The sequence below is a fragment of the Pseudomonas lurida genome (assembly GCF_013522705.1).
In the GTDB taxonomy this organism is placed as follows: domain Bacteria; phylum Pseudomonadota; class Gammaproteobacteria; order Pseudomonadales; family Pseudomonadaceae; genus Aquipseudomonas; species Aquipseudomonas quebecensis.
In genome coordinates this window covers 1-94,450 of sequence record NZ_JAAMRE010000028.1, presented here as the reverse complement: position 1 = coordinate 94,450, position 94,450 = coordinate 1, and the positions used below count along the sequence as shown (strand labels likewise).

At 61.8% G+C, this 94,450-nt stretch carries 78 protein-coding genes and 2 pseudogenes; 39 read left to right on the top strand and 41 right to left on the bottom strand.

Annotation, left to right across the window (positions count from 1 at the left end):
* The first annotated feature begins 252 nt into the window (after positions 1-252).
* The 5 genes from lon (at position 253) to G7025_RS20820 (ending at position 6,442) form a co-directional block, all read left to right on the top strand.
* A complete protein-coding gene (gene lon, locus G7025_RS20840; RefSeq protein WP_181080981.1) occupies positions 253-2,649 on the top strand; it encodes an endopeptidase La in 2,397 nt (798 codons plus the stop codon).
* A gap of 142 nt (positions 2,650-2,791) precedes the next feature.
* A complete protein-coding gene (locus G7025_RS20835) occupies positions 2,792-3,064 on the top strand; it encodes an HU family DNA-binding protein (protein ID WP_003174819.1) in 273 nt (90 codons plus the stop codon).
* Between the two features lie 229 nt (positions 3,065-3,293).
* Positions 3,294-5,168 (top strand): SurA N-terminal domain-containing protein, encoded by a 1,875-nt coding sequence (locus G7025_RS20830; RefSeq protein ID WP_181080980.1) that lies wholly within the window; start codon positions 3,294-3,296, stop codon positions 5,166-5,168.
* A gap of 166 nt (positions 5,169-5,334) precedes the next feature.
* Entirely contained in the window at positions 5,335-6,135 is an 801-nt protein-coding gene (locus tag G7025_RS20825; protein ID WP_181080979.1) for a DUF2242 domain-containing protein, read from the top strand.
* A 112-nt stretch (positions 6,136-6,247) separates the two neighbouring features.
* Positions 6,248-6,442 carry a hypothetical protein gene (locus G7025_RS20820; RefSeq protein WP_181080984.1) on the top strand — a complete coding sequence of 65 codons (195 nt, stop codon included), beginning with the start codon at positions 6,248-6,250 and terminating at the stop codon, positions 6,440-6,442.
* Between the two features lie 8 nt (positions 6,443-6,450).
* On the opposite strand, the gene G7025_RS20815 is transcribed toward G7025_RS20820, so the two are convergent.
* From G7025_RS20815 to G7025_RS27260, 5 genes and pseudogenes are all read right to left on the bottom strand, one after another.
* Positions 6,451-7,485 carry an AraC family transcriptional regulator gene (locus G7025_RS20815; RefSeq protein WP_181080978.1) on the bottom strand — a complete coding sequence of 345 codons (1,035 nt, stop codon included), beginning with the start codon at positions 7,483-7,485 and terminating at the stop codon, positions 6,451-6,453.
* 4 nt (positions 7,486-7,489) lie between these two features.
* Positions 7,490-8,620: a carbon-nitrogen hydrolase family protein gene (locus G7025_RS20810; protein WP_181080977.1), complete on the bottom strand. Its 1,131-nt coding sequence runs from the start codon at positions 8,618-8,620 to the stop codon at positions 7,490-7,492.
* A 229-nt stretch (positions 8,621-8,849) separates the two neighbouring features.
* Positions 8,850-10,628: a sensor domain-containing phosphodiesterase gene (locus tag G7025_RS20805; RefSeq protein ID WP_258197716.1), complete on the bottom strand. Its 1,779-nt coding sequence runs from the start codon at positions 10,626-10,628 to the stop codon at positions 8,850-8,852.
* Between the two features lie 144 nt (positions 10,629-10,772).
* Positions 10,773-11,369, bottom strand: a pseudogene (locus G7025_RS27265) (methyl-accepting chemotaxis protein); the annotation flags it as partial.
* Between the two features lie 309 nt (positions 11,370-11,678).
* Positions 11,679-12,347, bottom strand: a pseudogene (locus G7025_RS27260) (MCP four helix bundle domain-containing protein); the annotation flags it as partial.
* 392 nt (positions 12,348-12,739) lie between these two features.
* Here G7025_RS27260 and G7025_RS20795 point away from each other — a divergent pair.
* Both G7025_RS20795 and G7025_RS20790 read left to right on the top strand, forming a co-directional pair.
* Entirely contained in the window at positions 12,740-14,779 is a 2,040-nt protein-coding gene (locus G7025_RS20795) for an NADPH-dependent 2,4-dienoyl-CoA reductase (protein ID WP_181080975.1), read from the top strand.
* 57 nt (positions 14,780-14,836) lie between these two features.
* Positions 14,837-15,727 (top strand): 1-aminocyclopropane-1-carboxylate deaminase/D-cysteine desulfhydrase, encoded by an 891-nt coding sequence (locus tag G7025_RS20790; protein WP_181080974.1) that lies wholly within the window; start codon positions 14,837-14,839, stop codon positions 15,725-15,727.
* Here the strand turns inward: G7025_RS20790 and G7025_RS20785 are convergent.
* From G7025_RS20785 to G7025_RS20775, 3 genes are all read right to left on the bottom strand, one after another.
* Positions 15,717-16,274 carry a cytochrome b gene (locus G7025_RS20785; protein WP_181080973.1) on the bottom strand — a complete coding sequence of 186 codons (558 nt, stop codon included), beginning with the start codon at positions 16,272-16,274 and terminating at the stop codon, positions 15,717-15,719. The genes G7025_RS20790 and G7025_RS20785 overlap by 11 nt on opposite strands.
* Before the next feature lie 114 nt (positions 16,275-16,388).
* Positions 16,389-17,216, bottom strand: a complete 828-nt coding sequence (gene phnX, locus G7025_RS20780; protein WP_181080972.1) for a phosphonoacetaldehyde hydrolase — start codon at positions 17,214-17,216, stop codon at positions 16,389-16,391.
* Positions 17,213-18,343 (bottom strand): 2-aminoethylphosphonate--pyruvate transaminase, encoded by a 1,131-nt coding sequence (locus G7025_RS20775; protein ID WP_181080971.1) that lies wholly within the window; start codon positions 18,341-18,343, stop codon positions 17,213-17,215. Before G7025_RS20775 ends, phnX begins: the two co-directional genes overlap by 4 nt.
* Positions 18,344-18,453: 110 nt before the next feature.
* On the opposite strand from G7025_RS20775, the gene G7025_RS20770 reads away from it, so the two are divergent.
* Complete coding sequence (locus tag G7025_RS20770) at positions 18,454-19,311, top strand: LysR substrate-binding domain-containing protein (RefSeq protein ID WP_181080970.1); 858 nt, start codon at positions 18,454-18,456, stop codon at positions 19,309-19,311.
* Positions 19,312-19,411: 100 nt separating this feature from the next.
* Positions 19,412-20,119, top strand: coding sequence for a YebC/PmpR family DNA-binding transcriptional regulator (locus G7025_RS20765; RefSeq protein WP_034098834.1), 708 nt, complete (start codon positions 19,412-19,414; stop codon positions 20,117-20,119).
* Positions 20,120-20,170: 51 nt separating this feature from the next.
* Here G7025_RS20765 and G7025_RS20760 read toward each other — a convergent pair whose 3' ends face one another.
* The 4 genes from G7025_RS20760 to G7025_RS20745 all read right to left on the bottom strand — a co-directional run bounded on the left by G7025_RS20760 (position 20,171) and on the right by G7025_RS20745 (position 23,975).
* Positions 20,171-21,490: a leucine-rich repeat-containing protein kinase family protein gene (locus G7025_RS20760; RefSeq protein WP_181080969.1), complete on the bottom strand. Its 1,320-nt coding sequence runs from the start codon at positions 21,488-21,490 to the stop codon at positions 20,171-20,173.
* A gap of 39 nt (positions 21,491-21,529) precedes the next feature.
* A complete protein-coding gene (zapE, locus tag G7025_RS20755; protein ID WP_181080968.1) occupies positions 21,530-22,624 on the bottom strand; it encodes a cell division protein ZapE in 1,095 nt (364 codons plus the stop codon).
* A gap of 110 nt (positions 22,625-22,734) precedes the next feature.
* The gene (locus G7025_RS20750; protein WP_181080967.1) at positions 22,735-23,472 is read right to left on the bottom strand and encodes an anti-sigma factor family protein; all 738 of its coding nucleotides are present in this window, start codon (positions 23,470-23,472) and stop codon (positions 22,735-22,737) included.
* Positions 23,469-23,975 (bottom strand): sigma-70 family RNA polymerase sigma factor, encoded by a 507-nt coding sequence (locus G7025_RS20745; RefSeq protein ID WP_181080966.1) that lies wholly within the window; start codon positions 23,973-23,975, stop codon positions 23,469-23,471. The genes G7025_RS20750 and G7025_RS20745 overlap by 4 nt, the downstream gene beginning before the upstream one ends.
* Positions 23,976-24,130: 155 nt before the next feature.
* Between G7025_RS20745 and G7025_RS20740 the strand changes: the two genes are divergently transcribed.
* Complete coding sequence (locus G7025_RS20740; protein ID WP_181080965.1) at positions 24,131-25,213, top strand: catalase family peroxidase; 1,083 nt, start codon at positions 24,131-24,133, stop codon at positions 25,211-25,213.
* Positions 25,210-25,749 (top strand): cytochrome b, encoded by a 540-nt coding sequence (locus tag G7025_RS20735; protein ID WP_181080964.1) that lies wholly within the window; start codon positions 25,210-25,212, stop codon positions 25,747-25,749. Before G7025_RS20740 ends, G7025_RS20735 begins: the two co-directional genes overlap by 4 nt.
* A 17-nt stretch (positions 25,750-25,766) precedes the next feature.
* Here the strand turns inward: G7025_RS20735 and G7025_RS20730 are convergent, their stop codons facing one another.
* Positions 25,767-26,918, bottom strand: coding sequence for a M14 family metallopeptidase (locus G7025_RS20730; protein WP_181080963.1), 1,152 nt, complete (start codon positions 26,916-26,918; stop codon positions 25,767-25,769).
* Positions 26,919-27,378: 460 nt separating this feature from the next.
* A complete protein-coding gene (locus tag G7025_RS20725; RefSeq protein WP_181080962.1) occupies positions 27,379-27,729 on the bottom strand; it encodes a DUF6124 family protein in 351 nt (116 codons plus the stop codon).
* 131 nt (positions 27,730-27,860) lie between these two features.
* On the opposite strand from G7025_RS20725, the gene G7025_RS20720 reads away from it, so the two are divergent.
* Entirely contained in the window at positions 27,861-28,493 is a 633-nt protein-coding gene (locus tag G7025_RS20720) for a LexA family protein (RefSeq protein ID WP_181080961.1), read from the top strand.
* Here G7025_RS20720 and G7025_RS20715 read toward each other — a convergent pair.
* From G7025_RS20715 to G7025_RS20700, 4 genes are read right to left on the bottom strand one after another with little or no spacing between them, the layout of a single operon-like run.
* Positions 28,490-30,415: an acetyl/propionyl/methylcrotonyl-CoA carboxylase subunit alpha gene (locus G7025_RS20715; RefSeq protein ID WP_181080960.1), complete on the bottom strand. Its 1,926-nt coding sequence runs from the start codon at positions 30,413-30,415 to the stop codon at positions 28,490-28,492. The genes G7025_RS20720 and G7025_RS20715 overlap by 4 nt on opposite strands.
* Positions 30,412-31,218 carry a gamma-carboxygeranoyl-CoA hydratase gene (locus tag G7025_RS20710; RefSeq protein WP_181080959.1) on the bottom strand — a complete coding sequence of 269 codons (807 nt, stop codon included), beginning with the start codon at positions 31,216-31,218 and terminating at the stop codon, positions 30,412-30,414. Before G7025_RS20710 ends, G7025_RS20715 begins: the two co-directional genes overlap by 4 nt.
* Before the next feature lie 14 nt (positions 31,219-31,232).
* A complete protein-coding gene (locus G7025_RS20705) occupies positions 31,233-32,840 on the bottom strand; it encodes a carboxyl transferase domain-containing protein (RefSeq protein WP_181080958.1) in 1,608 nt (535 codons plus the stop codon).
* 11 nt (positions 32,841-32,851) lie between these two features.
* Positions 32,852-34,015 carry an isovaleryl-CoA dehydrogenase gene (locus G7025_RS20700; RefSeq protein WP_181080957.1) on the bottom strand — a complete coding sequence of 388 codons (1,164 nt, stop codon included), beginning with the start codon at positions 34,013-34,015 and terminating at the stop codon, positions 32,852-32,854.
* A gap of 150 nt (positions 34,016-34,165) precedes the next feature.
* Between G7025_RS20700 and G7025_RS20695 the strand changes: the two genes are divergently transcribed.
* Positions 34,166-35,797: an AMP-binding protein gene (locus tag G7025_RS20695; RefSeq protein ID WP_181080956.1), complete on the top strand. Its 1,632-nt coding sequence runs from the start codon at positions 34,166-34,168 to the stop codon at positions 35,795-35,797.
* A 21-nt stretch (positions 35,798-35,818) separates the two neighbouring features.
* Here the strand turns inward: G7025_RS20695 and G7025_RS20690 are convergent, their stop codons facing one another.
* Positions 35,819-36,874 (bottom strand): isopenicillin N synthase family oxygenase, encoded by a 1,056-nt coding sequence (locus tag G7025_RS20690; protein ID WP_181080955.1) that lies wholly within the window; start codon positions 36,872-36,874, stop codon positions 35,819-35,821.
* Between the two features lie 365 nt (positions 36,875-37,239).
* Here G7025_RS20690 and G7025_RS26945 point away from each other — a divergent pair, with 365 nt between their 5' ends.
* Positions 37,240-42,339 (top strand): NEL-type E3 ubiquitin ligase domain-containing protein, encoded by a 5,100-nt coding sequence (locus G7025_RS26945; protein WP_181080954.1) that lies wholly within the window; start codon positions 37,240-37,242, stop codon positions 42,337-42,339.
* 550 nt (positions 42,340-42,889) lie between these two features.
* On the opposite strand, the gene G7025_RS20680 is transcribed toward G7025_RS26945, so the two are convergent.
* From G7025_RS20680 to G7025_RS20670, 3 genes are all read right to left on the bottom strand, one after another.
* Complete coding sequence (locus tag G7025_RS20680) at positions 42,890-43,789, bottom strand: hydroxymethylglutaryl-CoA lyase (protein ID WP_181080953.1); 900 nt, start codon at positions 43,787-43,789, stop codon at positions 42,890-42,892.
* Positions 43,790-43,805: 16 nt separating this feature from the next.
* A complete protein-coding gene (locus tag G7025_RS20675; protein WP_034098804.1) occupies positions 43,806-44,198 on the bottom strand; it encodes a MerR family transcriptional regulator in 393 nt (130 codons plus the stop codon).
* Between the two features lie 134 nt (positions 44,199-44,332).
* Positions 44,333-45,268: a LysR family transcriptional regulator gene (locus tag G7025_RS20670; protein WP_181080952.1), complete on the bottom strand. Its 936-nt coding sequence runs from the start codon at positions 45,266-45,268 to the stop codon at positions 44,333-44,335.
* A gap of 151 nt (positions 45,269-45,419) precedes the next feature.
* On the opposite strand from G7025_RS20670, the gene G7025_RS20665 reads away from it, so the two are divergent.
* Positions 45,420-46,649, top strand: a complete 1,230-nt coding sequence (locus G7025_RS20665) for an acyl-CoA dehydrogenase (protein ID WP_181080951.1) — start codon at positions 45,420-45,422, stop codon at positions 46,647-46,649.
* Positions 46,650-46,972: 323 nt separating this feature from the next.
* Here G7025_RS20665 and G7025_RS20660 read toward each other — a convergent pair whose 3' ends face one another.
* Both G7025_RS20660 and xthA read right to left on the bottom strand, forming a co-directional pair.
* Positions 46,973-48,307, bottom strand: coding sequence for a substrate-binding domain-containing protein (locus G7025_RS20660; protein ID WP_181080950.1), 1,335 nt, complete (start codon positions 48,305-48,307; stop codon positions 46,973-46,975).
* Positions 48,308-48,410: 103 nt separating this feature from the next.
* Complete coding sequence (gene xthA / locus G7025_RS20655) at positions 48,411-49,223, bottom strand: exodeoxyribonuclease III (RefSeq protein WP_181080949.1); 813 nt, start codon at positions 49,221-49,223, stop codon at positions 48,411-48,413.
* A gap of 169 nt (positions 49,224-49,392) precedes the next feature.
* Between xthA and G7025_RS20650 the strand changes: the two genes are divergently transcribed.
* The 7 genes from G7025_RS20650 (at position 49,393) to G7025_RS20620 (ending at position 60,395) form a co-directional block, all read left to right on the top strand.
* On the top strand, positions 49,393-50,043 hold the full coding sequence (locus tag G7025_RS20650) for a GNAT family N-acetyltransferase (protein ID WP_181080948.1): 651 nt from the start codon (positions 49,393-49,395) through the stop codon (positions 50,041-50,043).
* 64 nt (positions 50,044-50,107) lie between these two features.
* On the top strand, positions 50,108-51,835 hold the full coding sequence (locus G7025_RS20645; RefSeq protein ID WP_181080947.1) for an autotransporter assembly complex protein TamA: 1,728 nt from the start codon (positions 50,108-50,110) through the stop codon (positions 51,833-51,835).
* A complete protein-coding gene (locus G7025_RS20640) occupies positions 51,835-55,506 on the top strand; it encodes a translocation/assembly module TamB domain-containing protein (RefSeq protein ID WP_181080946.1) in 3,672 nt (1,223 codons plus the stop codon). Before G7025_RS20645 ends, G7025_RS20640 begins: the two co-directional genes overlap by 1 nt.
* A gap of 220 nt (positions 55,507-55,726) precedes the next feature.
* Positions 55,727-56,200, top strand: a complete 474-nt coding sequence (locus G7025_RS20635; protein ID WP_181080945.1) for a MarR family winged helix-turn-helix transcriptional regulator — start codon at positions 55,727-55,729, stop codon at positions 56,198-56,200.
* Positions 56,197-57,648 (top strand): efflux transporter outer membrane subunit, encoded by a 1,452-nt coding sequence (locus tag G7025_RS20630; protein ID WP_181080944.1) that lies wholly within the window; start codon positions 56,197-56,199, stop codon positions 57,646-57,648. The genes G7025_RS20635 and G7025_RS20630 overlap by 4 nt, the downstream gene beginning before the upstream one ends.
* Positions 57,649-57,663: 15 nt before the next feature.
* On the top strand, positions 57,664-58,866 hold the full coding sequence (locus G7025_RS20625) for an HlyD family secretion protein (protein WP_181080943.1): 1,203 nt from the start codon (positions 57,664-57,666) through the stop codon (positions 58,864-58,866).
* Positions 58,866-60,395 carry a DHA2 family efflux MFS transporter permease subunit gene (locus G7025_RS20620; protein ID WP_253508296.1) on the top strand — a complete coding sequence of 510 codons (1,530 nt, stop codon included), beginning with the start codon at positions 58,866-58,868 and terminating at the stop codon, positions 60,393-60,395. The genes G7025_RS20625 and G7025_RS20620 overlap by 1 nt, the downstream gene beginning before the upstream one ends.
* A 94-nt stretch (positions 60,396-60,489) precedes the next feature.
* Here G7025_RS20620 and lpxH read toward each other — a convergent pair whose 3' ends face one another.
* Positions 60,490-61,239: a UDP-2,3-diacylglucosamine diphosphatase gene (gene lpxH, locus G7025_RS20615; protein ID WP_181080942.1), complete on the bottom strand. Its 750-nt coding sequence runs from the start codon at positions 61,237-61,239 to the stop codon at positions 60,490-60,492.
* On the bottom strand, positions 61,236-61,739 hold the full coding sequence (locus G7025_RS20610) for a peptidylprolyl isomerase (RefSeq protein WP_181080941.1): 504 nt from the start codon (positions 61,737-61,739) through the stop codon (positions 61,236-61,238). The genes lpxH and G7025_RS20610 overlap by 4 nt, the downstream gene beginning before the upstream one ends.
* A gap of 249 nt (positions 61,740-61,988) precedes the next feature.
* Here G7025_RS20610 and G7025_RS20605 point away from each other — a divergent pair, with 249 nt between their 5' ends.
* Both G7025_RS20605 and cysS read left to right on the top strand, forming a co-directional pair.
* A complete protein-coding gene (locus tag G7025_RS20605) occupies positions 61,989-63,689 on the top strand; it encodes a glutamine--tRNA ligase/YqeY domain fusion protein (RefSeq protein WP_181080940.1) in 1,701 nt (566 codons plus the stop codon).
* 18 nt (positions 63,690-63,707) lie between these two features.
* The gene (gene cysS / locus G7025_RS20600) at positions 63,708-65,096 is read left to right on the top strand and encodes a cysteine--tRNA ligase (protein WP_181080939.1); all 1,389 of its coding nucleotides are present in this window, start codon (positions 63,708-63,710) and stop codon (positions 65,094-65,096) included.
* A gap of 224 nt (positions 65,097-65,320) precedes the next feature.
* Here the strand turns inward: cysS and G7025_RS20595 are convergent, their stop codons facing one another.
* The 3 genes from G7025_RS20595 to G7025_RS20585 form a co-directional block, all read right to left on the bottom strand.
* Entirely contained in the window at positions 65,321-65,656 is a 336-nt protein-coding gene (locus G7025_RS20595) for a DUF6124 family protein (RefSeq protein ID WP_124371107.1), read from the bottom strand.
* Positions 65,657-65,957: 301 nt separating this feature from the next.
* Positions 65,958-66,656 carry a Type 1 glutamine amidotransferase-like domain-containing protein gene (locus G7025_RS20590; RefSeq protein ID WP_181080938.1) on the bottom strand — a complete coding sequence of 233 codons (699 nt, stop codon included), beginning with the start codon at positions 66,654-66,656 and terminating at the stop codon, positions 65,958-65,960.
* A 44-nt stretch (positions 66,657-66,700) separates the two neighbouring features.
* Positions 66,701-67,252, bottom strand: a complete 552-nt coding sequence (locus tag G7025_RS20585) for a dihydrofolate reductase family protein (RefSeq protein ID WP_181080937.1) — start codon at positions 67,250-67,252, stop codon at positions 66,701-66,703.
* Between the two features lie 111 nt (positions 67,253-67,363).
* Between G7025_RS20585 and lepB the strand changes: the two genes are divergently transcribed.
* Together lepB and G7025_RS20575 are read left to right on the top strand one after the other, a co-directional pair.
* Positions 67,364-68,032, top strand: a complete 669-nt coding sequence (lepB, locus tag G7025_RS20580) for a signal peptidase I (protein WP_065940102.1) — start codon at positions 67,364-67,366, stop codon at positions 68,030-68,032.
* Positions 68,033-68,248: 216 nt separating this feature from the next.
* On the top strand, positions 68,249-69,031 hold the full coding sequence (locus G7025_RS20575) for an SDR family oxidoreductase (protein WP_181080936.1): 783 nt from the start codon (positions 68,249-68,251) through the stop codon (positions 69,029-69,031).
* Here the strand turns inward: G7025_RS20575 and G7025_RS20570 are convergent.
* From G7025_RS20570 to G7025_RS20535, 8 genes are all read right to left on the bottom strand, one after another.
* The gene (locus G7025_RS20570) at positions 69,028-69,357 is read right to left on the bottom strand and encodes a winged helix-turn-helix transcriptional regulator (protein ID WP_181080935.1); all 330 of its coding nucleotides are present in this window, start codon (positions 69,355-69,357) and stop codon (positions 69,028-69,030) included. The genes G7025_RS20575 and G7025_RS20570 overlap by 4 nt on opposite strands.
* 112 nt (positions 69,358-69,469) lie before the next feature.
* Positions 69,470-69,808 carry a Na+/H+ antiporter subunit G gene (locus tag G7025_RS20565; RefSeq protein WP_028616866.1) on the bottom strand — a complete coding sequence of 113 codons (339 nt, stop codon included), beginning with the start codon at positions 69,806-69,808 and terminating at the stop codon, positions 69,470-69,472.
* Positions 69,805-70,083: a K+/H+ antiporter subunit F gene (locus tag G7025_RS20560; protein WP_003211751.1), complete on the bottom strand. Its 279-nt coding sequence runs from the start codon at positions 70,081-70,083 to the stop codon at positions 69,805-69,807. Before G7025_RS20560 ends, G7025_RS20565 begins: the two co-directional genes overlap by 4 nt.
* Positions 70,080-70,568, bottom strand: a complete 489-nt coding sequence (locus G7025_RS20555) for a Na+/H+ antiporter subunit E (protein ID WP_181080934.1) — start codon at positions 70,566-70,568, stop codon at positions 70,080-70,082. The genes G7025_RS20560 and G7025_RS20555 overlap by 4 nt, the downstream gene beginning before the upstream one ends.
* Positions 70,565-72,247 carry a monovalent cation/H+ antiporter subunit D gene (locus G7025_RS20550; RefSeq protein WP_181080933.1) on the bottom strand — a complete coding sequence of 561 codons (1,683 nt, stop codon included), beginning with the start codon at positions 72,245-72,247 and terminating at the stop codon, positions 70,565-70,567. Before G7025_RS20550 ends, G7025_RS20555 begins: the two co-directional genes overlap by 4 nt.
* The gene (locus G7025_RS20545; protein ID WP_181080932.1) at positions 72,244-72,588 is read right to left on the bottom strand and encodes a Na+/H+ antiporter subunit C; all 345 of its coding nucleotides are present in this window, start codon (positions 72,586-72,588) and stop codon (positions 72,244-72,246) included. The genes G7025_RS20550 and G7025_RS20545 overlap by 4 nt, the downstream gene beginning before the upstream one ends.
* A complete protein-coding gene (locus G7025_RS20540) occupies positions 72,588-75,509 on the bottom strand; it encodes a monovalent cation/H+ antiporter subunit A (RefSeq protein ID WP_181080931.1) in 2,922 nt (973 codons plus the stop codon). The genes G7025_RS20545 and G7025_RS20540 overlap by 1 nt, the downstream gene beginning before the upstream one ends.
* A 174-nt stretch (positions 75,510-75,683) precedes the next feature.
* Positions 75,684-76,613: a DMT family transporter gene (locus tag G7025_RS20535; RefSeq protein WP_181080930.1), complete on the bottom strand. Its 930-nt coding sequence runs from the start codon at positions 76,611-76,613 to the stop codon at positions 75,684-75,686.
* Between the two features lie 93 nt (positions 76,614-76,706).
* Between G7025_RS20535 and G7025_RS20530 the strand changes: the two genes are divergently transcribed.
* From G7025_RS20530 to G7025_RS20480, 11 genes are all read left to right on the top strand, one after another.
* Positions 76,707-77,270 (top strand): helix-turn-helix domain-containing protein, encoded by a 564-nt coding sequence (locus G7025_RS20530; RefSeq protein ID WP_181080929.1) that lies wholly within the window; start codon positions 76,707-76,709, stop codon positions 77,268-77,270.
* Between the two features lie 154 nt (positions 77,271-77,424).
* Positions 77,425-78,621 carry an SfnB family sulfur acquisition oxidoreductase gene (locus tag G7025_RS20525; RefSeq protein WP_181080928.1) on the top strand — a complete coding sequence of 399 codons (1,197 nt, stop codon included), beginning with the start codon at positions 77,425-77,427 and terminating at the stop codon, positions 78,619-78,621.
* 12 nt (positions 78,622-78,633) lie between these two features.
* Positions 78,634-78,960 carry an acyl-CoA dehydrogenase gene (locus G7025_RS20520; RefSeq protein ID WP_181080927.1) on the top strand — a complete coding sequence of 109 codons (327 nt, stop codon included), beginning with the start codon at positions 78,634-78,636 and terminating at the stop codon, positions 78,958-78,960.
* Positions 78,960-80,447 (top strand): LLM class flavin-dependent oxidoreductase, encoded by a 1,488-nt coding sequence (locus G7025_RS20515; protein WP_258197715.1) that lies wholly within the window; start codon positions 78,960-78,962, stop codon positions 80,445-80,447. The genes G7025_RS20520 and G7025_RS20515 overlap by 1 nt, the downstream gene beginning before the upstream one ends.
* A gap of 59 nt (positions 80,448-80,506) precedes the next feature.
* Positions 80,507-81,355 (top strand): AMP-binding protein, encoded by an 849-nt coding sequence (locus G7025_RS20510; protein WP_181080926.1) that lies wholly within the window; start codon positions 80,507-80,509, stop codon positions 81,353-81,355.
* Positions 81,352-82,122: an ABC transporter ATP-binding protein gene (locus tag G7025_RS20505; protein ID WP_181080925.1), complete on the top strand. Its 771-nt coding sequence runs from the start codon at positions 81,352-81,354 to the stop codon at positions 82,120-82,122. The genes G7025_RS20510 and G7025_RS20505 overlap by 4 nt, the downstream gene beginning before the upstream one ends.
* Positions 82,122-83,003, top strand: coding sequence for a branched-chain amino acid ABC transporter permease (locus G7025_RS20500; RefSeq protein ID WP_181080924.1), 882 nt, complete (start codon positions 82,122-82,124; stop codon positions 83,001-83,003). The genes G7025_RS20505 and G7025_RS20500 overlap by 1 nt, the downstream gene beginning before the upstream one ends.
* Positions 83,004-83,007: 4 nt before the next feature.
* On the top strand, positions 83,008-84,057 hold the full coding sequence (locus G7025_RS20495; RefSeq protein ID WP_181080923.1) for a branched-chain amino acid ABC transporter permease: 1,050 nt from the start codon (positions 83,008-83,010) through the stop codon (positions 84,055-84,057).
* Between the two features lie 20 nt (positions 84,058-84,077).
* A complete protein-coding gene (locus G7025_RS20490; RefSeq protein ID WP_181080922.1) occupies positions 84,078-85,418 on the top strand; it encodes an ABC transporter substrate-binding protein in 1,341 nt (446 codons plus the stop codon).
* A 3-nt stretch (positions 85,419-85,421) separates the two neighbouring features.
* Entirely contained in the window at positions 85,422-86,189 is a 768-nt protein-coding gene (locus G7025_RS20485) for an ABC transporter ATP-binding protein (RefSeq protein WP_181080921.1), read from the top strand.
* A gap of 12 nt (positions 86,190-86,201) precedes the next feature.
* The gene (locus G7025_RS20480; RefSeq protein WP_181080920.1) at positions 86,202-87,596 is read left to right on the top strand and encodes an FAD/NAD(P)-binding protein; all 1,395 of its coding nucleotides are present in this window, start codon (positions 86,202-86,204) and stop codon (positions 87,594-87,596) included.
* A 376-nt stretch (positions 87,597-87,972) separates the two neighbouring features.
* Here the strand turns inward: G7025_RS20480 and G7025_RS20475 are convergent, their stop codons facing one another.
* Genes G7025_RS20475 through G7025_RS20460 form a run of 4 tightly spaced genes read right to left on the bottom strand, consistent with a single transcriptional unit; the run spans position 87,973 to position 92,578 of the window.
* The gene (locus tag G7025_RS20475; protein ID WP_181080919.1) at positions 87,973-89,217 is read right to left on the bottom strand and encodes an efflux RND transporter periplasmic adaptor subunit; all 1,245 of its coding nucleotides are present in this window, start codon (positions 89,215-89,217) and stop codon (positions 87,973-87,975) included.
* Positions 89,207-90,685 (bottom strand): TolC family protein, encoded by a 1,479-nt coding sequence (locus tag G7025_RS20470; protein ID WP_181080918.1) that lies wholly within the window; start codon positions 90,683-90,685, stop codon positions 89,207-89,209. Before G7025_RS20470 ends, G7025_RS20475 begins: the two co-directional genes overlap by 11 nt.
* On the bottom strand, positions 90,678-91,877 hold the full coding sequence (locus G7025_RS20465; RefSeq protein WP_181080917.1) for an ABC transporter permease: 1,200 nt from the start codon (positions 91,875-91,877) through the stop codon (positions 90,678-90,680). The genes G7025_RS20470 and G7025_RS20465 overlap by 8 nt, the downstream gene beginning before the upstream one ends.
* Positions 91,874-92,578, bottom strand: coding sequence for an ABC transporter ATP-binding protein (locus G7025_RS20460; protein ID WP_181080916.1), 705 nt, complete (start codon positions 92,576-92,578; stop codon positions 91,874-91,876). The genes G7025_RS20465 and G7025_RS20460 overlap by 4 nt, the downstream gene beginning before the upstream one ends.
* 355 nt (positions 92,579-92,933) lie before the next feature.
* Between G7025_RS20460 and G7025_RS20455 the strand changes: the two genes are divergently transcribed.
* Entirely contained in the window at positions 92,934-93,686 is a 753-nt protein-coding gene (locus G7025_RS20455; protein ID WP_181080915.1) for a TetR/AcrR family transcriptional regulator, read from the top strand.
* A gap of 370 nt (positions 93,687-94,056) precedes the next feature.
* On the top strand, positions 94,057-94,450 hold a 394-nt coding region (locus G7025_RS20450), incomplete at its 3' end, for a hypothetical protein (protein ID WP_181080914.1).

The following is a 94,450-nucleotide window of genomic DNA, read 5'->3' as shown; positions in this document are numbered from 1 at the left end:
GTGTCTTGGGAGCCAAGAAAATGATGCAACTGATGGGCTGAAGAGCCTTTTTCAGCACAAAAACAAACGCCCCGAACAAGTCGGGGCGTTTGGTCTAAGGCCTGTCAGTGTGTTTTCACACAGTCTGCCAGGGGCCCCTTTGTGTTTTTAACGTTTTACTGCGCTTAACTGCCGGCAATAAGCTTGTTTTTTTTGCATGCAGCCCCCATCTTGGCTTCATGCTTAATTTTGAACTGTCATAGAGGCGAACTCATGAAGACCACCATTGAATTGCCTCTCCTGCCGTTGCGTGATGTCGTCGTCTATCCGCACATGGTTATCCCGCTGTTCGTGGGGCGCGAGAAGTCTATCGAAGCCCTCGAGGCTGCGATGACGGGCGATAAGCAGATCCTGCTGCTGGCCCAGAAGAATCCGGCTGATGATGATCCAGGTGAAGACGCCCTGTATCGCGTCGGCACCGTTGCCACTGTGCTGCAATTGCTCAAACTGCCGGATGGCACCGTCAAGGTATTGGTAGAAGGCGAGCAGCGCGGCGCCGTGGAACGCTTCATGGAGGTGGATGGCCACCTGCGTGCCGAGGTGGCGTTGATCGACGAGATCGAGGCCCCGGAGCGCGAGTCCGAAGTGTTTGTGCGCAGCCTGCTTTCGCAATTCGAGCAGTATGTGCAGTTGGGCAAGAAAGTCCCGGCTGAGGTGCTGTCTTCTCTCAACAGCATTGATGAGCCGAGCCGCCTGGTCGATACGATGGCCGCGCATATGGCGCTGAAAATCGAACAGAAGCAAGACATCCTCGAAATCATCGACCTGCCGGCCCGCGTGGAGCATGTACTGGCTCTGCTGGACGCTGAAATTGACCTGTTGCAGGTCGAGAAGCGCATTCGTGGCCGTGTAAAGAAACAAATGGAGCGCAGCCAGCGCGAGTACTACCTGAATGAGCAGATGAAGGCCATTCAGAAAGAGCTCGGCGACGGTGAGGAAGGCCATAACGAAATCGAAGAGCTGAAAAAGCGTATCGATGCCGCCGGTTTGCCCAAGGACGCTCTGACCAAGGCCACCGCTGAGCTGAACAAGCTCAAGCAGATGTCGCCGATGTCGGCTGAAGCCACCGTGGTTCGCTCTTACATCGACTGGTTGGTGCAGGTGCCGTGGAAGGCGCAAACCAAAGTGCGCCTGGACCTTGCGCGCGCCGAGGACATCCTCGACGCCGACCACTACGGCCTGGAGGAGGTCAAGGAACGCATCCTTGAATACCTCGCCGTACAGAAACGCGTGAAGAAAATCCGCGGCCCGGTGCTTTGCCTGGTGGGTCCGCCTGGTGTGGGTAAAACATCCCTGGCCGAGTCCATCGCCAACGCCACCAACCGCAAATTCGTGCGCATGGCCCTTGGCGGTGTGCGTGATGAAGCGGAAATCCGTGGTCATCGCCGCACGTATATCGGTTCGATGCCAGGAAGATTGATTCAAAAGATGACCAAGGTTGGCGTACGCAACCCGCTGTTCCTGCTCGATGAAATCGACAAGATGGGCAGCGACATGCGCGGCGATCCGGCTTCGGCGTTGCTCGAAGTGCTCGATCCCGAGCAGAACCACAATTTCAACGACCATTACCTGGAAGTCGATTACGACCTTTCCGACGTGATGTTCCTGTGCACCTCCAACTCCATGAATATTCCGCCGGCGTTGCTGGATCGGATGGAAGTGATTCGCCTGCCGGGTTACACCGAAGACGAGAAGATCAACATCGCCGTCAAGTACCTCGCGCCCAAGCAAATCGCGGCCAACGGCCTTAAGAAGGGCGAAATCGAGTTTGACGTCGAAGCGATCCGCGACATGGTCCGCTACTACACCCGCGAGGCCGGTGTGCGTGGGCTGGAGCGCCAGATTGCGAAGGTGTGCCGCAAGGCGGTGAAGGAACACGCACTGGAAAAACGCTTCTCGGTGAAGGTGACGGCCGATGCGCTGGAGCACTTCCTCGGCGTACGCAAATTCCGATACGGGCTGGCCGAGCAGCAGGATCAGGTAGGGCAGGTGACTGGCCTGGCGTGGACCCAGGTGGGTGGCGAGCTGCTCACCATCGAGGCTGCGGTGATCCCAGGCAAGGGCCAGTTGATCAAGACCGGCTCCCTGGGTGACGTGATGGTCGAATCCATTACCGCCGCGCAAACCGTGGTGCGCAGCCGCGCGAGAAGCCTGGGGATCCCCCTGGACTTCCACGAGAAGCACGACACCCATATCCACATGCCGGAAGGGGCGACCCCGAAGGATGGTCCTAGCGCGGGTGTGGGCATGTGCACCGCACTGGTATCAGCATTGACCGGCATCCCGGTACGCGCCGATGTAGCGATGACCGGGGAAATAACCCTGCGTGGTCAGGTATTGGCGATCGGCGGCCTCAAAGAGAAACTGCTGGCCGCGCACAGGGGTGGTATCAAGACCGTGATCATTCCTGAAGAGAATGTTCGCGACTTGAAGGAAATTCCTGACAATATCAAGCAGGATCTTCAGATTAAACCGGTTAAATGGATTGACGAAGTCCTGCAAATTGCGCTGCAATACGCGCCGGAGCCCTTGCCGGACGTGGCGCCGGAGATAGTTGCTAAGGACGAAAAACGAGAGTCTGATTCCAAGGAAAGAATTAGCACGCATTAATGAGCCTGGGGGCTTCCTTGACAGCTTTTTAGAGCCCTTGTTATAAAGCGGCTCTTAAGTGTCTGTAGGCCATTCAGCACTGGTTTTTGCTTTTACCAAAAAACTTAGAATCATACTCAATAGATATATAAGGGGACTTAGAGTGAACAAGTCGGAACTGATTGATGCTATCGCTGCATCCGCTGATATCCCGAAAGCTGCTGCTGGCCGTGCGCTGGATGCAGTAATCGAATCCGTCACTGGCGCTCTGAAGGCCGGCGACTCCGTGGTACTGGTAGGCTTCGGTACGTTCTCTGTGACTGACCGCCCAGCTCGCACTGGCCGCAACCCACAGACTGGCAAAGCACTGCAAATCGCTGCTGCCAAGAAACCAGGTTTCAAAGCCGGTAAAGCCCTGAAAGAAGCCGTTAACTAAGCTTCGATCAAGCCTTACCTACCCGGGTCCGACGCAGGTCTGGCCTGGCAGCGGAGCGGCAATCGACCCACTATCCATCGGGTCGCCAAGCCGGGGGTGTGGGTTCAGACCCCCGTCCGCTCCGCCAGTTACGAGAAGGCGCATCCTCGGATGCGCCTTTCTTCTATCCGGACTCTACCCACGCTCCACGGTTGCCAATTTTTGAAGTTCAACCGTTTCTGGGGGACGCATGCTGCAAAATATCAGGGACAATTCACAAGGCTGGATTGCCAAGACCATTATCGGGATCATCGTCGCATTGATGGCGTTCACCGGTATCGAAGCCATTTTCCAGGCTTCGACCAACACCAAGCAGGACGTGGCCAAGGTCAACGGTGAAGCAATCACCCAGACCGAACTGAGCCAGGCCGTCGACATGCAACGGCGCCAGCTGATGCAACAGTTGGGCAAGGATTTCGATGCTTCGCTCTTGGACGAAAAACTGCTGCGCGAAGCGGCCCTCAAGGGCCTGATCGACCGCAAGCTGCTGCTGCAAGGCGCCGCCGACGCCAAGTTTGGCTTCTCTGAAGCTGCGCTGGACCAGGTGATCCTGCAAACGCCGGAATTCCAGGTGGACGGCAAGTTCAGCGCGGAACGTTTCGATCAGGTGATCCGCCAACTGGGCTACAGCCGTCTGCAATTCCGTCAGATGCTGACTCAGGAAATGCTGATCGGCCAGGTGCGTGCAGGTATCGCCGGCAGTGGCTTTGTGACCGATGCCGAGGTGCTGGCTTTTGCCCGCCTGGAAAAACAGACTCGCGATTTCGCCACGGTCAATATCAAGGCTGACCCTGCGGCGGTGAAGCTCACCGACGATGAGGTCAAGGCCTACTATGACCAGCACGCTAAAGAGTTCATGACGCCGGACCAGGTGGTCATCGATTACCTCGAGTTGAAGAAGTCGTCGTTCTTCGACCAGGTCAGCGTCAAGGATGATGAACTGCAGGCGGCCTATCAGAAAGAAACCGCCAACCTCGCTGAACAGCGTCGTGCCGCGCACATTCTGATTGAAGTCAACGACAAGGTGACCGACGCTCAGGCGAAAGCCAAGATCGAAGAAGTCCAGGCGCGCCTGGCCAAGGGGGAGAAGTTCGAAGCCCTGGCCAAGGAGTTCTCTCAGGATCCGGGTTCGGCCAACAATGGCGGCGACCTCGGATTTGCCGGCCCCGGCGTCTACGATCCGGACTTTGAAGCCGCGCTGTACGCGTTGAATAAAGACCAGGTCTCGGCGCCGGTGCGCACCACCTTTGGTTGGCACCTGATCAAACTGCTCGGCGTCGAAGCACCTGAAGTCCCGACGTTCGCCAGCCTGAAAGACAAGCTGACCCGCGAGCTCAAGGCCCAGCAGGTCGAACAGCGCTTTGTCGAAGCCACCAAGCAATTGGAGGATGCGGCATTCGAAGCGTCCGATCTGGCCCAGCCGGCATCCGATCTGAAGCTGACCGTGCACACCTCCGCGCCTTTCGGCCGCGACGGTGGCGAAGGTGTCGCCGCCAACCGTGCCGTGGTGACCGCTGCGTTCAGCCCGGAAGTGCTGGACGAAGGTGCCAACAGCACCGCTATTGAGCTGGATCCGGACACCGTCATCGTGCTGCGTGCCAAGGAGCACCGCAAACCAGCGCAATTGCCGCTGGAAAGTGTTGCCTCGGCAATTCGCGCGCAGATGACCAAGGAGCGCGCCAGCGCGGCCGCCAAGACCCATGCTGACGAGCTGATCGCCAGCCTGCGTGAGGGCAAGACCCCGCTGAACCAGCCGATTGATGGTCAGGCGTGGAAGGTCACCGAAGCGGCTACCCGTAGCCAGGAAGCGATCGATCCGGCCGTGCTGCAAGCCCTGTTCCGCATGCCGAAGCCTGCGGCCAAGGACAAGCCAACGTTCACTACAGTGACCCTGGCTGATGGCAGCCTGGTGATCGTGCGTTTGAACGGTGTCAACGAAGCCGCCGCGCCAACGGACGAAGAAAAGGCACAGTACCGCCGCTTCCTCGCTTCCCGTGTCGGCCAGCAGGACTTTGCCGCTTACCGCAAGCAGTTGGAAACAAAGGCTGACATCAAAAAATATTGATGTCGGTTTGAACACTCAGCCCCCGGCCTGTAAAGGCCGGGGGTTTTTTATTGGGGTTCGTTCAGAGCCAATAGTCAACCTGTGACGTTTTACCGACAGGAATACGCGCGCCAGTCCCCCGTTCTGTTGCACAATACCGCCCAGACCGTTTTCCTCAGGATTTTCAATGTCGACATCATTTCACTTGCGCAGCCTCGGGTTGGCGTTGGTGTTGGCGGGCGCCGCGGGCTGCTCGTCACCCAAGACCGCTATCTATGAACATGAGAACTTCGACGACTCCGGTACGTTTTCAAGGGACTACCCGGTCAGCGACGTAGCGGCGTGCGAAGCCGCTCGTCGTGCCTTGCTGAGCCAGGGCTACATCATCACCAGCAGCGATCCGAAACTGGTGGTGGGTAACAAGAGCTTCCAGCAGACCGGCGAAACCCATCTGCAGATCAGTTTCAACGTCGTGTGTGCCGATGACGGCAAAGGTAAAAAGCACTCGACGATGTTTGCCAATGCCTTGCAGGATCGCTATGCGCTGAAGAAGGTCAATAACTCGGCGAGCCTCGGCGTGGGCGTATTGGGGTCGGTGTCGATGCCGATCGGCTCCACCGATGACTCGATGGTCAAGGTCGCCAGCGAGACGGTGTCTGCGCCTAAGTTCTATGATCGTTACTTCGCCCTGGTGGACGTGTTCCTGCCGCAGGAAGTGAAGAAGGCCGAGCATATCCCTGAGAAGCCGAAGGCGGACCTGGGTGTGCCGGAGCCTAAAGCCGAACCTGCTGCAGAGAACGTCGAGGCGCCCAAGCAAGAACCGGCGGCGCCTGCTGCATCGCAACCGCTTGCCCCACCTGCCGAGCCTGCTCCGTTTGCCCCGCAGGTTGAGCCACAAGCGGCGCCAACGCCTGCACCTGCACCGACCAATCCTGAGCTCCCCGCGCCGACCGAGGCAATTCCAGCCCTGCCGACGCCGGCGCAGTAAAACAGATCGTTGCGGGGTCGATCCTGTCCCCGTAACGGTTTCTTCCTCGACAGCCTACGTGTGCTAAATCCCCGCGCCGCTGCTACGTTTAATCCTCAAGTGCAGGAACGTCATGGCGCAGACTTTTTTTCGTCATCACGGCACTTTAGGCTGGTGGTGCGGGTCATTCATTAAAGCCGTATTGCACCGGCTTTCACGATCAGAAAACAGGGAGTACACCATGGACGATTACCAGGAAGAACTGCTGGAGTATCAGGCCTTTGAGCTGGATCCGTTGGATCCGGTCGACGATGCCACCGAGCTGTAATACCGGCCTCAGGCGGAATGCCGCTGACTGCGGCGAAATTCCCCTGGGGTCTGGTTGTTCCATCGCCTGAATGCCCGTTGAAATGCCTGGGCAGAGGCAAACCCGAGCAAATAGGCGATCTCGCCGAAGGCCAGTTCCGTATCGCGGATGTAGGTCATGGCCAGGTCGCGACGGGTGTCATTGAGAATTGCGCGAAATTGAGTGCCTTCATCGGCCAGTTTGCGCCGCAGGGTCCAGGTCGGCAGCTTCAAGCGTGCCGCCACTTCCTCCAGGTCGGGTTCCCGGCCGCCATTGAGCATCGGCCCAAGCAACCGGGTGATGCGCTCGCGCAGGCTGCGGGTGCGCGTCAACTGCTCCAATTCCCGTTCACACAGTTGCAGCAACAGGTGCCAGGTGCTTGGACAATGTTGTGGGTTGCGCAGGGCCAGGGTGGGTTGGCTCAGGCGCAACTGGTTGATATCCGCGCCGAAGTGCACGGGGCTGTCACCCAATAGGCTGTAGTGTTCGCTGTAGTCCGGAGCCTCGAATTCAATTTCGATCCGCTGCGCCTGCACCGGTCGCTCGGCCAGGCTGGAGAGTTGGTGCAGCCAGCCGGCGATAATCGAGTCCACCACGAAGCGGTTGTAGGCGTTGTAGGGACTGATGGAGTAAAAGCGCAGCCAGGCGCCTTCGGCGTCCTCATGAAAGCTCGATTGCCCTCGGTAGTTGGAACCGTACAGCGGCTCGAAGCGCGTCAGCGTGCGCGCGGCTTCGCGAACGTTGGGCGCCTGGGCGGCGGTGACACCCGCCAGCCCGGCCTGGCTCAGGCGGCTGAGCTGTCCCATGCGCAGGCCCAGCGCCGGGTCGCCGGTCAGTTGGATGGCCGCGTGACCCAGGCGCATATAGCGAGGGATCGACAACCGCGCACCGGCTTCGGCCAGCCGTGCCGGTTCAAGACCGTATTGCAGGAGCAGGGGCTGCGGGTCCAGGCCGTGGCTGTGGACGGCATCGGCCAACGTGTGCACAAAGCCTACCGACAGATCCCCCAGGCGCACGGGCTTCATTGCGTTACAGCCAGATATTGAGCATGCGAGCACCCCGGGCGTCGCCATCGGCGCTGATCTGCCCGTTGCTGCTCAGGAAGCTGTGCCCGGCGGTGCCCAGGTCCCAGAACTGCCCGCGCAGGAACACGCTCATGCCGGCGGTGGCCTGGCTGACGGGCTGCTGGCTGATCAACGTGAGCCGCCGCCAGGCCTCGCCTTCGCTCAGTTCCTCGGGCTTGAGGCTGACTTCCGGTGGCGTCGAAACGCTTTTGAAACCGCGCCATGGCCGATCCCAGGTGTCGCGTCCGGTCACCAGCGCCGGCACGGCAATCAACTGCGCGCCGCGGTCGTTGAGTTTGCGGTAGTTGTCCGGGTACCAACTGTCGCTGCCCACCAGCACCCCCAGGCGACCGGCCGGGGTGTCCACCACGTTGACCGTGTTCTCGTCGCCGGGCTGGATAAATTCGCGCTCGTCGTAGATTGGGTAGAGCTGGCGCTGGGGCTCGCCGATAGGCATGCCGTCGGCGGCGAATACCACGCTGGCGTTGTATAAGGCACCGTGGCCGATCTGCAGTTGGCGTTGGCTGACGGTCGGGTCGGGCAGGGCGATGGAGCCGGCCACCACGGTCACGCCGAACTCTTTGGCCAGGCCGCCGAACAGCACCTGGTAATCGCGCGCCATGCCCGCCGCCTTCATGCGCAGGTAGGCGTCGTCCAGGCGGTCGCTGCCGCTGGCGCTGATCCAGGCGCGCGCGAACTGTAACGGGTTGCTGACCGACAGCCAGTTCATCGCATCCTTGAGATGCATCGCCTGATACACCTCGTTCTTTTCGCCGGTAAGCATCAGCCAGGTGCCGATATGTTCGGGCAGTACCACGATGGTCTTGTCGTTGATCAGGCCCTGATCGCGGGCGTTTTGCAGGTAGGCCGCGAGTTTCAGATGCAGGCGTTCCAGGCTCTGATAGTCGGCGGGAAACAGCTCGGGCTGGATGCCCAGCAGATTGCCACGATCGGCTGGCACGCCTTCGTTGACGGCCAGTGTAATGCGCAGGTCCGACAGGTAATGCGCAACGGGGCGCTCCTGGGTCCAGACCAGATAAGCGGCGACGGCGGCAACCAGGGCCAGGGTGGCGGTGAAGGCTAGAAGTTTACGCATGGATAACAGACAACAAACCGATTGCGGGGCGTGAATTTATGACGCAAGTGCAATTGAGGATACACAGTGTCAGCGGCTTACAGGAATTATTGGCAAGGCGCGCCGATTATTTCCTGCGCTCAATGGCAATTCGCTGTGGGACGAACCTGCATGTTGGAACCGGTTGTCCTGGCTTGGTTCCTGCCGCGCTCGACCTTTGCGCCGAGCAAGTTTCGGTGGACACCGGCGCTCACGTCGCGTCAGCCCCCTTGGGTCTGTTGCCGTCAAAGGTCTGGCCGTTGGCTACCCACTCACAGAGCGCGTCGGGCGACAGTGGCCTTGAGAAGAAATAGCCTTGCCCTTGGTGGCATTGCCAGTCGCGCAATAGCCTGTAGTTGGCGAGTGTTTCGACGCCTTCGGCGACCACGGTAAGGTTCAGGTTTCGTGCAAGGCGAATAATGCCTTGCACGATATGCCAATTGCTGGTGTCGGGGCGCAGGTCTGCCAGCAGCGATCGGTCGAGCTTGACGCTTTTTGCGGGGATGTCCCGCAGATACCGCCAGTTGCTGTAGCCACTGCCAAAGTCATCAATGGCGATTTCCACACCGAGCAGACGCAGGCGCTTGAGCTGTTGCTGTACCGCATCGAAGTCCGGGATCAGCACGCTTTCAGTAAACTCCAGTTCAATGCATTGCGGCGCCAGGTTGAAGTGAGCCAGTGATTGCGTCAATTCATCGATGAGCTGGCCATCGGTAAGATCAATTGATGAGACATTCAGCGATACCGTCAGGCGTAGACCTCGGGTTCGCCAGGCGTCGATCTGCTTGCAGACGTTTCTCACCACCCAGCTCGTGATACGGCGGATGACGGCGGTGGTTTCAGCCAGCCCGATAAACTCCGCAGGCCCGATTTCACCCAGAGTGGGGTGCGTCCAACGCAACAGCGCCTCCACCGATTCGCACTGGCCATTGGTGAGGTTTATGCGTGGCTGGTATTCCAGCCGCAATTGGTCATGGGCGAGCAAAGCCGATTCGATCGAGTGGAGCAACAGCGCGCTGCGTTGTGAATGAGCGTCGACGGCGGGGTCGTAATACAGCCAGCGGTGCTCGGACCGCCGCGCCGTATCGGTCGCGCTGGCCATCAATCTCAAATTATCGACAGAGGCCTGCGCGTTGGGCCCGATTTTGAGCACGCCGATGCCGACATCGGCAAAGATCGGCACATTTTTGAAATGCACCGGCTGAGCAAGGGCTTCGTTGATGCGTTCGATCAGCTCATCCACCTTCAGGTGGGGAGTGTCCTCCAACAGAATGGCGAAGCTCAGCGTACTGGCTCGATACAAGCGGGCGCCTTCCGGCAGCACGCTGGCGAGCAGGTTTTTAACGCCAAGCATGAATTCAACGAAACAATCCAGGCCCAGGGCCTTGACCAGCCTGTCCATCACGGAGGCCGTGAGCGGTTCAATCAATATCGCCAGGCGGTCGGCCAGGCACGCTTCGCCCTTGACGACGTCCAGTTCGAAGCATTGGCGATTGGGCAGTCCGGTCAGGGCATCGAAAAAAAACTTGTGATGAATCGATTCCAGCCGTGCAACAACAATGGCGCCGGCGTTGTGCAGGAACACTCTGTCCTGCTCGCTCATCGGCGCCCGTTCCTTTCGATCGATGACGCACAGCGCACCCAATGCCGCGTGTCCTTTGGTGACCAGTGGGGCGCCGGCGTAGTAGCGAATGAACGGTGCGCCGGTGACCAGCGAGTTGTCGGTGAATCGAGCATCGTCCACGGCGTTCAGGATTTCCAGTATCCCTTCGCCGTGCATGCAGTGGACGCAGAACGAATCCGCCAGCGGAGCGCCGTCGGCCTCGATCCCGAGCTTGGCTTTATACGTCTGAAACTCATGGTCGACGATGCTCACCATCGCAATCGGCACGCCAAAGTGTGCCGACACCAGCGCGACGATGCTGTTGAGTACCTCATCCGATCCACTCTCGATATGGGCGGTGAGCCGCTCCACTTCGGACAGGCGCATTTGTTCTGCGAACGTTGAGAAGCAATTGGACATTTTCTCGATCCTGCAGTTGAGCAACCGCCACCGACGGCGTGCTCGATAAACGATAAAGCGGATGCTGAAATGAGATCCGAACAACCAACATAGCGCGAGCTGGGCAGACCGTCAGGTTTTAAAGCGCAAAACCAAGGCGTTCAAGTCGACCGACAGTCGCGAGAGTTCATTGCTGGCGGCCAGCGTCTGGCGCGTGCCTTCGCTGCTCTGGACGGCAAGGTCACGGATGCTGATCAAGCTGCGGTCGACATCACGCGCTACGTGCGCCTGTTCTTCGGAAGCTGTCGCAATCTGGAGGTTGCGGTCGTTGATTTCGAGTACCGAATCGGTGATTTGGCGCAGGGACTGGCCTGCTTGTTCCGCAGTGTCTCGGGTGCTGTAGACCTGCGAGGTACTCTCCAGCATTGAGCTGACTGCTGCGCGTGAGCCTGATTGAATTGCGCCGATCATTTGTTCGATCTCTTCGGTCGAGGTTTGTGTGCGATGCGCCAGGGCGCGCACTTCATCGGCGACCACTGCGAACCCGCGTCCTTGTTCGCCTGCGCGCGCAGCTTCGATGGCCGCGTTCAACGCCAGCAGGTTGGTCTGTTCGGCAATGGCGCGGATAACGCTCAGCACTTTGCTGATGTCCTGCGCCTGCCCAGCCAGCGACTTGACTTGATCTGAAGAGGATTCAACCAGGCCGGTCAGGCTATTCATCGCTGTCAGGGTCTCGTTGACGCGAGTATTACCGAGGTCGGCCGACACGCTCGATTGCCTGGCCGCTGCGGAGGTGGAGGTGGCGTTTCTGGCAACCTCTTCAACGGCGGCGCTCATCTGGGTCACGGCGGTCGCCGCTTGCTCGATCTCGCTGTTCTGTTGCTGCAATGTGCGATCAGCGCTCTCCGTGATCGCCGTCATTTCCACGGCGGCGGTGCTCAGTTGAGCGGACGCCCCTGAGATTTCCAGGATGGTGTTTCTCAGATTTTCCCGCATCCGGTTGAGTGCGCTCATCAGGCGCGCTGCTTCATCAGTGCCAGTGACCTCAAGCCCCTGGGCCAAATTGCCCACGGCGATATCTTCCGCTAACCGCAGCGACGAGGTGATGGGGCTGACTATGCTGCGGGTGAACACGATTGCCAGAATGACCGTGAGCATTGCAGCGGCCAGCAGGACCACGATCAGCACCATGACGCTGTGTGCGTAGACCCTTGCCGCTTCTTTGCCTGACTCAATCGCCTGACGCGCGTTTTGCTCGCGCAGCAACGTCAGTTGTTCCTGATAGTCACTTGCCCGTTGCGCCTGTTCGCCGTTGGCAATCACGATGGCTTGCTCGTGATTGGAGCCATCCAAAGCGATGACTTGGTTCAAACCCTCAACATAGGCGTTCATTGCCTGATTGGTTTTTTCAAACTGGATTTTGTCCTGCTCGCCCGATAGCAGATGTTCACGGTAGAACTCGGTTCGCGATTTGAGCGCCCCTAAAGCTTCGTGGACCCTGGCCAATGCCACGCTGTGTACCTCAGTGGTGACGCTTGAAAGCATGCGGATGCTCTCAAGACGGGCATGAAGCAGGGCGATCTGAATATCGTCAATGACTTGGACGCTGGGAAGCGAGTTGGTCTCGATGTCCTGCTCGGCGCTGCGCAGGTGATCGATCTGCACGTACGAGAAGCCGGCAAAACCGAATAGAAGCAGCGTGATCATGCCAAAGCAGATGGATGCGCGGCGTGCAATGTTGATTGATCGAAGTGTCATAAGGCCTCCAGAGGCCAGGAAGTTTTGTGAGGGCATGCACGACTGGATTCACAGGCGAGACGAGAGTTGGAACCCCGCAGTGTGGCGCTGATGCCACAGTGATGGCTCTGGGTCTTGGTTTGAAGTGAGCAAATTAGATTGGGTTGATAGGCGCGCTAAATAATTGCGCGCTCATGAGTGACGCAGGCGGCAGCGACGGCCTCGGTGTGCATTTGGATCAATAACTTGTCAGTTTCAGTCATTGAGCGGTCACTGAACGGCTCTTAGTCTGTCGGGTATAAACCGATGGTCGGCCATATGAGCCTGCCACGTCCCGTGATGATCTGCCGTGGAGCTGTACCATGACCGTCGCTGCTTACCCGCATCTGTTGGCCCCGCTGGACCTGGGTTTTACCACCTTGCGCAATCGCACCCTGATGGGCTCGATGCATACCGGTCTGGAAGAAAAACCCGGTGGGTTCGAGCGCATGGCCGCTTACTTCGCCGAGCGCGCCCGGGGTGGCGTAGGCCTGATGGTCACAGGCGGCATTGGCCCCAACGATGAAGGCGGTGTGTACGCCGGCGCGGCCAAGCTGACCACTGAAGAGGAAGCGCAGAAACACAGAATCGTGACCCAGGCAGTGCACGCAGCGGGCGGCAAGATCTGCATGCAGATTCTCCACGCCGGGCGTTATGCCTACAGCCCCAAGCAGGTGGCACCGAGCGCGATCCAGGCGCCGATCAACCCGTTCAAGCCCAAGGAACTGGACGAGGAGGGCATCGAAAAACAGATCCAGGATTTCGTCACCTGTTCCCTGCTGGCTCAGGTCGCCGAATACGACGGCGTGGAAATCATGGGCTCGGAAGGCTATTTCATTAACCAGTTCCTCGCCGCGCACACCAACCACCGCACCGACCGGTGGGGCGGCAGCTACGAGAACCGCATGCGCCTGGCCGTAGACATCGTGCGCCGTGTGCGCGAAGCGGTAGGGCCGAACTTCATTATTATTTTTCGCCTGTCGATGCTCGACCTGGTGGAAGGCGGCAGTAGCTGGGAAGAAATCGTACAGCTGGCCAAGGCCATCGAGCGGGCCGGTGCGACGATTATCAACACCGGTATCGGCTGGCATGAAGCGCGTATTCCGACCATCGCTACCAAGGTGCCGCGTGGCGCGTTCAGCAAAGTCACCGCCAAGTTGCGCGGCGCGGTGCAGATTCCGCTGATCACCACCAACCGCATCAATACGCCGGAGATTGCCGAACGCATCCTCGCCGAAGGCGATGCCGACATGGTGTCGATGGCGCGACCGTTCCTCGCCGACCCGGAGTTCGTCAACAAGGCCGCCGCCGGCCGCGCCGATGAGATCAACACCTGCATCGGCTGCAACCAGGCGTGCCTGGACCACACCTTCGGCGGCAAGCTGACCACCTGCCTGGTCAACCCCCGTGCGTGTTACGAAACCGAGCTTAACTACCTGCCCGTCACCCAGGTCAAGAAGATCGCCGTGGTCGGTGCCGGCCCGGCAGGCCTGGCCGCAGCGACCGTGGCCGCCGAACGTGGCCACCAAGTCACGCTGTTCGATTCGGCCAGCGAGATCGGCGGCCAATTCAATATCGCCAAGCGCGTGCCCGGCAAGGAAGAATTCTTCGAAACCCTGCGTTATTTCAAACGCAAGCTGCAGACCACCCATGTCGAGGTGTGCCTCGACACCCGTGTGGATGTCACGCAACTGGTAGCCGGCGGCTATGACGAGATCATTCTGGCCACCGGCATTGCCCCGCGCACCCCGGCCATCCCTGGCGTCGATAACCCCAAGGTGTTGAGCTACCTGGACGTGATCCTGGAGCGCAAGCCGGTGGGTAAGCGCGTGGCGGTGATCGGTGCCGGCGGCATCGGCTTTGATGTGTCGGAATTCCTTGTGCATCAGGGTGTGTCCACCAGCCTGGACCGTGAGGCGTTCTGGAAGGAATGGGGTATCGACACCCAATTGCAGGCCCGTGGCGGCGTGGCCGGCATCAAGGCCCAACCCCATGCGCCGGCGCGTGAAGTGTTCCTGCTGCAACGCAAGGCCTCCAAGGTCGGCGACGGCCTGGGCAAGACCACCGGCTGGATCCACCGCACCGGTCTGAAGAACAAACAGGTGCAGATGCTCAACAGCGTCGAGTACCTGAAGATCGACGATGACGGCCTGCATATCCGCATCGGCGCCGAGGGCGAGCCCCAGTTGCTGGCGGTGGACACCATCGTCATCTGCGCCGGGCAGGACCCGCTGCGCGACTTGCAGGACGGCCTGGTCGCCGCCGGGCAGAACGTGCACCTGATCGGTGGTGCGGACGTGGCGGCCGAACTGGACGCCAAGCGCGCGATCAACCAGGGCTCGCGCCTCGCCGCCGAGCTGTAAGGCCTTGAGCGGGGCGGTGCTAGACTACCGCCCCGTTTTACCGGCAGATCCAACCCCATGGGCCCCTTCGATTGGCATCCCCAGGCTCCTCTTGAACCGTTAGTGCTCGATTGGCTGAACGGCGTCGAACTGGCCGTCCTGCGCCTGGACCGCATCGATCCGCTGATCAGCGGCAACAAGTGGTTCAAACTCAACGAGCATTTGATGCAGGCGCAACAGGCCGGTGCCAGTGGGATCATCAGCCTGGGCGGAGCTTACTCCAATCATCTGCACGCACTGGCGGCGGCAGGCCAGCGCTTTGGTTTCGCCACGGTCGGCCTGATGCGCGGCCATCCCCAGGACACACCGACCGTCCTCGACCTCAAAGCGTTTGGTATGCAGCTGCACTGGCTGGGCTACGGTGGCTATCGTGCGCGCCACGCGGCGGATTTCTGGTTGCCGTGGCGCGAGCAATACCCGCATTTGTATCCCGTGCCCGAAGGCGGCGGCGGGGTGGCCGGGGCGTTGGGTTGCGCCGTGCTGGTTGAACAGGCTCGTGGGCAATTGAGCAATGTGGGCTGGGCCGATTACGACGGCTGGTGGTTGGCGGCGGGCACCGGTACCACCCTGGCCGGGCTGGCGTTGGCGGAAGCCGGCGCGCACCCGGTATATGGGGCGATGGCGGTGCCGGACGATCACGGCGTGGCGCAGAATGTGCGGGCGATCGCAGCGCAAGGCGTCGAACTGCTGGATGCCAGCCGTGGTGGTTTCGCCAAGGTCGACGGGGCATTGCTCGACTTCATTCAGACCACCGAGCAGGCCACCGGATTGCCGCTTGAGCCGCTTTACACTGGCAAGGCGCTGTCAGCGCTGAAGCAGCAGATCGAAGCCGGGCGCTTTGTGCCCGGCACGCGTCTGATTTTTGTGCACACCGGCGGCTTGCAGGGCCGCCGTGGTATCAAAGGCTAGCGCGTTTGCCCGGTATCATCCGCAGCGCGGTGTTATCGCGGATCACATAGTGATGAACGATCCCCGCCACTGCATGCAGCCCGATCAGCCAGTAGCCGACCTTACCGAACAGCACATGCCAGCCTTCGATCTGCTTGGCCAAGGCCTTGTTTTCTGCGATCAGCGGCGGCAGCTCGATGCCGTAAAACATCACCGAATGTCCCTCTGCACTGACAATCAGCCACCCGGCAATCGGCATGCCGATCATCAACGCATACAGCGCGAAGTGCATCAGGGTGGCCAGCAGGCGTTGCCATTGTGGCGGGGCGGGGACGATTTTCGGGGCCACCCCCAGGCTGCGTGCGAACAGGCGCAGCCACACCAGCACAAACACGGTCAGGCCGAACATGAAGTGCATTTCCACGATCAGCGTGCGAGCGCCGCTGCCTTTGGGGAACTGCCCACGCAGTTCAATGCAGGCGTACACCACCGCCAGCAGCACCACCATCAGCCAGTGCAGCGCAATTGACATGGTGCTGTAGCGTGTATCGGAATTTTTCCACGGCATCGCTGGGTTCCTCGTTCATCAGGGCATGCCTTCGTTCTTTTGTGACGAAGTATTTCTACTGTATGCCTGTTTCAAACGAGTTGCCCGGTGCGATGGCGGTTTTTTTGATCTTAATCAGTAGCTTTGCGGCATTTCACCGCGGGCCAGGCGCTGGTTGATGTCGGCGATCACCGTTGGCAGGTCATTGAGCGTGTCGATCAGATAGTGGGGACGCGAGCCTGCGAAGAGTGCCTCAATGCGCTGGCGTTCGCGGGCGAGGGTGTCCGGGGCCAGTGCTTGGAACTGTGCGTAGGTCAACCCCAGCGCATTGCCCGAGCAGGTCAGCGCCACGGTCCACATCCCGGCGCGACGCCCTTCGAGGATGCCCGGTACGGTGTCGTCGACTTTCACGCACGCCGCCACATCGTTAATGCCCAGGGCGATGACGTTAGCCAGGGCCTGGGCCGGCCATGGGCGGCCGTTGGGCACTTCGTCGGTGGCAACCACATGGTCGGCGACATAGCCGTTGCGCGCGGCCAGGGCGACCACCTTGTCCATCACCTGCTTAGGGTAGCCGGAGCAGGAGCCGATCTTGATCCCCTGGGCGCGCAGTGTGGCGATGGTGTCGAGCGCGCCGGGGATCAACGCCGAATGCTCGGCGATCTTCTCGATCTGCAAGGGCATGAAGCGCTGGTAAATGGCGGTCACGTCGTCATCGGTGGGCGTGCGTGCGAACGCCTGGCGGTAACGTTCGGCCACCTGCGGTTGATTGCACAGGGTGCGGATGTGGTCCCACTTGCCCATGCCCATCGGGCCGCGGGCTTCTTCAATGGAGACCTGCACGCCGAATTCGGCGAAGGCCTCGACAAAAATTTGGGTCGGCGCGAAGGAGCCGAAGTCGACCACGGTGCCGGCCCAATCGAGGATCGCGGCCTGGAGAGTGGTGGGGTATTGATAGTTCATACGGGTACTCCAGACGCAGAGAGAAGCGGGATGTGCATGGCGCGCAATACCTGGGCGATGGCCGTTACGGCGGCGCGCATATCGGCTGCGTCGACGTGGCCGATGCAGCCGACGCGAAAGGTTTCCACCTGGGTCAATTTGCCGGGGTACAGGATGAAACCCTTGGCCTTGACCCGCTCGTAGAAGTCCTTGAACTGGTAGCGTGAGTGCTGCGGGGCGTGAAAGGTGACGATGATCGGGGCCTGGATCGCCGCCGGCAGGAAGCTGCGCAGGCCGAGTTCGGCCATGCCCTCAAGCAACGCCTGGCAATTGCGCGCATAGCGCTGATGACGGGCAGGCAGGCCGCCTTCTTCACGGTATTGCAGCAGCGCCTCGTGCAGCGCGGCGACCACATGGGTGGGTGGGGTGAAGCGCCATTGACCGGTTTTGGCCCGGTAGCTGTGCTGGTCGAACAGGTCCAGCGCCAGGGAGTGGCAGTTGCCTTGGGCGGCGGCCAGCGACTGCTTGTCGGCAAAGACGAAAGCCATGCCCGGCACGCCTTCCAGGCATTTGCCCGACGCGGCGATCAGCGCATCGAAAGGCACGTCGCGGGCATCGATCGGCAGCGCACCGAAGGAACTCATGGCGTCGACGATCAAGCGCTTGCCATGGCGCTTTACGACATGCGCGATGGCCGACAGCGGGTTGAGAATGCCGGTGCTGGTTTCGCAATGGATCAGCGCGACGTGGGTGATGGACGGGTCGGCATGCAGCAGGCGGTCTACATCGGCGGCGGTGGTGGGTTGGTCCTCGGCGGTTTCAAAGGTGCTGGACGCACGGCCGAGCACGTCGCAGATCTTCGCCAGGCGTTTGCCGTAGGCACCGTTGATCAGCACCAGAACCTTGCCATCGCGTGGCACCAGGGTGCCGATTGCGGCCTCGACAGCGAAGGTGCCGCTGCCTTGCAGAGGGACGCAGTGGTGGCTGTCGGCGCCGTGGATGATGGCCAGCAACTGTTCGCAGACATCGGTGGTGAGCTGGTTGAAACGGTCATCCCAGGAACCCCAGTCCACCAGCATGGCCTGGCGGGTGCGGGCAGACGTGGTCAGGGGGCCTGGGGTCAATAGCATCGGCGCGGTAGGGAGCATCTCGGGTTCTCGAAAGCGTTGGGTTGAATCTACGGCGCTTACGTTGCGGTTTAGCGTTATATCAATCAAATTGTTTGTTGTTATGCGAGCTATCAGCGAGGCCGATAAGCATGAACCTGTTCCAATTGCGTGCATTCGATGCCGTGGCCCGCGAGGGCAGCTTTACCCGGGCGGCGGCGCGGCTGTTTATCAGCCAGCCGGCGGTGACCGGGCATATCAAAGCCTTGGAGGAGCACTACCAGATCCCGCTGTTACGTCGAACGGCGCGGCGGGTTGAGTTGACCGAGGAGGGCGCGCGGCTGGCGGCGATCACCCGCGCTATCTTCGGCCTGGTGGATGAGGCGCAGGCGCTGCTGGAAGCCAATCGCCAATTACTCAGCGGGCGCCTGGAAGTCGCGGCGGACGGCCCGCATCTGGTCATGCCGATGATCGCCAGTCTGCGCGAGCGGTATCCTGGCATCACTGTCAATCTGCGCCTGGGCAATGCCCAGGAGACCCTCGCCGCGCTGTTGGCCGAGCATGCCGATGTGGCGGTGCTGACCGAGGTTGAACCCCGCCATGGTGTGCACTTACAGCTCTTGGGCGAATCGCACATCTGCGCCTTGGTACCGGCCGGGCACCCTTGGGCGGGATTGTCCGAAGGCATTGGCCTGGAGCAACTGAACGAGGTGATCATGGTGCTGCGCGAGCCCGGTTCGATCACCCGTCGTACCTTTGATGCTGCCTGCCAAGCCGCCGATGTGCAGCCCAAGGTGCTGCTGGAGCTCGATAGCCGTGAAGCGGTGACCGAAGCCGTCGCCGCGCAATTGGGCGTCGGGGTGGTGTCGTCACTGGAGACCAGCCCGGACCCGCGGGTGCGGGCGGTGCCGATCCGCGGCGTCGGTTTATCGAACCGGCACAGCCTCGGCTGCATGGAGCGACGCCGTTCGCTGCGGCTGATCCAGGCGTTTTTCGAGCTGGCGCCGTGACGGTTTTTTGGTGGAACGATGCGTCCCTGCGCTATAAACTCTGCCCCCAAAGCGCCGGCCAGTAGACGTTTCGGCGCGATGGACGAGAAGAGAGCGAGTCATGGGCGCACAGTGGAAAGTCAAACATAAAGAAGCGGCAGCCAATGCCAAGGGCAAGATCTTCGGCAAACTGGTGAAGGAAATCACCATCGCCGCGCGCAACGGTGCCGATACCGCGACCAACGCCCACCTGCGTCTGGTGGTGGAACAGGCGAAAAAGGCCTCGATGCCCAAGGAAACCCTGGACCGCGCCATCAAGAAAGGCGCCGGTCTGCTCGGCGAAACCGTGCAGTACCACCGCGTGACCTACGAAGGGTTCGCGCCGCATCAGGTGCCGCTGATCGTCGAATGCGTGACCGATAACATCAACCGCACCGTGGCGGAAATCCGCGTGGCATTTCGCAAGGGCCAACTCGGCGCTTCCGGTTCCGTGGCCTGGGACTTCAACCACGTCGGTCTGATCGAGGCCTCGCCGGACAGCCCGGACGCCGACCCTGAAATGGCCGCCATCGAAGCCGGCGCGCAGGATTTCGAAGACGGCGAAGAAGAGGGCACCACCCTGTTCATCACCGAAACCACCGACCTCGACGCGGTGCAGAAAGCCCTGCCGGAGCAAGGCTTCACCGTGCTGTCGGCCAAGCTGGGCTATATCTCTAAGAACCCGGTAAGCGGTCTGACCGACGAGCAGATGGCCGAAGTCGAAGCCTTCCTTGAAGGCCTGGACAACCATGACGACGTGCAGGACATGTTCGTCGGCCTGGCGGGCTGATAAACGGCTGAGCAAGGTGGAGGGGGCGAGCCCCCTCTGACATTGCCTTAATTAATCACAGCTGCAGAGGGAGTGAAGCTGCTCCTCGATCTCTTCAAAACCTGGCCGCGCCAGTACATCCGGCTGGCAGCAGCGCGCTTGCAACGCCACCAGTGCCGCCACCAGTGCCGCCTCCACGGGTTGCCCCTCGATCCGCTCCAGCAATTCCCCCAACAGCACGCCGAAGGCCCGCACTTCGATGCGCTGCAATGCCCGGTTTTCCACGGTGTCCGCCACGGCATGGAATGACGCTGCGCCAAAATCCCCCAGCAAACAATCGCCCGCCGCGTTCCACAGAATATTGTGGGCGTACAGGTCGCCATGGGTGATGCCGTGACGGTGCAAATGCGCCGCCACCGAAGCGATGCCACGGGCTATGCGCAGTGCGACATCGACGCTGAAACGGGTGTCGGGCGCATAGATGTCACGAGTGCAGGACGCCAGGCTGGGCAGGGCCGCCAGGTTACGGTAGCTCGGCTCGATCAGGACCATCACCAATGCAGCCTGGTCATCGGGGTGGCCGACCACGCGACCTTGTACGTTGATCAGGTTGGGGTGCAGGCCGGCGGCGATGCATGCCTGCATCTCGTGCAGCGGCGAACCGTCGCTGGTGATCGTGCCTTTGTAGAGCTTGACCGCCACCGGCAGGGCCTGGGGTGTCCACACGGCTTTGTGGATCACACCGGATGCACCTTCGCCGAGGACGTCGGCCAGTGCCAGTTCGCCCCAGGCAATATCCGCTGTGGCGTCATCGTCCGTGACGGCCACCGCCATTTCCACCGGGTTACCGGCATAGGCCAGCCAAGTCAGGCTTGGCAGTGACAGCAGCCAGTCCGGGAGATGACTGAGGCGATTGGAGGCGATGCGGATCAGCTCCAGGTTGTGGCACTGAGCCAGGCTGCGCGGCAGTTGTTCCAGTTGATTGCCGGCCAGCATCAGCTTTTGCAGCAAAGGCCGCTCGCCCAACTCGTCGGGCAGCTGGCGGATGCTGTTGTCGGTGAGGATCAGCCAGCGCAACAGCGTCGGCAGCGCGGCGGCGGGCACCTGGCTGATACGGTTGGCCTTGAAGCCGATCATGCTCAGCTTTGCGCATTGGCCCAGGCAGGTCGGCAGTTCGGTAAAGGCGTTGTCCGAGCAGAACAACACGCGCAGGTGCGACAGGCGGTGCAGGTCATCCGGCAAACGGCTCAGGGCGTTACCGCTGAGGTTGAGGATTTCCAGGGTGTCGGCCAGTTCGAAGATTTCCCGAGGGAACTCGGTGAGCCCGCAGGACAAGTCCAGGCGCGTGATACCGGCCAGTTGGCCGGCCTTGAGTTGGGCGAGGGTATGCATGAACGGCGCGGTCACTCGGCTAGGGGACGTAAAGGGCGCTCATGATACCGGGTCGGGCAGGGGTTGCGGGTCGGTCTGTTGCAATTGACTCAGGCGGCTGGCGGTGCGCGCCAGATCGATAGCCTGGCCTGCGAGGCAGTCGGCCAGCGGCTCGTCGCCGATCAGGATCAGGTGCTTGTCGCGGTCGTAGAGCACGTCCACCAGGTTGATAAAACGCTGCTGCACGGCAATCGGGCACTGCGCCAGGCGGGGCAGTCCGTCGATGATCCAGTGATCGAAAGCTTCGCACAGCAAGAGGTAGTCCATCACCGCCGTCAGTTCCTCGCAGAGATCGGCGAAGGTGAAGGCAATTGTGCGCGCCTGGTGGTGGCGACACAGCAGTTGCCGGTTACCCACCTGCAGGTGCTGCGCCGGGCCTTGGGTTACCGGCAGGTCGAGGGCGGCACGTTGCGCCGCCGTGCCTGGCCACACGTAGCGGCCGGCAGTAAAGCGTTGTGTGGCGTGGGCCTGGGGCAGGCTGCGAAAGTCCTGGGGCGAGCTGACCTCGAGCACGTCCATGCGCGCGGCGATCAGGTCGATCACCGGCTTGAAGCGCTGGTGGTACAGCGGATTGGGCAACAATCCTTCGGGCGGGTAGTTGGAGGTAACCAGCACCAGCATGCCGCGCTTGAACAGGGCCTTGAACAACCGGCTGATCAGCATGGCGTCGCCGATGTCGTGGACGTGAAACTCGTCGAAGCACAACACCCGGCAGTTTGCCAACAGATTATCCAGCGTCGCGCCCAGTGCATCGTGCTGTTCGCGGTGCTGGAACATGCCCTGGTGCAGGCGTGCGAAAAAATCGTGGAAATGCACTCGCTGCTTTTCAGCCAACGGCAAGGCCTGGAAAAAGCCGTCCAGCAGCCAGCTTTTACCGCGCCCCACCGGCCCGTGCAGGTACAGGCTGCGAGTGGCGTGGCCGGCGAGCAGGTGTGCGGTTTCGCGGGCCATGGCGGCAATCGCGCGGGTTTGCCCGGCGCTGAGGGTGTAGCCCTGTTGCTGGGCTTTTTGCGCAAAGAATTGCGCGATGCAAGCGTCGTTGCGTGGCGAGCGATGTTTACCAAGCAGGCGACGGATCAAAGTCGGCACGGCCAATACGGGTCACTCTGTGGGGCGAAGGTCGCTTACTTTAGGACGCGCGCGCCACTTTGACCAATAGCGAAGGCGCGAATCGGCCATCTCGAAAACGCATGGCGCGCGTGCGGCTAGAAGGTCTGCAGCGGCGCCACCGGGTGATCCGCCGGGCTGACCACCGCGTAGTTATAGCCGCCCCCGGACCAGTATTGCGCCTGCAGGCCATCGGCGGTGCGGCTGCCCCGGGGCAGGAAGCCATTGCCCGGCCCCGGCGGGCGGATGTAGAAACTGATGCGCCTGCCTTGCGCGTCCTGGTACAGCACCATGGCGGCAGCGCCTTGGTCGGTGGTGAGCAGGCGCCCGCTGACCGGCTGGAAACCTGACTGGCTCAAGTCCGGCAGGCGATGGGCCTGGTGGAAGTAGCGGTCGAGCCAGGCTTGCATGGTGCCGCTGTCCTGAGCGCTGTAGTCGGCGGGCAGGATGCCGTCCTGAGCGAACAGGCGAAACGCTTGCATGGCATCGGCCATGGGTTGCAGGGGCGGTTGCGTGGCCTCGCGGGCATGCCAGCCGCCCAGGCCGCCGAGGCTGACCGCTATCAACAACAGCGCCGCCGTGGCCAGGTGGCGGCGTGACTGACGCTTGATGCGCTGGCGGATCAGCGCCGGGTCCAACTGCGGGTTGGCCGGCTGTTGCAGCGCGCCGCCCAGGGCCGCACGCAATGTGTGCGCGTCCTGTTGCCAGGCCTGCACTTGGGCCGCCACCTCCGGGTGCGCCGCCAGCCACGTCTCCAGGACCTGCCGGTCACTGTGCGAGAGCTGATGATCGACATAGGCATGCAGGTCGTGTTCGTTGGGGGGCAGGCTGATCATTTGAGTATCCGCAGGGAAGGGCTGGCAATTTCGCCATCACTGAGTTGACGCAGGGCCTGGCGCGCCCGTGACAACCGCGACATCACGGTGCCGAGGGGCACGTCGAGAATCTCGGCGACTTCTTTGTAGCTCAAGCCTTCGACGGACACCCACAGCAGCAGCGCGCGTTGCTCGGTATTCAATTGATCGAAGGCTTGCAGGGTCGACTGAGCGATCACGGTGCGTTCGACCGAGGGCTGCACGTCTTCGCGCCCGGTGATGAAGTCGAGCATGCGCGCATAGCGTCGAGTACGGCGGTGGGCGTCCAGGAACTGGCGATAGAGGATCGAGAACAGCCACGCGCGCAGGTCGCCTTCCGGGCGCTTGTGGGCCCAGCGGGTGATCGCACGCTCCAGCGTAGCCTGGACCAGGTCGTCTGCGCTGCTGGTATTACGCGTGAGGGAGACGGCGAAGCGCCGTAGCCGGGGAAGGAGTTCACGTAACGGTTCGTCGAGTTCGTGCATGGGAATCTGTCTGGCCACTACGCTGGGACATGAGAGACGTCGGGGATCGGAGATTATTCCCGGCGGTGAAAAATAAACTCGGGGCCCGGGAATAGACCACCGCAGCGTTCGTCTCAATGCTCCGACCTTCTGGTTTATTGTCTTGGAGTTGTGTCATGGTAGATCACTCACCACCCCCCCGTCCTGCCTTGAGCACTGCGAGCCTGTTGGCCCGCCTGACTGCAATCGGCGTTGTGGTTGCCGGTGTGGCCGCGGCGTTTGCCTACGTCAACGGCAGCCTGGACCCACAGCGACTGCGGCCTAAAACCCTGGTCAATGCCCTGGAAAGCAATAACGGCGTGCACCCAGGCTTTCGACGCAACCACGCCAAGGGCGTGTGCGTAGCCGGGTACTTCGAGAGCAGCCCCGAGGCTCGTGCCTACTCCCGTGCACAAGTGTTCAACGAGGCGAAAACCCCGGTGGTCGGCCGCTTCGCCTTGCCCAGCGGTAACCCCTACGCCCCGGACAGCAGCGTACCGATCCGCAGCTTTGCCGTGCAGTTCAGCCAGGCCAACGGCCAGCAATGGCGTACCGGCATGAACAGCATGCCGGTGTTCCCGGTGGGCACCCCCGAGGCGTTTTACCAATTGCTCAAGGCTGGCGCGCCGGATCCGGCCACCGGTAAGCCGAACCCGGCGAGCATGCCCGCGTTTTTCGCCGCCCATCCGGAGGCCGCGCCGTTCCTGGGGTGGGTCAAGACCGCCAAACCGTCGGCCAGCTACGCGACTGAGACCTACAACGGCATCAACGCTTTTTACCTGGTGAGCGCCGATGGCGAGCGCCACGCCGTACGCTGGACGGTGGTGCCTCAGAGCCAGGACGCGACGGGCGCTGCGCCAGCCGACGGCGCGGACTTTCTCGAGAAGGACCTGGTACAGCGTCTGGCCGCCGGACCGTTGCGCTGGCAGTTGAACATGACCCTGGCCAATCCTGGCGACCCACTGGACGATGCGAGCAAACCCTGGACCGGCGACCATAAGGTGCTGAACGCCGGTGCCCTGGTGCTGGACAGCAGCCAACCGCAAGCCGACGGTGATTGCCGGGACATCAACTTCGATCCGCTGATCCTGCCCAGCGGCATCGAAGCCTCCCATGATCCTCTGCTGGCCGCCCGTTCGGCCGCATACGCCAGTTCGTACCTGCGCCGCGCCAGCGAAGTCAGCCCCTTGCACAGTGCTCCACAGGAGTCGAAACCATGAACGCCTCTCCCCAGTTCTTCGCTCCCCTGGCCCGTCTGCTGCATTGGCTGATGGCGTTGTTGGTTATCGCCATGCTGTTTATCGGCGCAGGCCTGGCGGCCTCGGTGTCGCAGCGGCATGCCTGGTTGATCGACCTGCACAAACCGCTGGGCATCGCGATCCTGGCACTCGTTATCGTCAGGCTGGTGGTGCGCTTTTCTACGCAACAGCCGCCGTTGCCCAGCGATTTACCGTTGTGGCAAGTGCTGGCGGCGAAGGCGTCGCACCTGATGTTGTATGGCTTGATGCTGGTGCTGCCGCTGCTGGGCTGGGCGATGATTTCGGCGGCGGGCGACCCGGTGATGCTCAGCAGTTCGGTGCGGTTGCCGGCGCTGGTGGGGGCGGATGCGCCGTTGTTCGCCATACTGCGCAAGGCCCATGGCTACCTGGCATACCTGCTGTTCCTGACGGTGTTGGTGCACCTGGCCGCGGCGTTGTTTCACGGGCTGATTCGCCGGGACTGCGTGCTGCAAAGCATGACCGGCACCAGGCACTGAGGCCGGGGTTCGTCGCGTCAGCGCAATAGGCCGACGATATCGGCGATGCTGCTCAACACATCCTTGCCCAGTTGCATCGAGCGTTTGCCGGACCAACCGGTATGCGGGTTGGGCGCGTCGTCGTTGTCCTTGAATGGCATTTCCAGGGTCAGCGACAGGCAATCGTATTGTTGGCCGACCGCGTTGCAGGCCAATGTCATGTTGGCCTCGCCCGGCAGGTCGCGGGTGTAGCCGTGGGTCGTCTGGAAGTCACGGGTCAACCCGCTCAGGTGGGTGCGAAAGTGCTTTTCCAGCGCTTCAAGGCGCGCCGTATAGCCGGGGTTGCCTTCGCAGGCGGCGGCGAACACGTAGGGGATTTCTTCATCACCGTGAATATCCAGGAACAGGTCTACGCCATATTTCGCCATTTGCTGTTGCACGAACAGCACTTCCGGGCTGGTCTCCTGGCTGGCGCTCTGCCACGCGCGGTTGAGGTCCTGGCCCAGGGCGTTGGTGCGCAGGTGACCATGGAAGGCACCATCCGGGTTCATGTTGGGCACCAGGTAAAGATCGGCCACGGCCAGCAGCTTTTTCATCTCGGCATCGCCATCCTGCTGCAGGCGTTCGATGACGCCTTCCATGAACCACTCGGCCATGTGTTCGCCAGGATGCTGCTGAGCAATGATCCATACGTTGCGCCGACCTGAGCCACCTTTGCCGCGGCGCAGCAATTGAATATCACGGCCCTCGGCACTTTTGCCGGTCGCCAGCAACTGCGTGTGGGGGTGTTCCAGCGCGTGCTCGATCAGCCAGGCGTGGCGCTCGCGTGAGTAGGGTTCAAAGTAGGCGAACCAGGCGTGTTTTTCGCGAGTTTCCAGACTGATGTGTAGGATTTCCCCGTCAAAGCGTGTCGGTACGCGAAACCAGTTGACGTGGTCATAGGACGCGACGGCTTGGTAACCGCTCCACGCATGAGGGTAGGACGAGCGCCCCGCGTTGCTCAGGCGATAGGTGTGGGTATGGCCCACGTGCATGCCTTCGGCCTTGAAGTGGAACCACTGGAAATGCTGGCTGCGGGTATCGGGCTTGATGGCCAGGAGCAACTGGTAGGCGTCGCTGGCATCCAGCACCTGGATATTGCCGCTGTCGAAGTCGGTACTGATCTTGATGGAGGTCAAGGCCACGGTCATAGTCTGATTGCCTGAGTATGATTGTTGTGGCGGCTATATTACACAGGAGTCCGGCAAAGCCAGGCTGCAAAATTGTTGCGGGGCGGGGGCGTCATCCATGACGCCGCGGCAGCTTAGAGTCTATGAGATTGATTCTCAAGCGCTATTTCCCAAAGATCGAGGGCTTCGGTCTGCGGGCGGCTTTCTTTCAGCGATAGTCTTTTGCTACCATGCGTGCCATTACGCAACACAGTCTTCATTAGCCTGAAGCCATGCCAGTAACACTGGCAAAAAAAAGACCCGGCCAAAGAGCCGGGTCAAAAACCGTGATTAGCCTGATGAGGAGATATTCCAAGAGTCCGACCTAAGGTCTCTTGGTCTATCGACTGATCTCGCGATCAGCTAGGCCCAATAATAATCATTATCATTTGCAAGTCAAATGTTTTTATCTGCGCGATAGAAATATTCTGGCGTGGCGCCTTCAGATCTCCGCCTGTGCTTCCCGCGCCTGCATCGACCGCTCCACCATCGCCTTCGCCATATCGATTAAATACACCACTGAAAACGCCAGGTCACGATGATTGCCTTGATGGCTGCTGGCGGACTCATAAGCGGTGGCCGCTGCGCTGCGCAGCAGGTCCGACGCATGGACCAGGGCTTCCTCCTGGCTGATACCGGGCTTGATAGCGAACAAGGCCTCGTTCGCGACGGGCGCGGACATGTCTTCTTTCAAGTAAAAATCCAACGCACGCTGGGCGGCACCGCTGTTGCACAGGTCGTGCAGATCAACGTTTTCGGGAGTTTCAGGCAGCAGGTAAGGGCTTGTCGTCATGAGGGGCAGTACTCTGGGTGGGGTGTCGAAAACCGTCTGCCTGATAATAGTACGTATCGTATTTATGTCGTTTTATGGATTACTACAAACTGTTTATTGCCATGAAAACTGCCTGCCGTATTGTCTGGCCCATGGATAAATGGATCGGGTTGGTCAAAGCCAACATGAAAGACCGCAAGGTCACCCAGGGTGAATTGGCTGAGCGCCTGGGCATGTCCCAGGGCGGTGTCGGCCATTGGCTCAACAAGCGTCGCGTGCCGAGCCTGGCGGATATGAACCGGGTGCTCGAGGCGTTGGGCCTGGGTGATCTGGAAGTGGTGCAGGAGGTGCGCGAACGGCAGGCCGAAACCGCCTCGCCGACGCCCCGGCCCGCGTATTACCGCTACCCGGTCAACGACTGGAACAGCCTGTGTGAAGTTCGCGAGGAACGCCCGGCCTACGGCGGTGCGCGCTATGAAGCCGCTGACTACCACGCCAGGGGCGACGCTTTCTGGTTACCGGTCATGGGCGACGCGATGACCGCACCCAGCGGCCTGAGCATTGGCGCAGGGATGATGATCCTGGTGGACCCGGCCATCAGCGCCCAACCCGGCAAATTGGTGGTCGCACAATGGCCCGATAGCCCCCACGCCACTTTCCGCCAATTGCTGGAGGAGAGCGGTCAGCTTTACCTGGTACCGCTCAACCCCACCTATCCGAAACAACTGTTCACCGAGGGGTGGCGTATCCTCGGCGTCGTGGTGCTGGCCATGGCAAGGTTCTAGCCGGCCGGTTCGAGGTCCACCAGCACGCATCCTTCGGCAACCATTTCGCCTTCCTGGCAGAAGAGCGCCTTGACTACCCCGGCCTGGGGCGCACGAATGCTGTGTTCCATCTTCATTGCTTCAAGCACCACCATCAGAGTGCCGGCCTCGACCGTCTGGCCGACGTCCACCAGCACCCGCACAATGCTGCCGTTCATGGGCGCGACGAGGCCACCCTGATGCGATTGGTTGGCCCCCACGGCGGCAATCGGATCGAACAGGCTGACCCCATGCATTTCGCCGTCCCAGCGTACAAACACCACGTCTGCGTGGCGCACCGCCAATTGGCTGCAACGCACGCCGTCGCGGTCGATGATCAACTGCTCACCGTGCAGTTGCGCGGGGTCCGGCGCCAGGGTCACCAGTCGATCCTGCCCGTTGCAGCTCAAGTGCAGTGACACCTCGGCGGGCAATCCCGCTCTAAAGCCACGGATGTCCGCCCACGGACCGTTGCCGGCGGGCAGGCTCTGCATGAATGCTTCACCCGCGACCTGCCAGAACGCGTCACTCAACGCACCGGCCTGCGGCAGCAGTTGTTCCTGATAGCGCGGGATAAACCCGGTATCGAGTTCCGCGGCGGCGAACGCCGGATGCGCGATAATGCGCCGCAGGAAACCCAGGTTGGTCTTCAGCCCGCCCACGGCGAATTCGTCGAGCATGCTCAGCAACCGCAGCCGCGCCTGCTCACGGTCTTCGCCCCAGGCGATCAGCTTGCCCAGCATCGGGTCGTAGAATGGCGAGACGCTGTCACCCTGGGCCACGCCGCTGTCCACGCGGCGCCCAGGGCCGGGGGCGGATTCGCGATAAAGCGTCAGGTGGCCGGTGGCGGGCATAAAATCATTGGCCGGGTCCTCGGCATACAGGCGCACTTCAATGGCATGGCCGATCAAGGGCACCTGCGCCTGGGTAATCGGCAACGCTTGACCCTGCGCCACACGAATCTGCCATGCCACCAGGTCCAGGCCGGTGATCGCCTCGGTGACCGGGTGTTCCACCTGCAGCCGCGTATTCATCTCCATAAAGAAGAACTCACCGCGCGCGTCAAGCAGGAACTCCACGGTGCCGGCGCCGACATAGCCGATTGCCTGGGCCGCCCGCACGGCGGCCTCACCCATCGCGCGGCGTTGTTCAGCACTCAAACCAGGGGCCGGGGCTTCTTCCACGACTTTCTGATGGCGGCGCTGGATCGAGCAATCGCGTTCATTCAGATACAGGCAGTGCCCATGCTGGTCGGCGAAAACCTGGATTTCCACATGGCGGGGCTTGAGCAGGTATTTCTCCACCAGCATCTGCCCGTTGCCAAATGACGACAACGCCTCGCGCTGGGCGGAAGCCAGGGCGTCGGCCAACTGGCTGACATCCTCGACCACCTTCATGCCCTTGCCGCCGCCGCCGGCCGTGGCCTTGAGCAGCACCGGGTAACCGATGCGGGCGCAGGCGTCGCGGAAGGTTTCCAGGTCCTGGGCCTCGCCGTGGTAGCCCGGCACCAGGGGCACGCCGGCGGTTTCCATCAATTGCTTGGCCGCCGATTTGCTCCCCATGGCGTCGATGGCCGAGGCGGGCGGGCCGAGAAAGATCAACCCGGCGGCTTCGATGGCACGGGCGAAACCGGTATTTTCCGAGAGAAATCCATAGCCCGGATGAATGGCTTGGGCGCCGCTGGCGTGGGCGGCGGCGATCAGTTTGTCGATCTGCAGGTAGCTTTCGCTGGCCTTGCTGCCGCCCAGGTCGACGCACATATCCGCTTCGCGGCAGTGTCGCGCGTTACGGTCGATGGCGCTGTGCACCGCCACGGTGGTCAGGCCCATGGCCTTGGCGGTGCGCATCACGCGACAGGCGATCTCACCACGGTTGGCGACCAATACGCGGGTCAATGTGCTCATGAACGCGGCTCCTGCGCCTGCCAGCTCGGTGGACGCTTCTGCAGAAAGGCGCGCAAGCCTTCCTGCCCCTCGGCGCTGACGCGGATGCGGGCGATGGCGTTTTCGCAGTAGCGGCGCAATGCCGGGGTGAGGGCGCCATGGCCGACTTCGCGCAACAGGTCCTTGCTGGCGCGCATCGCGGCCGGGCTGTTGTGCAGCAGATTGGCTATCCAATGTTCGACGTGAATGTCCAGCTCGTCCGCCGGGTAGCTTTCCGCCAGCAGGCCGATTTCACGCGCGCGCTGGCCGCCAAAGCGCTCGGCGGTCAAGGCATAGCGCCGCGCCGCGCGTTCGCCGATGGCCTGCACCACGAAGGGGCTGATCACCGCCGGCGCCAGGCCGATGCGCACTTCCGACAGGCAGAACTGCGCATCGTCGGCGCCGATAGCCATGTCGCAACAACTGATCAGGCCCAGGGCGCCGCCGTAGGCTGCACCTTGCACCACTGCCAGGGTGGGGATTTTCAGCTTGGCCAAGTTGTACATCAGTTCCGCCAGTTCGCGGGCGTCGTCGAGATTGGTGTGGTAATCCAGCTCGGCCGATTGCTGCATCCAGGCCAGGTCGGCCCCGGCGCTGAAGTGCTTGCCGCGTCCGCGCAGCAGCAGAAACCGCAGGGAGCCGTCGCCCTGCACCTGGTCGAGGGCGATGATCAATTCGCGGATCATCTCGGCGTTAAATGCGTTGTTCTTGGCTTCACGACTGAGCCACAGCGTGGCAAAGCCACGGCGGTCGGTGATCAGTTCGAGGGTATTGAAATCGCTCATGGGTGCAGCTCCATTTACATGCGGAACACGCCGAAGCGGCTCGGCTCGATGGGGGCGTTCAGGGCCGCGGACAGGGCCATGGCCAGTACGTCGCGGGTCTGCAACGGGTCGATGACGCCGTCATCCCACAGGCGTGCGCTGGAATAGTAGGGGTGCCCCTGGGTTTCGTACTGGTCGAGGATCGGCTGCTTGATCGCCGCTTCTTCCTCGGCACTGAACCCGGCGCCCGCGCGTTCGGCCTGCTCGCGCTTGACCTGCACCAGTACCCCGGCTGCCTGTTCGGCGCCCATCACGCCGATGCGTGCATTCGGCCACATCCACAAAAAGCGCGGGTCATAGGCGCGGCCGCACATCCCGTAGTTACCGGCGCCAAAGCTGCCGCCGAGGATCACGGTGAATTTCGGCACCTTGGCGCACGCCACTGCCGTAACCAGTTTGGCGCCGTGCTTGGCAATGCCGCCGGCCTCATATTTCTGGCCGACCATAAAACCGGTGATGTTCTGCAGAAACAGCAGCGGAATCCCACGCTGACAAGCCAGTTCGATAAAGTGCGCGCCTTTTTGCGCGGCTTCGGCAAACAGAATGCCGTTGTTGGCCAGGATCGCAATCGGGTAGCCGTGCAGGTGGGCGAAACCGCACACCAGCGTGGTGCCGAACAGCGCCTTGAACTCATCGAACACCGAGCCGTCGACCAGGCGCGCAATCACTTCACGCACATCGAACGGCTGCTTGGCGTCGGCCGGAATCACGCCGTATAGCTCCTCGGCGCTATACAACGGCGCCACCGGTGTGCGTTGCAGCAACTGGCCCTGTTTGCGCCAATTCAGGTTGGCCACGCTGCGTCGCGCCAAGGCCAGGGCGTGTTCATCGCTGTCGGCATAGTGGTCGGCCACGCCGGAGATCCTGCAGTGCACATCAGCGCCGCCGAGGTCTTCGGCACTGACCACTTCCCCGGTGGCGGCCTTTACCAACGGCGGGCCGGCCAGAAAGATCGTGGCCTGTTGGCGCACCATGATGGCTTCGTCGGCCATGGCCGGCACGTAGGCGCCGCCGGCGGTGCATGAGCCCATTACCACGGCGATCTGCGGGATGCCTTGGGCGCTCATATTGGCCTGGTTGAAAAAGATCCGCCCAAAGTGCTCGCGGTCGGGAAACACCTCGTCCTGACGCGGCAGGTTGGCGCCGCCGGAGTCCACCAAGTAGATGCACGGCAGGCGATTCTGCTCGGCGATGGTCTGGGCGCGCAGGTGTTTTTTCACGGTCAGCGGGTAGTAGGAGCCGCCTTTGACCGTGGCGTCGTTGGCCACGATCATGCACTCCACGCCTTCCACGCGCCCGATCCCGGCGATCACCCCGGCGGCGGGCACGTCTTCGCCGTAAACCTGATAGGCGGCGAGTTGGCTGAGTTCCAGAAACGGCGAGCCGGGGTCGAGCAGGCGATTGATGCGTTCACGCGGTAACAGTTTGCCCCGTGAGGTATGCCGCTCCTGAGCCTTGGCGCCGCCGCCTTGCTGGACCTGAGCAAGCAGGGAATGCAGGGCGTCGACCTGTTGGCGCATCGCCGCGCTGTTGCTGGCGAACTCCGCCGAGCGCGGGTTGAGCTGGGTGTGCAAGGTGGCCATGGCGCGTGCCCTCAGCGAGTTTCGTTGAACAGTTCGCGACCGATCAGCATCCGCCGGATCTCACTGGTGCCGGCGCCGATTTCGTACAGCTTGGCGTCGCGCAACAGGCGACCGGCGGGGAACTCGTTGATGTAGCCGTTGCCGCCGAGAATCTGGATCGCGTCCAGGGCCATTTGCGTGGCGCGTTCGGCGCTGTAGAGGATCACCCCGGCGGCGTCCTTGCGCGTGGTCTCGCCGCGTTCGCAGGCCTGGGCCACGGCATACAGGTAGGCGCGGCTGGCGTTGAGCTGGGTGTACATGTCGGCGACCTTGCCCTGGATCAGCTGGAATTCGCCGATGCTCTGGCCGAACTGCTTGCGGTCGTGGATGTACGGCACGATCAGGTCCATGCACGCCTGCATGATCCCGGTGGGGCCGCCGGAGAGCACCACGCGTTCATAGTCCAGGCCGCTCATCAGCACTTTCACGCCGCCGTTGAGCACGCCGAGGATGTTGTCTTCGGGTACTTCGACGTCATCGAAAAACAGCTCGCAGGTGTTGGAGCCGCGCATGCCCAATTTGTCGAACTTGTTACTGCGGCTGAAACCCTTCCAATCGCGCTCGACAATGAACGCGGTGATGCCGTGAGGGCCTTTTTCCAGGTCGGTCTTGGCGTAGATCACGTAGGTGCTGGCGTCGGGGCCGTTGGTGATCCAGGTCTTGCTGCCGTTGAGCACGTAATGGTCGCCGCGTCTGTCGGCGCGCAGCTTCATCGAGACCACGTCGGAGCCGGCGTTCGGCTCGCTCATGGCCAGGGCGCCGACGTGTTCGCCGCTGATCAACCGCGGCAGGTATTTGAGCTTCTGCTCATGGTTGCCGTTGCGGTTGATCTGGTTCACGCAGAGATTGGAGTGGGCGCCGTAGGACAACGCCACCGACGCCGAGCCACGGCTGATTTCTTCCATGGCCACCACATGCGCCAGGTAACCCAAGCCGGCGCCGCCGTACTCTTCCGGCACGGTGATGCCCAGCAGGCCCATGTCTCCGAATTTGCGCCACAGGTCGGCGGGGAACAGGTTGTCGCTGTCGATTTGCGCTGCGCGGGGTGCGATCTCCTTGGCCACGAAGGACTGCACCTGGTCGCGCAGCATGTCAATGGTTTCGCCGAGGGCGAAGTTCAGGGACGGGTAACTCATGGACAGGCACCTTAAATGTGAGCGTTGTTGTTGTGGGTCGGGCGCCAGGAGGAGGGCGCTCACCTTTACGTTAACGTAAGCTTGCGTTAAGGCGCTGTCAATCGTAGTTTACGTTTACGTCAACCTACAAAAAAGATAACAGGGGTCGTTATGGATCAACCACTTCAGAGCTACAGCCGTGGCTCCCAGGACAAGACCTTACTGGCCATGACCATCGGCCAGGCCTTCGATCAGACAGTAGCGCGCTACCCTGATGGTGAAGCGCTGGTGGTGCGCCATCAGTCACGGCGTTATACCTGGCGACAACTGGCCGACACCGTGGACCTGCATGCGCGGGCTTTCCTCGCCCTTGGCCTGCAGACCGGCGACCGCCTGGGCATCTGGGCGCCGAACTGCGCCGAATGGCTGATCAGCCAGATCGCCAGCGCCAAGCTCGGGGTGATCCTGGTCAATATCAACCCGGCATACCGCAGCAGTGAGTTGGACTACGTACTCAAGCAGTCCGGTTGCCAATGGCTGGTGTGCGCCGGTGCATTCAAGGGTTCCGATTATCACGCGATGCTCCAGGAATTGAAGCCCGACCTGCGCGGCATCATCAGCCTCGACCCCAACCCGCCGGCAGGCTTTACGCCCTGGTCGACACTGGCCGACCTCGGCACAGGCGTGCCGCCCGAACATCTGCACCAGCGCCAGGCCACCCTGCATTTCGATCAAGCCGTCAATATTCAGTACACCTCCGGCACGACCGGTTTTCCCAAAGGCGCCACTCTCAGTCATCACAACATTCTCAACAACGGCTATATGGTCGGTGAAAGCCTCGGCCTGACCGCCCGGGATCGGCTGGTGATCCCGGTGCCGCTTTATCATTGTTTCGGCATGGTGATGGGCAACCTAGGCTGTATCACCCATGGCACGGCCATGATTTACCCGAACGACGCTTTCGACCCCCTGCTGACCCTCACCGCCGTCGCCGAAGAACGCGCCACCGGCCTGTACGGCGTGCCCACCATGTTTATTGCGATGCTCGATCACCCACGGCGGGGCGAGTTCGAGCTGTCCAGCCTGCGCACCGGCATCATGGCCGGGGCCACGTGCCCCATCGAGGTGATGCGCCGGGTTATCGCCGAATTGCACATGGGCGAAGTGCAGATCGCTTACGGCATGACCGAAACCAGCCCGGTGTCTTTGCAGACCGGGCCGAATGACGACCTTGAGCGCCGTGTTACCACCGTCGGCCGCACCCAGCCGCAACTGGAAAACAAGATCGTCGACGCCGACGGCAACACCGTGGCGCGCGGTGAAATCGGCGAACTGTGTACCCGCGGCTACAGCGTGATGCTCGGCTACTGGAACAACCCCGAAGGCACCCGCGAGGCCATCGACGAGGCCGGCTGGATGCACACCGGCGACCTGGCGACCATGGACGAGCAGGGCTACGTGTGCATCGCCGGGCGCAACAAGGACATGATCATTCGCGGTGGCGAGAACGTGTACCCGCGCGAGCTGGAGGAGTTTTTCTTCACCCACCCGGCGGTGGCCGACGTGCAGGTAGTCGGCATTCCCGATGCGCATTACGGTGAAGAAATTGTTGCCTGGGTCAAGCTTCACCCAGGCCATGTGGCCGACGCGCTGACGTTGCAAGCCTGGTGCAAAGGCCGCATCGCGCACTTCAAAACGCCCCGGCATTTCAAGTTTGTCGATGAGTTTCCGATGACGGTCACCGGCAAGATCCAGAAGTTTCGCATGCGCGAGATCAGCATCGACGAGCTGCGCCAGTCCTGAGGTGCGTCGGCTCGCCCCCGATCACGTCGTGACGGGGGCCGAGTCGGCGTGGCGCTTCATCAGCTCAAGGTGAGCGAGCCGGTTCTCCCTGAGGATGCGCCGGGTGGTGATCCGTTCCGGGTAGCAGCGCATGAACATCCGAGTGAAGTGTTCGCCGTAGTGAATGAATGACCCGCGCGTCTGGCCCCACACCGGCCGGGCGATCGCTTCGAAGTTGGGTTCATGGAAATACGCCAGGGCGAAGCGTTCGCGGGTGTTGAGCTTGACCTTGTGTGGGGTCGACAACAGATAGCCGTCGGTCATGAACTGCAGGAGATCGCCTGGAAACACCGTGAAGACCCTGGGCATGGGCTGGACAAACGTCCAAGGGTCTTGGTCTTCGAACCTGCCTGCCGAGCTTTCTTTTTCCAGCCAGTTCCTGTTGCGTTTTTCCCCGGCGACCGGCGGGCGGATATAAAGCCCGCCCACGTCATCCTGCGCGGCAATCACCAGCAACCCATAGTCGGTATGCGCGCCGATACCTCGGGCAGTCGAAGACGAGCCCGCAGGGAAACGCAGCACGCGCAGGTGATGCCAGCCATCGCGGGTCAGGTCAGTGAACGTATGGCGATCTTCAAGCTCCAGGCCCAGGGCGACCAGTGTCAGCAACCGCTCGCCAATGTCGCCCAGCGCCTCCATAAAGGTGTGCATGCGCAGGCGGTAGTTTTTGTTCGGCCAGGGCACGGGCCCATGGCAAGGCCAGCCGTTCTTCACCCGGACGTCGTCCAAGGGCAGATCCTTGCAGACGGTGAATATTTCCGAGTAATCCGCCTGGCCCGCCGTGACCTCTTCGCCGGACGCGATGTAACCGCTGTACGTCAGGTCGCTGATTCGACGGGCCTTGTTCCTGGACTGCAGTCTGAAAAAACCCTGGCTGGCCTTCATGGCCTGCAGCATGGCGCGATTTTGTGCGGGGGTGGCGGCCACTTGGAAAATACCGTCACGACGCCAGACCTCGATCATTGCCTTGCCCAGGGCGATGTCCTCAGGGGTAGCGCTGATGGATTCAGGCAGGTGGAATGTGTGTAGCGTAGTCATCGGCAGCTCCTTTTACTCCATTAAAAGGACGTGCATTCAGACGCTGGACGGCAGAACTGCTCTCAACGGAACCTTTCAGCCCGCAGGACGGGTTGAATCATGTACGTCGTTTCCCGATAGGGGAGAGAAGGTTATACAACAGGGTTCCGAGCGGTGAAAAGAGACGAAAACCCGCCCATTTGCCGCAATCGGACGAGTGGAAAGGTGTGCAAGCAGGAGACGCAGGGCATCGGTGAGATGACCTTGGAGGCGCTGGGTCGCGGCTGACACATTACGCCATACCCAGGGTGATATTCGCGTGCCGCCTGCGTATCCAGGCCGCAGCCTAGGGTAGCGAACCTATTTCGCTAACCAGGGCTACCCACGTGACAGCTACCGCTTCAGGCCAGAACGAACAAGAGGTTCACCTTCACACCGTCAGAGACAACACGCCTGACTGGTACACCGAGTCGCTGGCGGACCACAAAACACAACTGGCTCTCCAGCCGTTGAATATTCCGGGTTGGTTCAAACGCGCGCCGGATCAAGCCAGGGAGGCGCTCAAGGCGATTCACAGCCGTAGCCGGCGCTCGTTGAATCAGTTGGATCAACTGCTGATCGGGTTAAACAGTGCCGCTGACTTTGCGCAACCCTTGCTGGTCGAGGCGATCGAAAAGACCTTCGGCCTTCGATTGGATGTCAGGCGGGTTTTTTATGCACGCAAGATGGAACAAAAGGAATGTGAGCGCCTGCCCGGCGAGGTTTCCCGCAGCGCCGAGTCGACACTGGCGCCGCAGTTCTACTTTTATCAAGGGGTGAGCCTGCTGGAAGCGGCGTTGAGCAACTTCAGCGACGATGAAACCAAGGTTCCCGTCTGCCGGGACTGTCACCTGATTACTCACTACAACTTTCATCGGCGTTCATCGCAGGCATTGCCCAATCCCGGCGACGTTAAGTCCCTGCCTGTGGGAATCAAGGCCCATGAGTTTGCCCGCATGTGCAGGAAACTGGACCTGGGCGCGCAGTACTACGAGCATGTCCGTGCCACGCTCAATGCCCAGATCACCTCGACAATCCCCGGTGCAGCCTCCGGCAAGCTTTACAGCGCGATGATCACCGCGCATCGCAACCAATTGGAGCTGGCCGCGCAGATCGCGTTGATGAAACAGGACATCCAGCCTGATGGATATGCCTTGATAAAGGACATCCTGATCAACCAGAGCGGCCGGCAGCTGGACGGCGAGAATATCCGGTTTTCCAGGTTTTCGTTATGCGACTGCATACTGGAAAATATCCTGGTCATCGGGCCCGTAGCGGTGGCCGCCCATTTAAGGAATGCGTCGATTCTGCCTCGCCGATGCTTGGTCTACATCCCGGGTGATCCGCACTCCGTACTGAAGGCGTACCCCAGCCTCGACTGGTTTGCCGATGACCTGACCACACGGTTGTGCAGCGCCGAATACCGGGCGTTCTTCAGCCAGTTCGTGCCACTTTCCGCGCACGATGAGTTTTTTACCCAGCTCAAGACATTGCTTGATCCTACGGGCGTGTTCACCCATTCCCAGGATTTCGACCCTGCTGCCAAGAGCAGAATTCAGAGTCCTGCCGACTACGGTTACGGTCCGTCATTCAGGGATGTCTGGATGGACAGCGCGTTACAGAAGATCCGCGTGATCATGGCCAACTGCAGCGTCGCCGCCGTTTCGACTCAAGACCTGGACAACCGTGTCGACAGCGCCAGGCTCTCATTGTGGGGGAACAGGCTGCTGGACATTCTGAACCTGGCCGGGATGGTGGTGCCGGTTCTTGGCGAAGTCATGCTGGTGGTGGGCGCCCTGCAACTGTCCTATGAACTGTTCGAAGGCATCGAGGCGTGGTCCGACGGGCACGTACAAGAAGCCTGGGGGCATTTCTCCACCGTCTTGCTGGGTGTGGCGGGGCTGGCGATTCCCAAGGCCCTTCTGGTCGCGAAGGAGTCGGCGTTCGTCAAACGCCTGGTGCGCGTCGAATTGGCGGGCGCCAAGGTTCGTCTGCTCGATTCCGGGCTGGGCTCTTTCAAGCACTCGATCACCCTGCCTGTCGAGCTCAAGCCCGATGCCAGGGGGTTGTACGCTCATGAAGGTGAAAGCTATCTGCCCGTGGACGGCGGGCATTACAAAATCTCCGATCCCGATAGCGATGCCCGGCTTATCCATCCAGACAACGTTTCGCGCTATTCACCGCGCATTCGACATAACGGTGGCGGTGCCTGGGTGCATGAGTTCGAACAGCCCCTCACCTGGGATCGCAAAACATTGTTACGCCGTATCGGGCACAGTGTCGATGCCCTGAGCGATACCGACTTGGAGCATCTCAGGGTCATGAGCGGGGTCACGGATCAAGCGCTGCGTAGCCTCTATATCGATCAGCAATTACCCGCGCCGCTGTTCAGGGAGGGCTTGAGACACTTCGAGGCCAATGCCAGGCATCAGGTATTGCTCGATCATCTGCGCAGTACGGAGCCTGACGCACTGACGCGCATAGACGGCTATCAGCAGCTGGATTTGATTATGCGCGAGGGAGTGTGGCCCAGTAGCAAGGCGGTCGCAGTCGTGGATGGGGCGGACAACGTCGTATGGCGATCGGCTGATACAGACGCGCAAAAGCCTTTGATTCGACTGGACGAAGCGGACGTTCGAGCCGGGCGGATATTGCCGACGCTGTTGGCAAACATGGACCTGGCCGAAGCGCGTCAATTGCTGGACGAGGGTATTCCACGCGACACCGTCACGCTTGATCTTCCAATTGGCAGGACCGAGGTCGAATTGCCGGAACACTTGCAACGCTCGCTCAAGAGGCGGGCGCTCGAAGTGCCGTCTGAGGCCCAGAGGTCCGCGAATTACCAGCGGCGTCTGCTGCGATTGGCAACTGAACACCGCAGTGAAATCATTGAGCGCGACATCGCCTCTGCAAACCGGTCCGATGACAGCAATGTGCAGTTGGTCCAGCGTACCTTTCCCGGCTTGCCCAAACTGGTCATCGAAGAACTCCTGGCCCACGCCAACGCTGGTGAGCTGGAACAAATGGCACGACATTCCCGCCTGCCATTGCGCCTGGCGCAAGAGGCCCGCGCTTATCTGCCACGCGTGCGCGTCCTGCGGGCCAACGCCGCTATTCACTTTGACACTCAACTGACGATGGACAGTGCGCAGCTGGCGTTGCACACGCTGGCAGCCATCCCCGGCAAACTGGAAGGCGTCAGCATCGAGCTGCGCGCCGACAGCCCGACGGGACCCTTGCTCGACCGCGTAGGCAGCGCAGAAGCCCCCCAACACGTTCAACTGGTGAGCACGGACATGAAGCAGTGGAGTGTCTTCGATGCGTCGGGTAAAACCCTGTACTCACGGGCAGACCCAGGTGCTTTCTACAGCGCGCTCTGGATCGCTGCCGGGGAGCGATTCACGGACTGGGAGACGCTCAAGGTAGGCACTGAAGATCTCAAAGCCGAGCTTGTACGTCAGCCATTGAACCAAACAGCGGCCCGGCGCGCGTTGGGTGTGCAGCCGATCAAACCCGGCTACAAATCACCAATGCGCCTTGCCGATGGGCGTTTCGGTTATCCATTGAGCCCCGTTGCGGGAACTGCCCAACGTCCCTTCGCGTGCAGGCTTGCCGCAGCGAAAGTCTATCCCTCCAAAGCACTTGGAGAGGTGGAAGCTTTTTTAGGCCTTGAGCAGAGCAGCGATGCTGACGTCCTGCAAAGATTGACCGCACTTGGGCGTGAATTCGATCAGCTTGAAACGGGGCTGACCGAATGGAGTACTGAGCCGGGTTCAGGCTTTAGCCAGGCCAGACGCAGGGTTGCCCATTCGATCAAAGCCGCCTGGCGGCGGACCTCAGCCCAGGCCTATGCCGCGGATGGAACACCCATTGGCTACAGCCTTGATTTGGCTGACGAGCCCATCGGGCAACTTCCAATGATCACCGCCAATATGGATCACGTGGGCAGTCTGCGTTTGAGCCGTATGGGCTTGACCGACGATTCAATGGAGTTCTTGAGGTCTTTTGGCGGATTGCGCTGGTTGAAACTCAATGGGAACGCTCTGACCCGATTGCCGGAATTTGCCAATGACGGCATTGGGCTGACCAAGCTGGACTTGAGTGCAAATGATATTCGGCTGACTGACCAGGCGAACGCACGTCTGGAGCGGATGCACAGTTTGAAAATCCTCAAGCTGTCCGACAACCGCCGCTTGGGATGGACCGCCAATCTGAGCGGAATGCGAAATCTCAATCAGCTTTACCTGGGCGGGACAGAAACAACAACTTTCCCCGCCGGCGCGGAACAGCTCACGCAGCTGGCCAGGATCGATCTGCATGGGAACCGGATCGGCACATTGCCCGAGTATGCGTACCAGCATCTTGAACGGATCAATCTGCATGAAAATCCGTTATCGGCAGAGACACTCCAAAGGCTCGCTCCCCAAGCCCTTGTGGTTCAGCCAAACTGGGAACATGTGACGGCTGGCGAAGGGCGAGACTTATGGTTGCAAGGGTTGGAGCAAACCGAGCGATCACGCGGTGAAACCCTCTGGGACTCGCTCGCGGCCGAACCGGAGTCGAGCGCATTGCTGACCGTGGTGGCGGATACCACGCGATCGGCCGAATACCGCAACCCGACCACTCGAGCGCAATTGAGAGAGCGTGTCTGGGCGATGCTCAAGGCCGTCAGCGACAGCGAGAATATCCGTAATAAGTTGTTCGAGATTGCCGATGACAGGGCCACCTGTGGTGATGGCAGTACGCTTGAGTTCATGAACCTGGAGCGTGAGCTGTTTGTGTTGAATGCTACGGAACTGGCAGATGGGCCGTATCTCGAGGATCAACTGCTGAACGTATCGAAACAGCTGTTTCGATTGAAGTTGGTCGATGAGATTGCACAACGAGATGTGATGGCCAGAGGCGCTGCGTTTACAGAACAGAGTGAAGTGATTCTGGCGTATCGAATCGGGTTGGCCGACAAGCTAGAGCTACCGGTCAAGTCGCGGGAGATGCTGTTCGCTCGGACGGCGAATGTGACCCCGGCGGCCATTAACGCCGCCTTCGATGACGTACTCAAAGCAGAAGCCGTCAGCAGTGATTACGAAACATTTTTGGTTGAACAAGCATTCTGGGACAGATACCTGCGTACCCACTACCGCGCTGAATTTGAAGCACTGACAGCCCCCGAGCTCCAGCGTATAGAAGAAAAGAGCGATGCTTTGTATGAGTTGTCGAGATTGCAGGAAGCGGGGGCTCTAGAGGATCAAGCGGTCGAGAGGGTGGTCAGTGCGCTGGGCGTGAGCCGCGACGAGGTGCTGGTCAATGGCTCGATGCAAAGTGACTTTTATGTAAAACAGATGGATGCGCTACGCGTTGAACGCAGGCAGCAGGAACATCTGGGATTAACGTTACTGACGCACAAAATACTCAATAATCACGCGGCGCAACACGGCACCCAGCTCTGAAACATCAACCGCAAAAAACACAAAGGGGACCCGAAGGTCCCCTTTAACGTGTCGTTGCGTGCTCTTTTCTTATTATTGAGGGGCGGTCTGTTATTGTTTTTGGCAACCGTTACCCTTTACCGCTGTTTTGGGCGACCCCCATCCGGGGTCAAGAGCAAACGTATTTTTTTGAACGCTGATCTGCTTCTTCGTAAACGATCCAACCAGTGGGCAGCTACCTGAAGGTAGTTTTATTTTTCTCCGTCCGGTTGCGGGTTTCGGCACGCCGTACCCTGCAAAGCACATCTTCTCCAAAAAAATCTGTTAGCTGCGTCTCTGCCGTGTTGTTTTTGTTATGTCAGAGTCGTTTCGTCTTATTTTTATTAGGTTTGGCGCTTTTTATTCTTGTTATGCCATAGAGATAGCAGAAGCCGTGCCAACTTTTAAAATACCTTTAAAATCAAGGATTTGATTTTTATGTAGGAAATGGCTGGGGGCAAATACGACAAAATATGTTCCCGTGTTACTCGATGTGTAGGGCTTGGGTAACACATTGTCACAGGCGTGCTACTCACACAGCGTTACGCGCCTTGGCCACCCGCGAACCGCTGGGGCGCCCCAGCACCTGACTGATCTGCCGGCCTGCGAGGATCAAGGCGTCCAAGTCGACCCCGGTGTGAATGCCCAGGCCATTGAGCAGGTACAGCACGTCTTCGGTGGCGACGTTACCGCTGGCGCCCTTGGCGTACGGGCAACCGCCCAGGCCGGCGATAGAGCTGTCGAACACCTGGATGCCCTCCAGCAGGGCGGCGTACACATTGGCGATGGCCTGGCCATAGGTGTCGTGGAAATGCCCGGCCAGCTTGTCCCTCGGCACCTGCGCACCGACCACTTCAAACAGTCGACGCGTCGCACCCGCCGTGCCGGTGCCGATGGTGTCGCCCAGGGATACTTCATAACAGCCCATGGCATACAACTCCCGCGCCACGGTCGCTACTTGTTCGGCGGCGATCTCGCCTTCGTACGGGCAACCCAATACACAGGACACATAACCGCGCACGCTGACCCCATGTTGCTGGGCCGCGGCCATGATCGGCGCGAATCGTTCCAGGCTTTCGCTGATGGAGCAGTTGATATTGCGCTGGGAAAACGCCTCGGACGCGGCTGCGAACACCGCCACCTCCTTGACCCCGGCAGCCAGCGCATCCTCGAAGCCGCGCAGGTTCGGCGCCAGGGCGCCGTAGGTAACGCCGGGTTTGCGCTGGATCTGCGCGAACACCTCGGCCGAACCGGCCATTTGCGGCACCCACTTGGGCGAGACAAAACTGCCGACTTCGATATAACTCAAACCGGCGGCGCTGAGAGCGTCCACCAATTGGACTTTGTCCGCGACGCTGATGGGCTGTGCTTCGTTCTGCAAACCGTCGCGCGGGCCGACTTCAACCAGGCGAACGTGGGAGGGGAGGGTCATGGCGGTTACCTTTTGATTAATCGCCGGCCTGGCGCATGGTTTGAGCCAGGGCCTGGGTGCAGCGCTCTTCGGCGGTGTCCAGTTCCAGCTTCATCTGTTCGATATCCAGTAACTGCTGTTCCAACTGCTCACGGCGCTCGGCGATCTTGGCCAGCATGCTGTTGAGTTGGATGTGGTTACCGCTGCTCGGATCGTAGAGTTCGATCAACTCGCGGCACTCGGCCAGGGAAAAGCCGATGCGCTTGCCGCGCAGGATCAGCTTGAGGCTGACTTTGTCCCGTGCGCTGTAGATGCGTTCCTGGCCACGCCGCTCCGGGGCGAGCAGGCCCTGTTCTTCATAAAAGCGGATGGCGCGGGTGGTGATGTCGAGCTCGCGGGCGAGGTCGGAGATGCTGTAGGTGGTGCTCATGGCGGCGCTCAAGAAAATCCTGGCGCTAAGCTAAAGGCAGGTTGACGTGAACGTCAAGGTCCGCTGCGCGGACCATCGGGGGCAAGCCCCCTCCCACAAGGGCCTCTGTGTAGTCCATTGCACAAGAGGAGGGCCTAGGCTTGTTGTTTGTCGAGTTTCTTTTCGTGGGCCGTGACCTGCTGGCACAGCTCGATCATTTGCTCGCGCATCCAGCGGTTGGCCGGGTCCTGGTCGGTGCTTTCGTGCCAGTACAAATGGGTTTCCACTGGCGGCACATCGTTGACCGGCAAGTTGAACCAGTGCAGTTCATGGCGTCGGGCGAAGCGTTCGGGCACGGTCATCACCATGTCGGTCTGCTGCAGCACTTGCGAGGCCATCAAGTAATGCTGGGAGCGCAGGGCGATCTTGCGTTGGATGCCCATCTTGCCCAGCGCCAGGTCGACATGGCCCAGGCCGTTGCGGCGGCTGGAGATGTGGATATGGGTCAGTGACAAGTAGTCGTCCAGGGTCAGTTTTTCCTTGCCCGCCATTGGATGGCCCTTGCGCATGGCGCACACGTAGCGGTCTTCCATCAGTTTGACGTGACGCACCTGCGGGTCGGTGTTGAGCGGTGCGTCCACGGCAAAGTCCAGGCGCCCGGCGGCCAGTTCCTTGGTGGTTTCGCGGCGCTTGGACAGGAAACTCTCGATCACCACCGTCGGTGCCAGACGCCGCAGGCGCTGGAACAGCGGCGGGAGGATCACCGCTTCGGTGAGGTCGGTCATGCTGATGCGATAGGTTTTGGCCGCCTGTTGCGGGTTGAAGATGCGGCTTTCCTGCACCGACACCCGCAGCAGCGACAGCGCATTGCGCACCGGGCCGATGATGTTCTGCGCCATCGGCGTGGGCACCATGCCTTGGGCGGTGCGCACGAACAGCGGGTCGTTGAAGGTCTCGCGCAGGCGGGCCAGAGCGTTGGACACCGCCGGTTGGGTGATGCCGACAATCTGCCCGGCGCGGGTCAGGTTGGCTTCGGTGTAGATCGCGTCAAAGACGATGAAGAGGTTGAGGTCGACCTTGCTCAGATTCATTTCGTTGCGCTCTTATTGTTAGGTGTTCATACGCCGATCATATATCGGTGATGAATGTTAATACACGCCGAGAATAGGCTAGGTAAATTATCAACGCTGTTCTAGCATCGATTGCATGACCTAAACAACCTCTCAAAGAAGGGAGCTGCTCATGGATTTCGCCTATTCGCCCAAGGTTCAGGAACTGCGTGAACGCGTCACTGCGTTCATGGACGCTTACGTTTACCCGGCCGAGCCGGTGTTTGAACGCCAGGTCAGCGAAGGCGACCGCTGGCAGCCCACCGCGATCATGGAAGAACTCAAAGCCAAGGCTAAAGCCGAGGGCCTGTGGAATTTGTTCTTGCCCGAGTCCGAACTGGGCGCTGGCCTGACCAACCTCGAATATGCGCCCCTGGCGGAAATCATGGGCCGTTCGCTGCTGGGGCCGGAGCCGTTCAACTGCTCGGCACCGGATACCGGCAATATGGAAGTGCTGGTGCGCTACGCCAATCAAGAGCAGAAGCAGCGCTGGCTTGAGCCGTTGCTGCGCGGCGAGATCCGCTCGGCATTCGCCATGACCGAACCGGATGTGGCTTCCTCGGACGCCACCAACATGGCCGCCCGCGCCGAACGCCAGGGCGACGAGTGGGTGATCAACGGCAAGAAATGGTGGACCTCCGGCGCCTGCGATCCACGCTGCAAGATCCTGATCTTTATGGGCCTGAGCAACCCCGACGCGCCGCGTCACCAGCAGCACTCGATGATCCTCGTACCGGTGGACACCCCAGGGGTGAAAATCCTCCGCCCGCTGCCGGTGTTCGGTTACGACGACGCGCCCCACGGCCATGCCGAAGTGCTGTTCGACAACGTGCGCGTACCTTATGAAAACGTGTTGTTGGGTGAAGGGCGTGGCTTCGAGATTGCCCAGGGTCGGCTCGGCCCTGGCCGTATCCACCACTGCATGCGCTCGATCGGCATGGCCGAGCGCGCGCTGGAACTGATGTGCAAGCGCTCCGTCAGCCGCACCGCGTTCGGCAAGCCTTTGGCACGCCTTGGCGGCAATATCGACAAAATCGCCGACTCACGCATGGAAATCGACATGGCGCGCCTGCTGACCCTGAAGGCGGCTTACATGATGGACACCGTGGGTAACAAAGTGGCGAAAAGCGAAATCGCCCAGATCAAAGTAGTGGCGCCGAACGTGGCCCTGAAGGTGATCGACCGTGCGATCCAGATCCACGGCGGCGCCGGGGTGTCCAACGACTTCCCGCTGGCCTACATGTACGCCATGCAACGTACCCTGCGCCTGGCCGACGGCCCGGACGAAGTGCACCGCGCGGCGATCGGCAAGTTCGAGATCGGTAAGTATGTGCCTAAAGAGCTGATGCGCGGCGGGCAGTAAGCCTGTGGCGCCTGCATCGGGGGCAAGCCCCTTCCACAATGATCGTTCCCACGCTCTGCGTGGAAATGCCTCCTGGGACGCTCTGCGTCCCGCCAGCCGCCGCAAGTCTAGGCGGCTGCGCACAGGCGACGCGGAGCGTCACGGGCTGCATGCCCACGCGGGAGCGTGGGAACGATCTTTGAAGTTGATGCGCGGCGGGCAGTAAGCCTGTGGCGCCTGCATCGGGGGCAAGCCCCCTCCCACAGTTGATCGGATTCCTCCAGTCAGTGTGGGAGGGGGCTTGCCCCCGATGAGGCCATTGCCAACTACACAACACCCAAGCCTCAATACACCCACACCTCCACCCGTCGATTCTTGATCCGTCCCTCGTCCGCCGTATTCGCCGCCACCGGCATCTGCGCACCGAACCCTCGAATATCGCGCAGCACTACACCGTTGCGTACCAACTCCCGCCGCACCGCCATGGCACGCAGCTTGGACAGCAACGCTGCCCGTTGCGGGTCGTTCTTGGCATCGCCGAAGCCCACCAACGTCACCTGTTTATTCAGCTTGTCGTGACTCTTCAGGTACGCCACTACCCGTTGCAGGTCCTGGCGCGCCTTGTTGTCGAGGCTGGCGCTGCCTTCTTCGAAGCGAAAATTCACACTCAGGCGTTGGGCATCGCGGGCAATCGCCTGGTAATCGTCGGGCATCGACGGGCGCGGTGTCACGGCCATGGCCTGCACCTGCTGCGCGATAAAGCCGTTGGCGGCCACGATCGCCTGGCCTTTGGCGCTCTGGGTAAAGTCCACCAGCGCCTCGGCCCATGGGTTGCGGTTCGATGGCGGCAGGTAAAAGAACAAACGACGCGACAGCGGGTAATCCTCGGTGGCGATCAGGCTGTTCAACGGCAGCATCGGTTGCGAGTCGCCGTCGACAATCGCCACCGCCTTGGCCTGACGCACGTAGGGCAGGCCGATAAAGCCAATGCCCTGGGGGTCGCGGCTGACCGCGTCGGACAACTGCTCGCTGGACTCGAAACGCTGGGCGCTCGCCACCAACGGTTTACCGCGCAGGCGCAGCACCAGCTCCTTGAAGGTGTCGTAGGTGCCTGACTGATCATCCCGCGCATACACATGAATCGGCCCGCCGACACCGCCCAACGCGTCCCAGGTGCTGACTTCGCCGTTGAAGATCTGCGCCAGTTGCCAGGTGTTCAAGGTGTTCAGCGGGTTGCGCGGGTTAAGGATAATGGCCAGGCCGTCGATGGCAATCACCTGCTCGGCCTCGGGGCTTTTCAGGTCGCCCACGGGTTCGAGGTCCACCAGTTCGCTGTCCTTGATGGGGCGGGACGAGGCAGCCAGGTCGGCGCGGCCTGTTTTGAGAGCGGCGAAACCGGTGCTGGAACCATGGGCGGCGACCTCGATGGTCACCGTTTTACCCTGGCGCGTCTGGCCGACCACCCGCTGTTCATTGGTGCCGTCGCTGGGCTCGCTGTGGAGGCCTTGCAAACCCTGTTGGGTCATCAACCCCTTGACCAGCGCCGGGCCCAGCGCCGCGCCGATGGTGTTGGAACCCTGGATGCGCAAGGCCGGGCCCTGATCGGGAACGGGCAGGGGAGCGGCCATGGCGGTGAGGGAGGATACGCAACACAACAGGAACAGAACGCGCAGCATCATGCCGGCACCTTCTCAAGCCAAAGGGAGTGCCGCGAGATTAAGTCAGTCAGGTTGCATCAATATGACTGACAGGCCGCCTCATTTAACCGAGCCAGACTGCCGGTCAGCTCAATTCAAGCCAGATCGGCGCATGGTCCGACGGTTTTTCCAAACCGCGCAGGTCGTAATCCACGCCCGCATCCTTGACCCGTGGCACCAGGCCGGTAGAGGCCATGATCACGTCGATGCGCAGCCCGCGCTTGGGCTCATCTTCAAACCCACGGCTGCGGTAGTCGAACCAGCTGAAACGGTCGGTCACGTCCGGGTAAAGGTGCCGGAAACTGTCCACCAGGCCCCAGCTTTTAAGGCGCTCCATCCACTCGCGTTCTTCCGGCAGGAAGCTGCATTTGCCGGTCTTGAGCCAACGCTTGGCGTTGTCGGCGCCGATGCCGATGTCGCAGTCTTGCGGCGAGATATTCACGTCGCCCATCACCACCAGCGCCTGGTCGTTGCTGAACTGGCTTTCCAGCAACTGCTGCAGGTCTTCATAGAAGCGCTGCTTGGCCGGAAACTTGGTGGGATGGTCGCGGCTTTCGCCTTGGGGGAAGTAGCCGTTCATGATCGTGACCGGGTGGCCGTTCTCATCGGCGAAGGTGCCCCAGATAAAGCGGCGCTGGGCGTCTTCTTCATCGCTGGCAAAGCCTTTGTGCACGCTCAATGCTTCCTGGCGCGAGAGCAGGGCCACGCCGTAGTGGCCTTTCTGGCCGTGGTAATACACGTGATAGCCCAGGGCTTGCACTTCAGCGAGAGGGAACTGGTCGTCGTGAACCTTGGTTTCCTGCAGGCCGATCACGTCCGGTTGATGTTTTTCAATCAGCGCCGCCAGCTGATGAGGGCGAGCCCGCAGCCCGTTGATATTGAAGGAGACGATTTTCATGCTCGGCGGTCCGGTTCTGGCAAAAGGGCGATGCTAGCCGACAAGTCAGACGGGGGCCAGCGTGGCGGTAGGACAGATGCACTGCTAATGTCTGGGAACGACTGGTGCCGTGTAGGTTCGTACCCATAAGAACGCCATCTTTTGAGTGGCGCCCAGAGAGATTGACTGTATGCCTGACACTTCGACTGCCATCGCCGACGTCCGCGTGCTCAACAGCGGCTATTCCCGCGAAGCCCGCTCCCTGTTGTACCAGGCTTACCGCCACGAACCGACGTTTGCCTACATCTTCGAGGCCGAACGTCCCGGCTATGAACAGCGGGTGCGCGCCACCGTGCGTGAGCTGGTCAAGCAGCATTTCTTTCAGAAACTTCCCGCCATCGGCCTGTTTGTCGATGACCGCCTGATCGGCATTGCACTGATCGCACCGCCGCAACGGCGCCTGGGCATCACCGAGAGCTGGGCCTGGCAATTGCGCATGTGGCTGAGCACTGGCGTGCGTGGCACGCGGCGTTACCTGGATTATCACCATGCCGTGCTGGCGTGCCTGCCGAGCGAATCGGTGCATGTGCTGCCATTGCTGGGGATTCATCCACAGTTCCAGGGCAAACATTACGGTGAGCAATTGTTGCAGGCGGTGCACAACTGGTGCGCCGAGGACCCGCATTCTTCGGGCGTGGTGCTCGACACGGGCAACTCGCGCTACCTGGAGTTCTATAAGCGCCAGGGCTATGAGGAAATCGGCGAGGTCGCTGTAGGACCTGTCCTTGAGCATATTTTTTTCCACCCCAGCCCGCAGGTCCTGCAGGCTGCCACGGCGTAATGCAGATTTTTTCAGAATCTTCCGAGTTCTACGTTCCTTGCCAGCTCGTGTAGCATCCGCGCCTATGAAGTTTCCAGGAAGATTCACCAGCAGCTTGATTCTGCTGTTCACAAGCTGCGGCGCATTGGCGCAAAGCGAATTGGACGTGCGCATCAAACCCGCCAACGACGCGCTGAAAGCCAATATCGAAGGCTATATCGGCGGCGTGGGCGATCGCGATGAAGAGGCGCTGCTGCGGTTCAGCCGTGGCGCCGAGGAGCAGGCGCGCAAGGCCGCCCAGGCACTGGGCTACTACCAACCGCGCATCGACAGCGATGTGAAAGGCGGCAAGAGCCCGCGCCTGATCCTTAATGTCGATCCCGGCGAACCGGTGCACCTGCGTGATGTGACGATTCGGGTCGATGGCCCGGCGGCCAGCCTCAAAGCGTTTCGCGTGCCCGCCGGTGACGATCTCAAGTCCGGCGCCGTGCTCAACCACGGCCATTACGAAGACGCCAAGCGCCTGATCCAGAACCAGGCCTCGCGCTACGGTTTTTTCAGCGGGCGCTTTACCCGGCAGAAACTTGCGGTGGACCCGCAGGCCGGCGTCGCCGATATCGAACTGGTCTACGACAGCGGCCCGCGCTACACCCTGGGTAAAGTCAGCTTTGCTGGCGATACGCCATTTGACGAGGACCTGCTGCACCGCATGGTGCCGTTCAAAAGCGGCGACCCCTACGACTCCGAACTTATCGCTGAGCTCAACCAGAACCTGCAGGCCAGTGGTTTTTTTGAAGGTGTGCGGGTGGACGCCGCACCCGCCGCCTCGACCCATGATGTGATCCCGGTCGCCGTGCAGCTGGATACACGTAAACCGCGCACCCTGGGCCTGGGCCTGGGTTACTCCACCGACGTTGGACCGCGCGGCAAAGCCAACTGGACGCGACACTGGGTCAACCCCCAGGGCCATAGCTATGGCTGGGAAGCCGAGCTGTCGGCACCGCGGCAGAACGTCGGCCTTTGGTACGACATTCCCATGGACCCGCCGCTCACCGACAAATTGCGCTTTGCCGGCGGCTATCAGAACGAAGAAATCGCCAACACCGACACCCTGAGTAAATTGCTCACCCTCGGGCCGGAGTGGCACAGCAAGTTGCCCAGCGGTTGGACACGGGTGATCTCGCTCAAGTGGCAACGCGAGGAATATCGCCTGGGCAACGACTCGGGCCTGAGCAACCTGCTGATGCCAGGCGTCAGCTATTCCTACCTGCGCAGCGACAATCGTATTGACCCGCACCACGGCTACCGCCTGCAATTCGACGCCAAGGTGGCCAAGGAGGGGTTGGGGTCGGACACCAACCTCCTGTATGGCACGGCCATGGTCAAAGGCTTGACCACCCTGTGGGACAACCACCGGTTTCTCGCCCGCGCCCAAGTGGGCGGCAGCGCCACCAATGGTTACCAGTCGGTGCCGCCGTCGTTGCGTTTCTTTGCCGGTGGCGACCAGAGTGTGCGCGGCTATGAGTACCAGACCCTGTCCCCCGAAAACGACCGGGGAGATCGCATCGGTGGGCGCTACATGGTGGCGCTGAGTGCCGAGTACCAATATTCCATCGCCGAAAAATGGCGGATCGCGACCTTCATCGACCAGGGCAACTCCTTTAATGATCTGGAGCTGCCGAGCCTGAAGACCGGCGTCGGCGTCGGTGTGCGCTGGGTCTCGCCGGTCGGCCCGATTCGCCTGGACCTGGCCCATGCTCTGGAAGACCCGGGCGGCATTCGATTGCACTTTTCCATGGGGCCTGAGTTGTGATGCGAGGTGTGAAAATAGCCGGGCTGGCCGTGATGGCCGTCCTCACCGTGGCAGTGCTGACCGGCTGGGCGATACTCGGCACCCAGGCCGGCAGCCGTTGGGCGTTGGCGCGTGTGCCGGGGTTGAGCGTGGAGAATTTCCACGGCCACCTGGGCGGCCAATGGCGCGCCGACCATCTGCTCTGGCAGCAGGACAGCAGCCGCGTCGAACTCCAGGCACCGACGTTAGCGTGGTCGCCGGCCTGTCTGCTGCGCATGACCTTGTGCATCGATCAACTGGATGTGGAGCAGGTCAGCCTGCAATTTCCCCCCAGTGGCGACGAGAGCAGCGGACCGATTCAACTGCCGGACTTGAAATTGCCGGTGGCCCTGCAGTTGGGCGACGTCCGTGTCGGTCGTCTGTTGTTCAACGGCAGCGAGGAACTCAAGGGCCTGCAACTGGCGGCGCACTGGACCGCGGCGGGGATGCAGATCGACGCCGTGCACCTGCGGCGCGACGACCTGGTGCTGGACCTGAGCGGCCTGTTGCAGCCCAGCGGCGATTGGCCGTTGACCGCCAGCGGCAATCTGAGCCTGCCTTACGCACCCGGCGGCGCGCCGTGGACGGTGGCGCTGAAGATCGACGGCGACCTGCTCAAGACCCTCAAACTCGACGCCGACAGCAGCGGCTACCTGCCGGCCAAACTCAGCGGCGAACTGCAACCGCTGGCGGAAAACCTGCCCGCCCAACTGCGCATCACCGCCGATGGCTTCAAGCCCAGCGCTGATTTGCCCGACACCCTGCAACTCAATCAACTGGACCTTACCGCCAAGGGCGACCTGAGCCGTGGCTACCAACTGCAAGGCAAGGCCGTGTTGCCGGCGGAAAAAGGCCCGGTGGACCTGCTGCTGCAAGGCAAGGTAGACGCCAAAGGCGCGCAGATCACCGGCCTGGACGTGAATGCCGGCGACAAACAAAGCCTGAAACTCAGCGCCAACCTGGACTGGCAGCAAGGCTTCAGCGCCGATGCCAAAATCGCCTGGCTGGATTTCCCGTGGCATCGCCTGTACCCGCTGATCGACGAGCCCCAAGTGGCGTTGCGTACCTTCAACGGCGAGATTGCCTATAAAGACGGCAACTACCTCGGTAACCTCACGGCCAACCTCGATGGCCCGGCCGGCTCGTTCTCGGTGGTCACGCCGTTCAGCGGCGACCTTACGCAAGTGTTCCTGCCGGAGCTGAAACTGAGCGCCGGTCAGGGCAAGGCCGAAGGTCACCTGAACCTGCAATTCGCCGACGGCATTGCGTGGGACACCGCGTTGGACCTGTCGGCGCTGAACCCGGCGTACTGGGTGGCGGAGTTGCCCGGCACTCTGGCCGGACCGCTGCGCAGCAAGGGCGAATTCAAGAACGAACAACTCAAACTCAACGCCGACCTTGACCTCAAGGGCCGCCTGCGCGGGCAGACCGCCGTGCTGGCGGCCAAGGCCGACGGCGCCGGCGAGCAATGGACCCTCGCCAACCTCGACCTGCGCCTGGGCGACAACCGCATCCAGGGCAGCGGCAGCCTGCAGCAGCGCCTGGCCGGGCAGATCGATATCAAACTCACACGCCTGGCCCAGTTGTGGCCACAGCTGCGCGGTCAGATCAACGGCCGGCTCGACGTGGCCGGCACGCTCAAGGCGCCTCAGGGCAAGCTTGGGCTCAAGGGCCAGCAACTGGCGTTTGCCGACAACCGCCTGCAAACCCTCAGCCTCGACGCCACGCTGGATAACGCCCAACGCGCAAAGATCGACCTCAAGGGCAGCGGCCTCCAGAGCGGTGACACCCAGGTCGGCACGCTCACCGCCAGCGCCCAGGGCGATATCCGGCAGCAAAAGGTCCAGCTCGACCTGGCCGGCCCGTTGGTCAAACTGGCCTTGGCGCTGGACGGCAATCTTGACCAGGGCAACTGGCGCGGGCGCCTGGCCAGCGGCGATGTGCAGGCCGGCGGCCAGGACTGGCGGCTGCAGGCTCCGGCCAGGATCGAACGCCTGGCCGATGGCCGACTGACATTTGCGGCGCACTGCTGGGTCTCCGGTGCGTCGAGCCTGTGCGGCGAAGACCAGCGTCTGATGCCCGAACCGAAGTTGCGTTATCACCTCAAGCAGTTCCCCATCGACAGCCTGGCGGCGTTTTTGCCCAAGGATTTCGCCTGGCAAGGTCGCCTCAATGCCGACCTGCAACTGGACCTGCCCGCCAGCGGCCCCAAGGGCATCGTGTCGGTGGATGCCAGCGGTGGCACCTTGCGCGTCAAGGACAAGGCCCAGTGGTTGGACTTTCCCTATGAGACCCTCAAGCTGGAAACCACCCTCAACCCTCGGCGCATCGATACGCAGCTGAATTTCCGCGGCGGCCAGCTCGGCGAATTGCTGCTGCAGGCGCAGATCAACCCATTGCCGAAAAACAAACCGATCACTGGCAATTTCAGCCTGATGGGGCTGGACCTGGCCGTGGCGCGGCCGTTCGTGCCGATGGTGGAAAAACTCAGCGGCAAGCTCAACGGCAACGGCCGCATCAGCGGCGGCCTGCTGGCGCCGCAGGTCAACGGCAGCGTTAACCTGGTGGGCGGCGAAGTGTCCGGGCCGGAACTGCCCATCAGTCTCGAAGGGCTGAATGTGCAGGCGTTGATTGCCGGTGAAAGTGTGCAACTGAACGGCGGCTGGCGCAGCGGCAAAGCCGGGCAGGGCAGCCTCAAGGGGCAGGTCGATTGGGGCCAGGCCTTGGCGATGGACCTGCAACTGCAGGGCACGCAACTGCCCGTCACGGTGGAACCCTACGCCGAGCTGGAAGTGGCGCCCGACCTGAAAATCAGCCTCAAGAACGACAGGTTGGCCGTTGCCGGCAAGGTGCGCATCCCGCGTGGCGACATCACCGTGCGCGAATTGCCGCCATCGACCGTCAAGGTGTCGGATGACACGGTGATCATCGGCAGCCAGACCGAAGAGGGCAAGCCACCGATGGCCATGGCCATGGATATCGACGTGGTGGTGGGTGAAGACCGGCTGAATTTTTCCGGTTTCGGCCTGACCGCCAAGGTCCAGGGTCAGGTGCACATCGGCGACAACCTCGACACCCGTGGCGAGCTGTGGCTCAACGACGGCCGCTACCGCGCCTATGGGCAGAAGCTTGACGTGCGCCGTGCGCGCCTGCTGTTCGCCGGGCCGCTGGACCAGCCGTACCTGGACATCGAAGCGATCCGCAAGACCGACGACGTGACCGCCGGTATTCGCCTGAGCGGCAGCGCCGAGCAGCCCACCACGCAAATCTTTTCGGAACCGGCGATGAGCCAGGAACAGGCGCTGTCCTACCTGGTGCTGGGGCGCCCGTTAAGCACTACCGGCGAAGACAACAACATGCTCGCCCAGGCTGCCCTGGGTCTGGGCCTGATGGGCAGCGCCGGGGTGACGTCGGACATCGCTAACAAGCTCGGCATTCGCGATTTCGACCTCGACACCCAGGGCAGCGGCAACAACACCGCTGTGGTCGCCAGCGGCAAAATCACCGAAAAACTCAGCCTGCGCTATGGGGTTGGGGTATTCGAACCGGCCAACACTATCGCCTTGCGCTACCTGCTGAGCAAAAAGGTCTACCTGGAAGTGGCCAGTGGCGTGGCCAGCTCCCTGGATATCTTCTACAAGCGCGATTTCTAAACCCAACGGGGATAGAAATGTAGGAGGGAGCTTGCTGTGGTGAGCGGTTTTTTTGTGGTGAGCGGGCTTGCCACAGCAAGCCCACTCCCACATTAAGTCTGTCTTCACCCACCCATCGCCAAACTACCAAGCAAGCTAATTATTCCATTTGACTTTCGCTGCCTAGGCAGTAATATCTCGTCACACATTCACTGCCTAGGCAGTAATAAGGTGACTTCCAATGCCGCACTTCACCCCGGACAACTTCCACAACTGCCACCTCGGCCTGCTGCTGGGCCGCGCCGCGCTCCTCAAGGACCGCATCATCGACACCCATATGGAACCCCACGGCATCACCGCCGCACAGTTCAAGGTGTTGATCATCATGGCCCAGTTCGGCGTCGATACGCCGGCGGAGCTGTGTCGCAACCTGTCCCTGGACAGCGGCTCAATGACGCGCATGCTCGATCGGCTGGAGCAGAAGGGCTTGCTGTGCCGGCAGCGTTCCGAACAGGACCGGCGCCAGGTGCAACTGGTCCTCACCGCCGATGGCCAGCGCTTGGCGGACATGCTGCCGCACATCGGCGCCGCTGCGCTGAATCAGCTGGCCGGTGTGCTCGAACCGGGCGAGCTGGAAACCCTGGAACGCATCCTCAAGAAAATTCTGATAGCGGCAGGCGACCCCATCACCCTGCAGCGGGTAGGTAAAGCATGAACACACGCGCCCTTTGCCTGGTACTCGTGGCCATGAGCATGGCCGGTTGCGCCAACTACAGCGGCCTTGACACCCAGGGCCGGCGCCTTGACGCCAACACCCTGCACACCGACAAGTCCCTGAGCGGGGTAACGCTCTCCAGCGCTGCCTGGCCGAGCGCCGACTGGTGGAAAAGCCTCGGCGACCCGCAGCTCGACGGCCTGATCAACGAAGCCCTGCAAAACAGCCCGGATATGCAGGTGGCCAGCGCCCGCGTGCACCAGGCCGAAGCCGCTGCCTACGCCGCCGACGCCGCGCGCATGCCCACCCTGGATGCCAGCGCCGGTGTGAGCCGTTCGCGCCTGGCCAAGGACCAGGACCCGCGCGGGCAGGGCGATGCCTACTCGACGGTGCGCAACATCGGCGCCAGCTTCAATTACACCTTCGACCTCTGGGGTGGCCAGCGCGCCGCCTGGGAGGCCGCATTGGGCCAGGCGCGTGCCGCCCAGGTCGATCAACAGGCTGCGCGCCTGACCCTGGCCGCCGATGTGGCCAAGGCCTACAGCGATCTGGGCCAGGCGCATATCGTGCGTGACCTGGCCGAAGAAGACCTCAAGCGCACCCGGCAAATGCTCGAACTGAGCCAGCGCCGCCTGGATTCGGGCATCGACAGCCACTACCAGTACCAGCAAACCGAAAGCCTGGCGGCGAGTTCCGAGTCGCAGTTGATCGATGCGCAGAAACAACTGCAGAGCGCCAGGATCGCTCTGGCAGTGTTGCTCGGTAAAGGCCCGGACCGTGGCGGCGAACTGGCACGCCCGGCCGTGCTCAAGCCAGCCGCCGTGGCGGCGCCTGCGGTGCTGCCCGCCGAGCTGTTGGGCCGGCGTCCCGACCTGATTGCCGCGCGCTGGCGCGTGGAGGCGGCGAGTCGCACCATCGATGCGAGCAAAACCCGCTTCTACCCCAACCTCAATCTCAGCGCGAGCGCCGGCGCCGAGTCGTTGCTGGGCGATGCGATGTTCGGCTCGGCCAGTCGCTTCTTCAATATTGCGCCGACGATCTCGTTGCCGATCTTCGACGGCGGCCGCCTGCGCGCCGACCTCGACGCCCGCGACGCCGACTACGACCTGGCCGTGGCGCAATACAACAAAACCCTGGTGCAAGCTCTGGGCGATATCGGCAACACCTTGTCCCAACTGCGCGACACCGGCCGGCAGATCCAGGCCCAGCAACACGCTACGGACATTGCGCAGCAGTCCTACGACACCGTGGTCCAGCGCTACGGCTCCGGCATCGGCAGCTACCTGGATGTACTCAGCATCGAGCAGCAGCTGCTGCAGGCCCAGCGTCAGCTGGCGAGCCTCAATGCCGGGCAGATCACCCTGTCGATCCAATTGATGCAGGCCCTGGGCGGCGGCTACGGCGCCAGCAATGTCGCGTCGACCACCCCCGCCACCCGCACGGAATAATTCGAGGTATTTGTCATGGCCACTGCCGAACACTCCAACGCCACACCACAACCGAACACCACCAGCAACCCGCGCAAGCGCAAAGTCATGCTGATCGGCCTCGCGCTGATCGTCATCCTGGGCGTGGTCGGCGTGTGGGCCTGGTACGAACTGTACGGGCGCTTCAATGAAAGCACCGACGATGCCTACGTGAACGGCAACGTGGTGGAAATCACTCCGCTGGTCACCGGCACCGTGGTGAGCATCGGCGCCGATGATGGTGACCTGGTGCATGCCGGTCAGGTGCTGGTCAATTTCGACCCGAACGACGCCGCCGTCGGCCTGCAAAGTGCCCAGGCCAATCTGGCGCGCACCGTGCGCCAGGTGCGCGGCTTGTACAGCAACGTCGACGGCATGAAGGCTCAGGTCAATGCGCAGAAAGCCGACGTGCAGACTGCGCAGGACAACTACAACCGGCGTAAGACCCTGGCCCAGGGCGGTGCGATTTCCCAGGAAGAACTGTCCCACGCCCGCGACAGCCTGACCGCCGCTAAGAACGCCCTGACCAACCTTGAGCAGCAACTCAAAACCACCAACGCCCTGGTGGACGACACGGTCATCAGCTCGCACCCCGACGTGCAGGCCGCCGCCGCGCAACTGCGCCAGGCTTACCTGACCAACGCGCGCAGCACCTTGATCGCGCCGGTCACCGGTTACGTGGCCAAGCGCAGCGTGCAATTGGGCCAGCGCGTGCAACCAGGCACGGCGTTGATGGCGGTGATCCCACTGGACCAGCTGTGGATCGACGCCAACTTCAAGGAAACCCAACTGCGCGATATGCGCATCGGCCAGCCGGTGGACATTGAGTCGGACATCTACGGCAGCGACGTTAAATACAGCGGCACCGTCGACAGCCTCGGCGCCGGCACCGGCAGCGCATTCGCCTTGCTGCCGGCGCAGAACGCTACCGGTAACTGGATCAAGATCGTGCAGCGTGTGCCGGTGCGTATCCATATCAACGCCGAAGAGCTGGCCAAGCACCCGCTGCGCGTGGGCTTGAGCACCGTGGTCAACGTCGACCTGCATGACCAGAGCGGCCCGGTGCTGGCGCAACAACCGCCGCAGAAGGCGTCGTTCACCACCACGGTGTATGACCAGCAACTGGCCGAGGCCGATGCCATGATCACGCAATTGATCCATGCCAACAGCGTCGCCGCTCCCAAGGCTGCGCAACGCTGATGAGCAAGGAAGCCTCGTTCACGCCGCCCAGCCTGCTGATGGCCACCATTGGCCTGTCGCTGGCGACCTTTATGCAGGTGCTCGACACCACCATCGCCAACGTGGCGTTGCCGACTATCTCCGGCAACCTGGGCGTGAGTTCGGAGCAGGGCACCTGGGTGATCACCTCGTTTGCGGTGAGCAACGCGATTGCCTTGCCGCTCACCGGCTGGTTGAGCCGGCGCTTTGGTGAGGTGAAGCTGTTCCTATGGGCGACCATGCTGTTTGTACTGGCATCGTTCCTCTGCGGGATTTCCACCTCGATGCCCGAATTGATCGGGTTTCGGGTGCTGCAAGGCCTGGTGGCCGGGCCGTTGTACCCGATGACCCAGACGCTGCTGATCGCGGTGTACCCGCCGGCCAAGCGCGGCATGGCCCTGGCGCTGCTGGCGATGGTCACGGTGGTGGCACCGATTGCCGGGCCGATCCTCGGCGGTTGGATCACTGACAGTTACAGCTGGCCGTGGATCTTCTTTATCAACGTACCCATCGGCATCTTTGCGGTGATGGTGGTGCGCTCGCAATTGAAGAAACGTCCGGTGCACACCAGTTACCAACCCATGGACTATGTCGGGCTGCTCAGCTTGATCGTGGGGGTGGGCGCGTTGCAGATCATCCTCGACAAGGGCAATGACCTGGACTGGTTCGAATCGAATTTCATCATTATCGGCGCGGCGATTTCGGCGATTGCCCTGGCGGTGTTCGTGATCTGGGAAATGACCGACGAGCACCCGGTGGTCAACCTGCGGTTGTTTGCCTATCGTAACTTCCGCATCGGCACCATCGTGTTGATCCTCGGCTACGCCGGTTTCTTCGGCATCAACCTGATCCTGCCGCAGTGGTTGCAGACCCAGATGGGCTACACCGCCACCTGGGCCGGTCTGGCGGTGGCGCCGATCGGTATTCTGCCGGTGCTGATGTCGCCGTTCGTGGGCAAGTACGCGCACAAGTTTGACCTGCGCCTGCTGGCGGGGCTGGCGTTCCTGGCAATTGGCTTGAGCTGCTTTATGCGCGCGGGCTTCACCAATGAAGTGGACTTTACCCATATCGCCCTGGTGCAACTGTTTATGGGGATCGGCGTGGCGTTGTTCTTCATGCCGACCTTGAGCATCCTGATGTCCGATCTGCCCCCGCAGCAGATCGCCGACGGCGCCGGTCTTGCGACGTTTCTGCGGACCCTGGGCGGCAGCTTTGCTGCCTCGTTGACCACCTGGATCTGGATCCGCCGCGCCGATCAGCACCATGCGTACATGAGCGAAAACATGACCGTCTACGACTCGGCCACCCGCGATGCCTTGCAGGCGTTGGGCGGAGCAGGGCAGAAGGCCTATACGCAGCTGGACCACATCCTCACCAGCCAGGCGTACATGATGTCCACCGTGGACTACTTCACTTTGCTGGGCTGGATGTTCATGGCATTGATGCTGCTGGTGTGGCTGGCCAAGCCGCCGTTTGGTGCCAAGGCAGGGCCGGAAGCGTCCGGCCACTGATTGGCAAAGACTGAAATGCAATCAATTGTGGGAGGGAGTTTGCCGCCTCCCACATTTTGATCTGTATTCACATTGGATCAGCGGTGTTTGAGGATCAGGCGCCAGGCAACGCCAGCTGCGGATTGACGAAGTCAAACGCCGCCAGTTGAAACCCTTGCTCATCCACCTGCAACGCCCAGCCCTGCTTGTCCCAATCCCCGAGCACAATGCGCCGGGCAGCCTGGTCGCCGATCTGCAGCTTGTGGATCGCCGGGCGGTGGGTGTGGCCGTGGACCAGCGTGTGCACGCCGAAGTGCTGCATCACCCGGGGTACTTCCTCGGGAGTGACATCGACAATGTCGTTGGCCTTCATGCGCGTTTGCGCACGGCTTTCGCTGCGCAGCTTGCGCGCCAGCTTGTGGCGGCTGGCCAAGGGCAGGTGGCGCAGGATAAACAGCACAATGGGGTTACGCAGGATGCGCCGCAGCTTCATATAGCCGAGGTCGCGGGTGCACAGGCTGTCGCCGTGCATCAGCAGCACGGGCTCACCGTGCAGATGCACCACGCTCGGGTCTTTAAGCAGGGTGGCGCCGGCGGCTTTGCAGAAGGCCTTGCCGAGCAGGAAATCGCGGTTGCCGTGCATGATGAAAATCGCGGTGCCGCTGTCGCTCAGTTCGCGCAAGTGCGCGCAGATCGAGCGTTGGAATTCGGTCATCCCATCGTCGCCAATCCAGGCTTCGAAGAAGTCCCCCAGAATGTACAACGCCTGGGCACCACGGGCACGGCCGTGGAGCAGATCCAGAAACGCCCGGGTGATGTCCGGGCGCTCCTCTTCCAGATGCAAATCTGAAATCAGCAATATCACCCAACGATCTCGGCTTTCTCGACGATCACGTCTTCAGCAGGGACGTCCTGGTGGCCGGCCTTGGAGGTGGTGGACACGCCTTTGATCTTGTCGACAACGTCCTGGCCTTCGGTGACTTTACCGAATACCGCGTAGCCCCAGCCCTGCACGTTCTTGCCGCTGTGGTTGAGGAAGGTGTTGTCGGCCACGTTGATGAAGAACTGCGCGGAGGCCGAATGCGGCTCCATGGTACGGGCCATGGCGACGGTGTACTTGTCGTTGGAGAGGCCGTTGTCCGCTTCGTTCTGGATGCTTGGGCGCTTGTCTTTCTTTTCTTTCATGCCAGGCTCGAAACCGCCGCCCTGGATCATGAAGTTGCCGATGACACGGTGGAAAACCGTGTTTTCGTAGTGGCCGGCTTTAACGTATTCGATGAAGTTGGCGACGGTGATCGGCGCTTTCTCGGCGTTCAGCTCGATGACAATGTCACCGTGGTTGGTGGTCAGTTTGACTTGAGTCATGTGCACTACTCTTTTCAGGGAATTCGTGGGTTTGGGCGCGCAGAGCGCCTGACCTGTCTGGCTAAACGGCGGCCAAGGCGCGCAGTTTAGCGTGCCCGGCAGGAATTTCGAGGTGGTTTTTTACCGCCCGTGCATTAAATGCAGCAGTTTTGGGCCACGCTCTGTCAGCGGCTTGACCGCTTCGGCTATGATAAGCCCTTTGTTTTATCTGGCCGCAAACGGCCACGAACCTGTCTGTTCAAGGATCCTATGAGCAAGCCCACTGTCGACCCTACCTCGAATTCCAAGACCGGACCTGCCGTCCCGGTCAATTTCCTGCGCCCGATCATCCAGGCGGACCTGGATTCGGGCAAGCACACGCAGATCGTCACCCGTTTCCCGCCTGAGCCCAACGGCTACCTGCACATCGGTCACGCCAAGTCGATCTGCGTAAACTTCGGCCTGGCCCAGGAATTCGGCGGCGTCACCCACCTGCGTTTCGACGACACCAACCCGGCCAAGGAAGACCAGGAATACATCGACGCCATCGAAAGCGACGTGAAGTGGCTGGGTTTCGAATGGTCCGGTGAAGTGCGCTATGCCTCGCAGTACTTCGACCAGTTGCACGACTGGGCCGTGGAGTTGATCAAGGCCGGCAAGGCCTACGTCGACGACCTGAGCCCGGAACAGGCCAAGGAATACCGTGGCACGCTCACCGAACCGGGCAAGAACAGCCCGTTCCGCGACCGTTCGGTGCAAGAGAACCTCGACTGGTTCGCCCGCATGCGCGCCGGCGAGTTCCCGGACGGCGCCCGTGTGCTGCGCGCCAAGATCGACATGGCCTCGCCGAACATGAACCTGCGCGACCCGATCATGTACCGCATCCGCCACGCCCATCACCACCAGACCGGCGACAAGTGGTGCATCTACCCCAACTACGACTTCACCCACGGCCAGTCGGACGCCATCGAAGGCATCACCCACTCCATCTGCACCCTGGAGTTCGAAAGCCATCGCCCATTGTACGAATGGTTCCTGAGCAATCTGCCGGTGCCGGCTCAGCCGCGCCAGTACGAATTCAGCCGCCTGAACCTCAACTACACCATCACCAGCAAGCGCAAGCTCAAGCAACTGGTCGATGAAAAGCACGTACATGGCTGGGATGACCCGCGCATGTCCACGCTGTCGGGCTTCCGCCGCCGTGGCTATACCCCGGCGTCGATTCGCAATTTCTGCGAGATGGTCGGCACCAACCGCTCCGACGGCGTGGTGGACTACGGCATGCTCGAATTCAGCATCCGCCAGGACCTCGACGCGAACGCGCCGCGCGCCATGTGCGTGCTGCGCCCGTTGAAAGTGGTGATCACCAACTATCCGCAAGACAAGGTCGACAATCTCGAATTGCCGCGTCATCCGCAGAACGAAGCGCTCGGCGTGCGCAAGCTGCCGTTCGCCCGTGAAATCTACATCGACCGTGACGATTTCATGGAAGAACCGCCAAAGGGCTATAAGCGCCTGGAGCCGAACGGCGAAGTGCGCCTGCGCGGCAGTTATGTGATCCGCGCCGACGAAGCGATCAAGGACGCCGACGGCAACATCGTCGAACTGCACTGCTCGTACGACCCGGACACCTTGGGCAAGAACCCTGAAGGCCGCAAGGTCAAGGGCGTAATCCACTGGGTGCCGGCCGCCGCCAGCGTCGAGTGCGAAGTGCGTCTGTACGACCGTCTGTTCCGCTCGCCGAATCCCGAGAAGGCCGAAGACAGCGCCAGTTTCCTCGACAACATCAACCCTGACTCCCTGCAAGTACTCACTGGTTGTCGTGCCGAGCCATCGCTTGGCGACGCACAGCCGGAAGACCGTTTCCAGTTCGAGCGCGAAGGCTACTTCTGCGCGGATATCAAGGACTCGAAACCTGGTGCTCCGGTATTCAACCGTACCGTGACCCTGCGTGATTCGTGGGGCCAGTGATTCTCTAAGGAAGCCGTTGTGCTAACGATCTACAACACACTCAGCAAGACCAAAGAAGTCTTCAAGCCGCTCGATGGCAACAAGGTGCGCATGTACGTGTGCGGCATGACCGTGTACGACTACTGCCACATCGGCCACGGCCGCAGCATGGTGGCCTTCGACCTGGTGACCCGCTGGCTGCGTTTCAGCGGCTATGACCTGACCTATGTGCGCAACATCACCGACATCGACGACAAGATCATCAACCGCGCCAACGAAAACGGCGAGTCGTTCGACGCGCTGACCGAGCGCATGATCGCCGCCATGCACGAGGACGAGGCGCGCCTCAACATCCTCAAGCCGGACATGGAGCCGCGTGCCACGGACCACATCCCCGGCATGCACGCGATGATCCAGACCCTGATCGACAAGGGTTACGCCTACGCCCCAGGCAATGGCGACGTGTACTACCGCGTCGCCAAGTTCATGGGCTACGGCAAGCTGTCGCGCAAGAAAATCGAAGACCTGCGCATCGGCGCGCGTATCGAAGTCGACGAAGCCAAGCAAGACCCGCTGGACTTCGTGTTGTGGAAAGCCACCAAGCCCGGCGAGCCGAGCTGGGAGTCGCCGTGGGGCGCAGGCCGTCCGGGCTGGCACATCGAGTGCTCGGTGATGTCCACCTGCTGCCTGGGCGAGACCTTCGACATTCATGGCGGCGGCAGCGACCTGGAGTTCCCGCACCACGAAAACGAAATCGCCCAGAGCGAAGCCGCCACCGGCAAGACCTACGCCAATGCCTGGATGCACTGCGGCATGATCCGCATCAATGGCGAGAAGATGTCCAAGTCCTTGAACAACTTCTTCACCATCCGCGACGTGCTGGAAAAGTACCACCCGGAAGTGGTGCGTTACCTGCTGGTGTCCAGCCACTACCGCAGCGCCATCAACTACTCGGAAGACAACCTCAAGGATGCCAAGGGCGCCCTGGAGCGGTTCTACCACGCGTTGAAAGGCTTGCCATCCGTGGCGCCGGCCGGCGGCGAAGCGTTCGTGTCGCGGTTCACCGAAGTCATGAACGACGACTTCGGCACCCCCGAAGCCTGTGCGGTGCTGTTCGAAATGGTGCGCGAGATCAACCGCCTGCGCGAGAGCGATCTCGACGCAGCGGCGGGCCTGGCGGCGCGCTTGAAAGAACTGGCGAGCGTATTGGGCGTGTTGCAGATGGAAGCCGACGACTTCCTGCAGGCTGGCGCCGAAGGGCGTGTGGATGCGGCGCAAGTGGATGCGCTGATCCAGGCGCGTTTGGCTGCGCGTGCTAACAAGGACTGGGCGGAATCCGACCGTATCCGTGACCAACTGACCGCAATGGGCGTGGTGTTGGAAGACGGCAAGGGTGGGACAACGTGGCGGTTGGCTGATCAGGCCTGATTGGCAAATGCCGGATGAAAAACGCCCCGACTGGTTCGGGGCGATCGTTCCCAAGCTCCGCGTGGGAATGCATCCCGTGACGCTCTGCGTCACAAGTGCGCAGGACCTGAGACTCGTGTCGCTGGCGGGACGCGGAGCGTCCCGGGCAGCGCTCCCACGCAGAGCGTGGGAGCGATCACGCCGGGGCAAGCCCCTCCCATGGATTAGCCCAATCGATCTCAGATTTATCTCTGAAGTCTACTTTCATTGAGGTTTAGTGTTTTCTCCACCATCAACTGAATCCCTTCCAGCATTCGACAAATTCCCAGAGCCACGCTGCGCGGATTACCGTCGATCTCAAAAGCCAGATGATTTGCCAGCGCTTGAACTGACGCCAGGTCCTCTGAAGCGTTGATCAATAAGGTTTCTGCATCTAATCCTTCGCGCACAGCAAACAGACCTGTTCCGTTACCTGACGGCTCTGGTTTCGAAGATGGGTTCAAATAATGGTTAATCGCTTGATGAGCAGAAACTTGAAACTGGGATGAATCCAGCGGCGGATTTGGACTGTCTTTAATCATGGCGAAGCTCCTAGAGTAGTGGAGTCGCCACCCATCGCTGCGAAACGATTTCAGGGTGGCAGCTGTACGCAGGTTCGCAGACCGGGACTCTAGGCACCCGGCATACCCGAAGGTATCCCGCGCACAGCCGCCATAACATCAGGCATAAAAAAGCGCCCGCTATCTTGTGGTGGACGCTGTGCGTCTAGAGTTTAACCGGGCTGCGAAACCCGGTCGCTGAATTTGCAGCGACCGCCGAAAATTAGGCAGGCATCTTCCGGGCAGCAACCTTAAAACGCTGTCGGAAATTTCCTTGCTGCGTTTACCCACCTGAAGTTTGCAATACCTGTGCTAGGTAGGGGGGCCTTGTACTGACTTTATAGGCGTTACTAGCTGCGTCGTTATAGATCGTCTCGTGGTACTTGCCGTCCTTGAAATGCAAAGCGACGCCATCATCGACCGCGTAGGCGGGTTGTATCCCCTCACGCTGAACAAGCTCGACAAACGACGTTTCCCTTCCTGCTTCTGAGCTGAAATGCGGACACAGTGCTCCTGGCAGCAAGCCCAGGCCGTGAACCAGCGCAAACACTCCCCCTGAATCGGAATGCCCATGCTCGAACCAGCAAATGGCGCCTGCACTGACACCACACAGGACTTTGCCGTTTTCCCAAGCCCTCTTCAGATGGTCCACTACAGCAAATTCGCGCCAGATCGCCAACATGGCGCGGGTATTTCCGCCTGGTACGTAAATAATGTCGGCTTGCTCAAAGAGTGATGAAATATGATTGGCGTTGGAGAAGGGTGAAATGAAAAATGCCAGCGTGGTTACACGGCAGCCAGCGCTTTCATATTTGGCAGTGAAATCGGAAATCTTGATTCGGTCATCGCCATTGGCGGTGGAGATGTAGAGCACAGTAGGGTGCGTTTTGCCTGATGACGCGACGATGTGTTCATCAATACGCGTCATACGCTGTATGTCTTCGGTGGACTCGCCGCCGATAACAATAATGTGCTTAGTCATCCTGACCTCCTGTCCGTCTTGCGCGATATGAGTGTCTGCCGCCGCTATGAAGATTGCATCACTTGATACCGACTTTGAACAAAACCATTGTCCGACTCATGCGTGCCGATATGGCGAAGCTCAAGTTCTCGACCGATCTGGCTGAAGAGTGGGATCCCTTGCCCGAGTAAAACCGGGATACGCGTAATGATCAGCTCATTGACCAGGCCCGCGTCAAGAAACGCCTGGATCGTCTGGCCACCGTCGATATAGAGGTGCTTCATACCGCGTTCGGCTAACGTTGCCACGAGTGAGGTGACGTCTGCTGCCATGACTTCGACCTTGCCCTCCAGATGCGCAGGGATCTGCAGAGGCTGATGGGAGAGTGCAATGACGGGAGTGCCCTCGTAGGGCCAATCCGGGAAGGACAAGACTTTCTCCAGGGTTTTGCGACCCATTACCAGTGCATCGACCGTGGCGATGAAGCGTTCATAGGTCACGCCGTTCAGCTCGGCGGTTTCGTATTCCGGTCGGTGCAACCATTCGATATCACCGTCTGGACGGGCAATAAAGCCGTCGATGCTGGTTGCGATAAAAACGGAACAGTGGATATCCATGGCGAAAACTCCTTTTAGTGCGCTTTGACGCTAATATTCATTTAATCCTCGCGTGCCACAACCGGGCGTCTGAGAAACAGTCTGATGCCCCTTTCTGCCGTGCGAGGATGTATGCGAAGTTGGTTGATCCGTTACCGTTACGCAATCATTTTCTGGATATGCTTCGGCGTTTTCCGTACCTCCCTGGCTGACTGGAATCCGATTCCCTCCGGCTCCATGCGCCCAACCCTGCTGGAAGGCGATGTGGTGCTGGTCAATCGCGTAGCGTATGACCTCAAGGTCCCGCTCACGGATATTTCCCTGGCCCACCTCGATAACCCCCAGCGCGGCGATGTGGTGACGTTTTCGTCACCCAAGGATGGCATGCGCCTGATCAAGCGGATTGTCGGCGTTCCCGGCGACACCCTGGAAATGCGCGATGAAGTGCTGTGGGTCAACGGTACGCCAGCCACCTACAGTGATGCGCAGGACATCAGCGAGCCAATTGTCCCAGGTCATACGGTACCAGGGATCAAGCTGAACGAATTGGCCGCCAACCGCCAGCGTACTGTGCAGTTCATGCCGACGGTGCGGGCGATGCGCAACTTCGCACCAGTGGTGGTGCCGGCCGACAGCTATTTCATGTTGGGGGATAACCGCGATAACAGCGATGACTCGCGATACATCGGCTTTGTGCCACGTCGGCTGTTGATCGGGCGGGCGCATCATGTGCTGGCATCGGCGCAGATCCTGGAGCATTGGATGCCACGTCTGAACAGATTTGGTGCGCCGATCCTGTAGGCGCTGGCTTGCCAGCGATTGCTGTATGTCAGTTGCATCTACAGCGACTGACGCGCTGCCATCGCCGGCAAGCCGGTTCCTACCGTTCGACGTGTGACGCGGCCGCCTGAATCCAGGCACTTACTTTTTGGTGAGCCCATCACCTTTTTGTGCGTTCTTGTGGGCTGTCCATCTCGTTCTTATCCTGCGGTCTTCGTTTACCCAGGAGTAGGTTTCATGAGTTTTGATCTCGGACTAAAAGGCCTTCGTGCACTGGTCACCGGTGGCACCAAAGGTATTGGCGCGGCCGTGGTGACGGTGTTACATGAACAAGGCGCGCAGATGATTTCGGTCGCGCGTTCGGCGGCGGATTCGACGCTTGAAGGCGTGCATTTCATCGCTGCCGACCTGGGCACTGCCGCGGGTTGTGCGAGCGTGACCGAGGCGGTGAAGGATCGGTTTGGTGGGGTGGATATCATCGTCAATGTGCTCGGCGGCTCCAGCGCACCGGCCGGTGGGTTTGCAGTGCTTGATGATGAGCAATGGGCGAATGCGCTGAACCAGAACCTGATGGCGGCCGTGCGGGTGGATCGTGCGTTGCTGCCGGGAATGGTCCAGCGTGGCTCGGGGGTAATCATTCATGTCACCTCGATTCAGCGGGAATTGCCTTTGCCCGAATCAACCACGGCGTATGCCGCTGCCAAGGCGGCATTGGCGACGTACAGCAAGAGCCTGTCCAAGGAAGTGACGCCCAAGGGCGTGCGGGTGGTGCGCGTATCGCCGGGCTGGGTGGAGACTGACGCGGCGGTGGCGCTGGCGGAGCGTCTGGCGGAGCAGGCGGGGACGGATTACGAGGGTGGCAAGCAGATCATCATGCAGGCGCTGGGCGGCATTCCCCTCGGGCGTCCGGCCAAGCCCGAGGAAGTGGCCGACTTGATCGCCTTCCTGGTATCGCCGCGCGCCGCTTCGATCAGCGGCACCGAATATGTGATCGACGGCGGTACCGTACCCACGGTCTAGCTCGCGGGTTTGGCGGCCTGCCATTTGAGCAGCCCGTCCAGCACCGGGCACAGGCTCTGGCCCCACTCGGTCATGCGGTATTCGACCTTGGGTGGCACCACGGGGTAGACCGTGCGGTGCACCAGGCCGTCGGCTTCGAGCTGGCGCAATTGTTGGGCAAGCATCTTCTGCGAGATCTCCGGGATCAGTCGCTCAAGGTCGGAATAGCGCTGCACCTGGCCACCGAACAGGTGAAACAGGATGATCAGCTTCCAGCGCCCGCCGAGCCAGGCGAGGGTGGTTTCGACATCGGCCGCGGCGGTGGCGGGGGTGTAGGTTTTGCTCACTGTGCGATTCCTGGAAGTTGGCCGTGAAAACCCGACTTCTTGCCAGGCATCAATCCAAGTGTGGGAGCGAGCAAGCCCGCTCCCACACTTTGTACGGTGTTCGCTTGATGAATCAGCGGCGGCTGCTGACTTCGGCGGGTACGTCGTCACCTGCCATGCGCTTGCGGAACAGGGCCGTTCGCGCCAGTAGCAGGGTGGTCACCGGCACCGTGATCGACAGCAAAATCGGTATCAGCCACCCGTGCAACACCGGCCCGGACTTGAGCACCGAAAAGTAGATAATCGACGCCAATGCAACACACCACGCGCCAAGCGTCGAGGCCAGCGCCGGCGGGTGCATGCGCTGGAAGAAGTCTTTCATGCGCAGCAAGCCAATCGCGCCGATCAGTGCGAACACGCTGCTCAATACCAGCAGGACCGCGACGACGATTTCCATCCACAACGGCATCATTCAATCACCTCCCCACGCAGCAGGAATTTTGCCAAGGCGAACGAGCCGACGAAGCCGAACAGGGCGATCAGCAACGCCGCTTCAAAGTAGGTGTCACTGGCATAACGAATGCCCAACACCAGCATCATCAGCATCGCCAGGATGTACAGGTAGTCCAGCGCCAGTACCCGGTCCTGAGCCGACGGGCCTTTGAACAGGCGCACCAGGGTCAGCACCATGGCCAGCGAGAACAGAAACAGGCTGAACAGGATTGCATTGGAGAGCAGGGCGCTCATTCGAAGATCTCCATCAGGGGCCGTTCGTAGGCGCTTTTGAAATGTTCGATGAAGGACGCTTCATCCTCCAGGTCAAATACGTGCAACAGCAGGATGCTGCGGTCCAGCGCCAGTTCCGACCAGATGGTGCCGGGCACCACGGTAGTGATCATCGACAACGCCGCCAGGCCGTTGGCGTCGCGCAGGTCCAGGGGGATCTTGATAAAGCGCGAACGCGGCGGGCGTGAGCCGCAGACCAGCACACCCCAGGCAACTTGCAGGTTGGACACGATCACGTCGCGGCCGACCAGAAAGAACAGGCGAATGATCACACCGGGGCGGCGGATGCGGATCGGCAGTGGGCGCAGCGGCGCCATCAGCAGGGGGGCAAGAAGGCCCAGCGCTGCGCCCAGCAACAGGTTGCCGGGGCTGACCGAGAGGTTGAGCACCAGCCACAACACCCACAATGCCAGTGACAACCACGGGGCAGGGAACAGGCGGTTCATGGTTGCACCTCCAGCGCGGCGGTCTTGGCTTCGGGGCTTGGCACCGGGCGGGTCGCCATCACCGCCATGACGTAGTTCTCCGGATTGTTCAGGCTCTGGGCGGTGGCCTGGGTGTAGCGCATCAGCGGTTCTGCCTTGAAGGTCAGCGCGATGCTCAGCCCCAGTAAGAAGAAGATCGGCAGGCATTCATAGCGACGCAGCAGTGGCGACGGGCGTTCTTCCGGGGTCCAGAAGCGCTGGATGCCCATACGCGCAAACGCGATCAGCGAGGCCAGGCCGGACAGGATCAACAGCACCACCAGGCCCCACGCGGCGGGCCGGATCGGCGCGTCGGCGCTGGCACCGAGGCCCAACGGGTTGACCAGTGCGCTCAACAGGCTGAGCTTGCCGATAAACCCGGACAGCGGCGGCATGCCAATAATCAGCAGCGCGCAGGCCACAAAGCTCAAGCCGAGGAAGGCCATGGTCCAGGGGATCACCTGGCCGATCACGGCTTTCTGCTCGTCGTCCAGGTTCACGCCGGGCCGAGGGTGCAGGGACTCCATGGCTTTGGGCAAGGCGTCGATCTCTTCATCCAGCGGCAGGTCGTTGGCCGAGCGCGAACGCTCGATCAGTTCGGCCAACAGGAACAGGGCACTCAAGGCCAGGGTGGAGCTGACCAGATAGAACAACGCGCCAGCGGTCAGGCTCGGTTGGGCGAAGCCTACCGCCGATAGCAGGATCCCGGCCGAGACCAGGATGCTCAGGCTCGCCATGCGCTCCAGCCGCTGCGCCGCCACCATCGCCAGCGCCGCGCAGACGATCGTGGCCATGCCGCCGTACACCAGCCAGTCGCCGCCGAACAACGCCGACGCGCCGGCCTGGCCGGAGAACAGCAGGGTCCACAGGCGCAGCACGGTGTACACGCCGACCTTGGTCATGATCGCGAACATCGCCGCCACCGGCGCACTGGCCGAGGAGTAGGCGGGGGCCAGCCAGAAGTTCAGCGGCCACATGCCGGCCTTGGCCAGGAACGCGGTGGCGAGGATCGCCGCGCCAGCGTGCAGCAGGCCACGATCGGCTTCGGGCACCAGTGGGATTTTCAGCGCCAGGTCAGCGAAATTCAGCGTGCCGGTGACGCCGTAGATCATCGCCGCGCCAATCAGGAACAGCGACGACGCCAGCAGGTTGATCGCGATGTAATGCAGCCCCGACGACACCCGCGCGCGGCCGGAGCCGTGCAGCATCAAACCGTAGGACGCCGCCAGCAGCACCTCGAAGAATACGAACAGATTGAACAGGTCAGCGGTGAGGAACGCGCCGTACAGGCCCATCATCTGGATCTGGAACAGCGCATGGAAACTCGTACCGGCGCGGTCCCAGCGGGCCATGGCGAACAGCAGCGCACTGACGCCGATGATCCCGGTGAGCACCAGCATCAGCGCCGAGAGTTGATCCACCACCAGCACAATGCCGAACGGCACTTGCCAGTTGCCCGGCAGGTAGACGCCGATCGAGCCGGGGCCGCCTTGCTGCGTCCAGTACAGCAGCAGGATCGCCGTGGCGAGGCCGAGCACGCTGGAGAACAGGTTGATACGCGCCTTGAGCGGCCGACGTTTCTCGCTGAGCATCAGCATCAGGGCTGCGGTCAGCAGCGGCAGCAGGATCGGCGCGACGATCAGTTGGTTCACCCACGTCATTCCTTGGGCTCCCGGCCGTCCACATGGTCGGTGCCGGTCAGGCCCCGCGACGCCAGCAGCACCACCAGAAACAGCGCGGTCATGGCGAAGCTGATCACGATGGCGGTCAGCACCAGGGCCTGCGGCAGCGGATCGGTGTAGTGCAGCAGGTCCTGCGGCACGCCGTCCTTGATGATCGGCTCCTTGCCGATAAACAGGCTGCCCATGCTGAAAATGAACAGGTTGACCCCATAGGACAGCAGGCACAGGCCCATCACCACCTGGAAAGTCCGTGGGCGCAGGATCAACCACACGCCCGAGGCCGCCAGGACCCCAATGGCCATTGCGATGACTTCTTCCATCAGGCGGCTCCTTCGGTTGTGACGACTACTTTGGGCTGGTTGCTCGGTTTATGCGCGCGCACCGACTGGTGTCCGAGGGCGGTGAGCATCAACAGGGTCGAGCCGACCACCATGGCGTACACGCCCACATCGAAGAACAACGCGCTGGCGATATGGATATCGCCCAGCACCGGCACGCTCAGGTGCAAAGTGTGAGTGGTGAGGAACGGGTAGCCGAAGAACAGCGCACCCAGCCCGGTAAGGGTGGCCGCGAAGAGGCCGAAGCCCATCCAGCGCATCGGCCGCAGGCTCATCTGCGCCTCGACCCACTGGGTTCCGGCGACCATGTATTGCAGGATAAACGCCACCGACATCACCAGGCCCGCGACAAAGCCGCCGCCCGGTTGGTTGTGGCCGCGCATGAACAGGTAGAACGACACGACCAGGGCGATCGGCAGCAGCAGGCGCACCAGCACCGCCGGCACCATCATAAAGCCCAGGGCGGTGTCGCTGGCCTGGCGCGGGTTGACCAGGTCGGTGGCCACGTCCGGCGCCAACTGCCGCTGTTGCGGCGGCAGCTCCATGCTTTCCTTGGACGGGCGGAAACGCCGCAGCAGGGCGTAGACCGTCAGCGCCACGGCGCCGAGCACGGTGATTTCGCCGAGGGTATCGAAGCCTCGGAAGTCGACCAGCATCACGTTCACCACATTGCTGCCGCCGCCTTCGGGCAGGGCGCGGCTGAGGTAGAACGAGGAGATATCGTTGGGGGTCTGGCGGGTCAGCATTGCGTAGGACAGCAACGCCATGCCGCCGCCCACTACGCTCGACAGCAGGAAGTCGCGGCCCCGGCGGACCCTGGCTCTGCGCAAGGTGTTGGGCAGCGGCGAGACCTCTTCGATCCGCCGTGGCAGCCAGCGCAGGCCCAGGAGAATCAGCACGGTGGTCACCACTTCCACCACCAGTTGGGTCAGCGCCAGGTCGGGTGCCGAGAACCACACGAAGGTAATGCAAGTCATCAGGCCGCACACGCTGACCATGGTCAGGGCGGCGAGCCGGTGGTACTTGGCTTGCCAGGCGGCGCCCAGGGCACAGGCGATCGCCAGTACCCACAAAGTCACAAACACCACGGAGCCAGGGATTTTCGGGCGGTCGCCCCAGCTAAGGCCGCTGTTAAGCATGGGGATCAGGCCGCCGATCAGCGCCACCAGGACCAATAGGAACAACTGCGGTTGCAGGCGCTTGGTGCTGATGCGTTTTTCGACCTTGCGCACGCCGCGCATCATCATCACCAGGCTGCGCTCGAAGCCGCGCTTGCCGTTGAAATAACTGATAACCGGCGGGTACTTGAAACGACCGCGCTTGAGCTGCTTGCGCAGCATCAGGTACAGCACCACACCGCCGGACATGGCCACCAGGCTCATGATCATCGGCGCGTTCCAGCCGTGCCAGATCGCCAGGCTGTACTCGGGCAGCACGCCGCCGACCACCGGCAATGCGGCGGCGGCGAGGATCGAGCCGACCACCTGGGCCGGAAAGATCCCCACCAGCAGGCAGGTAAACACCAGCAATTCCACCGGCGCGCGCATCCAGCGCGGTGGTTCGTGCGGGGTATGGGGCAGGTCGACGGGCGGCGGCCCGAAGAACACATCCACGGTAAAGCGCAGCGCATAGGCCACGCTGAACGTGCCGGCGATGGTGGCGATGACCGGCAAGGTGAATTCCACCCATTGGGTCGCTGAGATAAACACCGTTTCGGCGAAGAACATCTCTTTGGACAGGAACCCATTGAGCAACGGCACGCCGGCCATGGACGCGCTGGCCACCATCGCCAGGGTCGCGGTGAACGGAATCAGACGCACCAGGCCACTGAGCTTGCGGATATCACGGGTGCCGCTTTCGTGGTCAATGATGCCGGCGGCCATGAACAGCGAGGCCTTGAAGGTGGCGTGATTGAGGATATGGAACACGGCGGCCACGGCGGCCAGCGGGCTGTTGAGCCCCAGCAGCAGGGTGATCAGCCCAAGGTGGCTGATGGTGGAGTAGGCCAGCAGGCCCTTGAGGTCGTTTTGAAACATGGCGCAGTAAGCGCCGAGGAGGAGGGTGAGGGCGCCGGCACCGCCGACGATCCAGAACCATTCTTCGCTGCCGGACAGCGACGGCCACAGACGGGCCAGCAGGAACACGCCGGCCTTCACCATCGTTGCCGAATGCAGGTAAGCGGAAACCGGTGTCGGCGCCGCCATGGCGTGGGGCAGCCAGAAGTGAAACGGGAACTGCGCGCTTTTGCTCAAGGCGCCGATCAGCACCAGGGCGAGCATCACCGGGTACAGCGCATGCGCGCGAATCTGCTCGCCCGCCGCCAGCACCTGGTCCAGGTCATAGCTGCCGACGATATGCCCCAGCAGCATCACGCCCGCCAGCAGGCACAGACCGCCTGCGCCGGTGACCATCAGCGCCATATAAGCGCCGCGTCGCGCATCGGCGCGGTGGTGCCAGTAGCCGATCAACAGGAACGAGAACAGGCTGGTCAGTTCCCAGAAAAACACGATCTGGATCAAGTTGCCGGAGATCACCAGGCCCAGCATGGCGCCCATGAACGCCAGGAAAAACGCGAAGAAGCGCGGCACCGGGTCGTCCGGCGACATGTAGTAGCGGGCATACAGCGACACCAATGTGCCGATGCCCAACACCAGCATCGAGAACAGCCAGGCGAAGCCATCCATGCGCAGCACGAAATTCAGCCCGAGGCTGGGCAGCCACATGAATTCTTCATGGATCACGTCACCGTGGGCGATCTGGGGGTAGAGCAGGGCGACTTGAACGCTGCCGACCAGCGCCACCAGCCCGGCCAGCAGGGATTCGGTATTGCGCGCGTTGTGCGGCAGCAGGGCCGCCAGACAGCTGCCGATGAACGGCAGAAGCAGTAGAACTATCAAGGACATAGGCTTCTAATCTGCGGGAGTTTGGGATGCATCATACGTGCCGCTTTCATGATCACCAAACGGCAAGATGTGGCAGGATCCTACAGAGGCAGTAGAAGGCAGCTACAAGCGGCAAGCTGCAAGAGAACAGCCGGCCGCGTATTTTCTACGGCTTGTGGCTGACAGCTTAAACCATCAACCCTGATTTTCCGGTTCAACTTCGGCCTTAGCGTCGACAACGTTCGAGCTGTTCCTTTTCATTTCACTCACAATCACCGCCAGCACAATCAACGCCGCCCCCAGCATCGCTATCGGCGGGAAGCGCTCGCCGGCGATCCGCCCGACCACGCCGGCCCACACCGGTTCGCCCGCATAGATCAACGTGGCCCGGGTCGGCGAAACGCTCTGCTGCGCCCAGTTCATCGCCACCTGGATGACCGCACTGGTCAGGCCCAGGCCCACCGCGCTGAACAGCAGCAACCATGAAAACCCCGGCAGCGCCTCGCCCATCGGCACCACCATCAGGAATGACAACAGCGACGCCGTGGCCAATTGCACCACGGTGACGCGGCGCACATCCACCTGCCCGGCGAACGCACTGATCAGGATGATTTCGGCGGCAATTGCGATGGCGCCGATCAACGTCGCGATCTCTCCGGCGCTGAAATTCAGCGATGCACCCGCCGGGCCGGTCAACAGCATCAACCCGGCAAAGGCCAGCATGATACCCAGGCTTGGCATCAGGCCCGGTCGACGGCCCAGCACCAGCCATTGCAGCAACGGCACGAACGGCACATACAACGCTGTGATAAATGCCGACTGGCTGCTGAGGATGGTTTGCAGGCCGATGGTCTGCAGGCCGTAGCCGAACATGATGGCCACGCCGATAAACACCCCGGCCTTCAATTCGAACACGTTCAGGTCGCGCAGGGTGCGCAGGGAAAAGAACCCCACCACGAGCGCCGCCGCCGCAAAACGCAGGCCCACGAAAAACATCGGCCCGCTGACGCTCATGGCGTGCTGCACCAGCAAGAAGGTGCCGCCCCAGATCATGGTGATAAACACCAGGATGCATTCGGCTTTGCTGAAACGATGGAAACGCGACGGGGAGTTCGAGAAGGTCATGGCGGCTCTGGTCTTGCATAGGAAAGGCACGGACCGCACAATGCGCCGCACGCTGGGCAGTATACTGCGCACACCCACCCATTGAGCAATATAGTGCACAAAGAAAATCCGCAGCGGGCTTCGGTCCTGCAACACGTCAGCCAGAACGTTCGTCGCCTGCGCCACGCCGCCGACCTCAGCCAGACTGCGCTTTCAGAAAAGTCCGGGGTCAGCCGGCGCATGCTGGTGGCCATCGAAGCCGGCGAGAAGAACGTCAGCCTGTCCACCCTCGACCGCGTCGCCGAAGCACTGGATGTGGCGTTCAGCGACTTGATCCAGGCGCCCGATGCGCCCGACCACAGCCGCATCAACGAGCTGGCATGGGCCGGCGAGATTCCCGGCAGCAAGGCGGTGCTGCTGGCCAAAGCCACCGCCCGCCGTGAAGTCGAGTTGTGGGAGATGCGCCTGGAGCCAGGTGATTGCTACAGCCCGGACCCCGACCCGGAGGGCTGGAGCGTGCAGCTGTTTGTGTTCGAAGGTTGCCTGACCCTGCTGGTGGGCGACGAGCAAAAGCCCGTGGCCGCCGGTGAGTTCTTTATGTTCGCCAGCCGCCTTGCCCATGGCTACCGCAACGACGGCGATGTGGCCGTGCGCTTTGTACGCAACGTGGTCATCTAACTGTTTGCCTGGCAACAGCGGATGCACACTTTGCTGGTTTGAACCGCGCTATATGGCATTGATAAACCCGCAACCCGCTGAATTTATTGACGATTAAATTCAGGCACGACTCCTGCAATCCTCCTCGTATTCCCTCGGAGCCTGGAGTCGGCCCATGTCAGCCCACCCTCAACACCCTGCCCATATCATCCGCTCGGATGCCGAAGCCATCGAGGTAGCTACGCGCTTGGCCGAACGCTTTGCCGTTGGCGCCAGTGAGCGCGATCGCGAACGTCGCTTGCCGGTGGCCGAACTCGACGAGTTTTCCGCCAGCGGCCTATGGGGCATCACCGTGCCCAAAGCCTACGGGGGCGCAGAAGTGTCCTATGTGACGGTGGCCGAGGTGATCAAGTTGATTTCCGCCGCCGACCCGTCCCTCGGGCAGATCCCGCAGAACCACCTCGGTGTGGTGGACCTGCTGCTGCACACCGCCAGCGAAGAACAAAAGCGCTATTACTTCGGCAAGGTCCTCGAAGGTTATCGTTTCGGCAATGCGTTCTCCGAGGCCAGGAGCAAGAACGCCGGCATCTTCGACACGCAAATCCGCATCGAAGGCGACAGTGCGCAGATCAACGGTGAAAAGTTCTACTGCACCGGCGCGCTGTTCGCCCACCTGGTGCCCACCGTTGGCAATAACGAGCATGGCCAGGCGTTGATTGCCTTCGTCGAGCGCGACGCCCCAGGGCTGAGTGTGATCGACAGCTGGGACGGCTTCGGCCAGCGCACCACAGCCAGCGGCGGGGTGACCCTCGATGGCGTAACGGTGCCCCTGAGCGCGGTGATACCCGCACACCTGGCGTTCGACCGACCCACGGCCAATGGCCCGATTTCGCAGATCATCCAGGCCGCCGTCGACACCGGCATTGCCGTAGGCGCTTTGGAGCAGGCCAAGCTCCACGCACGTCAGGCGCGGCCCTGGATCGACAGCCAGCAGGATCACGGCTGGCAAGACCCTTTCACGATTGCCGCCATCGGTGACCTGGCGTGGCGTGTGCACGGCACCGAAGCCATTCTCGTCAAGGCAGGCCGGGCGGTGGATCTGGCGCTTGCTCAACCCAATGAAGACACCGTCGCCAATGCCTCGTTGGTTGTGGCCCAGGCCAAAGTGCTGTCGGCCGAAACCGCCTTGCTCGCCAGCAGCAAACTCTTCGAATTGGCCGGTACGCGCTCCGTGACGGGCAAGCACAACCTCGATCGCTTCTGGCGCAACGCCCGCACCCACACCCTGCACGATCCGGCCCGCTGGAAATACCACCTGATCGGCAATTTCGTGCTCAACGGCGTCAAGCCTGCGCGCCACGCCTGGAACTGAGGAGCCTGACCCATGACCGCACTGACCCTTGCGCGCCAACTGCTGGAACATACCCGTCGGCACATCGAGCGCAGCGATGACCCTTACGTGATCAGCCGCTTCGGCGATCTGCAGATCCGTGTCGACGTGGCCGCCGCCTTGCTCGAACGGGCCGACACCCACCCCGGCCCGGTTGCCCGCGCCGAAGCGCAGATCGCGGCGGCCGAAGCGCTGATCGCCGCCAGCAACGCCGAGTTCGAACTGACCGGCCAACGCAGCGCGCTGCCGTCAACCCTGGATGACCCGCTGCGCCACAAATACCACGTGGTCGGCAACTATCACCTCAACGGAGTGCACTGATGGCCCGTGAAATCCGCCTGAATGCCTTCGACATGAATTGCGTCGGCCACCAATCCCCCGGCCTGTGGGCGCACCCGCGCGACCGGTCGTGGCAGTACAAGGACCTGGAATACTGGACCGATCTGGCGAAGATTCTTGAGCGCGGCAAGTTCGACGGGCTGTTCATCGCCGACGTGCTGGGCATCTACGACGTGTACAACGGCAATGGCGACGCGGCGATTCGCCAGGCCACCCAGGTGCCGGTCAACGATCCGCTGTCGCTGATCGCCCCCATGGCGATGGTCACCGAACACCTGGGGTTCGGCCTGACGGCATCGCTGTCGTTCGAACACCCGTATCCGTTCGCGCGCAGGCTTTCGACCCTCGATCACCTGACCAAGGGCCGTATCGGCTGGAACATCGTCACGTCCTACCTGGAAAGCGGCGCCAAGAACCTCGGCCAGAAAGCCCAGACCGAACACGATGCGCGCTACGACTATGCCGAGGAGTACCTCGAGGTTTGCTACAAGCTCTGGGAAGGCAGTTGGGAAGAGGGCGCGGTACTGCGCGACCGCGAGCGCCGGGTTTTCAGCGATCCGAGCAAAATCCATGAGATCCGCCACATCGGCAAGCACTTCCAGGTGCCTGGTATTCACCTGTGCGAGCCGTCGCCGCAGCGCACGCCGGTGCTGTACCAGGCCGGTGCTTCCAGCCGTGGCAAGCAGTTTGCCGCCGAGCAGGCCGAGTGCGTTTTTGTCGCGGCACCGTCCAAGGTGCTGCTCAAAAAGACCGTTGCCGATATCCGCCGGCGTGCGGCCGAGGCCGGGCGCGATCCGAAGAAAATCCTGATTTTCAACCTGCAGACGGTGATCGTCGATGAGACCGACGCCAAGGCCAAGGCCAAGTTTGACGAGTACAAATCCTATGTCAGCTATGAAGGCGCGATGGCGCTGATTTCCGGCTGGACAGGCATCGATTTCAGCCAGTTCAAGCCGGATGAGCCGCTCAAACACGTGCACACCAATGCGATCCAGTCGGCGGTGGAAGCCTTCTCCACGGCCGATCCGAACAAGGTCTGGACGCCCAATGAACTGGCCGACTGGGTCGGTATCGGCGGCTTTGGCCCGCTGTTCGTCGGTGGCCCGCAGACCGTGGCTGACCTGTTGCAGGAATGGGTAGAGGAGACCGACGTGGACGGCTTCAACCTGGCCTACGCGCTGACCCACGAAACCTTTATCGACGCCGTCGAGTGGCTGGTGCCGGAGCTGCAGAAGCGTGGCGTGTACAAGACCGAATACGCCCAGGGTACGTTGCGTGAGAAGTTGTTTGGTGACGGTGCAAGGTTGGGCTCGAACCATCCGGGCGCGAGCTACCGCAATTTATCTGGGATACAAAAAACCAATGTGGGAGGGGGCTTGCCCCCCGATAGCGGTGGGCCAGTTAGAGCACTCGTAACTGACCCAACGCCATCGGGGGCAAGCCCCTCTCCCACAGTTGTCCTGTGTTGATACAAATACTCAAGCCAGCGGACCACCGCACGCATACCCCCCAATAGGAGCAACCCCCTATGAGCGTGCACGAACCCAAGGCTCTCCTGGAACACCTGCGTCACTGGGCACAACTCACGCCGTTGCACATTGCCCTGCGCCACAAGCGTCAGGGACTGTGGCACGCGTGGCGCTGGATCGACACCCTGCGCGATGTAGAACGCCTGGCCGATGGTTTGCGCCAGCAAGGTTTGAGCGAGCAGTCACGGTTGGCACTCAGCGGTGCTTTTGAGCCGAACCTGCTGTTGCTGGCGTTGGCGGCCCAGTCCGTCGGCGCGCAGGTGCTGACGCTGGCCGACAACCTGGAACCCCAAGCCTTGGAACAACAGCTATGGCGTATTCGACCCAGCCACGTCTACGTTCAAGGTCGCCAGCCCGATTGGGCGTTTACCCAGCGGTTGGATTTTGCCCAACTGCTCGGCCCGGTTGACCCGGCGCAACATGTGCAGCGTTGGTGGAATTCCACCGCCGAAACCGCGTTGTGGAGTGAAGAGGGCACCCACTGGCAAGGCGGCCTGGCGGTGGTTCTGGAGCAATGGCTGCACAGCGGCCACGGCCTGGCCTTCCCGGAGAGTCCGGCGTCGGCGCGGCGTGATCGCAGCGAAGTCGCGCCCACCGGCCTGCTGTTGTCGCCGGCGCGCCTGCAGCAGGTGGCCGAAGAGATCGAAACCCGCCTCGCGCCCCACGGCACCTGGCGCCGACGCCTGTGCGAGTGGGCCATCGCCGATCCGCGCAGCGGCCTGCGTCGGTTTCTGAAAAACCGCGTCCGCAGGTTATTGGGCTTTCAGCGTCTGACTTCCATCTGGCAGCCCGTCAAATCCAACGCCGAGCCGACCTGGCTGGCCGAATTCAAACGGAAAAGCGCATGAGCCAGGCCATCCTCCAGGTGCGGGACATCTCGCTGTCGTTCAAAGGCGTCAAAGCGATCAATGGGCTGTCATTCGAGGTGCAGCGCGGCGAGATCTGCGCGTTGATCGGCCCCAACGGTGCCGGCAAAAGCTCGCTGCTCAACGTGCTCAACGGTGTGTATCGCTACGATGCCGGAGAGATCGTTTTTGAAGACCAGCATTTTCAGCGCATCGACCCGTTGGGCGCGGCGCGCCGAGGCATCGGTCGCACCTTTCAGAACAACGCCTTGTTCAAAAAAATGAGCGTGCTCGACAACATCCTCACGGGTTTGTCGCGGCATATGCGCAGCACGTTGATCGAGCAGGCCCTCGGCTTGCCGCGTGCGCGACGCGAAGCCGAGGCATTTCGCCAGCGCGGCCAAAGCATCCTCGAATTTCTTGAGTTGCAGGCCCACCGCGATGTGCTGGTGGGCAACCTGTCCTACGGCCTGCAAAAGCGCGTGGAATTGGGCCGCGCGTTGATCGCCGGGCCGAGCCTGTTGTTGCTCGACGAGCCCATGGCCGGCATGAACGCCGAGGAAAAACAGGACATGGCGCGCTTCGTCGCCGATGTGAACCGCGACCTCGGCACCACGGTGGTGTTGATCGAACACGACATCGGCGTGGTCATGGGCCTGTCCGACCATGTGGTGGTGCTCGACTACGGGCGCAAGGTCGGCGACGGCACCCCCGCCGAAGTCCAGGCGAACCCCGACGTAATCGCGGCCTACCTGGGAGTCGCACACTGATGATCTTCTTCTTTGAAACCCTGCTCGGCGGCCTGCTCGCCGGTACCCTGTATTCCCTGGTCGCCATCGGCTTCGTGCTGATCTACAAGGCCAGCGGCGTGTTCAATTTCGCCCAGGGCGCGATGCTGCTGTTTGCCGCGCTGACCTTTGTCAGCCTGCATGACCAGGGCGTGCCCTTTGCCCTGGCATTACTGCTGACGGTCATCGTGATGATTGTCGGCGCGTTGCTTATCGAACGGTTGGTCTTGCGGCCGTTGGTGAACCGTTCGCAAATCACCCTGTTCATGGCCACGCTGGGCCTGTCGTTCATCATCGAAGGCCTGGCTCAGGGCTTGATGGGGTCGCAGGTACGCGCGCTGGACCTGGGCATTGATGACGTGCCGCTGTTTGTCGGCCCGCTGATGCTCAGCCAGTTCGACCTGATCGCCGCCGTCGTGGCCGTGGTGCTGGTAACGGTGCTGGCGCTGTTGTTCAACAAGACCCGCATCGGCGTGTCGCTGCGTGCGGTGGCGGATGACACCACGGCGGCGCTGTCCATCGGTATCCACCTCAACCGTATCTGGCAGATCGTCTGGGCGGTGGCGGGCGTCGTCGGGCTGGTGGCCGGGCTGCTGTGGGGCGCGCGCCAGGGCGTGCAGTTCTCGCTGTCGCTGGTGGTGCTCAAGGCGCTGCCGGTGTTGATCATCGGCGGCTTTACCTCGATTGGCGGGGCGATTGCCGGCGGGCTGATCGTCGGCGCGGCGGAGAACCTTGCCGAGGTGTATATCGGCCCGCTGATCGGCGGCGGCATCACGCCCTGGTTCGCCTATGTACTGGCCCTGGCCTTCCTGTATATGCGCCCCGCCGGCCTGTTCGGCGAGCGCGCCATCGAGCGAGTCTGAAACCATGTCGATTCCTGTTGCTGAACACACCGCACCGTTGCTGCTGATCCAGCGCCGTGTGCCCTGGAGCCTGCTCGGCCTGCTGACGTTGGCGTTTATCGTGGTGCCGCTGTGGGGCAATGACTATTGGCTCAATGCGATCCTGATTCCATTTCTGGTGCTTTCACTGGCCGGGCTGGGCCTGAATCTGCTCACCGGTTATACCGGGCAAACCTCGGTCGGCGCCGCCGGGTTCATGGCCGTCGGCGCCTTCGCCACCTATGGTTTTCTGCTGCGCCTGCCTGAGCTGGGCCTGCCGGTGGCGTTGCTCGGCGGCGGGATCATCAGCGCCCTGGTCGGGCTGCTGTTTGGCTTGCCGAGTTCGCGAATCAAAGGCTTCTACCTGATGGTCACCACGTTGGCCGCGCAGTTTTTCCTGGAGTGGCTGTTCGTCAAATTCCCCTGGTTTTACAACTACGGTTCGTCCGGGACCATATCGGCACCGAGGCTGGCGCTGTTGGGTCATGACCTCAACACGCCGTTGGGCCGCTACTGGCTGACCCTGGTCACGGTGCTGCTGTTGACGTGGGCCGCCGTCAACCTGGTGCGCAGCCAGGTGGGCCGCAACTGGATGGCGATCCGCGATATGGACACTGCCGCCGCCGTGGTCGGCATTCCGGTGGCGCGCTATAAGCGCCTGGCGTTTGCGGTCAGTTCGTTCTACCTAGGCATCGCCGGCGCATTGTGGGCGTTTGCCTACCTGGGCACGGCCAGCGCCAGCAGTTTCGATATCAATCGCTCCTTCCAGATCCTGTTCATCATCATTATCGGCGGCATGGGCAGTATCGCCGGCAATTTTGCCGGCGCTGCCTTCATCAGCTTGCTGCCGATCTTCCTCAGCCACGCCGGGCAGGCGCTGCTCGGCGGTGCGGTGGATGCGGGGCAGTTGCAGAACCTGCAGAAAATCATTTTTGGCGTATTGATCATCGTGTTCCTGATCAAGGAACCCGAGGGCTTGATTCGCCTGTTGCACAACCTTCGCGATTGGCTGCGGCAGTGGCCGCTACGTTTCTAACCCTTCTAAAGAGAACCTCCATGCGTGCATCCTTGAAACGTTCCCTGGCCGGCGCTGCCTTTGCGCTGGCGACATTGGCCGCTGCCGTGCCCCAGGCCGTGGCGTCGGCCGAGCAGCAATTCTTCCCCCTGGCGACCTATCGCGTGGGGGCCTACGCCTCCAGCGGCGTGCAGGTGTGGGCCGGGATGATTGACTACCTGCGCTATATCAACGAGGTCGAAGGCGGCATCAACGGCGTGAAGCTGGTGTGGCAGGAATGCGAGACCGAATGGACGGCGGAGAAGGGCATCGAGTGCTACGAGCGCTTCAAGAACGGCCTGGATGGCGCGCCGGTCGCGGTGTACCAGCCTAACGGCGCACCGGCGGCCTATGCGCTCAGCGAAAGGGCAGAGGTGGACAAGATCCCGCTGATCACCCTTGGCTACGGTCGCACCGAAGCCACCGACGGCACGGTGTTCCCGTACAACTTCCCGGTAATGCTGACCTTCTACAGCGAGGCGTCAAGCCTGGTGAATTACATTGCCCAGCGCGAAGGCGGCTTCGACAAACTCAAGGGCAAGAAAATCGCCACGGTCTACCACGACTCGGCCTACGGGCGCGAAACCCTCGGCCCGCTGAAGCTGCTGGCGGAAAAATACGGCTTTGAAAACATCCAGATTCCGGTGGCCGATCCGGGCAACGAACAGTCCGGCCAATGGCGCCAGGTGCGCCAGGCCAACCCGGACTGGGTGTTCCTGCGCACCTGGGGCGTGTCAACCCCGGTGGCGGTGAAAACCGCCGCGCGCTTCGGCTTCCCGGTGGATCACATCATCGGCGATATCTGGGCCAGTTCCAGCGAAGACGTGTTACCGGCCGGCGCCGCCGCCAAGGGTTACCTGGCGCTCACGCCGTACCCGGCCGGGGCCGATTTCGAGATTCACAAGCGCCTCAAGCAATACGTGCTCGATAAAGGCCATAGCGACCTCAAGGACCTGAAGAACTTCGGCAGCGTCTACTACAACTCCGGCCTGGTGAACGCCGCCGTGGCCGTCGAGGCGATTCGCACCGCCCAGGCCAGGTTCGGCAAGCGCCCGCTCAACGGTGAAGAAGGCCGCTGGGGCCTGGAGCACCTGAATATCGATGATGCGCGCTTGAAGGACATGGGCTACCTGGGCCTGATGCAGAACCTCAAGCTGTCGTGCCGCGACCACGAAGGCGGCGGCTCGGCGCGTGTGCAGCAGTGGGACGGCGCCAACTGGACGCTGATCAGCGACTGGATCGCCGCCGACCGCGCGCTGCTGCGTCCGTTGATCGATGAAAAATCCGCAGCGTTCGCCAAGGAAAAAGGCCTGACGCCACGCACCTGCAATGGGGATGAATAAGCCATGAACCAACCTGCCAGCGCGCCGGCGAGCCCGGCGCTGTTGACTGTCAACGATATCGAGGTGGTCTACGACGGCGCGATCCTGGCGGTGGCCGGGGTGTCGCTGAGCGTGCCCAAGGGCGCCATCGTCGCGTTGCTCGGCGCCAATGGCGCGGGCAAGAGCACCACCCTCAAGGCCATCTCCGGACTGGTGCGGGCCGAGCGTGCCGAGGTCAGCCGGGGTGTGATCGAATATGCCGGGGCGGATCTGGCCGGCATCGACCCGAGCCAGCGTGTGCGCCAAGGCATGGTACACGTGCTGGAGGGGCGCCATGTGTTCGGCCAACTGACGGTGGAAGACAACCTGCGCAGCGGCGGCTTTGTGCGGCGCTTGAGCCGCAAGGCCATGGCCCAGGACCTGGAGCGCATCTACACCTGGTTCCCCAGGCTCAAGACCAAGCGCCACACCCGCGCCGGGCTGACCTCCGGCGGCGAGCAGCAAATGGTCGCCATCGGCCGGGCGTTGATGACTCGTCCTACTTTGGTACTGCTCGACGAGCCGTCCATGGGTTTGGCGCCTATGATCGTGCAGGAGATCTTCGAGATCATCGCGCAGCTCAACCGCGAGCAGAACGTGAGCTTCCTGATCGCCGAGCAGAACATCAACGTCGCGCTGACCTATGCGTCCCACGGCTATGTGCTGGATACTGGCCGCGTGGCGTTGAGCGGCAACGCGGCTGACCTGCTGGCGCGCGGCGACCTGCATGACATCTACCTGGGTAAACAGTAAGGGCGAACCTGCATGACGCAATCCACCCGCAACGCTGATGTGCTGATCATCGGCGGCGGCCTGAGCGGCACGATGTTGGCCGTGCAATTGCTGCGTCTGCCGGGCCGGCGCCGCATCCTGGTGATCGAACCGCGCGCCGAACTGGGCCGGGGCGAAGCCTACAGTGCGGTCGAGTTGGGCCACACTCTCAACGGCAACGCCGCGCGCATGAGCGTCGACCCGGACAACCCCGACGACCTCACGCAGTGGCTCACCGATCACATCGCAGCCGGCGGTTGGCCGGAGTCGGCCGAGCAGCCGGTACCGATCAGCGAACTTTTTCCGCCACGCGGGCTGTTTGGTGCGTATGCGCAGCAGCGGCTGGCGGAAGCACAGGCACGCTCGGCGTCTACGGTGGAGCATGTCAGGGCCGAAGTGGTCGACGTGCAAGTGGAGGCGGATTCAACCCTGCTGACCCTCGATAACGGCCAGCCAGTGCGCGGCGCCTGTGCGGTATTGGCCACCGGCATGTTCCCGGCGGCGCGCACGCCACAAACCGAGTCGAGCGGTTTGAACGCGGCGGCGCTGGACCCGTGGGACGTACACGCCATGACTGAACTTGACCCGCATTCGACGGTGCTGATCATCGGCTCGGGGCTGACCATGGTCGATGCCGTGGTGTCCCTGGAACAGGCTGGCCATCGTGGACCCATCGAGGTGTTTTCGCGCCATGGCCTGCTGCCTCATGTGCGCCGCCAGCCACCGAGCTGGGTGGATTTCCTCGGCGAAGACCACAGCCTGCGCAGCCCCCGGCAGTTGCTGCGCGAAGTACGACGTCAATGTCGGATTGCAACGACGCAGGGCATTGATTGGCAGGCGCCGCTGGACACGGTGCGCGTGCATATCGGCCGGTTGTGGAGCCAGGCCAGTGAGCATGAAAAGCGCCAGTTCGTGCGGCATGTGCGGCCGTGGTGGGAAAGCCATCACCACCGCTCGCCGCCGTTGAGTGCGCAGTTGCTGGCGCGGTTGCATGAGGAGGGGCGGTTGCGCATTCGCGCGGCGTCGTTCAAGGGGTTGGCGCCTGCGGGTGAGGGCGTGACGATCCGTTTGCGCTATCGCGGTGAGCAAGCGCTGACCCAGGTGTCGGGCGCGGCCCTGATCAACTCCAGCGGCATCGAATACGACTGGCGCCGCGTGGCCCGGCCGTTGCCGCAGCAGTTGCTCAAGCGCGGGCTGATCCAGCCTGGGCCGTTGGCGTTGGGGATCGCGGCGGACACGGCCGGTGCAGTGCTGGATGCCCAGGGCCAGGTCAGCGCGCGACTGTTCGCCATGGGTCCGCCGTTGCGCGGGATGTGGTGGGAGAGTACTGCGGTAACGGATGTGGCGCTGCAAGCCAAAGCATTGGCCTCGAAGCTGGCAGAGGTCTAAAAGAAGCTGACAGAGGACTTAGTGTGGGAGGGGGCAAGCCCACCCATAGGTGATCGTCCCCACGCTCTGCGTGGGAACGCCGCCTGGGACGCTCCGCGTCCCGCCAGGCGCTGCAAGTTTGGCTATTGCGCACAGTTGACGCGGAGCGTCACGGGCTGCATGCCCACGCGGGAGCGTGGGAACGATCTTGGACCGGGTGATCGTCCCCACGCTCTGCGTGGGAACGCCGCCTGGGACGCTCCGCGTCCCGCCAGGTTCTGCAAGTTCTGGCTATTACGCACAGGTGACGCAGAGCGTCACGGGCTGCATGCCCACGCGGGAGCGTGGGAATGATTTTGAAAAGCACTGGCTTCGAAGCTGACGCCAGGATCTCCATTTATCTTGAGATTTTCACAAAGCCGGGCTTCAGGCCGAACACCTCCACACCTTGCGCCGTCGACTGCCCGGTGGTCACCTTCACCCGCTCCACCGGTTTATCCATCGCCTCGCGGTACGCCACCGTCATGTCCGGCTCAATCGCCTGGCTGGGAATCACGATCGCCTGGGCATTGTTGTAAGTGACGATGGTCAGCCGCGCACTCATCCCCAACCGCACCCGCTGCAGCTGCTCTGGGGTGAGTTTGGGAATCGACAATGTCACCGCAAACTGCGCGCTGCCTTGACTGTCGCTGGCGATGGCCAAGCCGCTGACCACGCTGACGGAACCCTTCAGTCGTTCGCCGTCAAACCCGTCGCCCATGACCTCCACCGCCTGGCCCTGATGCAATTGGTTGATGTCCAGCTCCGAGACCTTGGCGACGATTTTCAGTCGCTCGATATTGGCCAGCCCAAACAACACCTGGCCCTGGCTGACCTTGCTGCCGGCCTGGATAGGCACGTTGTTAGTGGCGCCGCCCTGGGGGGAATTATTACCGGGCGCGGGCACCACGATGCCGGAAAACGGCGCCTTGACTTCCCGGCCTTCGAGCAACGTGCGCAGGGCCTCATATTTCACCGTGGCGTTGGTCAGCTCCATGTCGGCGATCTGGCGGTACTCGCCCTTGCCCTGATCAAGCGCCTGCTGCAGTTCACTGCGTGCGGAGGCGAGGTCCAACTGCTGCTGCTGGGCCTGTTGGCGCAGGTCGTCCAGCTCATTACGCGGGATGATGCCGCGCTTGAACAGGTTTTCGCTCTCGGTGAGTTTGCGCTGAGTGTTGCCGGCGCTCATCTCGGCGGTGCGCAGGCTGCGGCGCGCACGGCTGACCGCCGGGCTGCTGTCCCAGTCCTGCATTTCCTGGACGGTGCGCCGGGCCTTGAGTTGGGCGGAGAGGGCGTCGCGCAATTGCACTTCCAGGGTGGCCGGGTCCATGCGCAGCAGCACCTGGCCGGCCTCGACCCGCTGGCCTTGCTCGACCAGATTGGCCTGCACGTTGCCGTCGAAGGGCGCGGTGAGGATGAGCGTGGTATCGGGCTCGATCTTGCCCACCAGGCCGATCTGGTGCACCAGCGCATCCGGCTTGATCGGCAACCATTGTTCGGCGGTATCGGTGGGGGCGGACGCCGGGCTGCGCAGGGCCAGTCCCGCAGCGCCCAATAACAGGATCAGCAGGCCACCCAACAGGCGTTTTCGATTAGTAGTCATTGAGGGCGATTTCCCAACTTTCCAGCGTCATGCCCAGGGTCAGATCGAGCTGGGTCTGGGCGTTCAGATAAGCAATCAGCGCATTGAGCTGTGCGTTTTCGGCGTTGCGCAGGTCGGTCTCGAAGCTCAACACCTGGAAGTTGGTGGATCGGCCGGCGCTGAGTTTTTCCCGTTCGATCTCGATCTTGCGCCGCGACAACTCGACGGCGCGCTGGGCGATCTCATACTGGCGCCAGCGTGTGCCGAGGTCACGCACGACGTCATTGACGCTGCGCTCCAGTTCCTGGCGGGCGTCAGTGATGCGCACCTGCTGGTCCTCCACGTTCACCCGCGCACGCACCTCGGCCTGGCGCGTGCTGATATCACCGATGGGAATCTGCACCTGCACCCCGGCGTAGCTGTCCCAGGTGCGGTTGTTGCTGCTGCCGGCGTCGTTATTGTAGGTGTCGCGTATCTGGTTCGCGCCGGCGACCAGGTCCACTTGCCAGCGCCCGGAGTCCTTGGCGATCACCAGGTTGAGGTCGGCCTGCTGGCTGCCGAGCAGGGCGGCGAGGTATTCCGGTTGCTGGGTCTGCGCCAGGTTGAAGGCCTGGCGCTGGTCGATCTGCATCGGCCTGGCCTCCAGGGCTTCGGTGGCGCGAATCGGCGTGGACAGGTCCAGGGCCAGCAGGCGCAGCAGCGCCAGGCGGTTGGTGTCCAGTTGATTCTGCGCTTCTTCGACGCCCAATTGCTGGGTGGCGATATCGGCTTCGGTCTGCACGATTTCGAACTCGGCCATGCGCCCGGCGCTGATCAATGCCTTGTTCACTTCCAGCAATGTGCCGGAGCGCTTGAGGGCGTCCTGGACGATGCTCAGTTGCTCCTGGGCGCGCAGCAGTTCGCGGTAGGTGGCGATGATCTGGCTGATGGTCTGCGCCACGGTCGCCTTGAGGTTCAGGCGATTGGCCTGTTCCGACAGGCGCGACAGGCGCAGTGGTGCGGTGGTGGCATCCCAGCCGGCGCCGCGCATCAGCGGCTGGATGATCGCCAGGTCCAGGCCATCGCTGCGGTAGCGTCCGGCGCGGTCGGCGTTGTTCAGTTGCTGGGTCCAGGCCATGCTCAGGCGCGTGCCGTATTCGCCGAGCAGGCTGGTGGACGGCGCCACATTGGCGTTGCGCGCGTTATCCACCGATCCGCGGCTGCTGCGGTAATAACTGTTGAGGGTGAGCTTGGGGTTGAACACATCCTCGGCGACCCGCAGGTCGAACTTCTGCGCCACCCGCTGCAGGTACGCGCTGCGGATCGCCGGGTTGTTGCGCAGGCCCAGGTACACCGCGTCGCCCAGGGTCAGGCTGGTCACCTGTGCATTCAGCGATACCCCTCGGTCATAGCCGCTGCGGGTGGTGCTTGGCGCCGAGGGCTTGATGACCACGTCCGCCGCCGCGCCGGGCAGGCTCACCAAAGCGAGCCACAGCAGCCATTTACTCATCGCGCAGCGCCTCCACCGGTTGCAACCGCGAGGCCGAGACCGCCGGGTAGATGCCGAAGAACAAACCCACCAGCAAGGTGCTGCCCACCCCCAGCGGCAGGGCGGCGGCGGCCAGGGCGAAGGTCCAGCCTGAGAGCCAGGCGTAGAGCCACGCAGCCGTCATGCCGAGCACCGCGCCGCACAGGGCGCCGACGGCGGTGAGGGTGACCGCTTCAAGTAAAAACAGGTTGCGGATGTCTCGCTGCCGGGCGCCCAGCGCCATGCGAATGCCGATTTCGCGGCGCCGCTCCGAGACGTTCATCAGCATCACGTTCATCACCCCCACGCCACCCCCCACCAGAGAGATTGCGCCCAGGGCCAACAGCAGGTACGCGAACGTGCGGCTCTGGCGGGTCATGCCATCAATCATCTGCTGGGGTACCTGAATGTCGACATCATGGTCGACGAGCTGCGGTGTCAGGGCCGCTGCGGTATCGCGGGCGATGCGCTCCATGTCTTCGCCGGGCGCCGCGCGGATGATCACGTTGCCGACCTGCGGAGCAGCGTAGATGCGGCGCATGCCTTCGGCGGGCATGAACAGCGATTCGTTGGCCTGCACCGGCATCAGCATCGCGCGCGGTTGCCGGTGCAGCAGACCCACCACCAGGAACAGGTAATCGTTGATGCGCACGCGGTCGCCCAGTTGCAGCGGATCGCCCGGCGCACTGAGGGCCTGGGCGATGTCGGCGCCGATCACGGCATAGGTTTCGTTGACGTCGAACCCGGACAGAAAGCGCCCCTGCTGCAACGCCAGGCGCATGGCCTGCTCGATGCCTGGGGTGCTGCCGACCAGATTGGCGTTGACGCTGCGCCCATGGAACACGATGGGGCCGCTGAACAGGCTGAGCGCGCCGATGTGGGCGATGCCCGGAACGGCCCGGCGCACGGCGTCCAGGTCCAGGCGCGTGCGCATCGGCACGTTGCTGGCACCCTTGGGGGGGAACTGCGCCACCAGGGTGTCGGTGCCCATGTCCTTGAAGATCATCGCCGCATCTACCGAGGCGTTGTGGCCGATATTGATCAGCGCCACGACCGATGAACTGCCGATCACAATGCCCAGCAGGGCGAGGATCGAGCGCTTGCCCAGGGTGCGCAGGCTGACGAAGGCTTCATGCAACAGTTGGCTGAGGCTTTGCTCGACCCGCAGGCTCATGGGCGCGGGGCCTCGTGCACCACGCCGTTGCGCACCAGGATCCTGCGTTCCAGGCGTTCGGCGATGTGCGGGTCGTGGGTGACGATGATCAGCGTCACCTGTTGCTCGCGATTGAGCGCCAGCAGCAGGTCCATGATGTCCTGGGCGGTGCTGCTGTCGAGGTTGCCGGTGGGTTCGTCGGCGAGGATCACCGACGGGTTGCCGACCAACGCACGGGCGATGGCCACGCGTTGGCGCTGGCCGCCGGAGAGGTCGGCGGGACGATGATGGGCGCGTTCGCCCAGGCCCACCTGATCGAGCATGCGCAGCGCCTGTTCCACCGAGTCGTGGCGCGACACGCCGCGATAGCTCAGGGGCAGGGCGACGTTATCCAGCGCGCTGAGGCGCGGCAGCAGGTTGAAACTCTGGAACACGAAACCGATCTGGCGGTTGCGGATCGCGGCCAACTCGTCGGGGCTGGCGCTGAAAATATCGTGGCCGGCGAAGTGGTACTGGCCGCAGTTGGGCAGGTCCAGCAAGCCGAGAATATTGAGCAGGGTACTTTTGCCGGAGCCGGACGCGCCGAGAATGCCGCAGCTGTCGCCGCGATCGATGGACAGGCACACGTCGTTGAGAATCGACAGCGCCTGCCCGGCCAGTTGATAGCGTTTGCCGATGCCTTGCAGGGAAATCAACCCAGGGCGGGCGTGGATGTCGGTCATGGTCGCGGCGCCTTCAGTCTCGCCGCTGTCGTCATTCCCCTGGTAAAGCGTTGAAACACGTTCGGGAGCCAACGGTACGCGTCACGGACTGGTTTTATTTCTTGTTTTTAAAATATTGTTTGAATACTAACCGCGTTCCCTGCGCTTCGCCAGCCGCGATGGGAGAGCGTATTTACCCTTTGAAATGATTGTTTTCGCCGGCGTCCATGCGTGGGCAAATACCGGTATCCAACGGCAAGCGGCCGTGCAGCAAGGCTTTGACCTCTATCGTGGTGCTTCACTACTTGCTTTCGCAGGGCTGCCCCGGTATAAAAAATCAAATTATTTTTTAAAACAATATTTCCGTGAGATCCCCATGGTCGCGAAGAAACTCAGCGCTCCAAACGTTACCAAGACTCGCTTGCTGGATGCGACAGAGGCTCTCTTCATCAAGTACGGATACGACGCGGTTTTGTTGCGGCAGATTACCGAGCGCGCCCAAGTCAACCTGGCGGCCGTGAACTACCACTTCGGGGACAAGGACTCCCTGATGAAGACCCTGCTGATGCAACGCCTGGAGCCCCTCAACGAACAGCGCCTGGAACTGTTGGCGCGCTGCGAAGCCGAGTCCGATGGCCCGCTCGATTGCGACACGCTGCTGGGTGTGTTGTTCGCCCCGGCCATGGGCCTGGAGCGCAGCGACCCGGCGAGTGGGGAAGGGCGCTCATTTATTCGTTTCCTTGGGCGCGTCTACAGCGATACGTCGCCATTTATCCAGGAATACCTCAAGGTGCATTACCAGCCGGTATTCCAGCGCTTCTTCGAAGCCTTTGCCCTGGCCCTGCCGGATTTGCCGCGCAACGAACTGGGCGTGCGCCTGCAATTTGCCCTCAAGGCGATTTCCGGGGTAATGGCCGGCACCGAACTGCGCCTGCTGATGAACTCCATGAGCCTGGGTCGTCCGGCCACCGATGCCGAAGTGATGGCCAAGCTGATCACCCTGGTGTCGGCGGCGATTCGCGTGCCGCAACAAAGCCCGGAGGCGCAAACCGCGCTGGCCAAGGTGCTGGATACCCAGCGGGCCATTCGCGAGCAGGCGGCAGCGCCTGCCAACAAGGTTGCGCGCTAGCTCGAATCCCAGGCAAAAAAAAGCCCGCTGGGGCGGCGGGCTTGATATGCAGCATTTGTAACGGATGAGGCTTCACAGTACGTTTGGGGATGTGAATAAAACGTGAAAAAAATGTAAGTGAAAGTGTGAAGTAATTGACTCGCGTAATCGGGACGTTTTGTAAAGCGGCCCCCAGACGTTTTCCCTGCAACGCATCCGCCATTTGGCGCCTAGAGCCGCTCCGTCTGCCCCGTACGCCCGCCGGGGCTCTGCCGCGTGACAACCGTTCGTCGCTACTGTCAATGTTGACAGCTATTCAGCCCAACCCGCCGGGTGTCTGATTTCCTTGTCCCGCGCCCCTTTGGCGCTATTACCGCAAGGAGTTTCAGCCATGTCTGATGAGCCAGCTGTCATTGAGCCTTCCCCCGCCGAGGGTTCTATCCCATTTGACCACGCCCTGGTGGTTTACCCGTCCAACAGCAACCGCGTCGTGGACCTGGAGCCCCCTCCTTATGTGGCCGACCCGGTTCTTTCTGTGGTCGGCGCCGATCGAGGACTGGGCATCCGCCACATCGAGAACCGCCTGATCGTGACCTTCGAGCGCTGGTTTCATTTAAACGTGGGCGATGTGTTCGAGTTTTACATGGGCGGTTCCCCGTTCGAGCTGGCCTGGGCTGAAGTGCGCCCAGGCGAAGAAAACCGGCCACGGTATCAATTGGCGATCCCCCGCGAGCTGGTGCCTCTGGGCTTTGTTTCGTCCTGCTATGGGCGGGTGGTGCGTGTGG

Excerpts from the sequence above, each read along its gene's own strand:
- G7025_RS20705 (WP_181080958.1), bottom strand. The coding sequence starts at position 32,840 with ATGGCCACCTTGCACACCCAGCTCAACCCGCGCTCGGCGGAGTTCGCC.
- G7025_RS20495 (WP_181080923.1), top strand. The coding sequence starts at position 83,008 with ATGTCGATTCCTGTTGCTGAACACACCGCACCGTTGCTGCTGATCCAG.
- G7025_RS20545 (WP_181080932.1), bottom strand. The coding sequence starts at position 72,588 with ATGGAAGAAGTCATCGCAATGGCCATTGGGGTCCTGGCGGCCTCGGGC.
- phnX (WP_181080972.1), bottom strand. The coding sequence starts at position 17,216 with ATGAACTATCAATACCCCACCACTCTCCAGGCCGCGATCCTCGATTGG.
- G7025_RS20690 (WP_181080955.1), bottom strand. The coding sequence starts at position 36,874 with ATGACTACGCTACACACATTCCACCTGCCTGAATCCATCAGCGCTACC.
- G7025_RS20820 (WP_181080984.1), top strand. The coding sequence starts at position 6,248 with ATGGCGCAGACTTTTTTTCGTCATCACGGCACTTTAGGCTGGTGGTGC.
- G7025_RS20620 (WP_253508296.1), top strand. The coding sequence starts at position 58,866 with ATGAGCAAGGAAGCCTCGTTCACGCCGCCCAGCCTGCTGATGGCCACC.
- G7025_RS20470 (WP_181080918.1), bottom strand. The coding sequence starts at position 90,685 with ATGAGTAAATGGCTGCTGTGGCTCGCTTTGGTGAGCCTGCCCGGCGCG.
- G7025_RS20485 (WP_181080921.1), top strand. The coding sequence starts at position 85,422 with ATGAACCAACCTGCCAGCGCGCCGGCGAGCCCGGCGCTGTTGACTGTC.
- G7025_RS20665 (WP_181080951.1), top strand. The coding sequence starts at position 45,420 with ATGGATTTCGCCTATTCGCCCAAGGTTCAGGAACTGCGTGAACGCGTC.
- xthA (WP_181080949.1), bottom strand. The coding sequence starts at position 49,223 with ATGAAAATCGTCTCCTTCAATATCAACGGGCTGCGGGCTCGCCCTCAT.
- G7025_RS20610 (WP_181080941.1), bottom strand. The coding sequence starts at position 61,739 with ATGACTCAAGTCAAACTGACCACCAACCACGGTGACATTGTCATCGAG.
- G7025_RS20815 (WP_181080978.1), bottom strand. The coding sequence starts at position 7,485 with ATGAAGCCCGTGCGCCTGGGGGATCTGTCGGTAGGCTTTGTGCACACG.
- G7025_RS20695 (WP_181080956.1), top strand. The coding sequence starts at position 34,166 with ATGGATCAACCACTTCAGAGCTACAGCCGTGGCTCCCAGGACAAGACC.
- G7025_RS20605 (WP_181080940.1), top strand. The coding sequence starts at position 61,989 with ATGAGCAAGCCCACTGTCGACCCTACCTCGAATTCCAAGACCGGACCT.
- G7025_RS20715 (WP_181080960.1), bottom strand. The coding sequence starts at position 30,415 with ATGAGCACATTGACCCGCGTATTGGTCGCCAACCGTGGTGAGATCGCC.
- G7025_RS20640 (WP_181080946.1), top strand. The coding sequence starts at position 51,835 with ATGCGAGGTGTGAAAATAGCCGGGCTGGCCGTGATGGCCGTCCTCACC.
- G7025_RS20590 (WP_181080938.1), bottom strand. The coding sequence starts at position 66,656 with ATGACTAAGCACATTATTGTTATCGGCGGCGAGTCCACCGAAGACATA.
- G7025_RS20520 (WP_181080927.1), top strand. The coding sequence starts at position 78,634 with ATGACCGCACTGACCCTTGCGCGCCAACTGCTGGAACATACCCGTCGG.
- G7025_RS20475 (WP_181080919.1), bottom strand. The coding sequence starts at position 89,217 with ATGACTACTAATCGAAAACGCCTGTTGGGTGGCCTGCTGATCCTGTTA.
- G7025_RS20645 (WP_181080947.1), top strand. The coding sequence starts at position 50,108 with ATGAAGTTTCCAGGAAGATTCACCAGCAGCTTGATTCTGCTGTTCACA.
- G7025_RS20790 (WP_181080974.1), top strand. The coding sequence starts at position 14,837 with ATGGGCCCCTTCGATTGGCATCCCCAGGCTCCTCTTGAACCGTTAGTG.
- G7025_RS20810 (WP_181080977.1), bottom strand. The coding sequence starts at position 8,620 with ATGCGTAAACTTCTAGCCTTCACCGCCACCCTGGCCCTGGTTGCCGCC.
- lepB (WP_065940102.1), top strand. The coding sequence starts at position 67,364 with ATGCGAAGTTGGTTGATCCGTTACCGTTACGCAATCATTTTCTGGATA.
- G7025_RS20770 (WP_181080970.1), top strand. The coding sequence starts at position 18,454 with ATGAACCTGTTCCAATTGCGTGCATTCGATGCCGTGGCCCGCGAGGGC.
- G7025_RS20550 (WP_181080933.1), bottom strand. The coding sequence starts at position 72,247 with ATGACGTGGGTGAACCAACTGATCGTCGCGCCGATCCTGCTGCCGCTG.
- G7025_RS20540 (WP_181080931.1), bottom strand. The coding sequence starts at position 75,509 with ATGTCCTTGATAGTTCTACTGCTTCTGCCGTTCATCGGCAGCTGTCTG.
- G7025_RS20560 (WP_003211751.1), bottom strand. The coding sequence starts at position 70,083 with ATGAGCGCCCTGCTCTCCAATGCAATCCTGTTCAGCCTGTTTCTGTTC.
- G7025_RS20525 (WP_181080928.1), top strand. The coding sequence starts at position 77,425 with ATGTCAGCCCACCCTCAACACCCTGCCCATATCATCCGCTCGGATGCC.
- G7025_RS20480 (WP_181080920.1), top strand. The coding sequence starts at position 86,202 with ATGACGCAATCCACCCGCAACGCTGATGTGCTGATCATCGGCGGCGGC.
- G7025_RS20745 (WP_181080966.1), bottom strand. The coding sequence starts at position 23,975 with ATGCACGAACTCGACGAACCGTTACGTGAACTCCTTCCCCGGCTACGG.
- G7025_RS20830 (WP_181080980.1), top strand. The coding sequence starts at position 3,294 with ATGCTGCAAAATATCAGGGACAATTCACAAGGCTGGATTGCCAAGACC.
- G7025_RS20490 (WP_181080922.1), top strand. The coding sequence starts at position 84,078 with ATGCGTGCATCCTTGAAACGTTCCCTGGCCGGCGCTGCCTTTGCGCTG.
- G7025_RS20720 (WP_181080961.1), top strand. The coding sequence starts at position 27,861 with ATGGATAAATGGATCGGGTTGGTCAAAGCCAACATGAAAGACCGCAAG.
- G7025_RS20735 (WP_181080964.1), top strand. The coding sequence starts at position 25,210 with ATGAACGCCTCTCCCCAGTTCTTCGCTCCCCTGGCCCGTCTGCTGCAT.
- G7025_RS20500 (WP_181080924.1), top strand. The coding sequence starts at position 82,122 with ATGATCTTCTTCTTTGAAACCCTGCTCGGCGGCCTGCTCGCCGGTACC.
- G7025_RS20710 (WP_181080959.1), bottom strand. The coding sequence starts at position 31,218 with ATGAGCGATTTCAATACCCTCGAACTGATCACCGACCGCCGTGGCTTT.
- G7025_RS20650 (WP_181080948.1), top strand. The coding sequence starts at position 49,393 with ATGCCTGACACTTCGACTGCCATCGCCGACGTCCGCGTGCTCAACAGC.
- G7025_RS20730 (WP_181080963.1), bottom strand. The coding sequence starts at position 26,918 with ATGACCGTGGCCTTGACCTCCATCAAGATCAGTACCGACTTCGACAGC.
- G7025_RS20635 (WP_181080945.1), top strand. The coding sequence starts at position 55,727 with ATGCCGCACTTCACCCCGGACAACTTCCACAACTGCCACCTCGGCCTG.
- G7025_RS20795 (WP_181080975.1), top strand. The coding sequence starts at position 12,740 with ATGACCGTCGCTGCTTACCCGCATCTGTTGGCCCCGCTGGACCTGGGT.
- G7025_RS20465 (WP_181080917.1), bottom strand. The coding sequence starts at position 91,877 with ATGAGCCTGCGGGTCGAGCAAAGCCTCAGCCAACTGTTGCATGAAGCC.
- G7025_RS20740 (WP_181080965.1), top strand. The coding sequence starts at position 24,131 with ATGGTAGATCACTCACCACCCCCCCGTCCTGCCTTGAGCACTGCGAGC.
- G7025_RS20775 (WP_181080971.1), bottom strand. The coding sequence starts at position 18,343 with ATGCTCCCTACCGCGCCGATGCTATTGACCCCAGGCCCCCTGACCACG.
- G7025_RS20535 (WP_181080930.1), bottom strand. The coding sequence starts at position 76,613 with ATGACCTTCTCGAACTCCCCGTCGCGTTTCCATCGTTTCAGCAAAGCC.
- G7025_RS20565 (WP_028616866.1), bottom strand. The coding sequence starts at position 69,808 with ATGATGCCGTTGTGGATGGAAATCGTCGTCGCGGTCCTGCTGGTATTG.
- G7025_RS20515 (WP_258197715.1), top strand. The coding sequence starts at position 78,960 with ATGGCCCGTGAAATCCGCCTGAATGCCTTCGACATGAATTGCGTCGGC.
- G7025_RS20750 (WP_181080967.1), bottom strand. The coding sequence starts at position 23,472 with ATGATCAGCCTGCCCCCCAACGAACACGACCTGCATGCCTATGTCGAT.
- G7025_RS20625 (WP_181080943.1), top strand. The coding sequence starts at position 57,664 with ATGGCCACTGCCGAACACTCCAACGCCACACCACAACCGAACACCACC.
- G7025_RS20660 (WP_181080950.1), bottom strand. The coding sequence starts at position 48,307 with ATGATGCTGCGCGTTCTGTTCCTGTTGTGTTGCGTATCCTCCCTCACC.
- G7025_RS20630 (WP_181080944.1), top strand. The coding sequence starts at position 56,197 with ATGAACACACGCGCCCTTTGCCTGGTACTCGTGGCCATGAGCATGGCC.
- G7025_RS20725 (WP_181080962.1), bottom strand. The coding sequence starts at position 27,729 with ATGACGACAAGCCCTTACCTGCTGCCTGAAACTCCCGAAAACGTTGAT.
- G7025_RS20510 (WP_181080926.1), top strand. The coding sequence starts at position 80,507 with ATGAGCGTGCACGAACCCAAGGCTCTCCTGGAACACCTGCGTCACTGG.
- G7025_RS20505 (WP_181080925.1), top strand. The coding sequence starts at position 81,352 with ATGAGCCAGGCCATCCTCCAGGTGCGGGACATCTCGCTGTCGTTCAAA.
- G7025_RS20760 (WP_181080969.1), bottom strand. The coding sequence starts at position 21,490 with ATGCATACCCTCGCCCAACTCAAGGCCGGCCAACTGGCCGGTATCACG.
- G7025_RS20670 (WP_181080952.1), bottom strand. The coding sequence starts at position 45,268 with ATGAATCTGAGCAAGGTCGACCTCAACCTCTTCATCGTCTTTGACGCG.
- G7025_RS20595 (WP_124371107.1), bottom strand. The coding sequence starts at position 65,656 with ATGATTAAAGACAGTCCAAATCCGCCGCTGGATTCATCCCAGTTTCAA.
- G7025_RS20585 (WP_181080937.1), bottom strand. The coding sequence starts at position 67,252 with ATGGATATCCACTGTTCCGTTTTTATCGCAACCAGCATCGACGGCTTT.
- G7025_RS20825 (WP_181080979.1), top strand. The coding sequence starts at position 5,335 with ATGTCGACATCATTTCACTTGCGCAGCCTCGGGTTGGCGTTGGTGTTG.
- G7025_RS20805 (WP_258197716.1), bottom strand. The coding sequence starts at position 10,628 with ATGCGCCTGTCCGAAGTGGAGCGGCTCACCGCCCATATCGAGAGTGGA.
- G7025_RS20680 (WP_181080953.1), bottom strand. The coding sequence starts at position 43,789 with ATGACCCTCCCCTCCCACGTTCGCCTGGTTGAAGTCGGCCCGCGCGAC.
- G7025_RS20555 (WP_181080934.1), bottom strand. The coding sequence starts at position 70,568 with ATGAACCGCCTGTTCCCTGCCCCGTGGTTGTCACTGGCATTGTGGGTG.
- G7025_RS20455 (WP_181080915.1), top strand. The coding sequence starts at position 92,934 with ATGGTCGCGAAGAAACTCAGCGCTCCAAACGTTACCAAGACTCGCTTG.
- G7025_RS20675 (WP_034098804.1), bottom strand. The coding sequence starts at position 44,198 with ATGAGCACCACCTACAGCATCTCCGACCTCGCCCGCGAGCTCGACATC.
- G7025_RS20785 (WP_181080973.1), bottom strand. The coding sequence starts at position 16,274 with ATGCCGTGGAAAAATTCCGATACACGCTACAGCACCATGTCAATTGCG.
- lon (WP_181080981.1), top strand. The coding sequence starts at position 253 with ATGAAGACCACCATTGAATTGCCTCTCCTGCCGTTGCGTGATGTCGTC.
- G7025_RS20700 (WP_181080957.1), bottom strand. The coding sequence starts at position 34,015 with ATGAGTTACCCGTCCCTGAACTTCGCCCTCGGCGAAACCATTGACATG.
- G7025_RS20765 (WP_034098834.1), top strand. The coding sequence starts at position 19,412 with ATGGGCGCACAGTGGAAAGTCAAACATAAAGAAGCGGCAGCCAATGCC.
- G7025_RS20575 (WP_181080936.1), top strand. The coding sequence starts at position 68,249 with ATGAGTTTTGATCTCGGACTAAAAGGCCTTCGTGCACTGGTCACCGGT.
- G7025_RS20460 (WP_181080916.1), bottom strand. The coding sequence starts at position 92,578 with ATGACCGACATCCACGCCCGCCCTGGGTTGATTTCCCTGCAAGGCATC.